Below are 111,188 nucleotides of genomic sequence, written 5' to 3' on the forward strand. Positions count from 1 at the left end.
GTTCGCTGCGCCGTAGTCCCGGTGGCCGGGATCCCGCTGGACCAGTTCGAAGAAGACCCGGCCTACGGTGGCGGTGTGGCGGTGCCGGACTCCTTGGGTCTTTCCCGGCTGCTTCTACAATCACGGGCACCGGCCCTACGCCCGAAGGAAGCCCGATGACCACCGTCGACGAACCGGCACGCGAAAACGGGCGCATCCGTGACGCCGCCCGCACCCGGGCCGAGATCCTCGACGTGGCCACCCAGGAGTTCGCCCGGGCCGGCTACGACGGCGCCCGCGTCGACGAGATCGCCGCACGCACCCGCACCACCAAGCGGATGATCTACTACTACTTCGGCGGCAAGGAACAGCTCTTCACGGCCGTGCTGGAACGGGCGTACGGCGTGATCCGCCACGCCGAGCAGCGACTCGACGTCGAGCACCTCGATCCGGTCGCGGCCATCCGGCGTCTGGCCGAGCTCACCTTCGACCAGCACGAGCGGCACCCCGACTTCATCCGCCTGGTCAGCATCGAGAACATCCACGGCGCCGAGCACATCGCCGCCTCCGAGAAGCTCGGGGAGACCGGTTCGGCCGCCCTCGAGGTCATCCGCCGCATCCTGGCGTCGGGCCAGGAGTCCGGCCTGTTCACGGCCGACGTGGACGCGGTCGACCTGTACGCGATGATCAGCTCGTTCTGCTTCTTCCGGGTCGCCAACCGGCACACCTTCGGGGCCCTGTTCGGACGGGACCTGGTGGACCCGGCACAGCGCGATCATTACCGCACCATGCTCGGTGACATGGTGATCGCCTACCTGACGGCGGGGCACGCGGGCCGGCCGGCCATACAGCCGCAGCCCTTGACCCCCGGGAACCGGTACTGATCGGCCAGGGCGACACCGACACGGGGCGGCCCCTCGTGGACTGCATACGGTATGTCGCCTACCGTCGCGGGATACCGTACACACGCTCCACACGCAGCCGCAGCACCAGTCGTCGGTCGCGGACCATGGCGGCCCGGTAGTCGTCCCAGTCGGGATGCTCGCCCTGGACGTCGCGGTAGAGGCGGATCAGCTCCTCCACCGTCTCGTCGTCCGGGTCCCCGGCGACGGGGGACAGGTCGGCGGCACCCTCGGCGACCGTGTACGCCCAGCGGTCGGCGGTGGTCACGTGGTAGGAGGCCCGAGGATCCCGGCGCAGATTGCGGGTCTTGGCACGGTCGTCCGTGAGCGAGACCCGGATGACCCGCTCCTCGGGGTAGTAGGCGTGGCTGACGTTCGACAACTGGGGCCGGCCGTCCCGCTTGAGGGTCACCAGCACTCCCCCGTGGCTTGCGGAGAGCAGCCCGAGCAGTGCGTCCTGCGTCGCGTCCTGAGTCATACCGGGTTCAACCCGGCTCGCGCGCCGACACATTCCCGCATTCCTCCAACAGCACCGGATCTGCTCGCGGGCGGTGGGGACGGCGTTGGGCATCCTGATGGCCGCGTCGGCGTCGCTGTTCGGCATCCTGTCCGCCCTCGGGTGCGCGATGCCGCTGCGCCGGGCGAGCGCCCGTCTCACCACCAGAGCAGCGATGGCTCTCCGCACGGCTGGCTACTGGTGATGGCCCGAGCCCCGGGCACACTCGCACGGGACGTCGGTTTCACGCTGCTGGGCGCCGGGTTCGGCACGGTCATGGTGGCGGCCACGCACGTCGTCGTGCGGCAGGCGGACACCGGTACGGCCGGGGTGGCGGGCGGGCTGCAGCAGACCGCGCTGAACGCCGGGCCGGCGCTGGGCGTGGCCGCGGCGACCTCGCTGATGGGCGTGGGGACTACGGCGGCGCCGACCGTCCTGGCGGCCGTGGCCGCGCTCGGCGCGGTGGCCTCCCTGGCGCTGCCGGGACGCCGCGTCGTGTCGATCACACCCCGCCCGGAACCGCGGGAGCGTGCCGGAGTCCCTGCGAAGATGATCTCCGACGACGTTCGAAGAGGCCTGAGACCGTCCGATGAGGTCTGAGGCCGTCCCCCAGGGGTAGGACGGAACACACCGGGTCGGTCACGACCGGAGGAGAGCGATGGCACAGCTGCGACAGGAAGTCGACCCGGGCGAGGGCGGGCTGGACGGGAAGGCGCTGGACCGCCTCGACCAGTACGTCGCCGACCACGTCGCCGAAGGACGTCTGCCCGGCTTCCTGGTGGCTCTCTCGCGCGGCGGCCGCGTCGCCCACCTGACCGTGCACGGGCACCGCGACGTGGCGGCGGGGCTGCCGGTCGAGGCGGACACGCTGTGGCGGATCTACTCCATGACCAAGCCGGTCACCGCGGTCGCCGTGCTGCTGCTGGTGGAGGAGGGCAGGCTGTCGCTGGACGACCCGCTCGAGCGGTACCTCCCCGTCTTCGCCGGCCCCCGGGTGTACGTCGGCGGCTCCGGCCCCGACGTGGAGACCCGCCCGGCCGACGGCCCCGTACTCCTGCGCCATCTGCTGACGCACACCGCCGGCCTCACCTTCGGCTTCTACTACTCCCATCCCGTCGACGCGCTGTACCGGGAGGCCGGTCTGGAGTCTTCGGTACCGCCGGGCGCGGACCTGGCCGGGACGATGGACGTGTACGCGCGGCTTCCCCTGCAGTTCGAGCCGGGCACGCAGTGGAACTACTCGGTCGCCTCCAACGTGCTCGGGCGGGTGATCGAGGTGGTCTCCGGGCAGCCGCTCGACCGGTTCTTCGCCGACCGGATCTTCCGGCCGCTCGGCATGACGGACGCGGGCTTCGAGGTCACGCCCGAACAGTCCGGCAGGCTCGCCGAGTTGTACGGCGAGACAGACGCCGGTGGCATCGAGCCGATCCCCGGGCTGCCGCTGCACGGCCGGCCCCGCTTCCTGTCCGGCAGCGGCGGCATGGTCGCCTCGGCCCACGACTACCACCGGTTCATGGAGATGCTGCGTCGCGGCGGTGAACTGGACGGCACCCGCCTGCTCTCCCGTGCGTCGGTGGCCATGATGACCGGCAACCGGCTCCCCGGCGGCGCGGACCTGCAGTCCTTCGGCGCCCCCACCCACCGGGAGCCCTACAACGCGGGCGTCGGCTTCGGCTTCAACGTCTCCGTGGTCACCGATCCTGCCCGCACGGTGGCCCCCGTGGGCCTGGGCACCTTCGGCTGGAGCGGCGTGGCTACGACGACCTTCTGGGTCGATCCGGGGCGCGATCTGACCGTGCAGTTCATGACCCAGGTGCGTCCGAAGACCCTGAAGATCTTCCCGGAGCTGAAGCGCCTCGTCCATGAGGCCGTCGTCGGCTGAACACCGAATCCTGCATACGATGCCGGGCGGACGGCGGCCCGCTTCGGCACCTTCCGCGGCCAGGGCGGCCCCGGTTGTGGTCTATTGACCGAGCCGGAGACTGAAGTCCACGCCGTCCGCGGCGAGTTCGTCGAGCCATTCCTGGGAACGCGTCGGTGTCCCGGCCGCCCGGTTCAGGCCCGGAGGCAGGCTGCCGTTCAGGATGTGGCGGACGCCCAGTGCCAGGGGCCGGGAGACGCAGCGGGCCATGGCGCTCTCCTCGGCGTCGCCCACCTGGTCGAGGAGGTAACTGCCGGACCAGGTGCGGCCGGCGCCGGCGTCCACCCGCAGAGTGACGGCGAGGACGACGCGGTCGCGGTCGGCCTCCGTCGTCGGATGAGCCGCCGCCAGTTCCTGCGCGAGGGCCGCGATCCTCGCGTCGTCGCCGCGCTTCAGCTCCTCGAAGACGGACGTCCAGGCCCGCTGCCATCCGGCCAGGCGCAGGGTGCCGCGGACGAAGGTGTGCGGTGTCCAGGCGGGCGGCAGGTCGTACTGCTCGATGAACGGCAGGCTGTCCCGGTTGGGGTAGGCCTCGAAGGACTCCCCGTCGACGTCGTGCGGTCGGGTCGCCTCCCAGGGGCGCTCGGCCGTGGTGTCGGCGCCGTCCTCCATGTAACGGGCGGGCGAGCGCAGGGCGTTGAGCACCCCGGCGGGGGCCCAGCTGAAGCGGTAGCGGAAGTCGTTGGGGACGGCCGGGACGCCACCGCAGTAGGAGGTGAGATGGTACGTCGCAGGGGTGCCGTCCCCGATCGCCGCCCGTGCCCTGCCGATCAGGCTGTGTGCGAAGAGGTGGTCGATGCCCGGGTCCAGCCCCGCCTCGGTGAGGACGACGAGCCCCGCCCGCGCGGCCGCCGGCACCTCGTCCAGTACCGCCGGGGAGACGTAGCTGGAACAGGCGAAGTGGGCCCGCCGCCGTACGCACACGGCCAGCAGTCCGGCGTGCTCGGACGCTGGGAGCATGGACACGACGACGTCTCCCGGAGCCAGTTCGTCGTCGAGCGACGGGAGCGTGAACGCGCGGGGTTCGGCCTCCCCGGTCAGCCCCAGCCCGGCCAGCGCCCGGGCCGCTCGTTCCTCGGTGCGGTGCCAGAGCCGTACCCGGTCCGCGCTGTCGCACAGCGCGGCCAGGCCGCTGCCCGTGGACAGTCCCGCGCCGATCCAGTGCACCGTGCCGCTCGCGGCTTGCAGGTCGGGCAGGTCGGACATCGTCGTCAGTCCCCTTCGGTCAGGTCCAGTTCACGGCAGGCGCGGTGGAAGGTGTCGAGGCAGCGGCGCCACGGACCGGAGGCGGTGTCGAACTCCAGCAGGTGGGGCAGCAGTGCGGCGGAGAAGTCGGCGCTGGACTCCCGGGGCAGCAGGGACGGCAGGTTGTCGATGGCGATCAGGTCCAGGGGCGGTTCCTTCCGCAGGCGGCGCGCGGGGTCCGTCCAGTCCGTGGTGCGGTCGTACACCGGCAGGACGTTCAGGGGCGAGCCGACGTCGCAGGTGACGTCGCACACGGTGCGCAGCCGGCGGTCCGGGGCGTCGAGGTCCTCCTCGCGCAGGAAAGGCGGGACGGGGCTCGTGGCGAGCACCGCGTTGACCATGACGTCGTGCGCCAGCAGGGCATCGCGGTCGAGGTCACGGGTCTCGGCCAGGTCCCAGCAGGTCGGCTCGGTTCCCGCGGCGGCGAAGGCGTCCCGCGCCCCCCGGCCACTGCGGCCCAGGGCGCCGATCACCAGGGCCGTGAACCGGGTGTCACCGGCGGCGGGCCGCAGCAGCTCGTCCAGTTCCTCCCTGGACGTGGGCGTGAGCGGCACCGGCAGTCTGCCGCGCTGCCTGAGCACGGCGAGGGCCGCGCCGAGGTATCCCGCCCAGTAGCCGAAGGCGGCCAGCCGGCGCCCGTAGTCGTCCACCAGGTACTCCAGGTCGAGGAGCGCTCCCGCCCCGGACACGAAGCGGCGCAGCAGAGCGGTGGCGCCGGGCTGCCGTTTGTAGGCGTGCCCGAAGAAGATGTGCCGGTGGACGAGCTCGCCTGGCTCGTCGGGGAGTTCCTTCAGGCCGAGGATCACGGCGTCCCGGGGCGCCGACACCCAGGAGCTCGCGGGGACGATACGGGCGCCCACCGCCGCGTACTGTCCGGCCGGGAAGATCCGCTGCTCGGACTCCTCGACGGTCAGCGTCACCCCCGCCTCGGTCAGCCGCCGGGCGTCGGAGGGAACGACGGGCGTGCGGCGTTCCGTCGTACGGTCCTCGTGGCGCAGCCACAGATGGAGCTCGGTCATACCAGGTTGGCCTCCGGGCGCGGGGCGTCGGCCGCGAAACGGCCGGCGCTCAGGGGACGGACGTCCAGGAAGGGTACGCGGCCCAGATAGAGGTCGCGGATCACCTCGCCGACGGCAGGTGCCTGCAGGAAGCCGTGACCGGAGAAGCCGGTCGCATACAAGAACCGGGATACCGACGACGCCTCCCCGATCAGGGCGTTGTGGTCGGGCGTGTTCTCGTACAGCCCCGCCCAGCCGCCGGTGCGGCGCAGGTCGAGCAGGGCGGGGGCGCGCCGTGCCATGGCCTCGGTCAGCCGGGGGATCCAGCGGTCGTGGGTGTCGGTGGCGAAGCCGGGTGCCTCCTCGGGGTCGGACATGCCGACCAGCAGCCCAGGGCCTTCGGCGTGGAAGTAGAGGCTGGTCGTGAAGTCGATCGTCATCGGCAGCGCGGGCGGCAGACCGGGTACGGCTTGCGTGACGGCGATCTGGCGGCGCAGCGGCTGCACCGGCAGGTCCACGCCGGCCATCGCGCCGACCGCCCGCGACCAGGCGCCCGCCGCGCAGATCACGGTGTCGGTGGCGATCCGGCCCAGGGTCGTGGTCACCGCGGTGATGCTGTCGCCGCGCCGTTCGATCCCGGTGACCTCGGTGTGGCGCAGGATCCGGGCGCCGTGGGCACGGGCGACGGCGGCGTAGCCGTGGACGACGGCCTCGGGCGTGCAGTGGCCGTCGTCCGGCGACCAGGCGGCGGCCAGCAGTCCGTCGGTGCCGATCAGCGGCGACAGACGCCGGGCCTCCTCGGGCGCGATGACGCGGCTGGGCACACCGAGGGAGTTCTGCAGGCGCACACTCGCCTCGAAGGAGGCCACGTCCTCGGGCGTCGACAGCAGGAAGAGATACCCGACCCGGTGCAGTCCGATGTCGTGCCCGGTGTCCTGCTGGAAGCGGGCGAACGCCTCGAGGCTGCGGGCTCCGAGCTGGATGTTGAGCTCGTCGGAGAACTGCGCCCGCACCCCGCCCGCCGCCTTCGAGGTGGACCCGGCGGCGAGCTCGTCGCGTTCGACGAGCAGGACGTCACGAACGCCCGCCCGGGCCAGATGGCAGGCGATGCTCGTGCCGATCACCCCGCCACCGATGATCACGACGTCGGCCTGCATGATCACTGGCTCCTCCCCCGCACTGCGGCGCCCGGGTCCCGGAGAGGAAGAGGACGCCCTCGGTCATGACCTCTTCCTGTCCGGATCTCCGGGCTCCCATTCAGGACAGGTGCGCGACGGCGTCCAGATGGGGCAGGTGGTGGTCCAGCCGCTCCCGCTTCGTCCGCAAGTAGGTGATGTTGCTCTCGCACGGCTGGATCAGCAGCGGCACCGTCTCGGCGACCTGTATGCCGTGCCGGACCAACGCCTCCCGCTTGCGCGGGTTGTTGGACATCAGGCGGACCGACTTCACACCGAGGTCCTGCAGCATCCCGGCGGCGACGCCGTAGTCGCGGGCGTCGACGGGCAGTCCGAGGGCGAGGTTCGCCTCGACGGTGTCCAGTCCCTCCGCCTGCAGGGCCATCGCACGCAGCTTGGCGAGCAGGCCGATGCCCCGGCCCTCGTGCCCTCTCAAGTAGACGACGATACCGCTGCCTTCGGCGACGACCGAGCGCAGCGCGGCGTCCAGCTGGTCGCCGCACTCGCAGTGCTGGGAGCCGAACGCGTCACCGGTCAGGCACTCGGAGTGCAGCCGGGTGAGTACTCCCTCGGAACCGATCTCGCCGTAGACCAGGGCCACTTGCTCGTCACCGCGGTCGTGGTCCAGGTAGCCGACCGCCTGGAATTTCCCGTACACCGTGGGCAGTGGCGCATTGACGACGCGTTCCACACCCGTACGCTGCGGGGCCTTCTTGCCGAGTACGCCGATGTTTTCTGTCATGATCTGATTCCTAAAGCAGAGACGAAAGGCCGTAGGGAAATGAGTGGTTCGGGCGCGGGTGGGACGATGTACGGTACATGGGGCCTGCTGCCGGCGGACACCACGGAAGATGTACGGGCGCGGGGAGCGGGCGTCTCACCACAGGTGGCCGTCCTTCCCGTCGGGAGTTTCGAGCAGCACGGTGCCTACCTTCCGCTCGCGACCGACACCCTGGTCGCCTGTGCCATCGCCCGGGAGATCGCCGCGGCGCACCCCGTGCACCTCCTTCCTCCCGTGACGGTGTCCTGCTCGCACGAGCACGCGGCCTGGCCGGGAACCGTCAGCATCTCCTCCGTGACCCTGCATGCGGTGGTGCGGGACATCGCGGCGTCGCTGCGCCGTTCGGGCGTCGAGGCGCTCGTCGTGGTGAACGGCCACGGTGGCAACTACGTGCTGGGCAACGTGGTCCAGGAGGCCTCCGCGCGCGGGGAGCGGATGGCGCTCTTCCCGGCCGCGGAGGACTGGGAGGAGGCGCGGGTGCGGGCCGGGGTGGCCACCTCGCTGCTCACCGACATGCACGCCGGAGAAATCGAGACCTCCATTCTGCTGCACGCTCATCCCGAATATGTCCGTCCTGGTTACGAGTCCGCCGATTTCACCGCGGACGACCGCCGTCATCTGCTCACCGTGGGAATGTCCGCCTATACCGAATCGGGCGTCATCGGCCGTCCTTCCCTCGGTTCGGCGGAGAAGGGCAGGGAACTGCTGGCGAGCCTGGTCGAATCCTTCGGCGCGTACCTGGAGTTGGTCACCTCGGGGGAAACGGATTCCTCTCGCGCGTAGGTTCCGCGCAGTGCGGTCCACCAGCGGGCGACGAGGACCAGCGCGCCGGGCAGGGCGGCCACGAAGCTGAGCACCCCGTACACCACGGCGACGGCCAGGCCGCTGCTCGCGCCCAGCCCGGCGGCGGCGAACGCCCAGGCGGTGACGCCCTCCCGGGGGCCGAAGCCGCCGACGTTCAGCGGCAGGCCCATGGCGAGCAGGGCGAGCACCGCGAGCGGCAGCAGCACCGGCACGGATGCCGCGGATCCGGCGACGCGGGCCGCCACGACGAACATCGCGAGGTGTCCGGCGAGGACGACGACGGAGGACAGTGCGACGCCCGGCCCGCTCCGGCGCGACAGCAGCGCGCGGCGGGCCTCGTCGAGGTTCGTCCGCAGGGCTCCCCGGCGGGAGGGGGCGCGGTTCATGCGGACGGCGAGGACGACGGCGAGCGCGCCCGCCACGACGAAGGCGACCGGCGCGGCGAAGCTGCGGGCGTCGTCCCGCACCGGCGAGGGCAGTGTCAGCAGCGCCGCCCCGCCGATCAGGACCAGCGCGATCTGACCCGCGACCCGCTCCAGCACGACCGCTCGGACACCGCGCCCCATGTCACCGGCGCTCTGCCCGTGCCGCACCGCCCGGTGCACATCACCGAGGACACCACCGGGCAGGGCCGCGTTCAGGAACAGCGCCCGGTAGTAGTCGGCCACGGCCGCCCCCAGGGGCAGCCGCATCCCGAGACCACGGGCCACCAACTGCCAGCGCCAGGCGCTGAACACCGTGGTGACGACGCCGATCACCACCGCGGCGAGGAGCGAGCCCGTGTCGATCCGCCGCAGCCCGTCGAGGAACACGCCCGTACCCAGCCGCCACAGCAGCACGGCGAGGATGACGACTCCGGCGACCGTGCCGAAGTGGCTGCGCACGGCGGGGGTGTTGATGCGGCCGAGGAATGAACGGGGGCCCTTGCGGGGGGAGGTGGGGGGCGCTGCCACGGAGCCGGGCATGTGGTGGGCCTCCGCCGCATCCGGTACGGGCGCGGGCATCGCCACCGCATCCCGTGCGGCCGCGGTGCCCGCGGGCAAGCTCGCGGTCCTGCGCACGCGAGGCCGTCCGCCCGCCGTGGGCTGCACACGCGCGCGGGTGGCCGCTCGGGCCGTGCGCGGCTTCGTGGCACCGGGCGCCTGAAAGGTGCGGGGTGCGCCGGCCCGCGCGGTCCGCGCGGTGCCCGGCCGGGTGGTCCGGGCGCTGGCCGCGAGCGTCGTGCGCACGCCGGCCGGCCGCACGGCCGCGCCGCTCCCCGTCTGCGGGGCCCCCGCGCTCACGCCGCGCCGCCCGTCGGCCTGGGCAGCGCCAGCAGGTCGCTGTGGTGGACGGTGACGCGCAGCTCGCCGGCGGCGCAGGCGGCCAGGCGGTCCTGCAGGTAGCCCTCGGCGCGCTCGGCCAGTTCGGGTCGCTCCTCCACGGCCGCGCCGACCCAGCCGCGCAGCCACTGGGCGGTCAGTTCGGCGTCGTCGGGGCCGAGGCGCCAGGGGCTCGGGTGCACCCGCACGGTCGCGCCGCGCTCGCCGAAGGCCTCGCAGGCCACGGTGACGGCGTCGGGGCCGAGCAGGCCGCCGCGCCGCTGGTGGGCGTTGAACGCCTCGGCGATCTCGGCGTCCAGCGGGTGGGACGGGCCGAGTTCGACGCGTCCGGCGACGGACAGGGTCAGCAGTGCCGGGCATCCGGCGCCCACGCAGGCCTCGGCGAGGGCCTCGACCTCTGCGCGGGTGAGGACGTCGAGCAGTGCGGAGGCGGTCACCAGGGAGGCACCGGCCAGGGCGTCCGGGGTGAGCCGGGCGACGTCGGCGCGTCGGGTCTCCACGGTGACCCGGCTGCCGTCGGCGGCCGCGCGGGGAGAGGCGACGGCGGCGAAGTGCAGCAGGTAGGGGTCGCGGTCGTGCAGGATCCAGTGCTGGGCGCCGTCCAGCCGGGGCGCGAGCCAGCGGCCCATCGAGCCGGTGCCGCAGCCCAGGTCGTGCACGGCCAGACCGCCGCACCGGCCCGGCAGGTTGGCCAGCCGGATCCGCAGCGGGTCGAGCAGGTCAAGCGCCCGGGCGAGCGCGTCGGCCCCCTCGCGCAGCTGGAGCCACTCGGGCGCGTACCGGGGCGGTTCCTCGGGTTCGGCGTCCCGCAGTCGTACGGTGGCCCGCTCACCGGGGCGGGCGACGGGGCCCGCCCCGGCGATCACGCCGTACGGGTCAGTCTCGCCGGGGGCGATGTCGTGCCGCGGTGCGGGTTCGGTCATGTCCGTCGCCGCCTTCACTGCCGTGTCCGGCACCTCGCGGGGGCCGGGCTGGGCCGGGATTCCGTCGGTGGTCGTGGTCGTCCGGCTCATGCCGCCCTCCGGGGTTCGTCGGGGAGCCGGAGCAGGACTCCGGCCAGGCTGCGGGCGGTGGCCGCCCAGCCGCCGAGGGCCGCGCGGCGGCTGCGCGCGGCGGCCTTCAGGCGGCGGCGTACGTCGGCTTCGCCGAACCAGCCGCGCAGTTCGGCGGCGAGGGCGGCGGGGTCCTCCGGCGGTACGAGGATGCCGGGCACGCCGCCGTCGGGGGCACGGCCGACCGCTTCGGGCAGCCCGCCGACGTCGGTGGCCATTACCGGGATGCCGCGCGCGAGGGCCTCGGTGACCGCCATGCCGTAGGTCTCGGCGTAGGAGGTGAGGACCATCAGGTCGGCGGCGGCGTAGCTGGCGTCGAGGTCGGCGCCGGCGCGCGGGCCCGCCAGGTGCAGGCGGTCGCTCAGGCCGTGCTTCTCGATGAGGGCGCGCAGGTGGGCGACGTACTCGGGGTCCTGGTTGAGGCCGCCCACACAGGTGCAGGTCCACGGCAGGTCCCGTACCGCGGCCAGGGCCTCCACCAGCCGGTGCTGGCCCTTGCGCGGTGTCACCGCGGCCACGCACAACAGGTGGGAGACACCGTCGGTGCCGGCGGCGAGGGGGGCGATGTCGGCGCCGGGGGCGGCGACGTGCACCCGCTCGGGAGCGAGCCCGTGGTGGGAGACCAGACGGCGCACCGCCCAGTCGCTGGTGGCGATCACGGCGGGCACCGCCCGCAGCACCGCGCGCTCACGGGCGTCGAGGTCGGCGGCGACGGACGGTTCGAGGCCCGTCTCGTCGCCGAGCGGCAGGTGGACGAGGACGGCGAGGCGCAGCCGTTCGGCCTCGGGGACGACGATCTCGGGCACACCGCAGGCGACCAGCCCGTCCAGCAGGACGACCGAGCCGTCGGGCAGCTCCCGCAGGGTACGGGCGAGCGCCTCGCGGGCGGCGGCGCCGGGGCGGGGCCAGCTGCCGTCCACGGGGTGCTTGGTGGCCTGCCAGCCGAAGCCGGGCAGGTCCAGGCAGACCCGCCGGTCGTAGGCGTTGCCGCCGCTGGGGTTGGCCGGGTCGTCGATGCCGCCCGGCAGGACGAAGTGCACGGTGCGCAGGGACATGGGGATGATCCCGACGTGGTTCGAGGCCGCGCGCTGGGCGGGCACGTAGGCGAGCGGCGACGCGCCGTCGGCGGGCGGCCGGTCGATGGTCGTGTCGGTCACAGGGCACGCTCGTAACTCGCCCAGGCGATGTGCGACTCGTGCAGGGTGACCGTGATACCCGCGAGTCCCCTGGCGCCCTCGCCGAGGGCGCCCTTGTGGACGCGTTCGGCGAGCCGGTCGGCGATGACCTTGGCCAGGAACTCGGTGGAGGTGTTGATGCCGGCGAAGTCGGGCTCGTTGTCGAGGTTGCGGTAGTTCAGCTCGCTCACCACGGCGCCCAGTTCCTGGGTGGCCAGGCCGATGTCGACGACTATGTTGTCGTCGTCCAGCTGCTCGCGCCGGAAGGTGGCGTCCACCAGGAAGGTGGCGCCGTGAAGCCGCTGGGCGGGCCCGAACACCTCGCCGTGGAAGCTGTGAGCGATCATGATGTGATCGCGGACGGTGATGCTGAACAACTGACGACCCTCCAGGTGCGGCGCGTCCGGTCCCCAGCCATTCCCTGCCGGGGGATGCCGTGTATTACGGCTCTTCGCTTCCCCGCGTTCAGCCGTTCCTCACTCTTTTCTCAGGTCAGGCGCTCTTGCCGGTCCGCCGGTCCTACCTGATTGATCGTTTCGTCAGCCGTGGTCGGTGTACCGCACCCGGTGGCACAGCGCCGGAACACGGCCGGAGGCCAGCTCGGGCAGCACGTCGGGGAGCTCCTCGAACGCCGACTCTCCGGTGATGAGCGCGTCCAGGGCGGGGTCGGCGAGCAGGTCCAGGGCGAGGGCGAGCCGGTCGGCGTAGGTGCGGCCGGGGCGGGCCGGGGAGACGGTGCCGACCTGGCTGCTGCGCACGGTCAGCCGCCGGGAGTGGAAGGCCTCGCCGAGCGGGAGGGCGATCCGCCGGTCGCCGTACCAGCTCAGTTCGACGACGGTGCCCTCGGCGGCGAGGAGTTCCAGCGACCGGGTCAGGCCGGCTTCGGTGGCGCTGGCGTGGACGACCAGGTCGCAGTCGCCGAGGGCGTCCTCGGGCGAGGCGAAGCCGACGCCCAGGGCCTCGGCGGTCGTGGCGCGCGCGGGGTCGGCGTCGACGAGTTGCAGCCGTACGCCGGGGAAGCGTGCCAGCAGGGCGGCGACCGAGCAGCCGACCATGCCGCCGCCGACCACGGCGATACGGTCGCCGACCAGGGGCGCCGCGTCCCACAGGGCGTTCACGGCCGTCTCCACGGTTCCGGCGAGGACGGCCCGTTCGGCGGGCACGTGCTCGGGCACCACGGTCACGGCGCTCGCCGGGACGACGTAACGGGTCTGGTGCGGATACAGGCAGAACACCGTGCGGCCGGCCAGCTCGTCCGGCCCCTCCTCCACGACGCCGACGCTGAGGTAGCCGTACTTCACCGGCCCCGGGAAGTCGCCCTCCTGGAACGGCGCCCGCATCACGTCGTACTGGTTTACGGGAACGCCCCCACGGAACACGAGCGTCTCGGTGCCCCGGCTCACCCCGGAGTACAGCGCGCGGACCAGGACCTCCCCCTCGGCCGGCGCCGCGAGGGTCGTGTCGCGGATCTCGCCGTACCCCGGCGAGCGAAGCCAAAACGCGCGGGCCGAGTGGTTCATCGGCGTCCTCCTGAACGATCGGGAAGTTGTTCACGTACCGAGGTGTGCACAGGGAGATGTGCACAGGCCGCGCACAGTACGCGGCGTTGATCGACTCTGTCACTCGGCCGGAGGATGTGCGGTGGCCCTGAACAACACGTACGAAGCGAGGCTGGTCCAGCAGGAGACCGCTGTGGGAGCGGGCGTCCAGATCCTGCTGCTGGCCCTGCTGGGCTCCGCGATCGGCATGGGGCCGGCCGGCTGGCTGACGGGCCTGGTGTTCGCGATCGCCACCTGGGCGGTGCTCTCCCGCGCGCTGCACCGCTCCCGGCTCAGTTCCTTCGGGCCCGCCAACCGCGTCACCCTCGGCCGGGCCACCCTGGTCGGCGGGGTGACCGCACTGGTCGCGGACTCCTTCGAGAGCTCCCCGCCGGTCACGCTGCTGGTCGGCCTGACCGCGGTGGCCCTGATCCTGGACGGCGTTGACGGCAAGGTGGCCCGCCGCACGGGCACGTCGACGGCGCTGGGCGCCCGCTTCGACATGGAGGTCGACGCCTTCCTGATCCTGGTGCTGAGTGTGTACGTGTCGACGCAGCTCGGCCCGTGGGTGCTGCTGATCGGCGGTATGCGTTATGCGTTCGTCGCCGCGGCCCGTGTCCTGCCCTGGCTGAACGCGCCGCTCCCGCCGTCGTTCGCCCGCAAGACGGTCGCCGCGCTGCAGGGCATCTGCCTGCTGCTGGCCGGCGCGCAACTGCTGCCGTACGCCGTCAACCTGGGGATAGCGCTGCTGGCGCTGGGGTCGCTGCTGTGGTCGTTCGGGCGGGACGTGCGGTGGCTGTACCGGTCTTCCCGGACCAGCCCGGTGATGCCGGCGGAGGAACTGTTCGAGCCCGCACTGCCGTGAACCCGTCGGGCACACGGAAGAAGGCCCCGGACCAGTTGTCACTAGTCCGGGGCCTTCTTCGTGCGTGGGCCTACGAGCGTGCGGACCGTCCCCGTACGAGGGCGAAGGCCGCCGCCGCGAGGCCGAGCAATCCGACGACGAGGCCGGCGACACCGAGACCGCGCGCGGTCGAGTCGCTGCTGGAGGCGGTGACCGCCTTGGTGCTGCCGGGGCTCGTGAGGCCGGTGGGCGAACTCGTCGTGGCGCTGTCGCCGCTCTCGCCGCCCTCGGCGGACTTCGCGGTGAGCTTGAGCACGGGCGCCGGGTCCTCCGGCTCGTCGGCACCCTCCTCGGGCTGCTCGATCCAGCGGACCGTCTTGCCGTCGGAGTAGGTCTGCAGAGTCTTGAACGTCAACTCGTCGGTGTCGTCAGGCAGTTGACCGAAGGCGATGTCGAAGTCCTCGTAGTGCCCGGCGGTGATCTTCCCGCCGGTGAAGGTGACCTGGGAGGCGGCCTCGGTGATGGTGCCGTCGTCGGTCTTCACCGGCTTCTTGAGCTTGGTGGTCGTCACCTTGGCGCTCCAGCCGTCCCGCGGGGAGACCAGCACGCCGAGGACCGGGTGGTCGGTGGGCAGGAAGACCTGCACCTTGGTGGTGGCGGCGCTGTCCTCCTCGTTGGGGACGCGGAAGGTCAGCACCCCGTCCGTGGCCCCCTTGGCGTAGCTCTCGGGGTGGACGGTGACGTGCGCTGAGGCGGCGCCCGCCGCGGCGAGGACGCCGGCGGCGGCGAGAACGGTGACGAGCCCGGCGCGACGCGCGTTGTTGGACATGCTGATGGACATGGGTGAGTGGATCTCCGTACGTACTGGGAAATGTCGCTGGTCAGATCGGGTACGGGATCCGGGCCGGGGGCCCTCGACGGTGCACCGCGTGCCGCAGCGGGAGCAGCCGGGGCGCGCCGGGGTCGGTCTGGGCACGCAAGGGTCCGTCGAGGAGCGCGGGCAGCGGGACGTCCCGCCACCAGGCCACCAGGCAGGGCACCAGGGCGACCGCCCGGCGCAGCAGCGAGAACAGCGCGGCCTCGCCGCGCCTGAGCCACCAGGACGCGACGAGGGCCGCGAGGATGTGGGCGGCGGTGGCGTGCTCGGTCACCGCGTGCGGACCGGCCATGCCGGCCATGACGTGGCCGCGCATGGCGGCCATGGCGTGCCCGGACATCACCGCCGGACGATGGGCCGCGTCGAAGGCGAAGTGCAGCCCCGCCTGAGTGGCGAGCATGGCCACACCGATCCCCGGCAGCGTCCGCTCCCGCCCACCGAGCAGCCAGCCGAGCGCGAACACGCCGAGGAACCCGGCGGCGTCGATCCGCACCGGCGGCATGTGCCCCATGGCGAGCCCGTGCCCGGCGGCAGCCAGCAGCACGCACACCGCGGCGAACACCGCGGCACGCAGACTCCGTACGGCCGGGGACGCGCTCATGGTGAGGGATCCTCCCACGCCCGGCTGATACGTGGCTCGCCGCTGCCCCGTTCAGTCGCGGCTTCAGGTCACCATGCGGACCGGCGACTACTCGATCTCCGTGACGTCGATCAGTCGCAGCAGGTCGGCGCGGCGGCAGCCGACGAGAGCGGCCCGGTGAACGGCCCTCAGCAGCAGGTGAGCGACGACCTGCCCCTTGAATCCGTCCTTCCCCTCGCCGAACCACTCTTCGGGTTTCTCGATGCCGAGGCTGTTCAGGACCACACCGTGTTCGCGACGGATCTCGGCGACGGTGTCCGCCACCGCGTCGAGAAGCGTGGCTCCAGGCCGCTCGCACTTCAGGGCGAAGCGGCCCAAGTCCTCGGGGACACACCCCTCGGGCGGATGCGCGCGAAGCGCCGCACAGCGAGGGGCGTCGAAGCCGCCGGTGCCGAACGCATCGTCCGTCAGGGCGAACCGATGGTGCCCGGCAGGGACGGGAGGCGGCGGAGGTACGTACTCCCACCCGGCGTCCTCGTACAAGCGCCACTCGAAGGCGTGACCGCGCGTGGATGCCGGACGGCCGGGTGGCGGGGGGGGGGGGGGGGGGGGGGGGGGGGGGGGGGGGGGGGGGGCCCGCGGGGGGGGGGGGGGGGGCCCCCCCCCCGCGGTTCGGCCGGCTACCGAGCAGGTGTCGCCGTCGGGGCCGGTGCGTAGCCGGTGGGGCGGGCGGTGAAGGTGCCTCGGCCCTGGGTCCGGCTGCGCAGGCGGGTGGCGTAGCCGAAGAGTTCGGCCAGTGGCACGGTGGCGGTGAGTACCGCCGCGCCGGCGCGGGACTCGGAGCCGGTGACCCGGCCTCGTCGTGCCGCGAGGTCGCCGAGCACACCGCCGACGGCGGCTTCGGGCACGGTGACCGTGACCTCGGCGACCGGCTCCAGCAGGGCCATCGCGCACGCGCGCAGCGCGTCGCGGAGTCCCAGCCGGCCCGCCGTGCGGAACGCCGTCTCCGACGAGTCCTTCACATGCGTCGACCCGTCCGTCAGCGTCACCCGCAGTCCGGTCACCGGGTGACCGCCGAGCGGTCCCTCGGCCAGGGCGTCCCGGCAGCCGGCCTCCACCGCACGCACGTACTCCTGCGGCACCCGGCCGCCGACGACGGCCGAGCGGAACTCGAAGCCGAGGCCGCCGGGTTCGGCCGCCAGCGGCTCGACGTCGAGGACCACATGCGCGAACTGCCCCGCGCCTCCGTCCTGCTTGACGTGCCGGAAGACCAGCCCGGAAACCCCGCCGACCACGGTCTCCCGGTACGTCACCCGGGGACGGCCGACCGTGACCTCCGGTCCCGACTCACGGCGGATCTTCTCCACCGCGACCTCCAGGTGCAGCTCTCCCATGCCCGACAGCACCGTCTGACCGGTCTCGGGGTCCGTACGCACCACCAGTGACGGATCCTCCTCGGCGAGCCGTGCCAGTGCCGAGGCGAGACGGCCGGTGTCGGAGCCGCGGCGGGCCTCGACCGCCACCGACACCACCGGGTCGGCGGCCACCGGTGGCTCCAGGACGAGCGGAGCGGCAGGATCGCACAGGGTGGAGCCGGCCCGGGCGGACTTCAGTCCGGCCACGGCGACGATGTCCCCGGCGACCGCCCGGTCCAGCTGGGCGTGCCGGTCGGCCGTCACCCGCAGGATCCGCGCGACCCGCTCGGTGCGCAGGGTGCCCGGGTCCCACACGGTGTCTCCCTTCTCGACCGTGCCCGAGTAGACACGGAGGTACGTCAGCCGCCCGGTGGCGGTCGCGTTGACCTTGAAGGCCAGCGCGGCGAAGGGGGCTTCGGGGTCGGCGGGGCGCCATTGGTCCGCCCCGTGATGGGTCCCGCGTACGGGCGGGACGTCCAGCGGGGACGGCAGATAGGCCACCACCGCGTCCAGGAGCGGTTCGACGCCACGGTTGCGGTAGGCCGAGCCGCAGAGGACGACCAGGCCTTCTCCGGTGCGGGTCAGGTCGCGCAGGGCGGTGACGAGGGTGGGCGTGGATACCGTCGACGGGCACGTCGCCGTGTCGACGGTCGGTTGCATACAGAATTCCTCCATCGCCGCCGGATGCAGTTCGGCCACCGCCTCCTCCAGCGCCCGGCGCCGCCGCCACGCCGCCTCCCGCAGCGCCTCGGGCACCGGCCCCTCCTCGACCGTGTCTCCTCCGTCGGGCCACACCAGCGCACGCATCCTCACCAGGTCGACCACGCCGATGAAGGCGTCCTCCGCTCCGATCGGCAACTGCACGACGAGCGGGGCCGGGTGCAGACGCTCCCGGATCGACGCCACGGCCGCGTCGAGGTCGGCGCCCGCCCGGTCCAGCTTGTTGACGAAGGCGATCCGCGGTACGCCGTGCCGGTCGGCCTGCCGCCACACGGACTCGCTCTGCGGCTCGACCCCCGCCACGGCGTCGAACACCGCCACCGCCCCGTCGAGCACGCGCAGCGAGCGCTCGACCTCGTCGGCGAAGTCGACGTGGCCCGGCGTGTCGATCAGGTTGATGCGGTGGCCGTCCCAGGCACAGCTCACCGCGGCGGCGAAGATCGTTATGCCGCGGTCGCGTTCCTGGGGGTCGAAGTCGGTGACGGTCGTGCCGTCGTGGACCTCGCCGCGCCGGTGCGTGGTGCCGGTCGCATACAGGATCCGTTCCGTGACGGTGGTCTTGCCGGCGTCTACGTGAGCGAGGATGCCGAGATTGCGGACGGCGGCCGACCGGCCGGTGGGGTGAGGACGGGGTGCGGTGCGCATGGCCCGATGCCTTTCGCAGGGATATGGAATGGGCGGCGCGATTCCCGGGCAGTCAATAGCCGACCGACCGCCGACAGATTCCTCGGTGGTCACCGAGGTGACGGACGCGGCGGGCGAATGCGAGATATGTCAGCCGTGTGCCAGGGGGTTCCGGTGCCGGCCGCGCAGCGGGCACCGGGCGGACGAGGACACGAGGATCACCTCGTACCGGGAACGGGGAGCGGCGGCGGCATGGTCACGCACGGCGCGGCTCCCCTCACTTGTCGACTCGTCATGGACGGCGCGGTCCGGCGGTTGCGGCGCGCGACGCATCGTGAGTGTAGGGACGGCGACCGGCCCGGGGCACGGAGTTTTTTCTCCGTCGCCGGTTTGGCCGAAGCTCCCGAACGGGCGGAGAAATCCCCGAGATTCCCTTTCCGCACCGTTTCTTCTTGCTCTTCCAGGAATTCCTTCCACCGTCCCCGACATTTTCCGGACATCCACCCGACAGACATCGGCCAACTTCGCGACGCGGGTAGAGCGTTGTCCCGCCCGGCACGCCGCCCGATTCCGCCACAAGGGGAGGGTTGCTCCGTATCCGCGTCTGGCCGAAAAACGATGGTCGCGGATCGCTCGCAGAACACCGGTCGGCGGTGGCCGGAAACCCGGCCGCCCTTCGTCAGGGTGGCGATCACACCGCCCGGCGCACGGCCGTTGTGCCGCGCCCGCCCATGGGTGGGCGGCCTCGGCCGCCGTCGAGGGACGGTCTTCCGCGGCACCGGAACGCCTGGTGCGGACCTGCTGCTCGTACCGGACATGGCCGAGAAGCCAGGATTCCGGGGGCCCGACCGGGGTGCCACGCCACCACCGGGGCAGTGCTCGAGGGGTGGCCGGTGGACACCCTCCCGCTCCTCGAGCAGGCCTAACCTGTTCCGGCAGCAGCCTTGAAATGATCACGGCAAGCAGATGGATTGGACTCGATTGGACACGCACAAAACGCGGAGGACGAGGTTCACCACGCTGCGCCGCGGCCTGATGATCCCGGCACCCGCGCTGGTACTCATCGCGGGAACGCTCCTCTCCCGCGTGGGCGACTCCCTCGCCTCCCTCGGCATGGTGCTGGACGCGGCTGACCGAGGTATCCGCTGGGGGGTCACCGAGGTGTTCCTCGCCGAGCTGATCCCCACCGTCCTCGCCGCGCCACTCGTCGGGGCACTGGTGGACCGGCTCAGCGCCCGTACGGTGTGCCTGTCGGCGCTGGCCGTACAGGCGACGTCCTTCGGCACCGCCGCCGCCGTGGACGGCTTCCACGTGCGGGTGGCGCTGATCTCTCTGTCCGGGCTCGCCGGCGTGGCGTCGGTGACGGCCGGTTTCAAGATGCTGCCGGTGGTCGCCGGCTCGGAGCACACCGGGCGGGCGAACAGCTTCCTCACCGCGGGGCTGTCGACGGCCGGGCTGATCGGCCCGCCGTTGGCGGGTTTCCTGCACTCCGCGCGGGGCACGGCGTTCCTGCTCGCCGCCGACGCGGTGTCCTTCCTGGTGCTCGCCGGGTGCACGGCGGTGGCCGTCCCGCGCCGTACGGACGTGGCCGTCGGCCGTCGGCCCGCCACCAAGATCTCCGACGGCTACCGCGCCCTGCGCGACGCGCCGGTGGTGGGCATGCTGTTGCCCACGCTCGCGGCGGCGATGCTGGCCACCAGTGTCGAGGGGGTCGCCGGCGTCTTCTATCTGCGGGGCGTGGCCGACGGCAACGAGACCCTCTTCGGGTTCTTCCTGGCCACCTGGGCGCTGGGCAGCGTCCCCGGCGCCCTCCTGGCCGGACGCGCCGGCTGGTCGGCGCGGCACACCGCGCTCATCCTGGGCGGCGTGCTGGGGATCTCCGTCGCGCTGCTGTCCGCCGGGCTGCTGCCTGTGGCCGCGGTGATCTTCCCGTTGTTCCTGCTGGGCGGATTCGGCAACGGTATATGCAATGTCGGTCTGCGAAATGCGGTGCACAGTCAGGTGCCGGCTCAGGTGCACGGCAGCGCGTGGGCCTGCTATCAGGCGCTGTCACGGATCTGCATCGGCCTGGGCTACGTCCTCGGCACCCCGAACTCCCTCGTGTCCAGCAGAGGCCAGGTGATCATCTCGGGTGCCGTCCCGCTGGCCTTCGCCCTGTGGGCGATGCTCGGCCTGGTCCGCCGGGGCCAGCCGTTCCTCGGCGAGTCCCCGGCCAAGATCGGCGAGGCGTCGGGCTGACGGGACGGGCATGCCGACAGCGCGGACACCGTGGAGAACACGGCCAACGCGGAAGGGCGCCGACCGCTACCGGTCGGCACCCTTCCGTGAAGTGTCCGAGGGGGGACTTGAACCCCCACGCCCGATAAAGGGCACTAGCACCTCAAGCTAGCGCGTCTGCCATTCCGCCACCCGGACAAGGTGTCTGCCGCCTTACCGGGGGAGTTCCCCGCGGCGACATGGACAACAATACCAAGCTTTCGGAGTGCGTTTCACCTGCGTATCCGGCGTGTGGGCAGGACCACGGGGGCCGCTGCGCCCATGGCCCCGCACCTTCACATCAGGTGAACGCGGTCTCACTCTGCGATGGTCCGGTAGTGCACGGTGCAGATATCTCGCCGCCCGGGTGAGGAAGAAGGCGCCGGCTGTGGTCAGGACCTGTCGCGCTCGTGATAGGAGTGCCTGGTGTGCTCGGTGTGCATCCGCATGAGCCAGGCGGCGCGCTCCTCGTCGCGGTCGGCGATGGCTTCGACCAGTTGCTCGTGCTCCTTCCAGGACAGTTCGCCGCGCGTTCGGGCCACCGGTGTGTAGAGCCAGCGCACCCTGCTCTCGACCTGCCGCCCCAGTTCGGCGAGCACCGCGTTGCCCGACAGCTCCATGATCTTGGCGTGGAACACGCTGTTCAGGGCCACGGCGCCGGCGATGTCCTGGTTCGCGACGGCCGACCTGCCCCGTAGCAACAGCTCTTCGAAGGCCTCGAGGATCCCGTCGTCCGCGTTGGCGGCGGCTAGCCGGGCCGCCTCGGCCTCCAGAAGCGTACGGACGGTCAGGAGCTGGTCGGCCTCCGCCTCGGTCGGCTCGTGCACGAAGGCTCCCTGTGCGGGCCGCAGATCGACCCAGCCCTCGGTGTTCAGCCGTTGCAGCGCCTCACGCACCGGCTGCCGGGACACCCCGAGGTGCCCGGCGAGCTCGCTCTCGACGAGGTGCTGGCCGGGCTGCAGCGCACGGGTGGTGATGAGTTCGAGCAGCGCCTCGTAGACGCGGTCGCGCAGCGGGCCGGGGCGTTCGAGCTTGGGCACTGCTCCCTGCGGCAGTCCGGTCGACAACATCGCGGGTCCCCCTTCTGGGCATACCGTCCGCCGTTGACGGCACGCTTGTATGCAGTGGACGCCCAGTATCGATTGCGTTTTGTCTACGATCTACGGCGCACAACCGACCGTAGGCCGTGAACCGGGCGCGTGACTGGTGATCTCAAGGGCACCGTACGACCTGCCCGGCATAGGACAGATTGCCGCCGAAGCCGAACAGCAGCACCCGGTCCCCGCTGAAGAGTGCGCCCTGCTCGGTCAGTTTGGAGAGGGCCAGCGGAATGCTGGCGGCGGAGGTGTTGCCCGATTCGGTGACATCGCGCGCGACCACCGCGTTGACGGCACCGATCTTCTCGGCCAGGGGTTCGATGATGCGAAGGTTGGCCTGGTGCAGGACGACCCCGGCGAGTTCCTCGGGGGCGACTCCGGCACGCTCGCACGCCCGGCGGGCGATCGCCGGCAGACGGGTGGTGGCCCAGCGGTAGACGCTCTGTCCTTCCTGCGCGAACCGCGGCGGCGTGCCCTCGATCCGTACCGCGTGGCCCATCTCCGGCACGGAGCCCCACAGCACCGGCCCGATCCCGGGCTCCTCCCCCGCGCCGCACGCCTCGACGACGACGGCCCCGGCTCCGTCCCCGACGAGCACACACGTGCTGCGGTCGGCCCAGTCGGTCACCGCGGACATCTTGTCGGCGCCGATGACCAGGGCGCGGCTCGCCGCGCCGGCGCGGACCGTGTGGTCGGCGGTGGCCAGGGCATGGGTGAACCCGGCGCACACCACGTTGACGTCCATGGCCGCGGGCTCCGGGATGCCGAGCCGGGCGGCGACCCGGGCCGCGGTGTTCGGGGAACGGTCGATCGCCGTGGAGGTGGCCACCAGGACGAGGTCGATGTCCGCGGGGGCCAGGCCCGCCGCCGCGAGGGCCTTGGCGGCGGCGTGCGACGCCAGTTCGTCGACCGGCTCGTCGGGGCCGGCGAGATGCCGGGTGCGGATGCCCACCCGGCTGCGGATCCACTCGTCGCTGGTGTCGACCATGCCCGCCAGGTCCTCGTTGGTGAGCACCTTGGCGGGCTGGTGGTGACCGATGGCGGTGATGCGCGAGCCGTTCAACTGGAATCCCCCTCGTTCGGCGTGGGCGGCGGGATCCACCAGTCTGGGCAGTGACTCACGGGTACGACGGCAGGTGAAGCCACAGGAATCGGGCCCCCCTGTTGTCGGCTTCCGTCAGACTCTCGGACGCCCAAGCATTCACCCGGTGAACAGCTGGGTCGCCTTCTGCACGAGTTCGTAGAGCCCGTACCCGAGCGGCGCCGCGACCCACAGCCAGGCGAACGCGATCAGCCCCCGTCGGCTAGGCGGACTGGTGTCGCTCGACATCGGCGGCCTCCCTCGGTGCGGGGATGTGGTGACGGGCGTGGACGGGGCGGACGAACTCGTTGGCGACGAAGCCGACGACGAGCAGTCCGATCATGATCGCGAACGACAGCCCGTAGAGCGCGGATCCGTGCTTGCCGGCCGCTTCCTGCCGGTCGGCGATCCAGTTCACGATCAGCGGGCCGAGCACACCCGCGGTCGACCAGGCGGTGAGCAGCCGACCGTGGATCGCACCGACCTGGTAGGTGCCGAAGAGGTCCTTCAGATAGGCCGGGATCGTCGCGAAGCCGCCGCCGTAGAAGGAGAGGATCACCAGTGCGCACAGGACGAACAGGGGCTTGGCCGCGTCGCCGGCCAGCGCGAGGAGCAGATACGTCAGCGCTCCGACGCCCAGGTAGACGCGGTAGACGTTCTTGCGCCCGATCAGGTCCGAGGCCGAGGACCAGCCGATCCGGCCGGCCATGTTGGCAGCCGACAGCAGGGCGACGAATCCGGCGGCCGCGGAGGCCGACACGGGCGTGGAGGTGCCGGCGAAGAAGTCCGAGATCATCGGGGCGGCCTTCTCCAGGATGCCGATGCCGGCGGTGACATTGGTGCAGAGCACGATCCACAGGCACCAGAACTGGGGAGTGCGCACCGCACTGCGGGCCGACACCTGAACGCCGGTGAGGGACTGCACGCCGGCGCCCTCGGGTTTGTCGGTGCGTGGCACCCGAACGAGGAGGACGCCCAGCGACATGAAGACCGCATACGAAAGACCGTGCACCAGGAACGCGAGCGCGATCCCGGAATGGTCGGCGCCGAAGGAGTCGAGCATCTGGGCCGACCACGGTGAGGCGATCAGCGCACCGCCGCCGAAGCCCATGATGGCGATACCGGTGGCCATGCCGGGGCGATCCGGGAACCACTTGATCAGAGTGGACACGGGCGAGATGTAGCCGATGCCGAGACCGATTCCGCCGACGAACCCGTAGCCGAGGACGATCAGCCAGTACTGCTCCGTCTGCGCGCCGAGCGCGGAGAGCAGGAAGCCGGAGGAGAAACAGACGAGGGCCACGGTCATCGCCCAGCGCGGGCCGTTTCGTTCGACGAGCGTGCCGCCGAACGCGGCCGACAGACCGAGCATCACGATGGCCAGCTGGAAGGGCAGGGCGCTCTCGGTGCCGTCGAGGTGGAGCGCGGCTTCGAGCGGCGGCTTGAACACGCTCCAGGCGTAGGCCTGACCGATGGAGAGATGGACGGCGAGAGCGGCGGGCGGAACGAGCCAACGGCTCCAGCCCGGGGGCGCGACAGGGGGACTGCTCATGCTGCCGGACGGTAGGTGCGGGAAGGTGGTTGATCAAGCGGACGGGTCGGCCGTATGCGATGAGCGGTATGCAGAATGCGGTGAACGGTCGGCGTCCGAGCACGAGCAACCCGCGGAGCGCAGGCGTGCTGCGCAACGGGCTGCGTCCTTGCGACGTACGTGCAGGACAATGAGGGGCATGGGACGAGTCACGGAACGACGCAAGGTGATCCGCATCCGGGACGGGGCGGTTTCCAGCCGTCCGGACACCCTGGTCGCCGAGGAGCCCCTGGAGATCAGGCTCAACGGCAGCTCGCTCGCGATCACCATGCGCACGCCCGGTGACGACTTCGCGTTGGCCGCGGGCTTCCTGGTGAGCGAGGGCGTCCTGGCCACCACGGACGATCTGCTGAACATCGTCTACTGTGCGGGGGCGACGGCCGACGGTTCCAACACCTACAACGTCGTGGACGTGAAGACCGCGCCGGGCGTCGCGCTCCCCGACTTCACTCTGGAACGGAACGTCTACACCACCTCCTCGTGCGGGCTGTGCGGCAAGGCCAGCCTGGACGCGGTCCGTACGACGGCCCGCTGGCCCATAGCCGACACTCCCCCGGTGCGTGTCGCGCCCGAACTGCTCGCGAGCCTCCCCGACCGGCTGCGGGCGGCCCAGCGGGTGTTCGACCGTACCGGCGGCCTCCACGCGGCGGCCCTCTTCGACGAGGGCGGGGAACTGCTGGACGTCCGGGAGGACGTGGGCCGGCACAACGCGGTCGACAAGCTGGTGGGCCGTGCCCTGCAGAACGGGGACCTGCCCCTGTCCCGCACCATTCTGCTGGTTTCCGGCCGGGCTTCCTTCGAGCTGGCCCAGAAGGCGGTGATGGCGGGCATCCCGGTGCTGGCCGCGGTCTCGGCGCCGTCCTCGCTGGCGGTGGACCTGGCGGCCGAGACCGGGTTGACCCTGGTGGGGTTCCTGCGCGGGAGTTCCATGAACGTGTACGCGGGCGAGGACCGCATCGCCCTGGAGGCCCCGGCCGCCCGGCGCTGACCGGAAAGGCCGGGCGGGTCAGGAGACGAACCGCACCTGCTGCGCGCGCACTGGCCGCCGTCAGTTCTCGGTGCCGGAGATCCGGACCAACAGGGCCATGAACTGGTCCCGTTCGGCCGCCGAGAGCGGGGCGAGCAACGCGTCGTTCGCCTCTCGGGAAACCTGCTCGCAGCGGGTGAGCAGTGCGGCCCCGCCACCGGTGAGGGAGACCGCGTTCTTGCGGCGGTCCGCGGGGTCCGGTGCACGGACGACGAGCCCTTGGGTCTGCAGGTCGTTCAGGACGCCCACCAGGTCCTTGGGATCGAGTCCGATACTGCGGCCGAGCTCGGCCTGGGCGACGGGACCGAGATCGCGGACGGCGGAGAGCACGACGTGGTGCCACATCTTCATGCCCTGCGTCGCCAGCGCCTCGGCGACCAGGGCGCGGCCGCGGGCCGCCGCCCGGCCCAGGAGCCAGCTGGGAAGGGACCGGATCGCGTGGAGAGGGGCTTCGGGCATGGGAACAGCCTACCCAAGGATCATTGGACTTCCCAACGAATGACCTATACCGTTGGTCCTCCCAACGATTTCGGGCCCTCGACAGGTGCTCCCGTGCTCTGTTCGCTTTCCGTGGAGGTGCGATGCGTCGCGTCCGGTACGAGTTCCCAGGCGGCCCCCTGTTCCTGGAGGACGCCCCCGTTCCCAGGCCCGGCCGGGGAGAACTCCTTGTCCGTACCGAGGCCGTCGGCGTCACCCTGCCGGTAGTGCGCAAGGTCGCCGAGGCCGCCGAACCGATCCCGCTGGGCGGTGAGATCGCCGGCGAGGTCGTGGCCGTAGGCGACGGGGTCACCCGGTTCGAGGTCGGCCGGCGCGTGACGGGGCTGTGCTTCGGGCACGGGTACGCCGACTTCGCGGTCCTGCACGAGGCGATGGCCTCCCCCGTGCCCGAGACCGCCTCCGCCGTCGACGCGGTCACGCTGGTGCGCAGCGGGCTGGTCGCGCTCGGCGCCCTGGAGGCGGCGCGGCCCGAGCGCGGCGAGGCGGTACTCGTCACGGCGGCGGCGAGCGGGGTCGGTCACCTCGCCGTCCAGCTGGCGCGGGTGCGCGGAGCCGCCCGGGTGGTGGGCGCCGTCTCGGACCCGGCAAAGGCGGGCTTCGTCCGCTCCCTCGGTGCCGACGACGTCATTTCGTATGCGGACGACAGCTGGGGCGATCCCGTCGACTACATATTGGATGCAGTCGGCGGCGACCTGCTCACACCCGCGATCGCCGCCCTCTCCCCCGGCGGCCGGCTGGTGGCGTACAGCTCGGGCGGCGGCACCGTCCAGGCGTACGACCTCCTGGTGGGCGCCAAGTCCGTGATCGGGTTCCAGATGGCGCGGATCGCCCGCGGACAGCCGGACCTTTACGAGCGCCTGCGGCTCGAGCTGTGGCGGTTGTTCACCGAGGGTGTCTTGAAGCCCGCGGTGCACGGGGAGTTCGCGCTGACGGACGCTGCCCGCGCCCACGAGGTCATCGAGTCGCGGAGCAATCTCGGCAAGGTGGTGCTGCGCCCCTGACCCGTCCCGCCGCCGAAGTGGGCAGCCGGGCCTTCCTCACCGCTTCGGCCCGGTGCCGGCGGTGGCCCGTGACGCCGAGCCCGGCGCCGACGGGGGCGTCACGGACGCCTCGGGATCGTGTGCCCGGCGCCGGGCGATGACCGCGCACACCATGAGCTGCATCTGGTGGAAGAGCATCAGGGGCAGCACGGCAAGCGATGCGTGCGCACCGAACAGCACGCTCGCCATGGGCAGCCCGGAGGCCAGGGACTTCTTCGACCCGGCGAACTGGATGGCGATCCGGTCCTCGCGACCGAAGCGCAGGGCACGGGCGCCGTACCAGGTCAGGACGAGCATCACGGCCAGCAGAACGGCCTCGACGGCCAGCAGTTCGACCAGCCGGACCGCGCTCACCTGGTGCCAGATGCCGCGCACCATGCCTTCACTGAACGCGGTGTAGACGACCAGCAGGATGGATCCGCGGTCGACCAGGCCGAGGACCTTCTTGTGCCGCGTGACGAAGCCGCCGATACGGGGCCTGAGCAACTGCCCGGCGACGAACGGCACGAGCAACTGCAGCACGATCTTCAGCAACGAGTCGGCGGAGAACCCTCCGCCGTCCCCGCCGAGCAGACCGGCCGCCAGCAGCGGCGTGAGCACGATCCCCACCAGCGAGGAGAAGGAGCCCGCGCAGATCGCCGCCGGCACGTTCCCGCGGGCCATGGAGGTGAACGCGATCGACGACTGGATCGTCGACGGAACGAGCGTGAGGAAGAGCAGCCCTTGGTAGAGCGGCTGGGTCAGCAGCGCCGGCACCAGGGCGCGCGCTGCCAGTCCGAACACCGGGAAGACGACGAAGGTGCAGGCCAGAACGGTGACGTGGAGCCGCCAGTGCTTGAGTCCGTCCACCGCCTCACGAGTGGACAGCCGGGCGCCGTAGAGGAAGAAGAGAAAGGCGATCGCGGCCGTGGAGGCACCGGAGGCGACATCGGCGGCCACGCCCCGCGCCGGCAGCAGGGCGGCGACACCCACCGTCGCGAGCAGCAGCAGGACGTACGGGTCGATCGGCATCCGACTCGGCCGGTGCAGGCGTTTCACAGTGCTCCATCCATGCTCGTCCGCTGCGTTCGAGGGGTACCCGAACCGGAGGACCTTCTCCGTTCTCCATGGTCCTCCCAGCGTTCTCCATGGTCCTCCCAGCAGGCCGATCGGGAAACACGCACACCACTCTCACTGCCATCACGTTCCGCGATATACGGTGGATGGTGTGTACGACCCCGTGCAGCTGCGCACTTTCCTCGCCGTGGCCCAGACGCTCAGCTTCACCCGGGCCGCCCGGCGGCTCGGAGTGCGGCAGTCCACCGTCAGCCAGCACGTGCGCCGCCTCGAGGACGCCGTAGGGCGTCAGCTGTTCCTGCGGGACACGCATTCCGTGGAACTGACCGAGGACGGCGAGGCCATGCTCGGCTTCGCCCGCCGCATCCTCACGGTGCACGAGCAGGCGGCGGCCTTCTTCACCGGCACCCGGGTGCGCGGCCGGCTGCGGTTCGGCGCTTCGGAGGACTTCGTCCTCACCCGGCTGCCGGAGATCCTCGAGAACTTCCGGTACGACCACCCCGAGGTGGACCTCGAGCTGACGGTGGAGCTGTCGGGCACCCTGCACGAGCAGTTGGCCGCCGGCAAACTGGACCTCGTGCTGGCCAAGCGCCGCCCGCAGGACCCGCGCGGCGAGCTGGTGTGGCACGACAGCCTGGTATGGATCGGCGCCGAACGGCTCCGCCTGGATCCCGACCGGCCGGTGCCGCTGATCGTGTACCCCCCGCCGGGGATCACCCGCGCGCTCGCACTCGAAGCGCTGCAGCGACATGGCCGGCCGTGGCGGATCGTGTGCACCAGCGGCAGTCTCAACGGACTCGTCGCCGCGGCCCGGGCCGGTCTCGGCGTGATGGCACATTCCCGGGGTCTGATCCCGCCCGGGCTGTCCCGGGTGCCCGACCGGGCGGGACTCCCAGAGCTCGGGAAAGTCGACTTCGTCCTGGTGCACGGACGCGCCCGGGCAGCGGCACGGGACGCGGCGCGCGCTCTGGCCGGGGCGATCCTGGCGAGTGGCGACCGTCTGCATCGCGGGGGCCGGGGCGCCTGACGGCGGTCCCGGCGGCAGAAAGAGGGGCGGGCCCGGCGGCAAAAGAGGAGCGTCGTAGTCGGGACGTACAGATTCGGTGGAGATTACGGCAGCGAAACTTACGGAACCGTAAGGGTTCTGTCCGACGCTTCCCCATGTGCGGGCATTTTCCGGTCGTCGGTCTGCACAAACGTGAACTTTGATCGGTTTCCACCCCCCTCCCGCCCGGTGTGCGGGTGGGGTAGCTTTCACGGCGCTGGGCGAGCGTCACGAGGAGCGGGGAGCGGGTTTGCGCGAGTTCACCAACCCTCCGTTGGCGTCGGCGCCACCGGTGGGAGGTCTGGCCGACGTCGTCTTCGAGCATGCCCTCGAGGACCCGCTGCACGTCGCCCTCGGCCGCAAGGACGAGCTCGGGCGGTGGCGGGACGTGACCGCCGCCGAGTTCCGCGACGAGGTCCTCGCCCTCGCCAAAGGGTTGCTGGCCCGAGGCGTCCGTTTCGGTGACCGGGTCGCGATCGTCTCCCGCACCCGCTACGAGTGGACTCTCTTCGACTTCGCGCTGTGGACGATCGGTGCGCAGGTCGTGCCCGTCTACCCCACGTCCTCGGCCGAACAGATCTTCTGGATGCTCTACGACGCGGAGGTCTCAGCGGCGATCGTGGAACACGAGGACCACGCGATGACCATCGCCACCGTCATCGACCGGCTGCCGCACCTGCGCCAGCTGTGGCAACTGGACGCGGGTGCCCTGCAGGAGCTGTACGACGCGGGCGCCCACATCGACGACGAGACGGTGCACCGGCACCGGCAGGCGGTCACCCCCGACTCGGTCGCCACCATCATCTACACCTCCGGCACCACCGGCCGCCCCAAGGGCTGCGTCATCTCGCACGGCAACTTCATGTTCGAGGCGGACACCGTCATCCAGCGCTGGGAGCCGGTGTTCCACTCCAGGAGGGGCGACGAGGCGGCGACACTGCTGTTCCTGCCGCTCGCGCACGTCTTCGGGCGGATGGTCGAGGTGGCCGCGATCCGCGGCAAGGTCCGTTTCGGCCACCAGCCGCAGCTCAACGCCGCCGCCCTGCTGCCCGACCTGCAGGCGTTCAAGCCGACGTTCATCCTGGCGGTGCCGTACATCTTCGAGAAGGTCTTCAACGCCGCCCGCCGCAAGGCGGAGAAGGAGGGCAAGGCCGGACCGTTCGAGAAGGCCATCGACCTCGCGGTGAGATACGCGGACGCACTGGAGGCGAAGGCCTGGGGTGTCGGGCCCGGCCCTTCCGCTGGTATGCGTGTGCAGCACCAGCTGTACGACAAGCTCGTGTACGCGAAAGTCCGTGCCGCGATGGGTGGTCGCATACGAAACGCGATGTCCGGTGGTTCGGCGATGGACCGCAGGCTCGGACTGTTCTTCGCCGGCGCCGGCGTCCAGATCTACGAGGGGTACGGCCTGACGGAGTCGACCGCGGCCGCCACCGCCAACCCGCCCGAGCGCACCCGCTACGGCACGGTCGGTCAGGCCATCCCGGGCGTCACCGTGCACATAGCCGACGACGGCGAGGTATGGCTGCACGGCGCCAACGTCTTCCAGGGCTATCTCAACAACCAGAAGGCCACGGACGAGACCCTGCACGACGGCTGGCTGGCCACCGGTGACCTGGGCAGCCTCGACGAGGACGGCTACCTCACCATCACCGGCCGCAAGAAGGAGATCCTGGTGACCTCCGGCGGCAAGAGCGTGTCCCCCGGTGTGCTGGAGGAGCGGGTCCGCGACCATCCGCTGGTCAACCAGTGCATCGTGGTCGGCAACGACCGCCCGTACATCGCGGCTCTCGTCACCCTCGACCAGGAGGCGGTCGAGCACTGGCTGCAGATGCGCGGCAAGCCGAAGATGTCGCCCGCCGAGCTGGTGCGCGACCCCGACCTGGAGACGGAGGTGCGACGGGCGGTAGTCGCCGCCAACACCCTCGTCTCCCAGGCCGAGTCGATCCGTACGTTCCGTATCCTCGCCCAGCCCTTCACCGAGGAGCACGGGCTGCTCACGCCTTCGCTGAAGCTGAAGCGGAAGGCGATCGAGAGCGCGTACGCGGGCGAGGTCGAGGCGCTGTACCGGGCCTGACGGCCGGTCACCCGATGGCGGTCAGCCGATCGTCACGCGGAACAGCTTGTCGGAGCCGTCCGCCTCCCCTCCGTTGTTGTCGCAGTTGGTGGTCGACAGCCACAACTGGTCCGTCCCCGGCACCTTGGTGACCGTACGCAGACGACCGTAGGTGCCGACGTAGTAGGCGGTCGGCGTGCCGACGCTCTCGTTGTCGCCGTTGATCGGGATGCGCCACAGCCGTTCGCCGCGCAAGGACGCCATGTAGATCACGTTGCGGACGATGGCGATGCCGCTCGGGGAGGCTTCCGAGACGTTCCAGGTCGCCTTGGGGTTGGTCATGCCGGAGACACTGCAACTGCCCTCGCAGGTCGGCCAGCCGTAGTTGGCGCCCGGCTTGATCAGGTTCAGTTCGTCCTTGGAGCTGTTGCCGAACTCCGCCTCCCACAGCCGTCCGCTCCGGTCGAAGGCGAGGCCCTGCGGATTGCGGTGGCCGTAGGAGTAGACGTAGTTGCCGAACGGGTTGCCGGGAGCCGGTTTGCCGTCCGCCGTCATCCGAAGGATCTTGCCGCCCAGTGAGTCCTTGTCCTGCGCCAGGTCGGGTGTCTGGGCCTCGCCGGTGGAGACGTAGAGGTATCCGTCGGGACCGAAGGCGAGGCGCCCGCCGTTGTGGTAGCGGTTCTTCTTGATGCCCTGCAGCAGGACCTTGTAGTCGCTGAGCTTCGTGCCGTCGTAGGTCATGCGGACGACGCGGTTGCCCTCGGACGCGGTGTGCATGAAGTAGACGTAGTGGTTGCTCTCCCACTTGGGGTCGACGGCCACGCCGAGGAGACCGCCCTCACCGTTCGTCGTCACCGCGTTCGGAACCGAGCCGACCTGTGTCTTCGTGCCGTCCTTGGCGACCTTCCAGACCCGGAAGTCGTCCCGTTCGGTCACCAGCGCTGTCTTGCCGTCGGGCATCCAGTAGGTGCCCCACGGGATGGTCCAGCCGGTGGAGAGGGTGGAGATCGAGGACGGGACGCCGCCGTCCGTGGCGCAGGCCTTGGTGGTGAAGGTGACCGTGTTGCTCGCCGCGGAGACGTTGCCGGCCGCGTCCCGGGCGACCACGTTCAGGCTGTACGGGCTGTCGCAGGCGAGCCCGGTCAGCGTGGTCGACGTACCGCTGGTGACCGACTTGTAGACGGTGGTGTCGCTGCGCACGTCGTAGGCCACGACCGCCTTGTCGTCGGTCGAGGCGCCCCAGCTCAGGTCGGCGCTGTTCGCCGTGACGCCGGACGCCGACAGGGTGCCCGGCTTGGTCGGCGGGGTGGTGTCCGAGCTCGGCTTGGTGGTGCAGTCGACGACCGGGCTCGCCGAGGAGGTGTTCCCGGCCGCGTCGCGCGCGATGACGGTGAGGTTGTAGGTGGTGCCGGGCGTGAGGCCGGTCAGCGTCTTGGACGTGGAGGTCCCCGGAGCCTCACTGATCTTGTTGCCGTGCTCGTAGATGTCGTAGGCCGTCACGCCCAGGTTGTCCGTCGAGGCGCCCCAGGACAGGGTGAGGCCGTTCTCGCCGACGTCCGAGCAGCCGGGCTGGCCGGGACGGGTGGGCGCTTGGGTGTCGGCGGCCGCGTCCACGCCGACGCGGTCCAGGTTCGGGCCGCCGTTGTCGGTGGTCGCGGTCGCGCGGATCTTGTTGGTGCCCGCGGTCAGCGGGACGTCGACGGTCTTGGTGGCCCAGGTGTTCCAGTCGGCGGTGGCCGGGAAGGAGACGCCGGAGCGGACGACCGTGCCGCCCACGGAGATGTCCATCGGCCGGTCGGCGGAGGTGCCGTTGGCGTACCGGAACGTCACCGCCGAGGTGCCGGCGGAGGCCGCGCTCACGGTGAACTCCACGTAGGAGCCCGTGATGTTGGTGTAGTCGACGAAGCCGGTGCCCGTGTAGCCGGTGTGGTTGGTGGCCACGGTGCCCTGGGAGATCAGGGCGTCCTCGGCCTGGTAGTCGGTCGCCGCCTGCGCGGTGCCCGCGGCGAGGCCGGCCAGGGGCAGCGCGAGGGCCAGGGAAAGGCCCCACGGCAGAATTCTCTTCAGTCGCATGGTGGTTCCCCTCAGCCCGTGTACTGGGCGAAGACCTTGAGGTAGTCGTACGGCTGCTGCGACACGCCGCTGCAGGCGTCCCCGTCGCCGCCCGAGCCGCAGGCGCGGTCCCGGTTGACGGACCAGTAGGTGAGGCGCCCGATGTGGTGCTGCTGGGCGTAGGTGAGCATCGTCTTGAAGTCGGCGGTGCGGACGCGCTCCCCGGAGTCGTCGGTCTTGCCGTTCATCGACGACAGCCCGATGTGGGCGTAGGCGGTGGCGTCGCTGTAGCCGTACGCCGACTTGACCTTCGCCTTGAGGCCTTCCATCGCCTGGGTGGTCAGGGTGCCCATGTTGCTGGTGCCGCCGCCGAAGTCGAACGGCATGATGCACCAGACGTCGTTCGCCAGGCCCGAGTTCGCGGCCCGCTTGATCATGTCGGCCCCGGTGGAGTCGGGTCCGCTGGTCGTCGTGCCGAAGGTGATGATGGTCTTCAGGCCGGGGTTGTCGGCCTTCACCGTCTTCAGCGCGTCGACCACCCGCTGCCGCACGGTGGCGTTCGACCACTCGGTGTTCTCGATGTCGATGTCGAGTGCCTTCAGCTTGTAGGCGTTGATCACCTTCTGGTAGGCGCCCGCCAGCGCGGAGGCGCTGGAACACTTCTCCCCGAGTTTGTTCCCGCTCCAGCCGCCGACGGAGACGACCACGTCCCCGCCGGCCGATCTGATGGCGTTGATCGTGGACTGGTCGCTGCCGCCGGTCAGCGCGCGCGTGCCGTCCCACTTGGGGTTGCAGGTGCCGTCGGAGAGGACGAAGGCGAGCGTGAACCACTCGACGCCGGTCGCGGACATCACGGACGTGGGGCTCGGCGGATTGCCCCAGCCGAGGTACTCGTAGGGGGCGACCGCCATGCCCGGCGAGGCGGCCACGGCCTTGAGGGAGCTCACCGGCTTCACCCGGATCAGCCGTGTCTCACCCGGTCGCAGTGTCGCGCTGTAGGAGTCCTCGACGACGCCCTTGTGGGAGCCGGACCAGAGGTCCGTGACGTCGCCGGACCCGCTGAAGCCGACCTGCGACCAGTTCACACTGACCGTGCTGTTGCCGGACGTACCGGTGTTGAAGAGCGCGACGACGTAGTTCCCGTCCTTCTCCTTCTTGCTCCAGACCTGCTGGACGCCGCTGTTCACGATCCGCTTGGCAGCGACCCCGTCCTGGTCGACACCGATCAGCCGGTCGTTGGTCAGCATGGCCTTGTCGACCGAGTCGAGGTGGGTGAGGTCGGTGCCGAGCAGCAGCGGGGCCGCCGCCATCGCCCACAGCGTGAAGTGCGAGCGGCGCTGGTCGGCCGTGAGGCCCACCTGGTCGCCGTTGCCGATCTCCAGCGAGTCCAGGTCGTTCCAGCCGCCCGGTCCGGCGTACGGCTGCCAGGACGCGGCGGAGTCGAAACGCTTGGAGACGTGCGACCAGTCGGTCAGCGGGTAGCCACTGCCGTTGTCGCCGGGCCCGCAGTAGCACTCGACGTCACCCTGGGTGCGCCAGCTGTTGGCCAGTTGCTTCCAGGTGGCGGCGTTGGCGATGGGAAGGTTGTTGGACAGCGCGAAGTTGATGGGCCGTCCCGTGGCCCGCAGCGCCTTGTCCCAGGCCTGGACGTCGGGGATGTCCGCGCTGCCCACGCCGTCGATCTTCAGGTAGTCGACTCCCCAGGAAGCGAACTGCTTCGCCCAGGAGTTCGTGAACTCCTGGGCGCCCGGCTTGGAGTAGTCGATGTAGTACATGTTCTTGCAGTTGTAGTTCTTCTCGGTCCTGGACGTGTCCGCGATGTCCTGCGCGTGATACGGCGTGCCCTCGATGGGCGTGTTCTTGGTCACGGCGTTCTTGGCGATGCCGGGCGTCACGTAGAAGCCGAACTTCAGCCCCTTGGAGTGGACGTAGTCCGCCACCGCTTTGATGCCGTCCGGGAACTTGGAGGTGTCGGCGGTCCAGCGGCCGTAGTCGTCCACCACGAAGCCGTTCGAGTCGCACTTCTGCCAGAAGTCGTCGAGGTTGACGTAGACGAAGCCGTGGTCCTTCAGGCCGCTGGAGACCAGCGCGTCGGCCTGGGCCTTGATCTTCGCCGCCGTCGGAGTGCGGCGTACGAAGCTCCAGCTGCTCCAGCCCATCGCGGGGCGGGCCGACTGGCCGTTGTCGGACGCGGCCGCCGGGTGGGCGGTGGTGAGCAGCGGTATCGCCGGGGCGATCAACAGGGTGGCGGCCGCGGCCACCAGTGCTCTGATGCGGGTCATGACTGTCCCCCGTTCGCGGGTGTGGCGTATGCGGTGCCGATCCATGCCTCGTCGATCCGCAGCCGCTTGTAGCGGGTGGTGTCGGTCGACGCGGCCCAGGTGCTGTCGACCTCCAGGCGTACGTAGCGGGCGTCCGCGGCGGTCAGGTCGATGCCCTGGACGCCTCGGCGGCTTTGGAGCTGTCCCGTCTTCACCGCGCTGCCCCAGGTCGTGCCGTCGTTGCTGAGGAACACCTTGTAGCCCTTGATCCGGGCGGACTGCTCGGTGTCCGAGCGGGCGTAGGCGACGGAGTCCTCCCGCTGGTTGAGCCCGATGTACTGCACCTTCTTCGCCGAGCCCAGGTCGAAGGTGAGGGTGACCGGCAGGGTCTTGTTGCTGTCCCAGTAGGTGAGGTAGTCACCGTCCCCGGCCGCCGAGCCGGCGTGTCCGCTCGCGGACGCGCTCGCGGTGACCTTGACGCCCGAGAGGATGCCCTGGCGGCCGGCCGCGGTGACCTTGAAGACCGTGTCGTACGGGTCCCAGTCGCCGAGCCCGGTCAGGGTGAGCACGCCGCCGGACTGCGACCAGGAGACCGCCTTGCCCGTACGGAGGTTGGTGACGGACGCGATGCGGTAGCCGTTGTCGCGGATCCGCAGGGTGCTGGTGCTGGGCGGGGTGAGGACGTGGATGTACTGCCGGTTCGGGTCGTCCTTGGCGATGGTCGTCACACCGTGCGCGCCGTCGTTCCAGAAGCCGGGTTTGAGGCCGCCGTACATGTAGCCTCCGCCCTCGGTGCCGTGCAGGGACTCCCAGATGGGGGCGAGGTAGGTGTTGGCGTAGTTGTTGAACGCTTCCTGATTGGCCGGGAACCTGCCGCTCACCTGAGCGGTCTCGGCCATCAGGGCCTTCACCGAGGAACCGGCGTTGGTGATCAGCCGGCCGAGAGTGAGCATACGGTCGACGGTGGGGTTGGATCCGTCGTACCACCAGGCGCCCGAGGAGGGCAGTTTGAAGTCGGCCTCGGTCAGTCGGGGTTGTGCGGTGTATACGGCCTGCGGGTAATCGTATGCAGGCGACATACCCGTCTTCTGCTCATTGCTGATCATGTCCATGATCGGCGTGTCTTCGTTGTTGTTGCTGAGTGTGTAGTTCGGGCGCTTGTCGTAGATCTGCTGGTAGAGGTTGTGGCTCTCCCAGTAGGAGTTGTCGTTGTCGATCCAGAACCCGCCGAGGTCGGGATAGCGGTCCATGACCTCGAAGAAGTTGTCGTAACTGAACTGGCCGAAGCCGTCGTTCGTGGTCAGGTCGACGTTCTTGCCCTTGTAGGCGGAGTACGCGGCCGAGTCGAGCCACTCGTGGCCGCCCTCGTCGTGCCACTGCGGGTCGTTGGTCATGTAGAGGATGACCTTCATGCCCTTGGCCTTGGCGGCGGTGATCAGCTCACCGAGGAAGTCCCGCTTGGTGGAGCAGGAGCCGGGGATCTTCGACGGCCAGGGGCGGGCGTAGCCGAGACGGCTGTGGAAGGTGGCGAGAACGAGGTACTGCGTGTGCAGTTTCTGCGCCTCGTTCACCCAGTAGTCCGGGCTCCAACCGCCGTTCGTGACGTCGTTCTCCCAGGCCGTGCAGTTGGTGTGGGCCGGTGCGGTGCGCAGGCCCCAGTGCAGGAACAAGCCACCCACGGAGGCGCGGAGAAAGTCCTGGCGGGAGTTCTCCAGGTCGAGCGGCTTCGCCGCCGTACCGCAGTCCTGGCTTCCCGAGACCCGCAGGGCGCCGCCGGACGTGTTGTGACTGTCCGTCAGGCAGCCACCGGTGACGTCCTGGAAGCCCACGTCGAAGGGCGAGTCGCCGCCCTTCTGCGCGGTGAACCGGGTGAGCCGGATGCCGCTGGCCGCGTTGGCGATGAACGCGGGCCGGCCGTCGTTCGAGGCGAACTTCACCGAGCTGTCGGTGAACCGGACATTGTCGGCGTTGTGCAGGTACCAGCCGTAGGCGGGCCGGGTGCCGATGCTCTTCGGGTTGTAGTCGGTCGAGTCGTTGTTCGGCACGCCGGTGGACATGGTGCCGTTGCCGCCGGGGACCGTGATGTTGACGTCGGTGAAGGTCACACCGTTGATACGGTGCCCGGACTCGCCCCACAGGGTCGGACTGAAGGAGGGGCTGTTGCCGGTGGCGGTGATGTCGTCGTACGTGACGTCGCTGATCGATCCGACGCCGGGGCTGTTGCCGCAGCGCTTGCGGGTGCCGATCTTCTGCATGATCGGCGAGTGGACGTTCGTCATCGTGATGTCGCGGTAGTGGACGTCGGAGATCTTCGAGCCGTCCATCGAGACCATGCCGAGGCCGGACTTGTCGGCGCCGTCGATACGGATGTTCTCGAACTGGTAGTCCGAGAAGTCGCCGCAGGTCTCCGAACCGAACATCAGGGCGTTGCAGCACTTGGCTCCGAGGGTCGAACCACTGACCCGCACATGCCCGTTGGGCAGCTTGGCGCCGAGCGCGTAGTCGCTCTTGAACACCAGCGCGTCGTCGTTCGCGTGGATCGTGGCGTCGGTGATCGTGGCGTTGGTGGTGGAGATGACGTTCCAGCCGTCGCGGTCGCTCGCCGTGTCGATGGTCAGATGGTCGGAGGTCACGTTGGTGCAGCCGTTGATGAGGGCCGCGAAGTGGCCGCCCCGGCGCAGCGTGAGTCCGTCACCGATCCTGAGCCCGTTGCATCGGGTGAGCGAGATGATCTTGTCGGCCTCGCCGGATTTGGGGTTGCCGGTGATGAGGTTGCCGAGGCCGTCGATGACGCCTTCGCCGACGAAGCCGATGTTGTTCAGCCGGTCGCCGTAGATCATCGCGTCGTGGAAGTGGCTGTGCCCGTAGTCCTGGTAGTCGTCGTACGGGTTCGACTCGGCCTTGTCGTAGGTGTCGGCGCTGGAGCCCTGGATCGTGGCGCCCTTGTCGACCTGGAGCGTCACGTTGCTCTTCATGTGGACGGTGTTCTTGGACTTGTAGTTGCCGGCCGGGAAGCGGACCGTGCCACCGCCCGCCGAGTTCGCGGCCGTGATGGCCTTGTCGATGGCCGGGGAGTCGTTGGTGGAGCCGTCACCCTTGGCGCCGTAGTCACGCACGTCGAAGACGGCGACCGGGTGAGGACCGCGCTGCTGGGCCGCGAGGGCCGATGGGTGGGCGAGCCCGAGGACAACGGCGAGGACGAAGAACACGATCGCCGCCGCCCCGTGCCGGTGAGCAGTGATGGGTCGCATGGGACGGTCCTCAGACGAGTTGGTAGCCGCGGAGGTTGGTCAGCAGGAGGTAGGTGTTCTGCAGGGACCCGGAGGTGTCGCCGAGGGAGCGGTAAATGCCCCACTTGGGGCGCACGCGGTCGGCGAGGAAGGTGTCGACACCGGTCTTCGACTTGTCGATGACCGTGGTGGAGCCGGACTTGAGGATCCAGCGGACCGAGCCGGCCGAGCCGTTGCCCACCTTGATCTGGAAGTCGACGTCGGTCCATTTGTCGTGCAGCGGTTCCAGGTCCGTGCGGCCGACCAGGATGTCGTCGATCGCCAGCCTCAGCTCGATGGTCTGCACACCGTTCACCCGGCGCAGCGACTGGACGACGATCGGCGAGGATCCGCTGCCGGGCTGCTTCATCTGCATGATGTGGGTGAAGGTCGTCGTGGCCTTGAGCGAGGCGGGGATGTACATGGAGTACGTGACTCGCCAGGTCTGGCCCTCGGTCCACTTGAGGTAGCTGCTGCTGCCGGTGCGCAGGCCGGTGACTTCCTGTCGCTGCCGGTCGGTCGACGTGTCGCGGTCGACCGTATGCATGTTGAAGCGCCAGTTGTCGCCGGTGGCGAAGATGTGCGGGTGACCGGCGGGGTGCGAGTCCGCACGGTCGTCCTCGATGGTCTCGAAGGCGCCGAGTCCGTCCTTGCTCGCCGAAGGTGCCCATTTCTGCTGCCACGAGGCCGCGTGCGCGGTGCCCGCGGCGGGCAGTCCCACGGCCGCGCCCGCCGCGCCGCCGAGAGCGGCACCCAGCAACGCCCTTCTAGATGTGCTCATGACACTAATCACCTCGCAGTTGTTCGTTCATGATCAAGAAGGCCCCGAGGCCGTGGAAGTCGTTGGTGGCCCGGTCGCGCGCCACGTAGTACGCGTAGTCGCCGACGTTCGTGCCGATGGAGATGTCGGCGAGATCGGTCCGGCCGTCGGCTCCGACCGAGAGTTTCGCCAGTACTCCCTCGTAGCCGCGCCGGGCCACGGCCGCGTAGTGCGGATCGATGTATCCCCGCTGAGCACCGCGCGAGAGGGCGTAGGTGAACATGCTGGAACAGGACGTCTCGGTCCAGTTGTCGCCGCGGCCGCCCTTGTCGATCACCTGGAACCAGCGTCCGGTCCCCGGGTCCTGGTACTTCTCCAGCCCGGCGGCCAACCGCTGGAAGACGCCCAGGAGTTGCGCACGGCGCGGATGGCCGGCAGGGATCGCGTCCAGCACGTTGACGATCGCCATCGAGTACCAGCCGACCGCACGGCACCAGTGCTCGGGAGCGAGCCCCGACTGCGCGTCCGCCCAACTCGCGCTCTTCGACTCGTCGTAGGCGTGCCTGAGCAGTCCGTTCGGCACCTGCAGATGGCTTCCGTATACGGACAACTGCTTGGCGGCCTCGTCGTTCGCATACGCGCTGTCCTGGAATTCCTTGCCGTACTCGACAAGGAACGGGTTCACCATGTAGACGCCGTCCGCCCAGAGCTGGTGAGCCCGTGAGTCGGTGTCGGCATGCCAGAAGCCGCCGTCGCTCGTACGCGGATAGGTGTTCAGCCGGTCGCGGATCTTCTGGGCGGCCTTGCGGTAGCGGTCCTGGCCCGTCTCGTGATGGAGGATCACCAGCAGACGGCCGGCCTGCATGCTGTCCAGGCTGTTGAACGACTGGCTGATCGAGCCGTCGCTCTTCACGAACCGGTCGACGTACTCCTTGATGTAGGCGAGGTAGCGGGCGTCGTGCGTGCGTCGGTAGGTGAGGTACTGGCCGTAGAGGTACAGCCCGACCGGGTACGACCAACCACCGATCGTGCTCGGGGTGTAGCGGGCCATGGTCGAGTCGACGACGGCCGTGGACCAGTCACGGACGATGGACGGGCGGCTCGCGACCGCCGCGGGGTTCCGCGCGGCCGCGGAGCTCGGTGCGGCCGCCGGAAGTGCGGCCAGGGTGACGGTGGCGGCCGCGGCGACTGTGATCGCCGTCCTGAGGCGTCGGCGTCTCATGGGGGGCCGGGTGCTGCGGTCATCGACTTCCAGGGAGGTCTCCACAATGTGGTGACCAGGGCTTTGCCAGACCTTTTCATCCGATGTCTGTAGAATCGGCGCTTCCGTCTGGGGGGTCTTCGGCAGGGGCTCGTTCATGGCTGCGTACCTGCTTTCCCGTGGGCGGGGCGTCTTCCGAGCGCAGGTGAGCCCAATAAGGGGGCGGTAGTTCACATAGACGCACCGGGTTCATCGACGCGTTCGGTAGCGCGAACCAGATTCCCGGGAGGACTGGTTCTGGTCAATGGTCCGGACCCATGAGGTCGGATGCATTTCCGGCCATTCTCCGGCCGCCGTGGCTGACTCGTCGGTCAGTGCCGGCCGATTCGGCGGTCAGGAATACATCGCGGCCCGTGATCGTTGACCATGGGAAGTACCACCTGTCGACAACCGAAGGATCAAGAGCTCGTGAGCAGCAAGGTCCCCCCGATCATCCTCAACAACGGCGTCGAGATGCCCCAGCTGGGCTTCGGCGTCTGGCAGGTGCCGGACGACGAGGCCGAGACGGCAGTCGGCACGGCGCTCGAGGCCGGGTACCGCAGCATCGACACAGCGGCGATCTACGGCAACGAAGAGGGCACCGGCAAGGCGATCGCCGCCTCCGGCCTGCCCCGCGAGGACATCTTCGTCACCACCAAGCTCTGGAACAGCGACCAGGGGTACGACGCCACTCTCCGCGCCTTCGACACCTCGTTGGCCAAGCTGGGGCTGGAGTACGTCGACCTGTACCTGATCCACTGGCCGCGCCCGGCCCGCGGCCAGTACGTGGACACCTACAAGGCGTTCGAGAAGTTGCTGACCGACGGCCGTGTCCGCGCCATCGGTGTCTCCAACTTCCTGCCGGAGCACCTCGACCACCTGCTCGCCCAGACGTCGGTCGTCCCGGCCGTGAACCAGATCGAGCTGCACCCGCACCTGCAGCAGCGGGCGGCCCGTGAGTACCACGCCGAGCAGGGCATCGCCACCGAGGCCTGGTCGCCACTGGGGCAGGGCAAGGGCCTGCTGGAGGTTCCGGCGATCGTGGCCATCGCCCGCAAGCACAACCGCACCCCGGCCCAGGTCGTGCTGCGCTGGCATCTCCAGCTCGGCAACGTGGTGATCCCCAAGTCCGTGACGCCGTCGCGGATCAAGGAGAACATCGAGGTGTTCGACTTCAGCCTGGACACCGAGGACCTGGCGGCGATCAGCGCGCTGAACGAGGACCTGCGCCTGGGCCCCGACCCGGCCACCGCGGACTTCGGCTGACGTCCACCCCCCTTGTCACGACAGCCCGCCCCACCAACCGGCGGGGCGGGCGTGTGTCGGGGCCTCGCGGCGAAGTGTCAGCCGAACCGGGCGTCCGCGTGGACGACCTCGAACTCCTCCAGTCCGGTCACGGTCACGTGCGACTTGGCCGCTCCCTCGTGCCGCGCCGCGGCCTGGCCCGCGCGGGAGGCGGCAAGTGACTCACGGTCGGTGAACAGGACCCCCGTCATGCCCCGTCCGCGCTCACGGTCGATGAACAGAGCCGCCCTGGCCAGCCCCGCCATGGTCTCCAGCCGGGGCACGACCGACGTCCGGAACGTGTCGGCGAGCAGGTCCGCGTCGGCGGGGTCGAACTCCAGCCTGGTGATGCGCAGTCCGCCGCCCACTCGCGGCTGTCGCACCTCGTGGAAGCCCGCCACCTCGTAGTTGTCGACGGCGAGCGTCCCGGCGAACGGCCCGAGCAGGGCGCCGCGCCGCTCACGCATCACTTCGTCGCTGTTCCGGCGGGCCTCCTCGGACTCCCACCAGCTCACCGCCAGCAGCTTGCCCAGCTCGCGGTCCACGAAGACGCCAGCCCCACGGTATCCCGGCCGTTCTTGCAGCAGGTCCCGGCCCTGCGTGTTCAGAGCCCTGATCGCCGTGTCGGTCCTCGCGGGATCGCCGGTCGCGTAGATGCTGCGCACGAACATGGCCCGTCGCCTCCAGGAGTCGTACACGCGTCCGGGATTGCGGACAATGCCAGTCTTGTCCCGGTGGCACGGGGCCGCAATCAGAGGGTCGCGTCCGACTTCACACCCACAGGGGTTGACGGGGGCATGCAGCCGGGTCCACTTTGTACGGCACCCGAGTAAGGAAACTTTCCTAACAGAAGGGTCCCCCACAGTGCGCCTTCGAACACTGACCCTCGCCGCGGCCTCCGGCGTCGCCCTGCTGGCCGCCGGAGTGCTTCCCGCGAACGCCACCGGCACCACCACCGCCCCGACGTCCGCCCAGGAGGGCTCGGTCAGCGCGGCCGACCTGCTCGCCAAGGTGAAGTCCTGTTCGCAGATCTCCAACGGCAAGTACAAGACCGACGACGAGACGTCGGCGACGATCCCCGTGTGCGGCAAGAACGGCGCGGTGTTCTGGAAGGCCGACATGGACGTCGACTGCGACGGCCAGCGCACGACCAACTGCAACGAGGACCGCGACCCCTGGTACCAGGACGACACCGCGTTCCACCAGTCCGACGGCAAGCCGCTCAAGGCCGAGACACTGCCGTACGTCGTCGTGCCCAGCTCCAGCAGCATCTGGAACTACTCCGGTGCCGGCATCAAGGGCGGCGGCGTGGTAGCCGTCGTCTACAACAACAAGGTCGAGTACGCGGTCGTCGGCGACACCGGCCCCACGAAGATCATCGGTGAGGCCTCGTACGCCACCGCCAAGGCCCTCGGCATCGACCCCGATCCCGAGACCGGCGGCACCGACTCCGGCGTGACGTACATCCTGTTCAAGAACTCCAAGGTCTCCCCCATCGAGAGCCACAGCGCGGCGGTGACTCTGGGGGACCAGTTGGCCAAGCAGTTCCTCGCCAACAACTGAGCCGGGGAGGGGAGGTGGTCCCGGTGCCGCGGCCTGCTCGCGGCACCGGGACCCGGCACGACATCAGTTGGGCTGCCCCATCGGCCGTACGACCACGGTGTTGACGTCGACACCGGCGGGCTGCCGGATCGCCCAGACCACCGAGTCGGCGATCTGGTCGGCGGTGAGGAGATGACCCGGCGGAAGGCTGCCGTTGCCGTCCCAGAAAGGCGTCTCCACCCGGCCCGGGGCGATCAGGGTGACGCCGACCCCGAACTCGGTGACCTGTCGGCGGGTGTTCTCGGCGAGGCCGGTCACCGCCCACTTGGTCGCCCCGTAGAGGTTGCCGGGTCCGTGCACGAATCCGGCGACGCTGCCGACGAGGACGATCCGTCCGCGGGTCTCCTTCAGGGCGTCGATGGAGGCACGGATGAGCAGGGCGGGGCCGAGGACGTTGGTGAGCACCATCTCGGTCCAGCCCGCGGGGTCGCCCTCGGCCACGGAGTCGTGGGTGGCGAGGCCGGCGTTGGCGACGACTGTATCCAGTCGTCCGTATGCCTTGACTGTGCGGTCGACCGCCGACTGTATGTCTTCGTACACTGCCGCGTTGCCGGTGAAGGTCAGCAGGCCCTCGGGGTTGCCGAGGGCCTCGGCGAACTCCCGCAGCCTGCGCTCGCCGCGCCCGGTGACGACGACCCGGTGTCCGGCGTCCAGCAGCTGCCGGGCGACGGCGGCGCCGATGCCGCTGCCGCCGCCGGTGATGAGCGCGACCGGAGAGTCGGTCATGGTTACCCCCTGTGTTTTGTGGACACCGGGGAGTCCATCATTTGGAGCGCTCTCGAAGTCAAGCCCGCGCGGTCAGGCGTCGCCTAGACGGGCCGCACGGCCGTGTGCACGGTGTACGCCCCCAGCACGAAGACATCCGCGCGCCGGTGCACGCTCGCCGGGTCCGCCGGGTCGAGGAGCCGGTCCAGCGTGACGCGGTCGTCGGCGTCCAAACCGTCGGTCGCCGCGTCGCGGATCCGGGTGAGGTACGCGGCGACGTAGGCGCGGGCCCGGTCGGACACCGGCGCCGGCAGGTCGAGCAGGAAGCTGCGGGTGCGGGTGTGCTTCAGGCCCGCCGCGGTCAGCAGGGCCGGCCAGTCCTCGGTCTCGGTGACGGAGCCGGGCAGGTCGGCCCGCATACGCGTGAACCACTCCGCCTCCACGACGTCGAGGCGTGCCTGCAGTCCCGGCCGGCCGATGCCGATGTCCCGCGGCAGGAAACGGGAGGGCAGTCCGCCCTCGAGCAGGGCCAGGGTGCCGCCGGGGGCCAGCCGGTCCGCGAACGCGGCGAGGGCGGCGCGCTGGTCGCCGAGGTGATGCAGGCTCCGACTCGCCCACAACAGGTCGGCCGGGTACTCCAACTGATCGAGCACACCGGGAAGTTCACCGGTCAGGGTGGCGAAACGGTCGGCGACGCCCTGCCGGGCGGCCCGGGCGCGAGCCCGTTCCAGGAGCGGCTCGCTGGCGTCCGCGGCCAGGACCCGCGCGCCCGGGAACGTCTCGGCGAACAGACACGACACGACTCCGGGCCCGCTGCCCGCGTCGACGATCAGGCCCGGCTCCGTCACTTCCTTGGCCAGCCAGGCCATGGCCCGCTCATGGACGGGAGTGAACAGCTCCGCCTGGGTCTCCAGCTGCACGGCCATCTCGGCCCAGTCGATGTCGGTCGTCTCGTGGCCGTGCTGGTGGCCGTGCTGGTGGCTGTGCTGGTGGTGGGCCATGGTGGTCAGCCTCTCTCTTCCGGATGCGGCAAGAGTGCGCCGACGCACCGCCGCCGGGCCAGTGATGTTGCCGCGGCGGCAAAAACGGAGTGCGGCGCGAGCGGCGGATCACCGAGGCGGTGGAATACGCGATCCGCCGGGGCCTGCCCCCGAACGGGACCGGCCCCGGCGGATCACCGCTCACGCAGGGATCACTACAGCGGCGGGTAGGCGTTCTGCATCAGCTGCTGGAATTCGGCGGAGAACCAGTGCCCGGACAGCGGGGCGTTCGGCAGAGCGCCCGACATGTTGTTGTTGTTGCGGGGGTTGCCCGTGTACGTCGGGTCGCACATGCGGTCGAAGCCCTTGCCCTCGTCGTTGGCGATGGCGCTGCTGGCGCCGTCGGACTCACCCGGGGGCTTCATCCACACGTAGGCGTCGATCCCGGGGGCCGGGTTGGCCTGCGGACGCTCGCCGAGTCCGGCGCCGGACTGGTTGCACCAGTTGCCGACGTGGATGCGCCGGTCGTATCGGCCGCCGTTGACGTAGGCGTCCACGCTGGTCTGCGGGCCCGGACCGGCCGGGCGGGCGGTTCCGCCCCAACCGTTGCGGGAGGTGTCGATGAGCATGCCGATGTTGGAGTTGAAGCCGACGGACACCGCCTGGTTGCGGAAGGCCTGGGCGTAGGACAACTCGTCGACGTAGCGGTTCCAGTCGACCCACTTGGACTGGCGTACGGAGGTGCCGTTCACCGTGTCGTTGATGGTGAAGTTGTTCTCCTTCAGGGCGCTGTAGTTGGCCGTGTTGGTGATGAAGCCCTGTACATCGTCGACAGTCGCCCCGTTGCTGGTCGCCACCTGCTTGAACAGGGTCGCTGTCGGGCCGAAGTTGTCGTCCCAGCCGAGCCAGCCGTGGTGGCCGGCGTCGAGGTAGTTGTAGACGTTGGGGATGGCGCCGAGCTTGGCCAGGGCGTAGCTGACGCCCTTCTGGTAGTTGCCGTTGGCGAGCATGGTGTCGCAGGCGGGGGTGGCGGTGGCCTTGCTGCCGGTGTTGGTGATGAGGTTGGGCAACGAGTCGAGCTCGATGGTGTTGACGATCCTGAGCGAGGCGTACTTGGGATCGGCGAGGATCGCGGCGATCGGGTCGATGAACTGCGTCTTGTACTTGTCGATGTCGGTCGGGCCGAGTTCGCCGTTGGAAGCGAGGGCGGAGCAGTCACGGCCGGGCAGGTCGTAGATGACGAGCTGGATGACCTCTTCGTTGCTGCCCTTCTGGGCGAGGGCGGCGTCCAGGTGGGCACGCAGGCCCATGTGACCGTTCGCGCCCGCGATCGCGGCGATGCGGTCCAGCCAGACGCCGGTGGGCTGGTTTGAGACGCGGCTGCCGCCCGGTTCGGCGGCTGCGTTGGCCGACCACTCCGGGTTCACGTACACCTTGGCACCGGCGTACGGGTTGTCGACACGGCTGCCGGTTCCGCCGCCCCCGTTGTTGCCACCGCCCCCGTTGTCGCCCCCGCCGCCGCCGTCGTCGACGTTGCAGGTCACTCCGTTGAGGGTGAAGGCGGTCGGGACGGCGTTCGTGCCGCTGTAGGAGCCGTTGAAGCCGAAGCTGACCGAACCGCCGGTCGCCAGGCTGCCGTTGTACGTCTCGTTGTCGGCGGTGACCGCGGTGCCGCTCTGGGTGATCTTGGCGTTCCAGCCGCTGGTGACCTTCTGGTTGCCGGCGTAGGACCACTTGACGGCCCAGCTGGACTTGGCGGCACCGTTGTTGGTGACCGTCACGGCGGCGGTGAAGCCGGTGTCCCACTGGTTCTGCACCTTGTAGTCGACGGTGCAGGGGATGGCGGAGATACCGGCGTCCGTGGACGGGACGGACGCGTACGCCGTCCCGGAGGTGCCGGCGAGGAACGCCAGGGCGGCGAACATCGCTGTTCTGGTACGACTCATGAGTGCGGGTTTCCTTCTGACGTCACGGGAGTTGCGGAGGTCGTGCCTGCGTTGGCGGACTTACGGACTCACGGGAGTGCGGACTTACGGACTTGCGGACTTGCGGACTTACGGGTTGACGGCGCGCAGGTGGTCGCGCAGGCCGGCGCCGTAGGCGGTGGGCGTGCCGTCGTAGCTGGAGATCAGGGACGGCCCGGAGGAGCAGTCCCAGGTGTTCCAGGTCCAGCCCAGATAGGACAGATTGCGGTCGTCGAACCACTTCATGACCTGGTCGACGAACCCGTGCGAGCAGGTGTTCTCACCGATCTCGCCTGCCACCAGCGGCACCTGCTGCGCCACGGGGGCGAGGGTGGAGTTCCAGCAGCTCGCACTGGCGCAGGTGTTGAAGTTGTAGACGTGGTAGGCGGCGGCGAGATTGCCGGTGGGGTCGGTGGGCTTGTACGTCAGCCACTGGCTGAGATCGTTGGAGTAGGCGAGCCCGCCGGCGAGGATCACGTTCTTGGCGCCGGTCGACCGTATGGAATCCACGAGGTCCTGCATACCGGCGACCTCGTACGAGATGCCGGAGCAGGTGCCGCCGTCCCGCCAGCACTGCCACGCCTGGGTGGTGGTGGATGTCGCCCGGTCCGGATAGGGCTCGTTGAACAGGTCGAACGCCACCGCCGGATCGTCCTTGAAGGTGCCGGCCACGGAGGACCAGAACGACGGGGTGTACTGCATGTCGGGCATCGGCTTCTGGCAGGTGGCGTGCACGTCGGAGCAGCCGGCCGAGTTGCCCGTGTACTGACCGTAGGTCCAGTGCAGTTCCACGATCGGAGTGATTCCGTGCGCCTCGACGCGGGCCACCAGGTCCTTGACGGCGTTGACGTAGTTGGTGCCCGCGTACTCCGGCTTGACGTTCGAAAGGCCCAGCCAGCACTCCTCGTTCAGCGGGATGCGGACCGTGTTGGCCTTCCAGTCGGCGATCGCCTTGATCGCCGCGTCGTCGACGGGACCGTCCCAGATGCCTCGACCCTGGACGCACATGAACTCACCACCGGAGCGGTTCACGCCGAGCAGCCGGCGCGCCTTGCCGTCGGCGTCGACGAGCTTGTTGCCCGAGACGTGCAGGGCCGGCGCCTTGCCGGCCGCCGGGGGCGGGTCCGTCGGTGGTGGTGTCGGCTCCGTGTCGACGTTGCAGGTCGTCCCGTTGAGCTTGAAGGCCGTCGGTACGGCGTTGCTCCCCGACCGGGAGGCGAGGAACCCGGCGCTGACGCTGGCTCCGGTGCCGAGCGAACCGTTCCAGCTCTCGCCGGTGGCGGTCACGGTGGTGCCGGACTGGGACCACTTGGCGTTCCAGCCCTGGGTGACCTTCTGGCCGTTCGCGAAGTCGAAGGTGAGATTCCAACTGCTCAAGCCGGCCTTGTTGTTGGTGATCGTCACAGCGCCCTGGAAGCCGTTGTCCCACTGGCCGGTGACGGAATACTCCACCGTGCAGGCGGGTGTGGCTCCCTGTGCCGTGACCACCGGCACGAGCACGCTCCCGGCGAGCGCGACCGCACCGGCCATACTTAAAAGTACTGAACGCGAGGGGTGTCGCATGAGCGACTCCTTGCAGCTCGGGCGCATCATGACGGACGCGTCGACTGACCGGAACCGCTCCCACTGGTGCGAAGGAAGGTAGCGCCAAGCGTCGGCAAAGGACAGGGGGGTCGCTTCACTTTTCTTCGACCGGTGCATCGAATCTTTTCGACTCTTCAAGCGTCTTGACCGCCCTCACCCCCCTCCCCACTATGGGAGCGCTCCCACTGGTTCAAGCCTTGACTTCCGAGCCGCAAGGAGGAACCAGCACATGCATCCCGGACGCAGGCGCAGAACCGCGCGACGGTTGTGGACGGCCGTTGTCGCGGCGCTCGCCCTTCCTGTGTCGATGCTCGCCACGGGGACGGCTCCCGCGCACGCGGCGGCACTTCAGTGCAGCGTCGACTACAAGACCAATGACTGGGGCTCCGGCTTCACCGCCGACCTGACCATCACCAACCGCGGCACGGACACCATCAACGGCTGGACCCTGGCGTACGCCTACTCGGGCAACCAGAAGCTCAGCAACGGCTGGAACGGCACCTGGTCACAGTCGGGTCAGTCGATCAGCGTGAAGGACGCCGGGTACAACGCGAAGATCGCCGCGGGCGCCGCGGTCTCCACCGGCGCCCAGTTCAGCTACAGCGGCACCAACACCGCTCCCACCTCTTTCGCGGTGAACGGCACCACCTGCGCCGGCGCCCACCAGCCGCCGGTCACCGTGCTGACCAGCCCCAAGCCCGGCGCGGTCTACACGCAGGGTGACGCGGTGCCGCTGGCGGCGACCGCGGCGGCGGCCGACAACGCGACGATCAGCAAGGTCGAGTTCTACGACGACACGACCCTGCTCGGCACCGACACCAGCGCGCCGTACTCCCTCTCGGCCGATAGTTTGACCGTGGGCAGTCATTCGCTGATCGCCAAGGCGTACGACAGTCTGGGCGCCTCCGCCGAGTCCACGCCGGTCGGCATCACGGTCGCCTCCGGTCCCGCCGTGGTGGCCTCGCCCACGCAACTGGGCGTCCAGCAGGGCAAGACGGGTACCTTCTCGGTGAAGCTGTCGACCCAGCCGAGCGCCGACGTGACGGTGAGCGTGGCCCGCACGGCCGGCAACACCGGCCTCAGCGTGTCCGGCGGATCGTCGCTGACGTTCACGCCGTCCAACTGGAACACCGCGCAGACGGTGACCGTCACCGCCGACTCCTCGGGCACCGGGGCGGCCACCTTCACCGCCTCGGCGACCGGCCACGCCAAGGCGACGGTGACCGTGACCGAACTGGCGGGGTCGAAGGCGTACGACGCCCGCTTCCTGGATCTGTACGGGAAGATCACCAACCCGGCGAACGGTTACTTCTCCCCCGAGGGCATCCCTTACCACTCGGTCGAGACGCTGATCGTCGAAGCCCCGGACCAGGGGCACGAGACCACGTCGGAGGCCTACAGCTACCTTCTGTGGCTGCAGGCGATGTACGGCAAGGTCACCGGTGACTGGTCGAAGTTCAACGGCGCCTGGGATCTGATGGAGAAGTACATGATCCCCACCCACGCCGACCAGCCGACCAGCTCCTTCTACAACGCCTCGAAGCCGGCGACGTACGCGCCCGAGCTCGACACGCCGAACGAGTATCCGGCGAAGCTGGACACGTCGGTGCCGGTCGGGTCGGATCCGATCGCCGGTGAGCTGAAGACCGCATACGGTACGGACGACGTCTACGGTATGCACTGGCTGCAGGACGTCGACAACGTCTACGGCTACGGCAACGAGCCCGGCAAGTGCGAGGCCGGTCCCACGGCGACCGGACCGTCGTACATCAACACCTTCCAGCGCGGTCCGCAGGAGTCGGTCTGGGAGACGGTCCCGCAGCCGACCTGCGACGCCTTCAAGTACGGCGGCAAGAACGGGTACCTGGACCTGTTCACCGGCGACTCGTCCTACGCCAAGCAGTGGAAGTTCACGGACGCCCCGGACGCCGACGCGCGTGCGGTCCAGGCCGCGTACTGGGCGGACGTCTGGGCGAAGGCGCAGGGCAAGGGCAGCGATGTGTCGGCCACCGTCGGCAAGGCGGCGAAGATGGGCGACTACCTGCGGTATGCGATGTACGACAAGTACTTCAAGAAGATCGGCAACTGTGTGGGGGCCTCCTCCTGCCCGGCCGGCACCGGGAAGGACGCCTCGGACTACCTGTTGTCCTGGTACTACGCGTGGGGCGGCGCGACCGACACCAGCGCGGGCTGGGCCTGGCGCATCGGCTCCAGCCATGTGCACGGCGGCTACCAGAACCCCCTCGCGGCGTACGCGCTCAGCTCCTTCGCCGACCTGAAGCCGAAGTCGGCGACGGGCGCGGCGGACTGGAGCAAGTCGCTGCAGCGGCAGCTTGAGTTCTACCAGTGGCTGCAGTCGTCCGAGGGCGCCATCGCGGGCGGTGCGACCAACAGCTGGCAGGGCCGGTACGCGACCCCGCCGTCGGGCACGTCGACCTTCTACGGCATGTACTACGACTGGGAGCCCGTCTACCACGACCCGCCGTCCAACCAGTGGTTCGGCTTCCAGGCGTGGTCGATGGAGCGGGTCGCCGAGTACTACCAGCAGACGGGGAACACCACCGCGAAGGCGATCCTCGACAAGTGGGTCAAGTGGGCGCTGTCCAAGACCACGATCAACCCGGACGGCACCTACCAGATTCCCTCCACCCTCCAGTGGTCGGGTCAGCCCGACACCTGGAACGCCTCCTCCCCCGGCTCCAACAGCGGCCTGCACGTCACCGTCGCCGACTACACCAACGACGTCGGCGTGGCGGCCGCGTACGCCAAGACCCTGACGTACTACGCCGCCAAGTCCGGTGACGCGACGGCGAAGTCGACGGCGAAGGCGCTGCTGGACGGCATGTGGAACAACTACCAGGACAGCCTGGGCATCGCCGTCCCGGAGACACGGACCGACTACAGCCGCTTCGGTGACAGCGTGTACGTGCCGAGCGGCTTCAGCGGCAAGATGCCGAACGGCGACGCGATCAGCTCGTCCTCGACCTTCCTCTCGCTGCGGTCCTTCTACAAGAACGACCCGGCCTGGTCGAAGATCGAGGCCTACCTCAAGGGCGGTGCCGCGCCCGTCTTCACGTACCACCGCTTCTGGGCCCAGGCGGACATCGCCATGGCCATGGGTTCGTACGCGGAGCTCCTCGAATAAGTCCCCGCTACCGCTCCGTGTACGCCGGACCGGGCGGCCCCCACCCGCACGGGGGGCCGCCCGGTTCTCATACCCTCCGCCCGAAGGAAGGACCCCACCGTGCGAAGAACCCGTATCCTCACGGCCGTCCTCGCGCTGGCCGCCGGCCTGCTGGCGGGCAGCGCGCCGGCGCTGGCCGCGAGCACACCGAAGGTGGCGCTCGCGGCCGACACCTACACCTGGAAGAACGCCCGGATCGACGGCGGTGGCTTCGTTCCGGGCATCGTGTTCAACCGCTCCGAGAAGAACCTGGTCTACGCCCGCACCGACATCGGCGGCGCCTACCGCTGGCAGGAGTCGACGAAGACCTGGACCCCGCTGCTCGACTCGGTCGGCTGGAACGACTGGGGCCACACGGGGGTGGTCAGCCTCGCCTCGGACTCGGTGGATCCGAACAAGGTGTACGCGGCCGTCGGCACGTACACCAACAGCTGGGATCCCGGGAACGGTGCGGTGCTGCGCTCCAGCGACCGGGGCGCGAGCTGGCGGAGGACCGACCTGCCGTTCAAACTGGGCGGCAACATGCCCGGCCGGGGCATGGGCGAGCGCCTGGCGATCGACCCCGGCAAGGACAGCGTCCTGTACCTGGGGGCGCCCAGCGGCAAGGGACTGTGGCGGTCGACGGACTCCGGGGCGACCTGGTCGCAGGTCACGAGCTTCCCCAACCCCGGCAACTACGCGCAGGATCCGAGCGACACGACCGGTTACGCCAGCGACAACCAGGGGGTCGTCTGGGTCACCTTCGACGAGTCCACGGGCACACCGGGCAGTGCCACGAAGACGATCTACGTCGGGGTGGCGGACAAGGACAACGCGGTGTACCGGTCCACGGACGCCGGGGCGACGTGGTCGCGGCTGGCGGGGCAGCCGACCGGCTATCTGGCGCACAAGGGTGTGCTGGATGCGAAGAACGGCTATCTGTACATCGCATACAGCGACAAGGGCGGTCCGTACGACGGCGGCAAGGGCCAGCTGTGGCGGTATGCGACCGCCACCGGCACCTGGACCGACATCAGTCCGGTCGCCGAGGCCGACAGGTACTACGGTTTCAGCGGGCTGACGGTCGACCGGCAGCATCCGGGCACCATCATGGCTACTGCATACAGTTCCTGGTGGCCGGACACCCAGATCTTCCGCTCCACGGACAGCGGCGGCACCTGGACGAAGGCCTGGGACTACACGTCGTATCCCAACCGCTCCAACCGTTACACCATCGACGTGTCGTCGTCCCCCTGGCTGACCTTCGGTGCCAACCCGTCACCGCCCGAACAGACCCCGAAGCTCGGCTGGATGACGGAGTCGCTGGAGATCGATCCTTTCAACTCGGCCCGCATGATGTACGGAACGGGTGCGACGGTCTACGGGACCGAGAACCTGACGAACTGGGACAGCGGGGATAAGTTCACCGTCAAGCCGATGGTGCGGGGCCTTGAGGAGACGGCCGTCAACGACCTCGCCTCTCCCCCGTCCGGTGGTGCCCAGCTCTTCAGTGCCCTGGGTGACATCGGTGGCTTCCGGCACACGGACCTGACGAAGGTCCCGTCGATGATGTACACCTCCCCCACCTTCACCACGACCACGAGCCTCGACTTCGCCGAGACCAACCCGAACACGGTGGTGCGGGTCGGCAACCTGGACTCGGGTCCGCACGTGGCCTTCTCCACCGACAACGGCGCCAACTGGTTCGCCGGCACGGATCCTTCGGGCGTCAGCGGCGGCGGCACGGTGGCGGCCGCGGCGGACGGCAGTCGGTTCGTGTGGAGTCCGGCAGGCACGGGAGTGCAGTACACGACGGGCTTCGGCTCGTCCTGGTCGGCGTCAACCGGGATCCCGGCCGGAGCCGCGGTCGAGTCGGACCGGGTGGATCCCAAGACGTTCTACGGCTTCAAGTCCGGTAAGTTCTACGTCAGTTCGGACGGCGGCGCGACCTTCACGGCGTCTTCCGCGACCGGCCTGCCCAGCGGGGACAGCGTGCGCTTCAAGGCGCTGCCCGGCACGAAGGGCGACATCTGGCTGGCCGGTGGCGCGACGGACGGCGCGTACGGTCTGTGGCACTCGACCGACGGCGGGGCGACCTTCACCAAGCTGTCGAACGTGGAGCAGGCCGACACGATCGGCTTCGGGAAGGCGGCGAGCGGGGCGTCGTACCAGACGCTGTACACGAGCGCGAAGATCGGCGGGGTGCGGGGCATCTTCCGGTCGACGGACAAGGGCGCGAGCTGGACCCGGATCAACGACGACGCCCACCAGTGGGGCTGGACCGGTGCGGCGATCACGGGTGACCCGCGGGTGTACGGCCGGGTGTACGTGTCGACGAACGGCCGCGGGGTGGTCTACGGCGACACCTCCGACACGAGCGGAGGCGGAAGCGGTGGAGACGGAGGGGGCGGCGGTACGGATCCGACGCCGACGGGCGCCTGCTCGGTGACCTACAAGATCACCAACCAGTGGTCGGGCGGTTTCCAGGCGGACGTGCAGCTGACCAACACGGGCTCGAGTGCCTGGAGCGGCTGGTCGCTCGGCTGGTCCTTCCCCGACGGTCAGAGGGTCACGCAGATCTGGAACGCCGACCAGTCCCAGTCGGGGGCGACGGTGACGGCGAAGAACCTGGGCTGGAACGCCAACGTGGCGGCCGGGTCCTCGGTGAGCTTCGGATTCACCGGCAGCTGGTCGGGGACGAACACCAAACCGGCGGCGTTCAAGCTGGGTGACCAGAGCTGTACGGTCGCCTGAGCGGGCCTTCTGGGGCGCGTGCCCGGAGCGGGCACGCGCCCCCCTCAATCGCCGCTGTCCTCCGCCACGTCGCCGTATCTCGCGGCCAGTCCGGCGACCGTCCGAGCGATCTTCTCGCGCAGCTCGGCCGGCTCCAGCACCTCGATGTCGGTCCCCAGACGCAGGAACTCCCCGTGGGCGTGCTCGACGGACTCGACGGGGACCCTGGCGAGGGTCCAACCGTGCTCGTCCGTAGGCCCGTCGACGGCTCTCGGCAGCCTCACACCCGGTGCCAGCCGGACGAACGCCTCGCCACGGTACAGACGCTTGTGGAAGTCGCGTTGGTACGCCGCCCAGTACGCGGCCAGGTCGAAGTCGCCGGGCCGGGTGAACTCCTCGTCGGTTCCGATCAGTTCGAGTATCTGGTCGACGCGGAAGGTGCGCGGTCCGGGGCCTGCCACGACATACCAACGGCCGGCCTTCAGCACGAGTCCGTACGGCTCCAGGCGGCGCTCCACGTCGGTCGGTTCGGCCCAGCGGCGGTACAGGACGTGCAGTACGCGGCTGTTCCACACGGCGTCCGCCACCGCGGGCAGATACGGCGTGTCGTCCGCGGCCGCGTACCAGCCGGGCGCGTCGAGGTGGAAGCGGCCGCTGATCCGGTCGGCGTGGGCGCGCAGCTCCGGCGGCAGAGCGGCACGGACCTTGAGCTGGGCGGCGGCCAGGACGGCGCCGAAACCTAGTTCAGCGGCCGGGCCGGGCGCCCCGGCGAGGAAGAGTGCCTCGGTCTCGCCGGTGGTCAGGCCGGTGAGGCGGGTGCGGTAGCCGTCGAGGAGGCGGTAGCCGCCGGCGTGGCCCGCGTCCCCGTACAACGGGACGCCTGCCGCGTTCAGCGCCTCGACGTCCCGGTAGACCGTGCGCACCGACACCTCCAGCTCCGCGGCGAGCTGGGCGGCGGTCATGCGGCCGCGTGTCTGGAGCAGCAGGAGGATCGAGACGAGACGGCTGGACTTCACTGACACAGGATGTCAGGGAAGCGGTCCTAACGTGCGGGCATGGTCTTCAAGGAGAAAACGCTGACCGTGCCCCCGCCGATCGAGGTGGCCGGGCGGCACGTCAAGCGCTACCACGTCACCGCCGACCCGGCGGGCATCGCACCCGAGGTGGAGAAGGCGGCGTACGCGATCCTGCCGGAACTGCTGCCCGAGCCGGACGGCACACCCCCGGCGACGTTCGTCGTACTGCACCGGGGCGGCGATGACGGCGCCTATCTGAACGTCTACAGCTGGGTGTGGGACAACGTGCTGCACTTCGGTGGCGCGGCGTCCGGTCAGCCGGTGCTCGGCTGCCCCGACGGCGACCCGACGCACTTCGTCAGGCAGGAGCGTTCGTGGATCGGCTGTGTCTGGGAACTGCCGCCGATCCTGCACGAACGCGACGCGTGGGTGCGCCACATGCTCGCACCCGAACTACCGGACCTGGCGGCTTATCTGGCCGACTCCCTGCCCGAAGGCACCACAGGAGACCGCTCATGAGCAGCCCGCACGACTTCGACTTCCTCCACGGCGAATGGACCGTCCGCAACCACCGCCGCACCGACTTCCTCGATCCGGACAGCGGTTGGGAGCAGTTCCCGGCGACCAGCCGCTGTCTGCCGCTGTTCGACGGGGCCGCGAACGTCGACGAGATCGACATGCCGCACCTGGGCTCGAAGGGACTGACCCTGCGGCTCTTCGACCAGGAGAGCCGTCAGTGGTCGCTGAACTGGTCCTCCAGCCGGAGCGGGAAGCTGTTCCCTCCCGTCGTCGGCCGTTTCGAGGGCGGCCGGGGCGAGTTCCACGGCGACGACACGCATGACGGGAAGGACGTGCGCGTGCGGTTCGTGTGGTCGGGGGTCTCCCCCACCACCGCCCACTGGGAGCAGGCGTTCTCGCTGGACGGCGGGGAGACCTGGGTGACCAACTGGACCATGGAGTTCACCCGGCCGGCGGCTTACGGAACGCCCGCACGCTGAAACACGGGTCGGCGCGGGGCCGCTCCTGGTCCGGGAGGGCCGCCAGCCGCTCGGCGAACCGTTCGGTCAGCGGGTCGCCGGGCGGCAGCAGGGTGAACCAGCCGCGGCGGAGGTCGGCGATGGTGCCGCGGGGGCTGCGGCCCTGTCCGAGGCTGGGGAAGGACGCCCGCCCGGCCGGGTGCAGGCCGTGCCGGGCGGCGTGCGCGGCGACGACGTCGGCGGCGTCCCGGGCGGGACGGCGCGGACGCGGAGCGAGGACGGCGTCGATGTCGCTGCCGACGTCGTGTGCGGCGGCCTTGTCGACGGTGGTGACGTAGACACCGCCGGGTCTGAGGACCCGGGCGCACTCGGCGACGACCCGGTCGGCGTCGGCGGCGTCCCGCAGCAGGTGCAGCAGCCACACGCTGGTCACGGCGTCGAAGGTACCGTCGGGGAAGGGCAGTCGGCGGCTGTCGGCCCGGACGACCGCGCCGGGCAGCCGGGCGGCGGCCAGCCGGGTCATGCCCTGGGCCAGGTCGGCGCCGGTGACCCGCGTGCCGGGCCGGGCCGCGGCCAGCCGCCGGGTGACGATGCCGGTGCCGCAGGCGATGTCGAGCAGACGGCCGGTGGTCTCGGGTATCAGGCCCAGGACGGCGTCGGCCGCCGCGGCGGCGCGGGCTTCGCCGCCGCGCGTCGCGTCGTACGCGCCGGCTTCCTCGTCGTAGTCGATCACGGGGGTCAGTGTGCCCCGTGACCTGCGGCGAGGCCCTCCACCCGGCGGGCGAGTTCGAAGTCCTTCTCGGTGACGACGCCGCCGGCGCTGTGGGTGTTCACGGTGAGGGAGACCGTGTTGTAGCCGAGCGTGAGGTCCGAGTGGTGATCGAGTTCGTCCTGGACCTGGGCGATGTGCACCACCATCGCCGTCGCCGCGAAGTGCGAGCCGAGCCGGTAGGAGCGGGCGATGCGGTCGCCGTCGAGGGACCAGCCGGGCAGTTCGGCCAGCCGGTCCTCGATCTCCTTCTGCGACAGCGGTTCGACGGCCATCCCTGGCTCCCTTCCTGGGTGTCGGGTACCTCTTCAGCCTGCCACAGGCGGGCCGTCGGAGCGCTGGTCGGTCAGGTGCCCCGGGGTGGTGTCGGCGTCAGCCGCGCACGCACTCCGCCGCCAGGTCGTCCGCCAGCGCGGCGATCCGCTCCCGGCCCTCCACCCGCTCCACCCACGGGTGCGGCAACCCGTGGTCGCCGAACCGGGCGCCGAGGATGTTGCCGCAGATCGAGCCGGTGGAGTCGCTGTCGCCCGAGTGGTTGACGGCGAGCAGCAGGGCGTCCTCGACGCGCTGTGCGGCGAGGGCGCTGTAGACGCCGATGGCGAGGGCCTCCTCGGCGATCCAGCCGGCGCCGAGCGTCTCCAGCCTCTCGGGGGTGCCGTCCCCGTCGGCGGCGAGGTCGAGGGCCTGGTTGAGGGCGGCGCTGGTCTCCTCGTGGCCGGGGTGGCGGGCCAGCAGGCGCAGGGTGCGCAGGACGGCGCCTTCGACCGAGTCCCCGGAGAGGATGTGGGCCACGATCGCGGCGAGGGCGCCGGCCGCGTAGTAGCCGGTGGGGTGGCCGTGGGTCATCTGGGCGCAGCGGGCGGCGATGCCGAAGGCCTGGCCGGGGTCGGTGCGGGTGAGGCCGAAGGGCGCCGAGCGCATCACCGCGCCACAGCCCTTGGAGTCGGGGTTGACCGGTCCGGGCGGGCCCAGTTCGGCCCACGGCTCGGGGACGAAGTCCTGGGCGAGCCCGGACAGGCAGGCGTTTCCGGGGGCGCGGCGGGCGTAGAGCCAGGGTTCCTCGATCAGGCCGCCGCGCGGGCCCTCGTAGGGGCCGCCGGAAGGCTTGGCCATGTCGCTCGCCTCGGGGCCCGGCCGGCGCTGTGTCTCCAGCCAGCGTTCGTAGGCCCAGCGCAGCAGGCGCGACCAGCCGCCGCCGATGCCCTTCAGCCGTTCCCGCTGGTGGGACTGGCGGATGCCCTCGGCCGAGAACAGGGTCATCTGGGTGTCGTCGCTGACCCGGCCCAGCACGCCGTCGGCGTCGGGCACCAGGCCGGTGACACCGCGCGGGCCGTGGGAGGCGCGGATGCGGTCCAGGGAGAGGAACTCGATCGGATAGCCCAGGGCGTCGCCGAGCGCGCCGCCGAGGAGGCAGCCGCGCACTCTGGCGCGGTAGACCGCCGTCGCTTCCCAGCACGGTTCTATCGGCTCGTTCATGTGCCCCCTCCTCGACTACGGTCGTGCGCATGGTCATTGTTGCGTCCGGTACCGCGGGATCCTCCGCCGGCCCAGCGGATGGGGGCGTCGGCCCGCTGCTGCGGGCCTGGCGGGAGCGCCGGAAGGTCAGCCAGCTGGAACTGGCGCTGCGTGCCGACTCCTCGGCCCGGCACATCAGTTTCGTCGAGACGGGCCGTTCCCGGCCGAGCGAGGAGATGGTGCTGCGGCTGGCCGAGCATCTGGACGTGCCGGTGCGGGAGCGCAACGCGCTGCTGCTGGCGGCCGGTTACGCCCCGCGCTACCCGAAGACTCCGTTGGACGACCCGGCGCTGGACGCGCTGCGCGAGGGCCTGGAGCGTCTCCTGCAGGGGTACGAGCCCTACCCGGCACTGGTGGTCGACGCGACGTACGACGTGGTGACCGCGAACCGGGGCATCACGATGCTGCTGGAAGGTGTCCCGGAGTCGCTGCTCGCGCCGCCGCTCAACGCGATGCGGCTGACACTGCACCCCGAGGGTCTGGCGCCGCGCATCCGCAACCTGCGGGAGTGGCGCGGGCATCTGCTGGCGCAGATGGAGCGGCAGATCGCCCTGCACCGCTCGCAGGCGCTGCGTGCGCTCTACGAGGAGGTGGCCGCGTACCCGGTTCCCGAGGAGGGTCCCACGGACGAACCGGCGGACCCGGTCGCGTACTTCGCGCTGCCGATGCGGATCGAGCACGAGGGCCGGATCCTCTCCTTCGTGTCCTCGATCTCCACCTTCAACACACCGATGGACGTCACGGTCGCGGAGCTGGCGATCGAGACGTTCCTGCCGGCGGACCCGGCGACGGCCAAGTATCTTCACTCCATGGCGGGTTGACCGGAGTCACGAGATCCGGATCGGCGCCGGCCAGGTGCGTTGTCCGGCCTCGCGTGTCACACTGCTCGCGTACTTCGGCGCGTATGGGGAGGGCGTGGCGTGAGTGAGCGGCGGGCTGCGCCCACCGTGGGGCAGGTGGTGCTCGGCAAGCGGCTGCAGGAGTTGCGGGAGGCGGCCGGGCTGGGGCGTGACGAGGCCGCCCGGGTGCTGCGGGTGGCGTCCGCGACCGTGCGGCGGATGGAGACGGCCGAGGTCGCGTTGAAGATCCCCTACGTGCAAGTGCTGCTCTCCACGTACGGCGTGCCCGAGGAGGAGGCGGCCGCGTTCGTGACGCTCGCCGAGGAGGCCAACGAGCCGGGCTGGTGGCAGCGGTTCCACGATGTGCTGCCCGACTGGTTCAGCATGTACGTGAGTCTGGAGGGCGCCGCCCGCGTCATCCGTTCCTACGAGCCGCACTTCGTGCCCGGTCTGCTGCAGACGGAGGAGTACGCGCGGGCGGTGATGGAGGCGGGCACGATCGGGCAGACGGGGTCGGAGACGATCGAGCGCCATGTGTCGCTGCGGATGGCCCGGCAGCGGCTGCTGGACCGGGAGGACCCGCCCCACCTGTGGGTGATCATGGACGAGACGGTGCTGCGGCGGCCGGTGAGCGTCCGCGGCGAGGTGATGCGCGACCAGTTGGACAAGCTGCTGGAGTACGCCGAGCGCGACCGCGTCACCATCCAGGTCGCCGAGTTCGCGGACGGGCCGCACCCGGGGACGTACGCGCCGTTCTCGCTGTTCCGTTTCGCCGAACCCGAACTGCCGGACATGGTCTACACCGAGTATCTGACCGGTGCCCTGTACCTGGATTCCCGCAAGGAGGTCTCCGCGCACCTGGAGGTCCTCGACCACATGACGGCGCGCGCCGCTTCGGCGCAGCGCACCCGGAAGATCCTGCGGGAGTGCCGCGAGACCTACTGACCGGGCGCCTTCATCGCTCGACCCTCCGGTCCGCGCCGACCACGCGGACCGCGGCGGCTCACGCCGACCGACACCGACTTAACGCCGAGGAGCACACACCGCATGACCGGATCCGACGCCGCGTCCCCCCGCATAGACACCAGCCGGCCCCATCCGGCGCGTGTGTACGACTGGTGGCTGGGTGGCAAGGACAACTACCCGGTGGACGAGGAACTGGCTCGGAGGATTCTCGCCGTGGACCCGGCCGCGGTGCGTGGGGCACGCGCCAACCGCCGGTTCATGCACCGGGCGACCCGTGTGGTCGCCGAGGCGGGGGTGCGGCAGTTCCTGGACATCGGTACCGGTATCCCCACCGAGCCGAACCTGCACCAGGTGGCGCAGCGGGTGGCCCCGGAATCCAGGATCGTGTATGCCGACAACGATCCGATCGTGCTGCGACACGCCGAGGCGCTGCTGCACGGCTCCGCCGAGGGCAGCACCGACTACGTGCACGCCGACGTCCGTGATCCGGACACCATCCTCCGGCTGGCCGGCGACCTGCTGGACTTCTCCCGGCCGGTCGCGCTGTCGCTGGTCGCGCTGACGCACTACCTCGGTGACGCGGCCGACGGGGACGACGTGCACGGCCTGCTCAAGCGGTACGTCGACGCCCTCGCCCCTGGCAGCTACCTGGTCCTCTCCCAGGTCACACCGGACCTGAACCCGGAGGCCATCGAGAAGGCGGCGGGCCTCTTCCGCCGCAGCGGCACGCCGTTCCACCCGCGCTCCCTCGCCGAGTTCTCCCGGTTCTTTGAGGGGCTGGACCTGCTGGGCCCCGGGGTCATCCCGGTCACCGGCTGGCGGCCGGACCCCGAGGACGTGGCGGCCCAGGCGGAGGGCATCGTGCCCGTGTACGCGGGGGTGGCCCGCAAGTCCTGAGCGAGCCGTGAGGTCCGGTTCGGGCCGGAGCGGCCGTGAGGCTAGGCCGCTCCGCCCTTGGTGTCCTTGTCGTCGTCGACGATCTCCGCGTCGACCACGCCGTCGTCGCCCTCGCCGTCCCGGGGTGTGGTGTGCTGCCCGGCGGTGTCCGTGGGGGTCTGCTGGGCCTGGGCGTACATCGCCTGGCCCATTTTCTGGCTGACGGTGGCGAGTTTCTCGACGCCGGTGCGCAGGGCACCGGTCTCGGCGTTCTGTTCCAGCAGGCTCTTGACCTCCGTGCACGCCGACTCGACTTCGGTCCTGGTGTCGGCCGGGATCCTGTCGCCGTTGTCGCGGAGGAACTTCTCGGTCTGGTAGACGAGTTGCTCGGCCTGGTTGCGGGTCTCGGCGGCCTCACGGCGCCCCCGGTCCTCCTCGGCGTACTGTTCGGCCTCCCGCATCATGCGGTCGATGTCGTCCTTGGGCAGGGCCGAGCCGCCGGTGACGGTCATCTTCTGTTCGCGGCCGGTCGCGAGGTCCTTGGCGGAGACGTGCATGATCCCGTTGGCGTCGATGTCGAACGCGACCTCGATCTGCGGGACGCCGCGCGGGGCGGGTGGCAGGCCGGTGAGGTCGAAGACGCCGAGCTTCTTGTTGTAGGCGGCGATCTCGCGTTCCCCCTGGTAGACCTGGATGCCGACCGAGGGCTGGTTGTCGGCGGCGGTGGTGAAGATCTCCGAGCGGCGGGTGGGGATCGTGGTGTTGCGTTCGATCAGCTTGGTCATGATGCCGCCCTTGGTCTCGATGCCCAGGGACAGCGGGGTGACGTCGAGGAGGAGGACGTCCTTGACGTCGCCGCGGATGACGCCTGCCTGGAGGGCGGCGCCGACCGCGACCACCTCGTCCGGGTTGACGCCCTTGTGCGGGTCCTTGCCGGTGAGCTCCTTGACGAGGTCGGTGACCGCGGGCATGCGGGTGGAGCCGCCGACGAGGATGACGTGGTCGATGGCGGAGAGCTGGACGCCCGCGTCCCGGACCGCCTGGTGGAAGGGGGTCTTGCACCGGTCGAGCAGGTCGGCGGTGAGTTCCTGGAACTGGGCCCGGGTCAGTTTCTCCTCGAGGTGCATCGGGCCCTGCGCGGAGGCGGTGATGTAGGGCAGGTTGATGCTGGTCTCGGACGACGACGACAGCTCGATCTTGGCCTTCTCGGCGGCTTCGCGCAGTCGCTGCACGGCCATCTTGTCGCCGGTGAGGTCGATGCCGTACTGCCCCTTGAAGCGGCTCGCGAGGTGCTCGAGGATCCGCTGGTCCCAGTCGTCGCCGCCGAGGTGGGTGTCGCCGTTGGTGGCCTTCACCTCGATGACGCCGTCGCCGATCTCCAGGAGGGAGACATCGAAGGTGCCGCCGCCGAGGTCGAAGACGAGGACGGTCTGCTCCTCGCCCCGGTCGAGGCCGTAGGCGAGGGCGGCGGCCGTCGGCTCGTTGATGATCCTGAGGACCTTCAGGCCCGCGATCTCGCCGGCCTCCTTGGTGGCCTGGCGCTGGGCGTCGTCGAAGTACGCCGGTACGGTGATCACCGCGTCGGTGACGTCCTCGCCGAGGTAGGCCTCCGCGTCCCGCTTCAGTTTCTGCAGCACACGCGCCGACAGCTCCTGGGCCCGGTAGCGGGTGCCGTCGACGGAGCCCTGTTCGGGGAAGCGCCACTGCGCGTCGCCCATGTGCCGTTTCACGGAGCGGGCGGTGCGCTCGACGTTGGTGACGGCCTGCCGTTTGGCGACCTCGCCGACCAGTACCTCGCCGTTCTTGGCGAAGGCGACGACCGACGGGGTGGTCCGCGCCCCCTCGGCGTTGGCGACGACAGTGGGCTCGCCCCCTTCGAGGACGGCCACCACCGAGTTGGTGGTTCCCAGATCGATCCCGACCGCGCGTGCCATCTGTCGTCCCCTTCCGCCAGGGTGCCGGTGCCCGCCGCACTCCCAGCACAGAACCCGGGTGGGCCGTTGTCAATCCCGGGTAGCCCCTGGGACCGGAAAAGACGGTGCCGCGCCCTTGGTCGAAGGGCGCGGCACCGGTCCGGGCGCGGCAGGTCAGGCGAGTTTCGCCGACAGGGTGATGGTGGTGCCGGCGAGGGCCTGACTGACGGGGCAGTTCTTCTTGGCGTCCTCGGCGGCGGCGACGAAGGCGTCGTTGTCGAGACCGGGGACGGTGCCCTCGACGGTCAGGTGGATGCCCGTGATGCCCTCGCCCGGCTGGAAGGTGACGTCGGCCGAGGTGGTGAGCTTGGTGGGCGGGGTACCGGCGCCGGCCAGGCCGTGCGACAGCGCCATCGAGAAGCAGCTGGAGTGGGCGGCGGCGATCAGCTCTTCGGGGCTGGTCTTGCCGTTCGCCTGCTCGGCGCGCGACGGCCACGACACCGGCTGCTCGCCGATGCCGGAGGAGTCGAACGTGACGACGCCGTTGCCCTCGAGCAGGTTGCCCTCCCAGACGGTGTGTGCGGTGCGCGTGGTTGCCACGGTGTGTCCTTTCGCGGGTGGTTCCGTCGTTCCCATCCGATCACATTCCGGCCCGTGGCACCCGCAGTACCCGGTTCACCCGCGGTGAACGGCGGGGGGCGCCCAGACGGCGCTTCGTGTCCCGGCCCGTCACGGCCTCGGCGTCGTCGGCCGGTGTCTCCGGTTCGCCCGGCTCGCGCAGCCAGCGGCGCAGGACGTGGTGCACCTGCTCGGCCCCGGTGAGTTCCGCTCCGTCGTCGACGGGCGGCGACAGGGTGAGGGGGGACAGCAGGAAGGGGTGGGCCTGGGGGCCGCCGAGGCCGCCGTGGGAGCCGATCTGCTCCTCGAAGGCCAGGACTTCACCGTCGGCGGGGTCGTGGAAGGAGTTGACCATGATGTCGGCGGCGTGCGGGAAGGAGTGGGTGCGGCGGACGGCGTCGGCTGCGCCGGGCCCGAAGGCGGCGAGCGGGCCGGGTTCGTCGTCGAGCCGGTCGAGGGGGATCTCGGCGCCGTACGGGCCGAGCACCACGCCGTCGTGCCGGTCGCTGCGCACCAGCAGGAAGCCGATGCCGGGGTGGTTGGCGAGGGTGGCGAGGAGAGCGGGGTGGCGGGCGTCGATCTCCTCCTTGGTCATGCGGTGGTGGACGTCCGGGAACGAGATCAGGCCGAGGTTGCCGGAGGCGAGCACGATCGGCTCCGAGTGGGGCGCGGGTCTGTGCCGTTCACCGCGGGTCTCGTCCGGGCGGCGCAGGGCGGCGCGTACGGCGGCGCGGGCCTCGGCTCCGCTGTGGGTGCGTTCGGCCTTGCGCGGGACGGGCAGGCCGCAGCCGGCGCGGACGAGGTCGGCGAGGGTGAGGCCGTAGCGGGCGCGGAAGGTCTCGCCGGGGCTCTGTCCGTGGTCGGACAGGACGACGATCCGGTAGGGGCGTGGGGCGTGCTCGGCGACGTTCGCGATCAGGGCGAGGGACCGGTCCAGCCGGGCCAGCACCTTCTCGGCGTCCCGGCTGCGCGGCCCGGAGTGGTGGGCGACCTCGTCGTAGGCGACCAGGTCGGCGTAGACGGCGGTGCGGCCGGCGAGCATGTCGCCCATGACGGCGGCGACGACGACGTCCCGTTCGACGACGGTCGCGAAGGCCCGGATGAACGGGTAGAGGCCGCCGCGTCCCACGCGCGGGCGCTGTCTTCGTATCCGGGCGCGGGTCGACTCGCCTATCTCACGGCCGACGTCGGCGATGAAGGACAGGGCGGTGCGGACGGCGTTGGCGGGGTCGGAGAAGTAGGCGAAGTAACCGGCCCGGGAGCGGTTCTCGCGGCCACGGCGACGGGCGGCTATGGACAGGACGAGGGCCTGTTCGCCGGCGCCGCCGCTGAAGAGGTTGCCGCGGCTCGCTCCGTCGTCGGTGAGCAGTCCGCCGTCGCCTGTATGCGATATGGCGCGGCGCTGCAGTTCGACGGCGCTCGTCGGGCGATTGCACACCATCACCTCGCCCCTGTCCTTCTCGTACCAGCGGAAGGCGGGGATGTCGAAGGTGCTGCCGTGCAGGATGCCGAGCTGGCTGGCGCCGGTCTGGCTGGACCAGTCGGTGCGCCAGGGGGTGACCCGGTGCGTGGGCCGTTCACCGTCGCCCGCGGCCAGCCAGCGGCCGATGGTGGGCATGACCCCCTTGGCGACGGCGTCGCGGAGTATGTCGTGGCCGACCCCGTCGAGCTGGACGAAGACGGTGCCGGGCGTCTGAGGGCAGCGGGGGCGGGATCTGCGGCGGCGCAGGGCGAGCCGGGAGAGCCTGCGCCGGTAGGCGTCGTCGTCGCGGACCGTGAGGGCGGCGCCTGTGGCGGAGGCGACGGCGGACATCACGGCGGCGACGATGACGGCGGTCTCGGGTGCGGCCTCGCTGTCGCCGGAGGGGTTGATCCGCAGAGCGAGCAGCAGCAGCGAGCCGTTGAGGAAGAACACCAGCAGGCCGAGGACGAGGGCGGGCACGAGGAGCAGCAGCCGGACGAGGAGGGGCCACACGACGGCCGAGAGGACGCCGAAGGCGCCGGCGCCGAGGGCGGCGGTGACGGCGATCGTGGTGGCACTGTCGCTGCCGGACGACTGCAGGTGGAAGTCGGGCAGGAGGCCGGCGAGGATGAGCATGGTGAGGGTGGAGACCGCCCACACCGCGATGCTCCGTCCGATCTGACCGGCGATCCGCCGCCACCGCCCGCCACGCACGCCCCGTACCCTTTCGACGTCCCCGGCCCGCGGCCACCGCGGGCGTTGACGGCCCCCACCCTGTCACACGGGCGGCATGACGACGGAGGCCGGCCGTGGCTACCGGCCGTCGTATCCGGCGGTGGGCATGGAGAGTCTGCGGTGGACACGCGCCTTCATCTGTGCGTCGTAGCGGGGTTCGGCCCGTCCGACGGTCTCCACCCGTACTCCGCGCCGTGCGCACTCCGCGGCGAACTCCTCGACGGAGGACAGCGCGGACTCCAGGACGCGGCGGCTGGGGGCGACGAACACGTCGAGTCCGGGGCGGACGCCGTCCCACAGCGCGCTGTGGTCGGGACGCAGCCGTCGTACGAGGAGTTCGCGGGCGACGACGTAGCCGTGCTCGGCGGCCCAGCGGGCGCACATGGCGTGCTGGCTGCGGGAGTCCACGAGGAACGGGTCGATCTCCAGCTCCTCCAGAGGAGTCAGACTGGCGATCGCGGTCACCCTTACCAGCGCGGCCCTGCCGGAGGCACCCCGTACCTGTCCCATGGCGTCCCCCTCACCTCCGGGTTTCGCCGCCGACCCTACTCCTGCCCGTAGGCTTCGGGGGAGTCGCGCGAAGGAGGCAAAGAGGTGCCGGTGGAGATCACCTGGTGGGGTCACGCCACCTGCACGGTCGAGGACTCGAACACACGGGTGCTGACCGATCCCCTGTTCGCTCGCCGGCTCGCGCATCTGCGCCGGCGCAGGGGCGCGCTTCCCCCGCCCGGGGCCTGGCACGCGGATGTGGTGCTGGTGTCGCATCTGCACGCGGACCATCTGCATCTGCCCTCGCTGGCGCGGCTCGCGCCGGGCACGCGCCTGCTCGTGCCCCGGGGTGCGCCCCGGGCTGTGCCGGGGCTGCGCCGGCTCGCCGGGCTGCGGGTCACCGAGGTGGTGCCCGGTGACCGTGTGGAGGTGGGGCCGCTGGTGGTACGGGCGGTGAGCGCGCGGCACGACGGGCGGCGGCTGCCGGTGGGCCCGCAGCGCTCCCCCGCGCTCGGGTACGTCGTCGAGGGCGAGGCGCGGACGTACTTCGCCGGGGACACGGGGCTGTTCGAGTCGATGGCCGAGGAGGTCGGGCCGGCGGACGTCGCGCTGCTGCCGGTGGGCGGCTGGGGCCCGTACCTCGGGGAGGGGCATCTGGACGCGGGGCGGGCGGCGCGGGCGCTGGGCCGGCTGGCGCCGCGCAGTGCGGTGCCGGTGCACTACGGGACGTACTGGCCGATCGGCATGGACGCGGTCCGCCCGCACGAGTTCCACGCGCCGGGCGAGGAGTTCGTGCGGCTGGCGGCGGTGCACGCGCCGGAGGTGGCGGTGCACCGGCTCGGGCACGGGGAGAGCGTGCGCCTGGAGGTCGCCCGGTGATACGGCTGGCCGCCGTGGTGTCGGTGCTGCCCACCGAATCCACCCAGCGGGCGATCGGATATCCGTCGCTGTTCCTGCTGGTGCTGCTCGGGGCACTGCTGCCGGTGATTCCGACCGGGGCGCTGGTGAGTTCGGCGGCTGTGGTGGCGGTCCACCAGACCGCGCCGTTCTCGCTGGCGCTGGTGTTCGTGACGGCGTCGCTGGCGGCGTTCCTCGGGGACGCGGCGCTGTACTGGCTGGGGCGGCGCGGTATGGGATCGAAGAACGGGTCGCGGTGGCTCGGGGCGATCCGGGCGCGGGCGCCGGAGGACCGGCTGGCGCAGGCGCAGGAGAAGCTCGCCGAGCACAACGTGGCGGTGCTGGTCCTGTCGCGGCTGGTGCCGGCGGGACGGATCCCGGTGATGCTGGCCTGTCTGATGGCCGAGTGGCCGCTCGGACGGTTCGCGCGGGGCAACCTGCCCGCGTGCCTGGCGTGGGCGGCGACGTATCAGGTGATCGGGATCCTCGGCGGGTCGTTGTTCCCCCGCCCCTGGGAGGGCGTGGTGGCGGCGGTGGCGCTGACCGTGCTGGTCAGCGCCGCACCGAGCGTCTGGCGAAGGGCCCGCCGGGCCGTCAAGGCCTAGGGGCCTTGACGGAGTGGGGGTTCAGAGGCCCTGGGGCAGTATCCGTGAGCCCCCCACCGGCAGGTCCCACAGGTCCTCCCGGTCCAGGCCCGCCTTCTCCCAGGCCGCGCGGACGCGGGTGAGCGGTTCCAGGACCGGCTCCGCCGACAGGACGAACGTGCCCCAGTGCATGGGCGCCATACGGCGCGCACCCAGGTCCAGGGCGGCCTGCACGGCCTCCTCCGGGTCGCAGTGGACGTCGCTGAGCCACCAGCGCGGGTCGTAGGCGCCGATGGGCAGCAGGGCGAGGTCGATGCCGGGGTAGCGGCGGCCGATGCGGGAGAACCAGTGGCCGTACCCGGTGTCGCCGGCGAAGTAGACGCGCTGTCCGTCGGGGGCGGTGAGGACCCAGCCGCCCCACAGGCTGTGGCACGTGTCGGTGAGGGTGCGCTTGGACCAGTGGTGGGCGGGCACGAAGTCGAAGCGGACACCCGACAGTTCGGCCGCCTCCCACCAGTCCAGTTCGGTGATGGCGGTGAACTTGCGGCGCCGGAACCAGCGGCCGAGGCCCGCGGGCACGAACACCGGGGTCTCGCGCGGGAGTCGGCGCAGGGTCGGGGCGTCCAGGTGGTCGTAGTGGTTGTGGCTGATGACGACCGCGTCGACGCGCGGCAGCTCGTCCCAGTCGACGCCCACGGGCGTGATGCGGGCGGGGGTGCCGAGGATGCGGCGGGACCAGACCGGGTCGGTCAGGACGGTCAGCCCGCCGATGCGCACCACCCAACTGGCGTGCCCCGCCCAGGTGACGGCGATGGTGCGGGCGTCCACGCGGGGCAGCGGGCCGGGGGCGTAGGGCAGCCGGGGGATGTCGGCGAGTCCCTCGCGGCCGGGGCGTACGGCGCCTTCACGGGCGAAGCGGGCCATGGCCTTCAGGCCGGGCAGCGGGGCGGTCAGCCGGTGGTGGAAGGTCCGCGGCCACACTCTCGTCTCGCCGAGGGGGCGGGGTTCCGTGAGCGGGAGGCCGGGGGGCGCGGGGGATGACGTGGCCGTCGGGTCGTGGGCTTCCAGGATGTCGGCTTCCAGGATGTCGGCTTCCGGAATGTCGGCTTCCGGGGTGGTCTGGGTGGTGGTCGACTCGGACTGCTGCGTCATCGAGGAGGCTCCCATCGCTGAGCGTCGTCGCGGAGATCGTCGAAGACCGACCGCAAGGAGATCAAAGCGCGTTGCACGTGTGGCAGTTCCAACGGTGTGGGTGAGGTGAGGCATTCCGTGCGTTCCTCGTCCGTGCCGCCCAGCAGTGGACCGGTGGCTAGCCGCACGCGCAGCGCCGCCAGGTCGTCGCCGAAACGGTGGCCGCCGGGCGCGGGCATGCCGAGCCGGGCGGTGAGGAAGTCCTCCAGTTCCTGCGCGTCGCCGACGCCGTGGGCGCCGAGCGCGGTGCGCAGCGGTTCGAGGTCGGCGTACAGGTGCCGGCCCACCTGTGGCGGCCGGGCCAGCGCGCCGGCTGCGGTGACTGCGGCGTGCGCGGCCGCGGCCATGCGCGCGTGCAGCCGTATGGTGGCGTCGCGGCGTGCGGTGACGGGCTCGGGTTCGTCCAGCGCGTACCCGGCGGCGGCCGCGACGGGCCCGGCGACGCTCGCGCCCAGCGCGGTGAGGACGTCGAGCACGCGCGCGTGGAGCGCTTCCCCGGCGTCCGTGGCGGGGAGGCGGGCGACGGCGGCGGGCCAGCCGGGCGGCAGCAGGGAGCCGGCGAGATCGGTGACGACGGTGACGTGGTCGGGCACCATCTCGGCCGGGCCGATCAGCACCGTCTCGTGCGGGGCGTGCAGGGTGTCGCGCCAGGTCTCGTCGCTGACCAGGTGCAGTCCCTCGCCGGCGGCGGCCTCGAGGGTCTCGTGGAGCAGTTCGGGCGGTGCGACGGTGGCGGTCGGGTCGTCGGCGACGGAGAGCACGAGCAGTCGCGGATCGCCGCCTTCGGCGCGGACGCGGCGTACGGTCTCCAGCAGCGCGTACGGGTCGGGGACGCCGCCGGATTCGGCGGGCGTGGCGACGTGGAAGGCGGGTCTGCCCAACAGGCGTGCGTACGGGGCCCACCAGGCGGCGCAGGGGCGGGGCACCAGGACGTCGCCGCCCTGCGCGGCGGTCAGCGCGAGCAGCAGCGGCGGGGCACCGGGGCCGGCCACGACCTGATGGGGCTGGGTGGGCAGGCCGCGCCGCGTCCAGTATCCGCTCGCCGCCTCCAGCAGCGCCGGACCGCCGCCGACGGGCCGGGGCTCCGCGTGGCTCGCGGCGGCGGCGAGCACCGCGGCGAGTTCGGGCAGGACGGGCAGTCCGTCGCCGGGCAGGGCCGGGCCGTAGCGGACGGGACCGTGGCCTTCGGGGCCGTCCGCGGGGCGCGGGTGGCCCGGGCGGGCCGGGCGGTGGTCGTGGGGGCCGGGACGGGCGGAGCCGTTGTGTTCCGGGTCCGTCCGTTGCATGTCCGCCTCCGCGCAGTCCGTGTCGCCGTCTGTTCAGAGCCCCGGGTACCCGGAGGTGCGCCGGCGCATCCGGTACAACGCGCCCACGCCCGATGCCGCGCTCAGCACCGCGCCGGCGACCAGGGCGGGCAGGGATCCGGCGAAGGCGCCGCCCTCCCCCGCGTTCACTCCGTGCCCGATGGTGGGCGGGGCGCAGGAGGGGTCGCCGGCGGGCTCGGCGCAGTCGTGGCCGCCGGCGTCCCAGCCGCCATCGGTCTGCCCGCCGGCCTCCCAGCCCCCGTCGGTCTGCCCGCTGCCGTCCCAACCACCGTCGGTCTGCCCGCTGCCGTCCCATCCACCGTCGGTCTTTCCGGTCCCGTCTCCGCTGCCACGAGTGTCCCCCCTGCCGCTCGAGCCGCCCTCGGTCTTCCCGGTGTCGTCCCCGCCGCCCGGAGTGTTCCCCCTGCCGCTCGAGCCGCCCTCGGTCTTCCCGCTCTCACCCAGGCCGCCGTCGGACTTCCCGCTGTCCGAGCCGCCCTTGGTCTTCCCGCCGTCGTCCGGGACGCCGGGGATGGTCCCGCCCGCGCACGGCTGCGCCCCCGTGCAGTCGGGGCTCGCGGGTTCCGGCGGCTTGGCGCTGTCGCAGGGCTGGAGCCCGGCGCATCCCCCTCCGGCCTCGTCCCACGCGCCCTCGTCCTTGCCGCCGCGGTCCGCGGTGCAGGCGCCGCCCGCGGCCGTCTCGTCCAGGGCCGGGGGCGAGGCGTCGACGGGGCCGGGTACGGCGCCGACGACCGTGTCGCAGGACGCGGAGACCGTGACGGTGCCGCCGGTCCGGGCAGGGCCCGGGCCGCTCTGTGCGGCGGGCTTCGCGTGCGCCTGAGGGGCGGTGGCGAACGCGGCGGCGGTCAGAGCGGCGACGGCCAGGGCGCGTGTGGTGCGGCGCATGGGGCGGGCTCCTCGGGGCGACGGCTGCGACGGGCGCGGACTGTGCGCCGTCCTCTGCCATCACAGCCCGCCGTACCGCGCGCCGCGCGCGGCCGAAGCCCATTGGCGGGACACCCGGGGGCCTATCGGGTGATCCGGCGGCCGGCCGGGTTTGCCGCGGGGCTATGCCACGTCCCTCATCACCTGCTCGCGCAGCCGTTCGCAGCAGCGGCTGATCAGCCGGGAGACGTGCATCTGCGAGATGCCCATCTGCTCGGCGATCCGGCTCTGGGTCATGTCGTCGAAGAACCGCATGTAGAGGATGGCCCGCTCGCGCTCGGGCAGGGCGGCCAGCCGGAGCTTGACGGCCTCGCGGTCGACGACGGTGTCGAGCGCGGGGTCGGGGGCGCCGAGCGCGTCGCTGAGCGAGTAGCCGTCGTCGCTGCCCGGTATCTCCGCGTCCAGGGACAGTGCGGTGAAGCTCTCCAGCGCCTCCAGTCCGGCGCGGACGTCGTCCTCGCTCATGTTCGCGTGCCGGGCGATCTCCGCGACGGTGGGCCGGCGGCCCACGATCGTCTGGGAGAGGTCCTGACAGGCGAACCGGACCCGGTTGCGCAGGTCCTGGACGCGGCGGGGCACGTGCAGGGTCCACATGTGGTCGCGGAAGTGCCGCTTGATCTCGCCGGTGACGGTCGGTACGGCGTAGCTCTCGAAGGCGTTGCCGAGCTCGGGATCGTACCGGTCGACGGCCTTGACCAGGCCGAGGGAGGCCACCTGCCGCAGGTCCTCGTAGCTCTCGCCGCGGTTGCGGAAGCGTCCGGCGAGCCGTTCGGCCATGGGCAGCCAGGCCTCGACGATCTCGTCGCGCAGGGCGTCGCGCTCGGCGCAGGGCGGGAGGGCGGCGAGTCGGCGGAAGGCGTCCGCGGTGTCGGGGGCGTCGTCGTGGGGGTGGTGCTTCGTGCGCGCTCGGTTCGGCATGGTGCGTCGCAACTCCCCTGGAGTGCTGGGTTCGACGGTCACCGTGGGAGCGCATCCGGTCCGGACAGGCGCCCCCGTGGCGACGATTCGCCGCTCCCACGGAGTTGTGCCTCCTGTCCGAAGCACTGTTCTCGTGCGCCTGCCCCCGGGCCCCGGGAGCAAACACCCCTTTTTCCCGGCGGGCCCGCGGGGGTCCGCACAGGTTTTCCGACTGCCCCCGGGGTGACTCGGATACCGCTGACCGGATCGTCCGCTTCCTCACCACCAGGAGGTTGTCTCCATGAGCACCAAGGTTGCCGACCACATCCTCGCGCGGCTACGCGAATGGGGTGTGGAGCAGGTCTTCGGCTATCCCGGCGACGGCATCAACGGCCTGCTCGCGGCCTGGGGACGGGCCGACGACCAGCCGCGGTTCATCCAGTCCCGGCACGAGGAGATGTCCGCCTTCCAGGCAGTGGGCTACGCGAAGTTCTCCGGTCGGCTCGGGGTGTGCGCGGCGACCTCGGGCCCGGGAGCGATCCACCTGCTCAACGGCCTGTACGACGCCAAGCTGGACCATGTGCCGGTGCTGGCGATCGTCGGACAGACGCACCGGACCGCGATGGGCGGCTCCTACCAGCAGGAGGTCGACCTCCACACACTGTTCAAGGACGTCGCCTCCGAGTTCGTGGAGACGGTGACCGTTCCCGAGCAGCTCCCGAACGTACTCGACCGGGCGATCCGCACCGCGTACGCCCGCCGCTGCCCCACGGCCGTCATCATCCCCGGTGATGTGCAGGAACTGGACTACTCGGCGCCCACGCACGAGTTCAAGATGGTCCCCTCCAGCCTGGGGATGAGCGAGTCGACCGCCACCCCGACGGACGACGCGCTGCGGAAGGCCGTGGAGATCCTTAACGCCGGTGACAAGCCGGCCATCCTGATCGGCCAGGGCGCCGCCGGTGCGGTCGAGGAGGTGCAGGAGATCGCTGAGCTGCTCGGCGCGGGCGTCGCCAAGGCACTGCTCGGCAAGGACGTGCTCAGCGACGAACTGCCGTACGTGACCGGTTCCATCGGCCTGCTGGGCACGCGCCCGTCGTACGAGCTGATGCGTGACTGCGACACGCTGCTGACCATCGGCTCCTCGTTCCCGTACACGCAGTTCATGCCGGAGTTCGGCAAGGCCAGGGGTGTGCAGATCGACATCGATCCGCACATGGTAGGGATGCGCTACCCGTACGAGGTGAACCTCGTCGGCGACTCGAAGGCGACCCTGCGCCGGCTGATCACGCTGCTGCGGGCCGACCGCGATGGGCGCCCGACGGACCGGGAGTGGTTCGACACGATCCGCGCGAACGTGCGGCGCTGGCACGAGACGATGGAACGCCGGGCGCACCAGTCGGCCGACCCGATCAACCCGGAGTTCGTGGCCAAGGCGCTGGATCCGTTGCTGCCGCAGAACGCGATCATCACCTCCGACTCCGGTTCGGTGGCCAACTGGTACGCGCGGCACATCACCATGCGGCCGGGCATGCGCGGCTCGCTGTCCGGGACGCTGGCGACGATGGGCGCCGGGGTGCCGTACGCGATCGGCGCCAAGTTCGCGCATCCGGACCGGCCGGTGTTCGCGCTGGTCGGTGACGGTGCGATGCAGATGAACGGGCTGGCCGAGGTGATCACCGCGGCGAAGTACCGGGACCGGTGGTCGGATCCGCGGCTGGTGTTCGCGGTGTGGAACAACCAGGACCTCAACCAGGTCACCTGGGAGATGCGGGCGATGGAGGGCGCTCCGTCCTTCCTGCCCTCTCAGTCGCTGCCGGACGTGCAGTACGCGGCGTTCGCCCGTTCCCTGGGGCTGACCGGGATCCGGGTGGAGAAGCCGGAGGACGTGGAGGCGGGCTGGCGCGCGGCGCTGGAGGCCGACGGGCCCGCGGTGGTGGAGTTCCTCACCGACCCGGCGGTCCCGCCGATCCCGCCGCACGCCAGCTGGGAGCAGATGGAGGCGACGGCCGCATCGATCCTCAAGGGCGACGCGGACCGCGGGTCCATGATCAAGCAGGGCCTCAAGGCGAAGGTGCAGGAGTTCCTGCCGGGGCACGACCGGGATTAGACCGGGCACGGCCGGCTGTGGGCGCGGGCTGCGTTTTCCGGCGGGTTTTCACCCCCTTGATCCCGTGTCGGCGTGCGGTCGCCGGGTACGCGGTGCGGACCCTGAAGATCTGGAGGGAGACATGCAGCGAGGCAGTGACCGGCTGAGCGTCCACCGGGACGACGAGATGAAGCACGAGCTCCAGGGCCTGCTCCGGTCCGGGCACCCCACGCGCACGGAGGAATGGCACGACCCGGAGCCGACCGCCGAGGACGACCCCGAGGTCTGGGGCGGCCCGGTCGCGCCGGGACGCTCCGGGGCCACGCTGGAGACGGTCCGGTTCGAGCTGGCCCGCAATCTCGGGCGCAACGCGTTCCCGGCGGGACCGGCCGACCTGGCCCGGGCCCTGCGTCGCAAGAACGCGCCGGACGCCCTGATCGAGGCGGTGGCCCGGCTACCGCACCAGGACCGCTACGGCACGGTGCAGGAGCTGGCCGAGGTGCTGGTGGGCCGCGGGTGAGCCGGGACCAGGCCGCGGAGATCGCGGCCACGGGCGTCACCGTCGACGTCGGTGACGCCACCACCCGGTACCTCCTCTACGGGCTGCTGCCGGGCTGGTTCGTGCCGGGCCTGGCCGACTGGGCCATGCACCGGCGCACCCGTATCGAGGAGACGGCCGGGACCAAGGAGTCCCTGATCCACTCCCTGATGATGGCCGAGGTGGGCCTGCCCATGGCGCTGACCCTGCGGTACGAGGTCAACCCGCTGCTGCTGACGGTGCAGCTCGGGGCGGCGGCGGTGCACGAGGCGACGGCGCTGTGGGACGTGCGCACGGCGGTGGACAGCGACCGGGAGGTGAAGCCGCTCGAGCAGCACATCCACAGCTTCCTGGAGTCGTTGCCGTTCGCCGGGCTGAGCGCGCTGATGTGCCTGCACGCCGACCAGGTGCGGTCGTTGCTGCGCGGCGGGCGGGGCGATCCGGACGCGTGGCGTCTGGTGCCCCGCCGGCGGCCGCTGTCGCCCGGTTATCTGGCGGCGATCGGCGCCGCCATCGGCGCGTGCGTGCTCCTGCCGTACGGCGAGGAGCTACTGCGCTGCCGGCGGGCGGCCAGGACGAGGAAGAAGCGTGGCCGGGACGACCAAGCCCGGTGGCGCGCGACGGACGAACAATAGACGTTGCAGTTGCGTATACGGAAAGGATGCTGAGCATCATGCGCATCGCGTTTCTGGTGGCTCCCGAGGGGGTCGAGCAGGTCGAGCTGACCGAGCCGTGGAAGGCGGCCTCGGACGCCGGCCACGAGCCGGTGCTGGTGTCGACGAAATCCGGAAGGATTCAGGCCTTTAACCATCTGGACAAGGCGGACACGTTCCCCGTGGACGAGGTGGTGGGCGAGACGTCGGCCGGCTCGTTCGGGGCGCTGGTCCTGCCCGGCGGGGTGGCTAATCCGGACTTCCTCAGGATGGACGAGAAGGCCGTCGCGTTCGTGAAGGACTTCTTCGACCAGAGTCGTCCGGTCGCCGCTATCTGCCACGCTCCGTGGACGCTGGTCGAGGCGGACGTCCTACGCGGCCGGACGCTGACCTCGTGGCCCAGCCTGCGGACGGACATCCGCAACGCGGGCGGCACCTGGGTGGACGAAGAGGTGAAGATCTGTGACGCCGGTTCCAACCAGCTCATCACCAGTCGCAAGCCGGACGACCTGAAGGCGTTCTGCGACGCGTTCGTGCATGTGTTCGCGGGAGAGGCCGGTTGATGGGCGTCCCGGCCGACCGGAAACAGCAACAGCGCGAGAGGCACTACGCCGACGACCCCGCGGAGGGTCCGCTCACCACCGACCAGGGCGTGGACGTCGACCACACCGACGACTCGCTGACGGCCGGCGAGCGCGGGCCGACCCTGATGGAGGACTTCCACTTCCGGGAGAAGCTCACCCACTTCGACCACGAGCGGATCCCGGAACGGGTGGTGCACGCGCGCGGCGCGGGCGCGTACGGATACTTCGAACCGTACGAGTCCTGCGCGGAGTTCACCCGGGCGGCGTTCCTGCAGGACCCGTCCGTGCGGACGCCGGTGTTCGTGCGGTTCTCCACCGTGCAGGGACCGAAGGGGTCGGCGGACACGGTGCGGGACGTGCGGGGCTTCGCCACGAAGTTCTACACGTCCGAGGGCAACTACGACCTGGTGGGGAACAACTTCCCGGTCTTCTTCATCCAGGACGGCATCAAGTTCCCGGACTTCGTGCACGCGGTCAAGCCCGAGCCGCACAACGACATCCCCACGGGGGCGTCCGCGCACGACACCCTGTGGGACTTCGTATCGCTGCAGCCGGAGACCCTGCACGCGATCATGTGGCTGATGTCGGACCGGGCGATCCCGCGCAGCTACCGGATGATGCAGGGCTTCGGCGTGCACACCTTCCGGTTCGTCGACGCCGAGGGGCGTGGGACGTTCGTGAAGTTCCACTGGACGCCGAAGCCGGGCGTGCACTCACTGGTCTGGGACGAGGCGCAGGAGTGCCAGGGCCGTGACCCGGACTTCAACCGGCGGGACCTGTGGCAGGCGATCGAGGCCGGCGAGTACCCGGAATGGGAGCTCGGTGTCCAACTGGTGCCCGAGGAGGACGAGTTCGCGTTCGACTTCGATCTGCTGGACGCCACGAAGCTCATCCCGGAGGAGCAGGTGCCGGTCCGGCCGATCGGCCGGATGGTGCTGAACCGCAACCCGGAGAACTTCTTCGCGGAGACCGAACAGGTCGCCTTCCACACGGCCAACGTCGTGCCCGGCATCGACTTCACCAACGACCCGCTGCTGCAGGCGAGGAACTTCTCCTACCTGGACACGCAGCTGATCCGGCTGGGCGGCCCCAACTTCACCCAGATCCCGGTGAACCGGCCGGTGGCACCGGTGCGCAACAACCATCGGGACGGCTACCACCAGGGCACCGTCCACCGGGGTACGAACTATTTCCCGAACTCCCTCGGCGGCGGCTGCCCTGCGCACGCCGGGGCGGGCGGTTCGGCGTTCACGCACTACACGGAGCGGGTGGACGGGGCGAAGATCCGCCGCCGCAGCCCCAGCTTCCAGGACCACTACAGCCAGGCCGCGCTGTTCTGGCACAGCATGGCCGACTGGGAGAAGCAGCACATCGTGGCGGCCTTCCGGTTCGAGCTGGGCAAGGTCGACGCACGGGCCGTGCGGGCGCGGACGGTCGAGCAGCTCGCCCAAGTGGACGGCGAGCTGGCGGCGCAGGTGGCGCGCGGCGTCGGGGTGCCCGAGCCGTCGGCCGCTCAGGCGGCGACGGTCAAGCAGGTCTCGCCCGCGCTGAGCCTCGAATCGCTGCGCGGTGCCGGCTCCATCCGGACCCGGCAGGTCGCGGTGCTGGTCACCGATGGTGTGGACGCCGAGCAGCTGGGGTCCGTGCGGGAGGCGCTGGCGGCCGAGGGGGCGATCGTCGAGGCGCTGGCGGCGACGGAGGAACCGGTGACGGGGGTCGACGGGCGATCGTATACGGTCGACCGCGCACTGCCCACGGTCGCCTCTGTGCTGTATGACGCCGTCCTGCTTCCCGGCGGCCCCACCGGCACCCCCGCGATCACCGGCGATCCGGACGCCATGCGCTTCGTGCGCTCCGCGTACCGGCACGGCAAGCCCATCGGGGCGCTGGGTTCGGGGGTCGGGATCCTCTCGGCGCTGGAACCGGAGGGCCTGAGGCTGTCGACGGAGTTCCACCACATGATCAGCGACCGGGGCGTGGTCACGGACACCGCGCCGGGGGCCGCGCACACGGACTTCGTCCGGGCGTTCGTGTCCGCGATCGCGGGGCACCGGCACTGGGGCCGGCCGCCACTGCGTTGCTGAGACGCGCCGCTGAGAGCTGCCGAGACCAGTGCCGTTTCGCGGGGCTCCCCTTCCCGGGGAGCCCCGCATCGTCATGTCCCGGAGCCGTCGGGCGAGGCCGACTCCGCGCAGCTGCGCTCCCTGGCCCCTTCCCGGGTGCGGCCCGCGGCCACCAGTCGGCGCGGGTTGCGGCGCAGGTACTCGCCCTCCAGCTGGGCCATGCGCTCGTTGTGGGCCCGCAGCGCGTCGTTGGAGGCGTACAGCAGCGTGTCGTGGCGCGTGCGGTGGATCGTCTCGAGCTCTTTCATGAGCTGCTGGTCGTCCAGGCGGCTGGGGTCGACTCCGGTCATCGTGATGTCCCGCTCGTCGTGTGCGTTCATGCGGTACGGGTACCCGCCCCGGACGCACTACCCCCGAGCGGCATCCGGGAGGGAATCAATGGATCTCGCCTTTCTCAACCCACTGTACGAACAGTCCGGCCCCTGGGCCTCCGTGTACGTCGACACCTCCCAGCACGCGGAGGACACGCCGCACGAGCTGCACCTGACCGCCCAGGCGACGGCGCGGGACCTCAAGGAGCAGGGCGCGGACGACGCCACGTGCCGGGCGGTGGAGGAGGCGATCGAGGCGCTGCGTCACTCCCCCGACCCGCACGGCAGGGCCGTGTTCGCGCGATCCGGCGAGGTCGTGCTCGACCCACTGCTGGCGGCGCCCCCGCCGCAGGGCAGCCTCGCCGTGTGGGCACCGCTGCCGCGGGTGGCCCCGCTGCTGGACCTGGCCGGTGAGGATCCGGTGGCGATCGTGGCGTACATCGACCGGCGCGGCGCCGACTTCGAGCTGCGCAGCGCGCTGGGCCGGCAGAAGGCGGGCGCGGTCGTCGGCCGGCAGCATCCGATCCACCGGACCAGCAGTGCCGACTGGTCGGAGCGGCACTTCCAGCTGAAGGTGGAGAACACCTGGGAGCACAACGCGGCGGAGATCGCCGACGCGCTCGCCGTCTGCCAGGACGAGACACGGGCGGACCTGCTGATCCTGGTCGGTGACGACCGGGAGCGGCGCGAGGTGCACGACCGGCTGCCCAAGCGGCTGGAGGAACGCGTCGTGGAGGCCTCGCACGGCACCGGCAGCAGGCTGCTGGACACCGAGGTGGAGCAGGTGCGCGCCGAGCGGGTGCGCTCCCGGGTCGCGGCGGAGCTGGACCGGTTCCGGGCCTCGCGCACCCCGGACGACGAGGGCCGCGCCGGCGCCGCCGAGGGCGTGCCCGCGCTGGTGGAGGCCGCCCGGGAGCACCGTCTTCAGGAGCTGCTGCTGCGGCCGGACGGGCCCGACCTGCACCGCGAGGTGTGGATAGGGGAGGACCCGGACCAGGTGGCGGTGCGCAGGACGGAGCTGCAGGTCCTCGGTGAGCAGAACTCCTGGTCGGCACGTGCCGATGACGCGCTGCTGCGCTCCGCCGTGGTGACGGACGCCGCCGCGCTGTCCCTGGCACCGGTGCTGGAAGGCACCGGTGACGACACTCCGGCGGGCGGCCTGGGCGCGCTGCTGCGCTGGAAGTGACGGGCGGAAGAGCGTGCGGAGCGGGTCCGGTGCGACTACCGGGCCCGCTCCACCCTGCGCTCGTCCCACACCGGCTCGGCCGTCTCGCGCACCCGGCCGTCGCTGCCGAAGACGAGGAAGCGGTCGAAGGAACGGGCGAACCAGCGGTCGTGGGTGACCGCGAGGACCGTGCCGTCGAAGGCCTCCAGGCCCTCCTGGAGGGCTTCGGCGGACTCCAGGTCGAGGTTGTCGGTCGGTTCGTCCAGCAGCAGGGCGGTGGCGCCGGCCAGTTCCAGCAGCAGGATCTGGAAACGGGCCTGCTGGCCGCCGGAGAGCCGGTCGAAGGGCTGCTCGGCCTGCTGGGTGAGCTCGTAGCGGCGCAGCCGTGACATGGCCGCGCCGCGGTCCTGGGAGTGCTCCTTCCACAGGATGTCGAGCAGGGTGCGGCCCTCCAGCTCCGGGTGCGCGTGCGTCTGCGCGAAGTGCCCGGGCACGACCCGTGCCCCGAGCCTCCACTCCCCCGTGTGCGCGACGTCGTCCCCGGCCAGCAGGCGCAGGAAGTGCGACTTGCCCGAGCCGTTGGAGCCGAGGACGGCGACCCGCTCGCCGTAGAAGACCTCCAGGTCGAACGGTTTCATCAAGCCGGTCAGTTCGAGGCCTTCGCAGGTGACGGCCCGTACGCCGGTGCGGCCGCCCTTGAGGCGCATCCTGATGTCCTGCTCGCGCGGCGGCTCGGGCGGCGGTCCGGCCTCCTCGAACTTGCGCAGCCTGGTCTGGGCCGCCTGGTAGCGGGAGGCCATCTCGTGGCTGACGGAGGCCGCCTGGCGGAGACTGAGCACGAGCTTCTTGAGCTGGGCGTGCTTCTCGTCCCAACGGCGGCGCAGCTCCTCGAAGCGGGCGAAGCGTTCCCGGCGGGCCTCGTGGTAGGTGGCGAAGCCGCCGCCGTGCACCCAGGCGTCCGCGCCGGCGGGCCCGGGTTCCACGGAGACGATCTTGTCGGCGGCGCGCGAGAGCAGTTCACGGTCGTGGGAGACGAACAGGACCGTCTTGCGGGTCTCCCCGAGGCGCTCCTCCAGCCAGCGCTTGCCGGGCACGTCGAGGTAGTTGTCCGGCTCGTCCAGCAGCAGCACCTCGTCGGTGCCGCGCAGCAGCGCCTCCAGTACCAGTCGCTTCTGCTCGCCGCCGGAGAGGGTGCGCACCTGCCGCCACTGCGCCCGTTCGTAGGGGACGCCGAGCGCGGCCGTGGTGCACATGTCCCACAGTGTCTCCGCCTCGTAGCCGCGCGCTTCGGCCCAGTCCGCGAGCGCCTGCGCGTACGCCATCTGGGCGGCCTCGTCGTCGACGGTCATGACGGCGTGCTCGGCCTTGTCGACGGCTCGCGCGGCCTCGCGGACACGGGGTGGTGCGACGGAGACGAGCAGGTCCCGTACGGTCGTCTCGTCCCGTACGGACCCCACGAACTGCCGCATCACGCCGAGCCCGCCGCTGACGGTGACCGTGCCGCCGTGCGGCTTGAGCTCGCCGGCGATCAGACGGAGCAGGGTGGTCTTGCCGGCACCGTTGGGGCCGACCAGGGCGACGACGGCGCCTTCGCCGACCCGGAAGGACACGTCACCGAGCAGGGTCCTCCCGTCGGGGAGGTGGTACTCGAGGTGCGCGGCTTCCAGGTGTCCCATGGGGAGGCATTCTCCGGGGCACCCGGGACCGGGGGCAAACGCTTATCCGGCCGCGTCGACCGGCCGCCCGGCCGGTCCGCTCTCCCCCGCCGGGGCCACGACCGTGCCCTGCCAGGTGAGTGCCTTCCAGCCGTCGGCCGGGGAGCCCTCCAGCGCCACCACCCCGGTGTTGTCGAGGGGCCGGGCGGCGGCGAAAGCCACGTCGACGTTGTCGGCGCGGGCGGCGGTCCACATGCGGATGGCCGCGCCGTGGCTGACCAGGGCGACGGTGCCGGCACCGCTTTCGGCGGCCTCGGCGACGACGGCGTCGTACCGGGCCAGCGCCTCACTGCCGCTCTCCCCGCCGGGCATGCGCAGCGCGGTGTCCCCTGCCGCCCAGGCGAACACCGTGCGCATGTACAGCTCGCCCGGGCCCGAGTCGCCGGGCAGCATCTCCAGATCCCCCGCCGCAACCTCGCGTATGCCGTCCCGGACGGTCACCTCGAGGCCCCGGGCGGCGGCCAGCGGGGCCGCCGTGAGCTGGGTGCGGACGAGAGTGGACGCGTACAGGGCCTCGATGTCCTCGCCGGCGAGGGCCGCCGGGAGGGCGGCGGCCTGCCGCTCGCCGAGCTCGGTCAGGCCCGGGCCGGGCACGGCGGTGTCCAGCAGGAAGTCGACGTTGGACGGGGTCTGACCGTGCCGGACGAGGAGCAGGCGCATGCGGGGTCCTTCCACCACGGACAGCGTCGGACAGATGTCCGCCGACAAGAAACGGGCACTTCAGGGTATCCGCACCCACATGAGCCCAGACGTCGACCTCACCGTCCCCCGGCCCGGCCCGCACGCCCTGCGCGACAAGCTGCTCGGCCTCGACTGCCGACTGTTCGAGGTGGCCGCCGAGCGGAGCTGGCCCGGCGCCGAGCGGGTGCTGCCGCGGCTGAGCCGCAGCGCCAACCACGGGGTGCTGTGGTTCGCGACCGCCGCCGCCATGGCCGCCGTCCGCACCCCACGCGCCCGCAGGGCCGCCGTCCGGGGCCTGGCATCGCTGAGCCTGGCCTCCCTGACCATCAACACCCTCGGCAAGCGCTCGGTGCGCCGCCCGCGTCCGGTGCTGGACCCGGTGCCGCTGGCGCGGCGGCTGAAGCGGCAGCCGATCACCACCTCCTTCCCTTCCGGCCACTCCGCGTCGGCGGCCGCCTTCGCGGCCGGTGTCGCCCTGGAGTCGCCGGGCTGGGGGGCGGTGGTGGCCCCGGTGGCGTTCTCCGTCGCCATGTCCCGCGTGTACACCGGCGTGCACTTCCCCAGCGACGTCCTGGCGGGCGCCGCTCTCGGCGTGGGCGCCGCGTACGCGGTCCGGGGTCTGGTGCCGACCCGGGCGCAGGCCAGTCCACCGGCCCGGCCGCGTGCCGAGGTGCCGGCACTGGAGGAGGGCGACGGTCTGGTGGTCGTCGCCAACACGGCCTCGGGGACCTCCGACCGGGTGCGCGCGCTGCGCGACGCCCTGCCGAGGGCGGAGGTCGTCGAGTGCGCGCCGGACGAGGTGCGCACCGAGCTGGAGAAGGCGGCGGCGCGGGCCAGGGTGCTCGGGGTGTGCGGCGGCGACGGCACGGTGAACGCCGCCGCCGGGATCGCCCTGCGCCACGGCCTCCCCCTCGCGGTGCTGCCCGGCGGGACGCTCAACCACTTCGCCCTGGACATCGGCGTGGAGGACGCGCGGGACCTTGCCGGGGCCGTCGAGCGCGGAGAGGGCGTGCGGGTGGACGTCGGCCGGTTCAGCGCCGCTGACCGTGAGGGCGTCTTCCTCAACACGCTCAGTCTGGGTGTGTATCCGGAACTGGTGCGCGAGCGGGAGCGCTGGTCGGGCCGGATCGGCGGCTGGTCCGCCGGGGTGCTCGGCGCGTTGCGCGTGCTGCGTGCCGACCGGCACCCGCTGGCGGTCGAGGTCGGCGGCGAGACCCGCCCGCTGTGGCTGCTGTTCGTGGGCAACGGGATCTACCACCGCATGGGGCTGGCGCCGGGCCGCCGTGCCGACCTGGCGGACGGGCTGCTGGACGTCCGCGTGGTGCACGGCAGCCGCAGGCCGGCGCTGCGTCTGCTCGCGGCGGCCGCGGCGGGACCGCTGACCCGTTCCCCGGCGCACGCGGCGGTGCAGGTGGGCCGGCTGCGTCTGGCCGGGGTGGAGCCCGGCACACCGCTGGCGTACGACGGTGAGGTCACGGAGGTGTCGGGCGAGGTGACGCTGGAGAAGCTGCCCGAGGCGCTGACGGTCTACCGCCCGCTCCCGCAGACACGATGAACCGCCTGTCCGCGCAGGTCTGTCCGCACCGGCTGCCGGCACGGGTTGTCCACATAACGAGATATAGAGTCTCATCATTCGGCCGAGACGCGTACGGTGGTGCTCACCGACGACCGAATGGGGTGCAGCGATGCCCAAGCCGCAGGAGACCGCCGTCTACACGCACGGACACCACGAGTCGGTGCTGCGTTCGCACACCTGGCGGACCGCCGCCAACTCCGCGGCCTACCTGCTCGGCTCGCTCAAGCCGCACATGCGGATCCTGGACATCGGCTGCGGACCGGGGACCATCACCGCCGACCTGGCGGCGCTTGTCCCCGACGGGCATGTCACCGGGGTCGACCACGCGCCGGGGATCCTGGAGCAGGCGCGGGCCACGGCGGCCGAGCGGGGCCTGACGAACGTCGACTTCGCCGTCGCCGACGTGCACGCCCTGGACCACCCGGACGACACCTTCTGCGTCGTGCACGCCCACCAGGTGCTGCAGCACGTCGGCGACCCGGTGCAGGCGCTGCGCGAGATGCGCCGGGTGACGAAGCCGGGCGGCATCATCGCCGTCCGTGACTCGGACTACTCGGCGATGACCTGGTATCCGGCGGTGCCCGGTCTGGAGGACTGGCTCGAGCTGTACCTGCGGGTGGCCCGGGCGAACGGCGGCGAGCCGGACGCCGGACGCCGGCTGAAGTCCTGGGCACTGGCCGCCGGGCTCACCGACATCACGGCCTCCTCCGCCACCTGGACCTTCGCCACCGCCGAGGAGCGGGCCTGGTGGAGCGGGCTGTGGGCGGACCGCACCGTCGCCTCCTCCTACGCCGCCCGTGCCACCGAGGGCGGTCACGCGACGGCCGGGCAGCTCGCGGAGGTGGCACGGGCGTGGCGGGAGTGGGGCGAGCGGCAGGACGGCTGGTTCGCCGTCCTGCACGGAGAAATTCTGTGCCGTAAGTGAGCCTGATCACGAAATTCCGGGAAACCCGGAATGCAGGAGGTTCACATCATGGTTCCCATCCTGCTGGTACTGCTTCTGGTGCTCATTCTCTTCGGCGCCGGATTCGCGGTGAAGTTGCTCTGGTGGATCGCCCTGGCAGTTCTCGTGGTCTGGCTGCTGGGTTTCCTGGTTCGCGGAACCGCCGCGGGCGGCGGCAGGAGCCGCTGGTACAGGTGGTGAATTGACCCTGGGGGAACGGCGCCGACGTCATTCCCGGGGCAGCAGTGGTCCGAGCGGCCCGAGGTCCAGGTTCAGGTCCTCGGGCCGCAGTCCGTAGCGGTCGCGCAGCTCGGCCATGCGGTCCTCCAGGAGCATCAGGGTGAGCCCGATCCGCTCCTCCTGCTCCTCGGTGAGGTCGCCCGTGTCGAAGCGGCGCAGCGCCTGCCGCTCCATGAGCTGCCGCAGCAGCTCCACAACGGTCAGGACGAGTTTCACCAGGTCGCGCTCGACCGTGTCGGGCTCCAGGTCCAGACGGTTGCGCGGGGTCATGACGGCTCCTCACTCGAAGGGTGACGGGACCTGCGCGTTCACCGAGCTGATCAGCGCGTTCAGGTCGATACGGACGAGGTCCACGTCCGCGATGCGCAACGTGATGTCCCCGGTGATCACCACCCCGCCGGCCAGCAGCCGGTCCAGCAGGTCCACCAGGGCGATCTCGCGGCGTTCTATGACGGTCACGTGTCCTCCCCGCCCTCTCCCTCACCCGGAGCACGCGTCACGGCGTCACCGGCGTCACCGGCGTCACCGGCGTCACCGGCGTCACCGGCGAAGGAGTAAGGCGCCCACGGGCCGGTGAGTTCCACGCGCAGCCCAGGGGTGTCGTCTTTCGCGCTGTCCACCATTTCCACGAATTCCTCGGAATGCGCACGGGGCACGAGATAGGCCGCGTTGAGCACGTTCCGCCCCGAGGCCCCGGAAAGCTCTGGATTCTGCGGGGCATGCAGCCGGGAGTCCTCGGCCTTTTCGGAAAGCTCCCGGTGCAGACGGTCCGCGAATGCCTCGGCCTTCTGCCACATGTCCTCGTGCGACCGGGTCTGCGCGCGCCGCTGCCGCAGATAGTCCCGGCCCGACACAGGCTTCGACGAAGAGCTTTCCGGCTGGGCCGGCGCGATGTCGGCGTACACCTTCACTCCCCATTCCACCCGGCCGTCGAGCCGGTCGAGCGTGCGCCGGAACTCCTCCTCCCGAGCCTCGATCATCGTCCGTACGCCGCTGTCGTCGCGGAAGACGGTGGCCAGGCGCAGCGGGAGCGGGGTGGTGACGGTGGTGAGCGCGTCGATCACGCCCTGGTGGGCGCGGGCGGTCGCGGTCAGCCAGTCCAGGTCCTCCAGGCGGGCGCGCAGGGCGTCCTCGGCGAAGTCGGCCTCGGAGACCGTACTGAGGACCGCGACCAGCCCGTGGTGGTGCAGCAGCGCCGGCGGGGCGCCCCCGATGCCCGTCAGCTGGACCTGCAGGGGCGCGCCGAAGGGGCGGCAGACGGCGTAGACGTACCGCAGTCCGGTCATGATTCCTCCCTCTGCGCGCGGCGGGGCTCCAGTTGCAGTTCCTCCAGCCGCGCCAGCCGTTCGCGCAGCTCGGTGTTCTCGCGCGCGAGTTCGTCCCGGCGGGCCTTGGAGGACAGGGCGGGATCGCTCTCCCACCAGTCGATGCCCATCTCCTTCGCCTTGTCGACGGAGGCGACGATGAGCCGCAGTTTCACGGTGAGCAGTTCGATGTCGAGCAGGTTGATCCTGATGTCGCCCGCGATGACGATCCCCTTGTCGAGCACCCGCTCGAGGATGTCCGCGAGGTTGGCTCCCCCGCCCTGGCCATAGGGCTCGGGGAGCCGGTTGGGCGTCGTCATCGACGGCTCCCGCGCTCAGCGTACTCGGGTTCCTCTTCCTCCTCGTACGCCTCCTCCTCGGGCTCCTCCTCGTACTCACCGCTGTCTTCCTCGGCGGACGGAGCCTCTTCGCCCTCTTCTTCCTCCTCGGGTTCCTCTTCCTCGCCCTCGGGTTCTTCCTCGTCGCCCTCGTACTCCGCCTCGGGCTCTTCCGCCTCGGGCTCTTCCTCCTCGGGCTCTTCCTCCCCGCCCTCGGCCTCGTCCTCGTACTCCTCTTCGCCTTCCTGCTCCTCGCCGCCCTCGTCGGCCTGCTTCTGTTCCTCCTCCTCGGCGACCGCGTCCTCGTGGCTCTTGACGACCTCGCCATCCTGGATCTCGCCGCGCCAGGAGTCCTGCGCCTCGCCCTTGAGGGTGATGAACCGTGCGTAGTTCTTCAGGTCGAGCCGGACACGGCGCCCCTGGGCGCGCCAGATGTTGCCGGTCTTCTCGAAGAAGCCGCTCGGGTAGTACTCGATGACCAGCAGGACGCGGGTGAGGTTGTCGTCGAGCCGGTGGAAGGAGACGACGCCCTTGTGGGTGCCCTTGGCACCCTCCGTCGACCACTGGATCTTGTAGTCGGGCACCTGCTCGACCGTGCTGCCCTTCCAGCTGCGGCTGGACCACCAGATCTTCGCCTGCCAGTCGGAGTGGGTGTCGTCGGCGCGGCTCGCGCTCTTGACGCCCTTGGCGAAGGTGCTGAAGTCCTGGTACTGGGTCCACTGGTCATAAGCGGTGCGCACCGGCACGCCGACATCGACGGACTCGATGATGACGATGGGCTTGTTGCCCCCGCCCTTGCGCTTGCCCCCCTTGCCGCCGCCCCCCAGGCCCTTCAGCTTGTCCATGACGGTGTCCTTCGCTCTGGAGGCTCCGAGCTCCAGCGCCGACCGCAGCGGACCCTTGCCCTGGGCGATCTTGCGACCGCCTTCGAGAGCCAGCTTGGCGAAGCCGGGGCTGTTGCCCTCCGCGATGTCGGTGAGCTTGCCCGTGGTCTCGCCGAGCTTGCGGCCGAAGCCGGCCAGCAGTCGCTGGGCCTGCGCCGCGAGGTATTCCTGGGCCTCCGCCTTCAGACGGTCGGCGGCCTCGCTGTGGGCCAGGCCGGTGAGCGGGTTGTCCTTCGCCGTGCCGGTGGCCCCGCCCGCCGCCTTGCCTGCCGCTGAGGTCGCGGATCCGAGGGTCTCGGTCATCCTTCATCGCCACCCTTCGGCTGCCGGGACCGGGTGGCGTTGCCGGCCGCGGCCGTCTTCTTCGCGGCCGGCTTCCCGGCCGCGCTCTGGGTCTTCTTCGCCGTCTTCTTGGCGGGTGCCTTCTTGGCGGGTGCCTTCTTGGCGGGTGCCGTCTTCGCCGCCGCCTTCTTGGCCGGGGCCTTCTTGGCCGGCGCCTTCTTGGCGGCCGGCTTCCCGGACTTTTCCTGCTCGTCCTGCCCCTGCTGCGTGTCCGCCTCCTCGGTGTCCTCGGTGTCCTCGGTGTCCTCGGCGTCTTCCGCGGTCTCGGACTCCTCGGGCCCCGTGCCGGGCACCGCGCCCGAGAGCTGGTCGCGGACCTGGGCGGTGCGGCCGTGCAGCCGGTCGGCGAGGGAGTTCATCTGCCGCTCGGCCATGCCGCTCGTCGCGGCCTTGCCGACGCCGCGCAGGTCCTCGCGGAGCTGGTCGCCGATCTCCTTGAACTGCGGATTGTTCTGCAGTTGCTGGTTCACGAGGTCCGCGATACCCCGCGGAGTGAGGTTCAGCTTCTTGCCGGCCACCAGCGAGCCGACCGCGACGGCCATCTTCATCTTCTTGGTACGTCCGAGGACGTACCCGGCCCCTATCGCGAGGCCAAGAGCCGTTCGGTTCATATTCCCGTCCCGTTGCCCGTCGTCTCGCCGGATCCCATGGCGGTCTCCAGCCGGTCGAGAAGCTCGTCCTCGCGCCGGTCGAACTCCTCCTCGGTGATCTCGCCCGCCTCCAGCTGTTCCTCGAGGCGGGCGAGTTCGGCCCGTACGGTGGAGGGGTCGTAGTAGATGCGCTCCGCCTCTCGGAGCACCTGTCCGATGACCCACGCACTGCCGCGCACCGGCGCGAACGGCAGCAGCAGCACCTCACCGATCAGTCCCATCCGCTACTCCCTCCGCTTCCCGCGGAGCGCTATTCCGCTCCCGCGTCCGCGCCGGCCGTGGTGCCCGCCGGCTCGGCGGGGCCGGGCTCGACGAAGCTGTACGGCGGCAGCGGTCCGTTGACACGCAGTTCGACGTGGGCGAGGGACCGGCGGGCCTCCTCGACGGCGGCCAGGAAGTCCTCGGCCGAGCCGCGGTCCACCAGGAACGACACGTTGACCAGCCAGCCCGTGGACTCGGGGCCCACGCTCACGGCGTCCGTGAGCGGCGCCAGCGCGCGCTGCACCTCGGCGGCGTCCTCCGCCTCCTTGGCCTTGACGGCGGAGGCCACCATCTCGCCCAGGCGGATCTTGTCGTCGTAACTGCCGCCGCCCGACTTGCGGTTGGCCTCGGCGAGGGCACGCAGCTCCGGGCTCTCGGCCATCACGCGGTGCAGTACGGCCTCTTCCACGTGGCTGGCCTTTACGTTGTACTCGACCTTGCCGTCCAGCGCCCGCAGGCGCTCCTTGTAGTGGTCGGCCCGCTCGGCGAGCACACCGGTGACCGTGGCGTCGTCCGGGGCGACGCTGCCGAACCGCATGGGCAGCACGCAGGCGGCCGCGCCGGACTCGGCCAGCACGTTCTGGTGCGCGAGCAGGTCCCTGCGCTTGGGGCGCAGTCCCTCGGGGGCGTCGCTGACGATCGCGGCGAGGTCGCCCTCCTTCAGGATCCGCACCGGCATGGGCGGCTCACCGACACCGCCCATGCCCTCGGGAAGCGCGGGGTGCGAGCCGGCGGTGATGGCGTAGACGTAGGTGCTCACTCCTGCTCCTCCTTCCTGCGTGCCGTGGTCTTGCGGGGCCGCGGCCTGGATTCCTGCTGCTCACCTTCGCCGCGCGCCTGCTTGAAGGCGTCCGAGACGGTCTCGGCGGCTCCGGACAGCGCCCCCTTTGACTTGCCCTTGGCGCCGGACTCGGTGAGCTCGCCGACCAGGTCGGGCAGGCCCGGGTCCTTGCGCGGGCCGGACTCGAGGTCGAGCCGGTTGCACGCCTCGGCGAAGCGCAGGTACGTGTCGACGCTGGCCACGACGACACGCACGTCGATCTTGAGGATCTCGATGCCGACCAGGGAGACCCGCACGAACGCGTCGATGACGAGACCCCGGTCGAGGACGAGTTCCAGTACGTCGTAGAGGCCGCTGCTGCCGCCTCCGCCGCCGGTCTGCTGTGCCGGGACTACGGTCATGCCGACCGCGCCTCCTTGTCTGTGTGATGGTGTACGGACGTGCTGACTGCGGGCGGCCTAGCGGCCGCGTGCGTCGGCCCGCCCGCGTTCGTAACGGCGGGCACGCCGGTAGCCGGTGAGCTGGCCCTCCGGGTCGAGTTCGACCTGGTAGCTCGCCATCAGGCTCATCGTGTCCGGAACCCTGGCGAGTTCGAGGACCTCCACCTCCAACGACCAGCCGTCCTCGGTCTGTTCGAAGGACGAGACCGACTCGGGGGTGAGGCCGGTGAGCTCCGCGAGCTGGGCGCGTGCCCCGCGCAGCACCTCCATCGGGCTCGGCCGGTGCTTGGCCGCCGTGCGCCGGTCGGTGTCCTTCTGTGGCTCCTGTGAGTCCTGCGAGTTGTCGGCTTCCTGTGATTCTTGAGCTTTCTGTGAGCTCTGCGAATCAGATGTGTTTTTTGTGTTCGACATGGCCACCTCTCCCCTCCGTGTGGCCGGAAGGACGTTGGCCAAACCTTTGGAGCGCATGCTTCGGCGGCGCGGGCCGTCGGACCTGCGCAGAAAGGGTATGTGCATCAGCCAACCAGTTTGTCGAGCCGGCGTCTGGCCGGGCCCAGCGAGCGGCCGCGGCCGAGCAGACCCGCCCAGGGATCGCTGCGGGCCTGGTCGACGGCGTCCTCGATGGTCCAGCGACGGGGGCCGAGGTCCGGGTCGTCGAGCTGGTCCCAGGAGACGGGGACGGCGACGGGAGCGCCGGGCCGCGCACGGACGGTGAAGGGGGCGACGGCGGTCTGGGCGTAGCCGTTGCGCTGCACGTCGAGGTAGAGCCGGTCGCCCCGGTCCTTCTTGCGGGCGGCGGTGGTCAGCCGGTCGGGATGCCCCTGGGCGAGCAGACCGGCGACGCCCCGGGCGAAGACGTGGACCTCCTCGAAGTCGTGACGGCCGTCCAGTGGCACGACCACGTGCAAACCGCGCGAGCCGGTGGTCATCAGCGCCGAAGGGAGCCGCAGGTCGTCCAGCACTCCGCCCAGCAGCCGGGCAGCCTCCCGTACGGCCTCGAAGTCGTCGGCCGAGTCGCCCGGGGGGTCGAGGTCGAAGACCATCCGGTCCGGACGGTCGACGCCGTGGCCGCGATCGGTCCGCGACAGCCACCGGTGCAGTGTGAGGCAGGCCTGGTCGGCGAGGAAGACCAGGGTGGCGGTGTCGTCGCAGACGGCGTGCGTGACCCTCCCGCCCTCCTTGGCGACCTCGGCCCGGGTGATCCAGTCGGGGTAGTGGTCCGGGGTGTTCTTCTGCATGAACCTGGGGCCGTCCAGACCGTCCGGGTACCGCTCCAGCATCAGCGGGCGGCCGCGCAGATGCGGCAGCATGAACGGCGCCACGGACCGGTAGTACTCGACGAGGTCACCCTTCGTGTACTCCTTCCGGGCGTACTCCTTCGCGCCGCTGTCACCGGCAGTGTCGCTGTCGCTGTCGCTGGGGAAGAGCGCCTTGCCGGGCCGGTGCACGTCGACCGTGCGCCGGCCCGCCCGTACCGTCCGCACGTCGTCGGTCACCCCACCACCGCCTCCCCCACCAGCAGCCGCCCGGCGGCGGCGATGGCCGCGGCGTCGATGCCCGCGGCGTGCAGCTGCTCGTCGGGGGCCGCCGAACCCGGCATGTTCCGCACCGCGAGCCGGACCAGCCGGGGCACGGGCCTGCCGTCGGTGAAGGCGTCCAGGACGGCGTCGCCGAGCCCGCCCTCCTCGTGGTGGTCCTCGACGGTGAGCAGGCAGCCGGTCTCCTCGGCGGCCCGCCTGAGGGTGTCCCGGTCGACAGGCTTGACGGAGTACAGGTCGACGACCCGTACCCGGATGCCCTCGCCCTCCAGGGCGTCGGCGGCGGCCAGCGCCTCGTGCACGGTCACGCCGGCCGCGACGAGGGTCAGCCGGTCCTCGTCACTGGAACGCAGCACCTTGCTGCCGCCGACGGGGAACTCCTCGTCGGGCCCGTAGATCACCGGGCTCTCCCCGCGCGAGGTACGCAGGTAGCGGATGCCGTCCAGGCCTTCCATCGCCGCGACGAGCTTGGCGGTCTGGTTGGCGTCGCACGGGTACAGCACGGTCGAGCCGTGGACCGCCCGGAACATGGCCAGGTCCTCCAGGCCCATCTGCGACGGCCCGTCCTGGCCGATGGCGACGCCGGCGTGGGAGCCGACGAGGTTGATGCCTGAACCGCTGATCGAGGCCATGCGCACGAAATCGTAGGCGCGCGTCAGGAAGGCCGCGAAGGTCGCGGCGTACGGCACCCAGCCGCGCGCCGCCATCCCGACGGCGGAGGCGACGAGCTGCTGCTCGGCGATGTAGCACTCGAAGAAGCGGTCGGGGTGCTCCTTGGCGAACTGCTCGGTGCGGGTGGAGTCGCCGACCTCGCCGTCCAGGGCGACGACCTGGCCACGCGCCGTGCCCAGCGCCGCGAGGGCCGCGCCGAAGGCGTTGCGGGTGGCCACCTTCTCTCCCTTGTCGTACGTCGGCAGCTCGAGGGAGGTGTCGTGCACGGCGTGCAGCATGCGGGCAGCCTGCGGCTCCCGCACTCGCACGGGGGTGAGGTCGCGCTCCCCGCCCAGCTCGGCGATCGCCTCCTCCGCCTCGGGCAGCGGCTTGCCGTGCAGGCCCTCGCGGTCCTGGACGGCGGCGACGCCCTTGCCCTTGAGGGTGCGGGCGAGGATCACGGTCGGCTGCCCGGTCGTCGAGGCCGCCTCGCCGTAGGCACGGTCGATGGCGTCCACGTCGTGGCCGTCGATCTCCACGGTGTGCCAGCCGAACGCCTGGAAGCGGCGGGCGTAGGCCTCCAGGTCGTGGCCGTGCCGGGTGGGACCGCGCTGGCCGAGGCGGTTGACGTCCACGACCGCCGTCAGATTGTCGAGGTGCTCGTACCCGGCGTGCTCGGCGGCCTCCCAGATCGATCCCTCGGCGAGTTCGCTGTCTCCGCACAGCACCCACACCCGGTAGTCGGTGCGCTCCAGCCGCTTGCCGGCCAGGGCGATACCGACACTCACCGGCAGGCCCTGGCCGAGGGAGCCGGTGGCGGTCTCCACCCACGGCAGCCGCCGCGGGGTGGGGTGGCCCTCCAACCTGCTGCCCAGCTTGCGGAAGGTCAGCAGTTCGCCGTCCTCGATCGCTCCGACCGCCTTGTAGGCGGCGTACAGCAGCGGTGAGGCGTGGCCCTTGGAGAGTACGAAGCGGTCGTTGCCGGGGTGGTCGGGGCGTTCGAAGTCGTAGCGGAAGTGGCGGGCGAGCAGTACCGCCACCAGGTCCGCCGCGGACATCGAGGACGTCGGATGCCCGGAGCCCGCCGCCGCGGCGGCCCGCACGCTGTCCACGCGCAGCTGCTGCCCGAGTTCGACGAGTTCGGCGCTGTTCATGAGTCTCCTTCCGCAGGGGTGTCCGGGCGCCTGACCGGGCCCGGAGCGGGATGGTCGCCCGGCTGGTCCTTCGCGGGCTCACCGCCCGGCTGGTTCTTGGCGGGTTCGCCGCCGGGTCGGTTTTTGGCGGGTTCGCCGCCAGGTTGGTTCTTGGCGGGCTCGCCGCCGGGTTGGTTCTTGGCGGGCTCGGAGCCCGGCCGTCGCTCCGCCGGCTCGTCGCCGGGCGGGTTCTCGGCGGGCTCGTCGCCGGTGTCCGCGGCCAGGGCCGCGCCCGGCCCTGTTCCGCTCGGCCGCCCGCCGGGGACGCGCGCGAGTTCCGGTGAGGCCGTGTCCAGTGGCACCGACCAGGAGCGCACCAGGCCCAACTGGACGCCCTGACGCGGCAGTACGGCGTCCAGGAGCCAGTCGGCGGCGACCCGGACGCGGTTGCCGGGCATGGCCGCGAGGTGGTAGCCGCGGGTGACCGCACCGGCGGCCGGCCCGGACAGCGGTACGCCGAACGGGTTGGCGGCGGCCTTGACGCCGCCCAGGTCGACGACGAAGCCGAGGTCGCGGTGGCGGTAGGGGCGTCGCTCGCCCATCCCGAGCGACGCTGCCACGTTGTGTGCCGCCGTGTCGCCGTGCCGCCAGGCGTGCTGGGCCGTCATCGGCGTGAACTTCCCCGGGTTGCCGAGGTCGGGTACGGCGGCCGCGTCACCACACGCGAACACCTCGGGCCGACCCGGCACCTGGAGGTACGGGTCGACGACAAGGCGCCCTTTCTCCAGGGGCTGCCCGGTGCTCTCCACGAGCGGGTCGGGCCGCACGCCGACGCACCAGACGAGGGTGCGGGTCTCGACGAAGTCGCCGTCGGTGAGCAGGACACCGTCATGGGTCGCCTCCTTCACGGAGGTGCCCATCCGGACGTCGACACCGCGCTCACGCAGTACACGGTCGGCTGTCTGCGAAAGACGTTCATCCATCTCCGGCAGGACGCGCGGCGCGATGTCCAGCAGCATCCAGCGGGGCCGCATGACCGGCCGGCGTGGCTGCCGGCGTGCCAGTCGGTCGGTGAGGATCTGCATGTGCGCGGCCACCTCGGTGCCGGTGTAGCCCGCCCCGACCACCACGAAGGTGCACCGTGCGGCGCAGCTCTTCGGGTCGTCCGATCCTGCGGCGAGTTCCACCTGCCGGGTGACGTGGTCACGCAGGTACAGCGCTTCGGGAAGGCCGCGGAAGCCGTGTGCGTGCTCGGCGACACCGGGGATGGGCAGCAGCTTGTTGACGCTGCCGACGGCCAGTACGAGGCGGTCGTAGGCCAGCTCGCCCGTGCCGCCCTCGGGGTCGGTGTAGCGCACGGTGCGGCCGTCCAGGTCGAGGCCGTCGGCCTCGCCGAGCACCAGCCGCACCCGCGGCAGGGTGCCGGAGAGGGAGACGGCGACCCGGCGCGGTTCCAGGATCCCGGCGGCGACCTGCGGCATCAGGGGCAGGTACAGGAAGTAGTCGGTCGGGTTCAGCAGGGTGATGTGGGCCCGGCGCCGGGTCAGCCGGGAGAGGGTGCGGGCGGCCCGGTATCCGGCGAAGCCGGCGCCGACGATCACGATGCGGGGTCGACTCACGGTGCGCCTCCGGCGGTGCTGCTCGTCCGAGGCCTACCGCGTCCCCTTGGCAAAGGCCCCCAAACGCCGGGGAGGCCGGGCGTTTCGCCCCGACCCCGTCCGGTTACCCGGGCCGGGATCCCACCGATCCGCCCGACCAGACACGGCCCACCCGTGTCGCGGAGGTACACCCCCATGCCCGAATACGGCTATTTCCTGTCGACCGAGGAACACGGTCCCGCCGAGCTCGTGGAGCAGGCCCGCATGGCCGAACAGGCCGGGTTCCAGGCTCTGTGGATCTCGGACCACTACCACCCGTGGAACGACGCCCAGGGCAACGCTCCATTCGTCTGGTCGGTCATCGGCGCGCTGTCGGAGGCGGTCTCGCTGCCGATCGAGACGGCGGTGACCTGCCCCACCGTGCGGATGCACCCGGCGGTGGTGGCGCAGGCGGCGGCGACCAGTGCGGTGATGACCGGCGGGCGCTTCCGGCTCGGCGTCGGCACCGGCGAGGCTCTCAACGAGCACATCCTCGGCGACGGCTGGCCGCCGCTGCACATCCGGCTGGAGATGCTGGAGGAATCCATCCAGGTGATGCGCCGGCTGTTCACCGGCGAGGAGGTCAACCACCACGGCACGCACTACACCGTGGAGAACGCCCGCCTCTACACCGTCCCCGACGAACCGGTGCCCATCGACATCTCCGGGTTCGGCCCCAAGGCCACCCAGCTCGCCGCACGGGTGGGCGACGGCTACATCACGATGATGCCGGAGGAGGAGATGGTCACCCAGTTCCGCAAGGGCGGCGGGGGCACCAAACTCGTCAGCGGCGGCACGAAGGTCTGCTACGGCACCGACCGGGACGAGGCCGTCCGCCGGGTGCGTGAACTGTGGGCCAACGAACTGCTGCCCGGCGAGATGGGGCAGATCCTGCCCACGCCCCGGCACTTCGAGCAGCTGCAGCCCCTGATCACCGAGGACAAGGTCCGCGAGAGCCGGGTCTGCGGCGACGACGTCGACGAGCACGTCTCCGCACTGTCCGCCTTCGCCGACGCCGGTTTCGACCGTGTCTACGTCAACCAGATCGGCCCCGACCAGCGTGGCTTCTTCGACTTCTACCGCACGAAGGTGCTGCCGCAGCTGACGGGCGGCGGCAGCTGAGCCGGCCCCGCCGGCCTGCGGGCCGGCGGGGCCGGGAAGGTCCTACGCGGATCCGCGTACGCGGGTCAGGTCCGGTGGTGCGGTCCGTCCAGGTCCACGCCCGTGCCCGGCGCCGTGTTCGGCATGGGCGGGTACGGCGTGCCGAGGCCGCCGGGAGGTCCGGCGGGCGGGGTGCCGCCGACCACGTGAGCGGGGGCCGCGGAGTGGTGGGTGTGCCCCGGCCGGGCGGCGTTGCGCAGCGCGTAGGCCGCGACTCCCAGGATGACGGCGGTGATCAGCGCGGCCGCCCAGCCGGGCAGACCGGTGGCCAGGGCCAGGCCCAGCGCGACCGCGAGCGCGCCGCCCGCGTACAGGGCGACGGCTCCGGATGCCGCGTACAGCGTCGCCGTGCGGCGCTGCTTGCGGGTCTGCTCGCGCAGTTCGTCGCGCACGGTCTCGCGCGCCACCTGCGCCAGCTCGTCGACCAGATGCTTGTCCAGGTGCTCCAGATGATCCAAGCGGTCCATGCCCTGCGGGTACCCGCACACACGTACGCATAACGCGTTCCGTGATGGCGTAGCGCCCGCGCGTGATCCCTTCGGCCGGGCGGAGGGGATCGGGTGAAGGGCTCTCCCTCCCCCGGCCGTCGCAACTAGGCTCGCCCGTATGGATATCCAGGGAGCCGCACTGCGCATCTACGTCGACGACCTCGAGACCGCGATCCCGTTCTACGAGCACCTGACCGGCGCTCGGGCGATGAGTTTCGCCCGCGGCGGGGTGCAGGTCGCCGCCGTCGGCTCGTTCCTGCTGATGAGCGGCCCCGAGGCGGAACTGGAGGTGCTGCGCAAGGTGACCGCGACCATCGCCGTGAAGGACGTCGAGGAGGCCCACCGGGTCCTCACCGACCTCGGCGCCCGGATCATCGCCGGCCCGGTGGCGACGCCGGTGGGCCACAATCTGATCGCGATGCATCCGGATGGCGCGGTGTTCGAGTACGTGGACCAGGCGGGCTGAGCCGCTCCCTCTCCCGCTCCCCTCCCCCTCCGCTCCCCTCCCGGGGCTCTTCTCACGTCTCCGCGAAGGCGGCCACGACGGTGTCGGTGAGCAGGGCGGCCGCCGTGCCGTCGGGGTCGAGGTCGGGTTCGTAGATGGTCACGTTGAGGCCGACGCAGTGCGGGGAGGCGAGCAACGGGCGCAGCAGCGCGACGAGTTCCTCGGGCACGAGGCCGTCCGGGTCGGGGCTGTCCACGGCGGGCATCACGGCCGGGTCCAGGACGTCCGCGTCCAAGTGCACCCAGAAACCGTCGAGTTGCGGCGCCTCGAAGCCCTGTACGGCCGCCTGGGCCAGGGTGTCCGCGCCCTGCTCGCGGAGATCGCCGACGGTGGCCACCGGCATCTTCAGGGCGGCCAGTTCGGTGCGGTCCTCCTCGAAGCAGTCGCGGATGCCGAAGAACCGTACGTCCTCGTCCCTGAGGTAGGGCCCGAGCCCCTCCAGGTTCGTCAGGTCCTCCTGTCCGCGCCCGGTGCCCAGGGCGACCTCCTCGCCGCCGGCCGCGCCGATCCGGTCGGAGTTCCCCGGGTGCCGGAAGTCGGGCGAGGCTCCCCCACTGCCTAAAGGGCGTGGGAGGTACCCCCATCGGCGGCGAGCCCGTACCGTCCGATGCGGCGCAGCGCGAGGGACGCGCCGAGCTGGACGGAGCAGTCGCCGCCGAGGACCACCGGGAAGTCACCGGCGCGCACATGTGGTTCGAGCCGGTCGGCGAGCTTCACGGTGTACGCGGCGAGCGCGGCGGCGTTGAACACGCCGTCGCCCTCCTGCCAGTCGCCCCGGTCGTAGCGCGGCGGGACCACCACCCCGCCCTCCGCGGCACCCAGCCTCCCCCACTGCCTTAAAGACGTGGGAGGTACCCCCAGAGGATCCCCTGCTCCCGCAGGGCACCGGCGAGCTTGTAGCAGCCGGGCACGGTGCCGGGGGCGGGCGGGCGCAGGCCCAAGTTGGAGGGCGCGTCGAGCACGACGATATTCCGCATGCGGCACATCGTTCACGACGTACAGTCGGCCCTCAACCGTTTTCTGCGGAGGGCACGAAGAGCGCATGAGCGAGCAGCACACGTACCGGGTCATCGTCCGGGGCACCTGGGACGGGCTGACCGAGGAGGCGCGGGTACGGCTGCTGGCGGAGGCGGCCGATCACGGGATGACGAGCATGCGGTTCACCGACGAGGGCTCCCTGTCGTACGAGCCGTCGCCGCTGAAGCACTTCTCCATGCGGTACGTGGTGGTCTCGGACGCGGCGGACGGCGAGGAGATGGCGGCGGCGATCGCGGAGGACCGGGCGGAGACCGCGCTGCGCGGACTGGGGTACGGCTTCACCGGGCTGCGGTCGACGGTCACGGATCTCGACACGATGAAGGTCAACTTCAAGCCCGCATCTCGGCGGTGATCGCCCACCGCTCGTGATCCCGCCAGTCCCCGTCGACGTAGATCATCTTCGGGGAGAAGCCCTCCAGACGGAACCCGGCGCCGCGGGCGAGGGCGATGGACGCGGCGTTGCCGGGCTGCGCGTTGATCTCCAGCCGGTGCAGCCGCATGGGCCCGAACGCGTGGTCCACCACCAGGCCGAGCCCCTCGCGCATCAGCCCGCGCCCGGCCGCGTGCGCGAAGGCGCCGTAGCCCAGGGCACCGCACTGGAAGCCGCCGCCGACGATGTTGTTGATGTTGATGTACCCGGCGATGGCCCCGTCGTCCTTCGCGCAGACCAGGAACCCGGCCTTCGTCGGGTCCTCGATGAGCCGTCCCGCGTACGCGGTGTACGCCTCTTCGGTGGTCGGCGGGAACAGCCACGGGTGGTGCAGGTCCTTGCTCTCCCGGGCACGGGCGGCGAACTCCGGACCGTCCTCGTAGGTGAAGTGACGTATCCCCACGCGGGGGCCTTCAGCGAGGTATCGGGACGCGGCATGCGGCATCCGGCCAGCCTACGGCGTCGTCGGCCCGGAGTCCCGTGGATGCGGGAAGGCCGCGCGCGGTCAGCCGAGGGCGGGTTCGTCGAGCGTCAGGGTGCCCGCCTCCGCGTCGAGTTCCGCGACGGTCCCGAACGGGATCGTCAGCGCCCCCTCGCAGTGGCCGAACCCGAACCGCTCGACGACGGGGACGTCGCCGAGGGCGCCGAGCCGGTCGGCGAGCAGGGTGCGTACCCGGTCGTAGTCCTCGCAGCTCTCCCAGGACCCCAGCAGCACGCCCCGCACTCCGTCGAGCCAGCCCGCGCGGAGGAGCTGGGTGAGGTAGCGGTCCAGGCGGTACGTCTCCTCGCCCACGTCCTCCAGGCACAGCAGCCCGCCGCGTGCCGAGGGCCGGGCGTGCGGGGTGCCGCACTCCGCGGCGAGCAGGCAGAGGCAGCCGCCGAGGGTGACACCCCTGGCTCGGCCGGGGACCAGGGCGCGGCCGTCGGAGCGGATCGTGCGGACGGTCTCCGGGGCGAAGAGGGTGGCCTTCAGATGCTCCTGTGCCCGCGCGTTCTTGATGAAGTCGACGCCGGCCGCCATCGGGCCGTGCAGCGTGACGAGCCCCAGGCGGGTGGCGAAGGCCTCGTGCAGGGCGGTGATGTCGCTGAAGCCGACGAACACCTTCGGGCCGGCGGCCCGCATCGCCTCCCAGTCGAGCAGGTCGGCCATCCGCTGTGCGCCGTACCCGCCCCGGGCGCACAGCACCGCGTCCACGGCCGGGTCGCACCAGGCGTTCTGCAGGTCGGCGGCACGGTCCGCGTCCGTGCCGGCCAGGTAGCCGAACTCCGGATGCCGGTCGAGCACGTGCGGCGCGACCACCGGATCGAGGTCCCAGCCGCGCAGCACGTCCAGCCCGGCCTGCAGCCGCTCCTCGGGCACCGGGCCGCTGGTGGCGACGACGGCCACCCGGGCGCCCGGGGCGAGACGGGCGGGGCGGACCAGCTGCTTCATGTGACCAGCTCCAGGGTGGGAATGCCTGCCGGGTGCAGGCCGAACACCTGAGCGTACAGAGACAGCTCCGCCTCCAGCGCCCTGACCAGGGTGTCCGTCCGCCGGAAGCCGTGTCCCTCGCCCTCGAAGGCGAGGTAGGCGTGCGGCACGCCCCGTCCCTGGATCCGGGCGAGGAGGCGTTCGCACTGCGCGGGCGGGCAGATGACGTCGTCGAGGCCCTGGAGCAGCAGGAACGGCGCGGTGATCCGGTCGGCGTGCTCGGTCGGGGACCGTTCGGCGTACCGTCCGGGGACCTCGGCGAGCGGCCCGACCAGGGTGTGGAGGTAGTGCGACTCGAAGTCGTGGGTCTCCCCCGACGCCCAGTTCGTGAGGTCCAGGACGGGATAGGCGATCGTGCCGCAGGCGTAGACGTCGGTCGTGGTCAGGGATGCCGCGGCCGTCCAGCCGCCCGCGCTGCCGCCCCGGATCGCCAGCCGCCGGCGGTCCGCGGCGCCCTCCGCGGCGAGGGCGAGGGCGACGGCCGCGCAGTCCTCGACGTCGACGACGCCCCACTGCTCTCGCAGCCGGTCCCGGTAGGCGCGGCCGTACCCGGTGGAGCCGCCGTAGTTCACCTCGGCGACCCCGATGCCACGGGAGGTGAAGTAGGCGATGCCCAGGTCCAGCACGAGTGGCGCCCTGCTGGTGGGCCCGCCGTGCGCCCGTACGACGTACGGCGGCAGCTCGCCGTCGGGCCCGACGCAGCCGGGGTGGTGCGGCGGGTAGACGTGGGCGTGCACCTCCCGGCCGCCGGGGCCGGTGAAGGTGCGGATCCGCGGTTCGGGGTAGTGGGCGGGGTCCACCGGGTCGGTGTGCCGGGCGCCGATCACCCGGGCGTGTCCCGTGTCCGCGTCCAGTTCGACGACCTCGTAGCCGCTGCGCGGGCCCGCCGCCACGCCCACCACCCGGTCCCCCCGTACGGCGAGGGTGGGCGCGAACTCGGTCCAGGGGCCGGCCGCGTCGACGATCTCACCGGTCTCGGGATCCAGTATCCCGAGTGCGGTCGACCCGCGTCCGTGGAGAACGGCGATCAGCCCGCTCGCCAGCGGTGCGAACCAGCGCTGCCCGAGTTTCCACAGCGGACCGGCGAACTCCTCCTCGCGCGGGCAGAGCGGGACGCCGTCGCGGTAAAGGTTCCACCAGCCGCTGCGGTCGCTCGCATACAGCAGACCGCCGTCCGCCGACCATTCGCACTGCGCGACGGATTCCCGCGGCCCGCCGGCCACCGTGCGTACGGTATGCAGCATGCCGTCGTCGCCCACCTCGGCACACACCAGCTCCGTACCGTCCCAAGGCATCCGCGGATGGTCCCACGCCAGCCAGGCGGCCCGGCGCCCGTCCGGGGACAGGCGCGGCCCGGTCACGAACCGGTGCCGGGCGTCGGTGAGTTCACGGACGCCGCCCCGGTCCGAGGCGGCGGAGCCGTCCAGCGGCACGGCGGCCAGGACGCGGCGCACGTCACCGGGCCCCTCCCCGGTGGACTCCTCCAGTACGCACCAGACCTCGCCCCGCTCCGGCAGCATCAGCGGCTCCGCCCAGCGCAACCCGCCGCCCACCGGCGACACCGGGGTCAGCGGGCGCGGCTCACCGCCCGGCTCGTACCGGTAGAGCCGCTGGTCGGCGAAGTGCGCGAACACCAGGAGGGGGTGTCCGTCGACGGCCACCGCGGCCCACGGCCGGCCACCGTATTCGATCACCCTGCTGCGCACGTCCCACGGCGCGGGCAGCACCGGCTCCTCCTCCCGGCCCGCGCGCCTCACCAGCGTGCGGCGGCCGCCCTCGGCGGGCCGGGGCTCCGTCCACCACGTCTCGTCGCCGACGAAGCCCACCCATTCGGGCTGCCCGTCGTGCGCGGCGGCCAGTGCCGCGTCGATGGGCGAGGGCCAGGAACCGTGGGCCAGCGTGCGCACACCGTCCCCCATCGCCTAGGCCGACCGCAGGAAGCGGTCGAGGACACGGACACCGAAGTGCAGCGCCTCGACGGGGACCCGCTCGTCGACGCCGTGGAAGAGCGCCTGGTAGTCGAATCCCTCGGGGAGTTTCAGCGGCGCGAACCCGTAGCCGGTGATGCCCAGCCGCGAGAACTGCTTGGCGTCGGTGCCGCCGGGCATGCAGTACGGCACCACGTGGCCCTCGGGTGCGAACTCCTCGACGGCGGCCCGCATCCGGGCGTAGGTCGGGGAGTCCACCGGCGCCTGCAGGGCGACCTCCCGGTGGTGGTACTCCCAGTCCACGTCCGGTCCGGTCAGTCGGTCCAGCGTGGCTGCAAACTCGTCCTCGCAGCCAGGCAGGTATCGGCCGTCCACATGGGCGACCGCCTCGCCCGGAATGACGTTGATCTTGTAACCGGCCTCCAGCACCGTCGGGTTGGCGCTGCACCGGACGGTGGCGTTCACGAGTTTCGCGGCCGGGCCGAGCTTGTCCAGCAGCCCGTCCACGTCCCCCAGGCCGGCGTCGACCCCGTACAGGGCGGCGAGTTCGGTCAGGGCCGCGCGCACGGTCGGGGTGAGACGCAGCGGCCACCTGTGCTCGCCGATCCGGGTGACGGCGGCGGCGAGCCGGGTCACGGCGTTCTCCCCGTTGACCCTGGAGCCGTGCCCGGCCCGCCCGCGCGCGGTGAGCTTCAGCCAGGCGGTGCCGCGCTCGCCGGCGGCGATCGGGTACAACTGCCGCCCGCCGCCGTCGTGGAAGGTGAACGCGCCGGCCTCGCCGATGGCCTCCGTGCAGCCCTCGAACAGTCCCGCGTGCCGGTCGGCGAGGAACCCTGCGCCGTCCTCCGCGCTGGCCTCCTCGTCGGCGGTGAAGGCCACCACGACGTCACGCCGGGGCCGTACGCCCGCCCGGGCCCAGTAGCGCACCACCGCGAGGATCATCGCGTCCATGTTCTTCATGTCGACGGCCCCGCGTCCCCACACGACGCCGTCACGGATCTCTCCGGAGAAGGGATGGACGCTCCAGTCGCGGGCCTCGGCGGGCACCACGTCCAGGTGACCGTGCACGAGCAGCGCGTCGGCGGACGGGTCGGTGCCCTCGATCCGGGCGACGACGTTCGCGCGCCCCGGGGTCCGTTCCAGCAGCACCGGTTCCAGTCCCGCCCCGGCGAGCCGCTCGGCGGCGTACTCGGCGGCCGGGCGTTCCCGGCAGTCGCCGCCGCCCCTGTTGGTGGTGTCGATCCGGATCAGGTCGGAGGTGAACCCGACGACCTCGTCCAGCGCCCGCTCGTCAGCCATACTGCTCCTCCACCGCGGCCGAGACGATCGTGGTGACCGCCTTGAAGGTACGGATCCCCTCGTACATGGTGTCGCTGGTGTACGACACCTTCCGTTCCCCCGTGCGGTCCACTCCCGGCACGACGGTCGCGGCGAGCGCCAGGTGCTCGGCGTCGAACTCGAGGGCGACCGTGAACGGCCCCCCGCGCACCGGCTCGTGACGGACCGCCAGGGCTGTAGCGTCCTTTGCCGCGGCACGGATGTCGGCGGCCGTCCTGGCGGGGGTCCGGCACACGGCCGCGTACCGGGACACATGGTCCTTGACCGCGACCTTCAGCGCCCCCGGCGCATACCCGAGCGCGTCCTCGCAGGCCACGTCGTCGCCGGTGACGAGGACGACGGGCACCCCGAACTCGGCGACGACGTGCGCGTTGAGCAGGCCCTCGCTCGCCCGTACGCCGTTCAGCCACACCCCGGTGATGGAGTTGGCCAGGTAGGTGTGCGCGAGGACGCCCTCCATGCCGGCGCCCGCGTGGTAGCCGACGAACGCGATGCCGTCGACGTCGCCGTGCTGCACGCCCTCCACCATGGACAGCGCCTTGTGCCGCCCGGTGAGCATCTCCACCCGCTCGTCGAGCTCTTCCAGGAGCAGGTTGCGCATGGTCCAGTGGGCCTCGTTGACAAGCACCCGCTCTGCCCCGCCGTCCAGAAATCCCAGGGCGGCGGCGGCCACGTCGGAGGTGAACATCGTGCGGCAGCGTTCCCACTGGGGCGTCCCCGGCAGCACGTCGGCCGGCCAGGTGACCCCTGTGGCGCCCTCCATGTCCGCGCTGATGAGGATCTTCATACATCGTCACGCTACGCGCCGAAGGCCCCCCGGGCCAGGACCCGGCACACCCTGACGTACGGCGCTCAGCCTGCCGCGGCGCGCGCGAGGACGAACCAGCGCGCGGGGAGGTCGATGCGCGTGCCGTCGGCCAGGTACTCGGTCTGCGGCAGGGTCGTCTCGCCGTCGGCGAGGATCTCCAGCCCGGTCTTGCGCAGCAGCTCCGGGATCTCCTCGTCGTCGGCGTCGGCGGGCTTGAGCCCGTGCTGGAAGACCCGGCGCAGCTTGGGCGGCGGGCCGTCCGGGTCGGCGGCGGCACGGCTCAGCACCTGCCGGGAGTCGGAGGTCAGTTCCACGACGAAAGCCCGCCCCCGGAAACCGATGATCTCCGCGACGGCCCCGGCCACTGACGGGCGCGCCGCCGGCTCGCTCTGGTGGATGACGGCCCGCATGTACACGTTGCTGTCCCCCAGCCGGCCGTGCAGGGCGCGCACGGCCTCGGTGTCGGTCAGGTCGAGCTGCTGGAACTCGGGGGTGTCGCCGTCCGTGGCGCGGCGCGCGTGTTCGATGGCGGCGTGCGAGAGGTCGACGCCGACGGCGCGGGCGAATCGGGTGGCCAGGTACCGCGTCTGGGTGCCGTTGCCGCAGCCGAGGTCGACTATAGGGCGCGTGGTGTCCGCGTACGGCAGGAACAGCTCGCTGTGCGGCGCGGAGGTCAGTGACGGATCGGCGTCCCAGATGGCCTCGCCCCGCGCGTCGGACGTCTCCCGCCAGTAACTCTCCCAGTTCTCACGGTAGTTCTCCGAGACCTTCATGCGCCCTCCCCAGGGTCGGTTCCGTGATCGAAGTATCGCGTTCACGGTCTGACCGGCAAGGGGCGGGTACCCATCTTTCACCGGATGTTCGAGCCGGCGCACACCGGTGGTACACACCGGCGCATCGTGCGCCACTGACGACGCCTCAGCCCCGGTGCCGAGCTGTCGTCAGGGCTTGTTCGAACCACACCGTCTTGCGGTGGCCCGCTGCGCTGGCGCCCCATTCGCGGGCCAGCCGGCTGACCACGCGCAGGCCGCGGCCCGACTCGTCGTGGATGCCGGCGCCCAGCAGGGCGGGCAGCGCGGGTTCGTCGTCGGTGACCTCGCACAGCAACGCGTCGGTGCGGACCAGCCGCAGCCCGATCCGCTGACCGTCCCCGTGCCGTACCGCGTTGGTGACGACCTCGCTGACCAGCAGCTCCGCTGTGTCCACCGCGTCGGCGAGGCCCCATTCGAGCAGTTGACCGCGGACCAGCCGACGGGCGCGGGCCACCTCGCGCGCCTCCCGGGCGAGCTGCCATTCGGCGACGTGCTCGGCGGGAACGCCGTTGAGCCGGGCCATGAGCAGCGCGACGTCGTCCTTGCGTCCGCCGCGGGTGTTGAGGGCGCGGATGATCGTGTCGCAGGCGTCGTCCATGGAGGCCGCGGGGTGTGCGGCCGACTCGCAGAGCGCGGCGAGTCCGTCGCCGATGTCGGCCCCGCGCACCTCGACCAGGCCGTCCGTGCACAGCACCAGCCGGTCGCCGGGCGAGACCCGGACGACGGTGGACTCGAAGGGGACACCGCCCACGCCGATCGGGGCACCGGTGGGCAGGTCGAGCAGTTCGCTGCGGCCGTCCTCCGCCCGCACCAGGACGGGCGGGATGTGTCCCGCGTTGGAGAGCTGCAGTTCGCCGCGGATCGGGTCGTAGACCGCGTACAGGCAGGTGGCGAGGTAGTTCTCGCCGAGCCTGCGGGCCAGGTCGTCGAGGTTGCGCAGCAGCTGGGCGGGCGGGGTCTCCATGGCGGCCATGGTCTGTACGGCCGTACGCAACTGGCCCATCATCGCCGCGGAGTTGAGACCGTGTCCCATGACGTCGCCGACGACGAGGGCGGTGCGCGAGCCGGGCAGCTTGATGGTGTCGAACCAGTCGCCGCCGATCCGGCCGAGCCGGGTGCCGGGCAGATAGCGGGTGGCCACGTCGCATCCGGCCATCCGCGGGGCGACCTGGGGCAGCATGCTGTCCTGGAGGGTGTCGGCGACGTTCTCCTGATAGGTGTACATGCGGGCGTTGTCGAGTACGAGGCCCGCGCGGGCGGCGAGTTCGGCGCCCGTGGTGCGGTCCATGTCGTCGAACGCGGGGCGGTCGGGGCGGCGCATCAGCACCATGAAGCCGAGGACGACGTTGCGCGCCTTGAGCGGCACGATCAGCAGGGAGCGGCCGGTGATCAGCGGCCTGAGGTCGCGCTTCTCGAACTCGCCGGAGATGCGGGCCGCGAGTTCCTCGGTGACCCGCGGGATCAGGACCGGTTCGCCCGTGACCATGCACTGGTAGAACGGGGTGTGTTCGGGGAAGGCGAAGGTCTCGCCGACCGGCACGGTGTCGTCCCAGCGGCCGGGTTCGTCGTTGTGCTCCACCCAGACCCGGTGCATCACGGTGTGCGCGTCCGGCGGGCCGTCGGGGAAACCCTCGCCGGCGAGGACGGCGGCGCGCAGATGGGTGCCGGCGAAGTCGGTGAAGCGGGGTACGGCGGCGCTCGTGACCTCCCGGATGGTCTCGCCCAGATCGAGGGAGGTGCCGATGCCGGAGCTGACCTCGTTGAGGAACTCCAGCCGCTCGCGGACGGCCGCGTACTCCAGGTCGTCCTCGGCGCCGGCCGGGACGACGGCCACCGTACGCTCCTGCGGGGCGGCTTGGACCGGACGGCGCCCCGCGCGGCGCGGCACACCCCAGTCCGGCGTCACCGGCACCCGGTCGAACTGGCTGAACTCCAGGACGGGATAGCCCAGTTCGAGGACCTGGGAGACGATGCGGCCGCTGAGGCCGGGGCCCATGTTGGGGAGGATCTCGGGCAGCCGCCGGGCCAGGTCGTCGGAGGCGGGGAGTTCCGTGTGGCGGGCGAAGCCGGGCGAGATGCGCTCGGCGGTCCCGTCGTCGTAGCCGTGCTCGAGGTGCAGCCGGGCGGCGTCGGCGGCGAGCACCAGGAGCCGGGCGGGGCCCGGGCCGACGAGCGGGTAGGCCCACCACAGGACGTCGAGCCGGTCGCCGCCGGACTCCGCCGGTCCGGGCCCGTCGTCGTGCCGTGCGGAGATGCGGGCGCGGCCCGCCGTCGGGTAGGCGGTCCGGCCGCCGAGCGAGTCCTCCAGGTCGGGGCCCAGCTCGTCGTACGTCTCGTAGGGCCCGTAGGCGTCCAGCAGCGGTTCGGTGTCGAGGCCGTCGGGCAGGGCACCGGAGACCGGCAGCAGATCGGCGGCCGGGTGCCCCACGGCAACCTCCCGCTCGACGCCGAACAACCGCCGGGCGCCGGTGCTCCAGTGCGACACCAGGCCGTCGCGGTCGACGACGACCACGGCCAGCGGAATCCGGCCGGCCCCGGCATGCCGCGGCGCGGCGCCGTCCCCGGGGCCTGCGCCCATTTCCGTGCCACGGTCCATGGCCCCGACCCTCTCTCCCCCTAGATGCGCGGGCTCCCCGTCGGCACCGCACGATCCACGTCATGATCTGTGCTGCCTACTCCACGGTACGGCCGCCGTACGTCGCGTGTGCGGCAATTGGTGAATTGCCGTGCGCGGCGCTCCGGCGCACGCTATGAGCCCCTCGGTGGCGGCCGGAGCCGGTCAGGCCGGCCAGGTCGGCCTGTCTTCGTGACCCAGTTGCAGGTCCCGTTCCGTCCTGCCGCCGCCGGCCACCTGCAGCACCGTGGCCACGGGCGGGTACCCGGCGGCGATGACGGTGTACTCGCCGGAGGCGAGGTCGACGAACCGGAACGTTCCGTCGGCACCCGTGGTGAGCGTGTCGACGACGTTGCCCGCGGCGTCGAGCAGGGTGACGCGGGCGTCCTCGACGGGGCGCCCGCCGCCGGCCCGCACGGTGCCGCGCAGTACGGCTCCGCCGGCGAGTTCGATGTCCTGGCGGGTCTCCCGGGCGGCCTGGACGGTGACGGGAAGCGCCACGGGCCGGAAGGCGGGCGCGCTGGCGGCGAGGGTGTATTCGCCGGCCACCAGCTCGGTGATGAGGTAACCGCCTTCGCGCCCGCTGCGGGTGCTGGCGACGACCTCGCCGTGCACGTTGGTGAGGGTGACGGTGGCGCCCCGCACGGGGGTGCCGTCGGCGGTGAGCACGCTGCCGGAGAGGCGTCCGGCGCCGCCGAGGACGACGTCGAGGTCGACAGGACGTTCACCGACGGTGACGGAGACGGCCTGCGGCTGATGACCGCCGGCCGCGGCGATCATCACGTACGGGCCCGGGCCGGGCGTGGCCAGCGCGTACCGTCCGTCCTCGCCGCTGGCGCCCCGCCCGACCTGTCGCCCGGCGACGTCGATCAGGGTGAGCGCGGCGCGGGGCACCACTGTCCCGTCGGAATGCTGCACCGTGCCGCAGACGGGGACCGAGGCGGTGTACGGCGAGCGAAGCGAGGTGGGGGTCCCCACGGCCGAAGGCTGGGGGCGGGCCTGTGGGATCGGGGTGCTCACCGGCACGGTCTCCTGGTCGGTGGCGGCGGCGTTGTGGGACACCAGTGGTTTCTCCTTGAGGAAGAAGGCGAGCAGCAGGCCGGCGACGAGCACCGGGACCAGGTGGAGGAAGATCCGGGGCATCGCGTCGGCGTAGGCGGCGACGCATGCGTCGCGCAGCGCGGGCGGCAGCGCGTGCACGAGCTGCGGGGTGAGCGACTCCGGGGCGGCGGGGCGGGTGCCGGCGTGCGCGGGAAGGCGCCGGTGCAGGGCGTCGGCGAGCCGGGCGGTGAAGAGGGTGCCGAAGACGGCGGCGCCGACGCTGCCGCCGATCTGCCGGAAGTAGTTGCCGGCGCTGGTGGCCGCGCCGAGGTCGGCGGGGAGCACGGAGTTCTGGACGGCGAGGACGAGTACGGGCATCACCAGGCCGAGTCCGGCGCCGAGGACGGCCATCCAGATGCCGCAGTGCAGCCGGGGCGTGTCCGTCTGGAGCCGGGACAGCAGCCACATGCCGGTCACGCCGAGCACGCCGCCGAGCACGGGGTAGGCCTTGTAGCGGCCGGTGCGGCTGATGAGCTGTCCGGCGACGACGGAGCCGGCGACGATGCCGCCCGTCATGGGCAGCATGAGCAGGCCGGACTCGGTGGCGGAGGTTCCGTACACCATCTGCACGTAGGTCGGCAGATAGCCGGCGGCGGCGAACAGGGCGACGCCGACGACGAGTCCGATCAGGGCGCTGACGGTGAAGACGGGGTCGCGGAACAGTCTCAGCGGGACGAGGGGTTCGGCGGCGCGGTGCTCGGCGAGGACGAAGAGGGCGGTGGCGGCCACCGCGCCGGCGCCGAGGCCGAGGACGACACGCGAGTCCCAGGCGTACCGGGTGCCGCCCCAGCTGGTGAGGAGCACCAGGCAGACGGATGCCGCCGCGAGCAGAACCGCGCCGAGCAGGTCGAACCGGCCCCGGGAGGGCGGCTTCGGCAGCTTCAGCACGGCGGTGACGACGGCCAGGGTGAGCAGGCCGAAGGGCACGTTGACGTAGAAGCACCAGCGCCAGGAGAGGTGGTCGGTGAAGTAGCCGCCGAGCAGGGGCCCGGCCACGGACGCGAGGCCGAAGGCGGCGCCGACCAGGCCGAGGAAGCGGCCGCGCCGGCGGGGCGGCACGATGTCCGCGATGATCGCCTGCACACCGGTCATGAGCCCGCCGGCGCCGACGCCCTGCACCGCGCGGAAGGCGATCAGCTGGTCCATGGTCTGCGCCCGCCCGGCGAGCGCGGAGCCGGCGACGAAGACGAGGATCGCGCACTGGAAGACGCCCTTGCGGCCGAGGAGGTCGCCGAGCTTGCCGTAGACGGGCAGGCCCACGGTGGAGGTGAGCAGATAGGCGGTGATCGCCCAGGTCATGCGGTCCAGGCCGTGCAGTTCGCCGACGATCCTCGGCAGCGCGGTGGCGACGACCATCTGCTCCAGGGCGGCGAGGAGCAGGGCGAGCATCAGCCCGGCGAAGACCAGCCGTACGCGGCGGGGGCTGAGCGCGGCGGCCGGTGCGGACGGCGGGGCGGAAGGCCGGCCGGGTGCCACGGCCGGTTCGTCCTGCGCCAGAGTCGTCCCGCCCACGTACCGCTCCCCTCGTCGCGCTGCCGCGCGGTTCCCGCGTTGCCGCCGGCTGCGACAACTACGGGCAAGCACGACGAGTTACGGCACCGGACCGGTTTCCGTGGGGATCCACTCGAACCGGTGAGGCGGGGCGAAACCTCTTGAGCGGCTTGGCGGTTGGTCTACTTCTCGACCTCGGTGGCGAGCCTGGCGAGGACGGCGTCGTAGATGCGGGCGAGGCCCTTGGGGGCGAAGGTCCGCTCGAAGAAGCCGCCGATGCCGCCGGCCCCGTTCCAGGCGGTGGTGACGACGACCCGGGAGCTGCCCTCGCCGGCCGGGGTGACACGCCAGGTGGTGACCATGGAGGAGTTGCGGTCCTTCTCCACGAGCTCGCCGTCGGTGAGCTCGCTGACCTCGAGGAGGCAGTCGCGGACGCGCTTGCTGGTGGCCTGGAGCTTCCAGTGGACGAGGGTGCCCTCGCCGTCCCCGCCCTCACGGACCTCGTACTCGCTGAACTGCTCGGGAAGCAGCCTCGCGCGCGTGCCGGTGTAGTCGGCGAGGGCGTCGAACACCTTCTCCGCGTCCGCCGCGACGACCCGCTCCGTAGTGGCCTCGACCTGCGCCATTGCGTTCCTCCAGGA

102 protein-coding genes, 1 tRNA gene and 2 pseudogenes are annotated in these 111,188 nt (G+C 71.3%); 35 read left to right on the forward strand and 70 right to left on the reverse strand.

Features of this window, described 5'->3' with window-relative positions; translation table 11 throughout:
- Nucleotides 1-155: 155 nt before the first annotated feature.
- Nucleotides 156-863: a TetR/AcrR family transcriptional regulator gene (locus ACFYZQ_RS28410; protein WP_389153490.1), complete on the forward strand. Its 708-nt coding sequence runs from the start codon at nt 156-158 to the stop codon at nt 861-863.
- Nucleotides 864-921: 58 nt separating this feature from the next.
- On the opposite strand, the gene ACFYZQ_RS28415 is transcribed toward ACFYZQ_RS28410, so the two are convergent.
- Entirely contained in the window at nt 922-1,359 is a 438-nt protein-coding gene (locus ACFYZQ_RS28415) for a TIGR03618 family F420-dependent PPOX class oxidoreductase (RefSeq protein WP_389153493.1), read from the reverse strand.
- Between the two features lie 73 nt (nt 1,360-1,432).
- On the opposite strand from ACFYZQ_RS28415, the gene ACFYZQ_RS28420 reads away from it, so the two are divergent.
- The 3 genes from ACFYZQ_RS28420 to ACFYZQ_RS28430 are packed head-to-tail and all read left to right on the forward strand — an operon-like array spanning nt 1,433 to nt 3,259.
- A complete protein-coding gene (locus tag ACFYZQ_RS28420) occupies nt 1,433-1,582 on the forward strand; it encodes a hypothetical protein (protein WP_389153496.1) in 150 nt (49 codons plus the stop codon).
- Complete coding sequence (locus ACFYZQ_RS28425; protein WP_389153499.1) at nt 1,582-1,977, forward strand: hypothetical protein; 396 nt, start codon at nt 1,582-1,584, stop codon at nt 1,975-1,977. The genes ACFYZQ_RS28420 and ACFYZQ_RS28425 overlap by 1 nt, the downstream gene beginning before the upstream one ends.
- Before the next feature lie 58 nt (nt 1,978-2,035).
- Nucleotides 2,036-3,259, forward strand: coding sequence for a serine hydrolase domain-containing protein (locus ACFYZQ_RS28430; RefSeq protein ID WP_389153502.1), 1,224 nt, complete (start codon nt 2,036-2,038; stop codon nt 3,257-3,259).
- 81 nt (nt 3,260-3,340) lie between these two features.
- Here the strand turns inward: ACFYZQ_RS28430 and ACFYZQ_RS28435 are convergent, their stop codons facing one another.
- The 4 genes from ACFYZQ_RS28435 to ribA all read right to left on the reverse strand — a co-directional run bounded on the left by ACFYZQ_RS28435 (nt 3,341) and on the right by ribA (nt 7,458).
- Nucleotides 3,341-4,504, reverse strand: coding sequence for a saccharopine dehydrogenase family protein (locus ACFYZQ_RS28435; protein WP_389153505.1), 1,164 nt, complete (start codon nt 4,502-4,504; stop codon nt 3,341-3,343).
- Between the two features lie 5 nt (nt 4,505-4,509).
- Nucleotides 4,510-5,562, reverse strand: a complete 1,053-nt coding sequence (locus ACFYZQ_RS28440) for a saccharopine dehydrogenase (protein WP_389153508.1) — start codon at nt 5,560-5,562, stop codon at nt 4,510-4,512.
- Nucleotides 5,559-6,698: an NAD(P)/FAD-dependent oxidoreductase gene (locus ACFYZQ_RS28445; protein WP_389153511.1), complete on the reverse strand. Its 1,140-nt coding sequence runs from the start codon at nt 6,696-6,698 to the stop codon at nt 5,559-5,561. Before ACFYZQ_RS28445 ends, ACFYZQ_RS28440 begins: the two co-directional genes overlap by 4 nt.
- 100 nt (nt 6,699-6,798) lie before the next feature.
- Entirely contained in the window at nt 6,799-7,458 is a 660-nt protein-coding gene (ribA, locus tag ACFYZQ_RS28450) for a GTP cyclohydrolase II (protein WP_389153514.1), read from the reverse strand.
- A 39-nt stretch (nt 7,459-7,497) separates the two neighbouring features.
- Here ribA and ACFYZQ_RS28455 point away from each other — a divergent pair, with 39 nt between their 5' ends.
- On the forward strand, nt 7,498-8,280 hold the full coding sequence (locus ACFYZQ_RS28455) for a creatininase family protein (RefSeq protein ID WP_389153517.1): 783 nt from the start codon (nt 7,498-7,500) through the stop codon (nt 8,278-8,280).
- Nucleotides 8,281-8,336: 56 nt separating this feature from the next.
- On the opposite strand, the pseudogene ACFYZQ_RS28460 reads toward ACFYZQ_RS28455, so the two are convergent.
- A pseudogene (locus ACFYZQ_RS28460) lies at nt 8,337-9,305 on the reverse strand (lysylphosphatidylglycerol synthase transmembrane domain-containing protein); the annotation flags it as partial.
- On the opposite strand from ACFYZQ_RS28460, the gene ACFYZQ_RS28465 reads away from it, so the two are divergent.
- Entirely contained in the window at nt 9,265-9,447 is a 183-nt protein-coding gene (locus ACFYZQ_RS28465; RefSeq protein ID WP_389153899.1) for a hypothetical protein, read from the forward strand. The pseudogene ACFYZQ_RS28460 and the gene ACFYZQ_RS28465 sit on opposite strands and share 41 nt — an antisense overlap.
- 133 nt (nt 9,448-9,580) lie before the next feature.
- Here the strand turns inward: ACFYZQ_RS28465 and ACFYZQ_RS28470 are convergent, their stop codons facing one another.
- The 4 genes from ACFYZQ_RS28470 to ACFYZQ_RS28485 form a co-directional block, all read right to left on the reverse strand.
- On the reverse strand, nt 9,581-10,636 hold the full coding sequence (locus tag ACFYZQ_RS28470; RefSeq protein ID WP_389153520.1) for a methyltransferase domain-containing protein: 1,056 nt from the start codon (nt 10,634-10,636) through the stop codon (nt 9,581-9,583).
- Nucleotides 10,633-11,832 carry a glycosyltransferase family 4 protein gene (locus tag ACFYZQ_RS28475; RefSeq protein ID WP_389153522.1) on the reverse strand — a complete coding sequence of 400 codons (1,200 nt, stop codon included), beginning with the start codon at nt 11,830-11,832 and terminating at the stop codon, nt 10,633-10,635. Before ACFYZQ_RS28475 ends, ACFYZQ_RS28470 begins: the two co-directional genes overlap by 4 nt.
- Nucleotides 11,829-12,227 carry a 6-pyruvoyl tetrahydropterin synthase family protein gene (locus ACFYZQ_RS28480; RefSeq protein ID WP_389153525.1) on the reverse strand — a complete coding sequence of 133 codons (399 nt, stop codon included), beginning with the start codon at nt 12,225-12,227 and terminating at the stop codon, nt 11,829-11,831. The genes ACFYZQ_RS28475 and ACFYZQ_RS28480 overlap by 4 nt, the downstream gene beginning before the upstream one ends.
- A 162-nt stretch (nt 12,228-12,389) precedes the next feature.
- The gene (locus ACFYZQ_RS28485) at nt 12,390-13,370 is read right to left on the reverse strand and encodes a zinc-binding alcohol dehydrogenase (RefSeq protein ID WP_389153528.1); all 981 of its coding nucleotides are present in this window, start codon (nt 13,368-13,370) and stop codon (nt 12,390-12,392) included.
- Between the two features lie 121 nt (nt 13,371-13,491).
- Between ACFYZQ_RS28485 and ACFYZQ_RS28490 the strand changes: the two genes are divergently transcribed.
- Nucleotides 13,492-14,253 carry a CDP-alcohol phosphatidyltransferase family protein gene (locus tag ACFYZQ_RS28490; RefSeq protein ID WP_389153531.1) on the forward strand — a complete coding sequence of 254 codons (762 nt, stop codon included), beginning with the start codon at nt 13,492-13,494 and terminating at the stop codon, nt 14,251-14,253.
- A 70-nt stretch (nt 14,254-14,323) separates the two neighbouring features.
- Here ACFYZQ_RS28490 and ACFYZQ_RS28495 read toward each other — a convergent pair whose 3' ends face one another.
- The 4 genes from ACFYZQ_RS28495 to fusA all read right to left on the reverse strand — a co-directional run bounded on the left by ACFYZQ_RS28495 (nt 14,324) and on the right by fusA (nt 18,469).
- Nucleotides 14,324-15,073, reverse strand: coding sequence for a YcnI family protein (locus tag ACFYZQ_RS28495; protein WP_389153534.1), 750 nt, complete (start codon nt 15,071-15,073; stop codon nt 14,324-14,326).
- Nucleotides 15,074-15,113: 40 nt separating this feature from the next.
- On the reverse strand, nt 15,114-15,710 hold the full coding sequence (locus ACFYZQ_RS28500) for a hypothetical protein (RefSeq protein WP_389153537.1): 597 nt from the start codon (nt 15,708-15,710) through the stop codon (nt 15,114-15,116).
- An 87-nt stretch (nt 15,711-15,797) separates the two neighbouring features.
- The gene (locus ACFYZQ_RS28505; protein WP_389153540.1) at nt 15,798-16,013 is read right to left on the reverse strand and encodes a hypothetical protein; all 216 of its coding nucleotides are present in this window, start codon (nt 16,011-16,013) and stop codon (nt 15,798-15,800) included.
- 356 nt (nt 16,014-16,369) lie between these two features.
- Entirely contained in the window at nt 16,370-18,469 is a 2,100-nt protein-coding gene (fusA, locus tag ACFYZQ_RS28510) for an elongation factor G (protein ID WP_389153546.1), read from the reverse strand.
- A 960-nt stretch (nt 18,470-19,429) separates the two neighbouring features.
- Between fusA and ACFYZQ_RS28515 the strand changes: the two genes are divergently transcribed.
- Nucleotides 19,430-20,686, forward strand: coding sequence for an MFS transporter (locus tag ACFYZQ_RS28515; RefSeq protein ID WP_389153549.1), 1,257 nt, complete (start codon nt 19,430-19,432; stop codon nt 20,684-20,686).
- 92 nt (nt 20,687-20,778) lie between these two features.
- On the opposite strand, the gene ACFYZQ_RS28520 is transcribed toward ACFYZQ_RS28515, so the two are convergent.
- The 5 genes from ACFYZQ_RS28520 to ACFYZQ_RS28540 all read right to left on the reverse strand — a co-directional run bounded on the left by ACFYZQ_RS28520 (nt 20,779) and on the right by ACFYZQ_RS28540 (nt 24,434).
- Nucleotides 20,779-20,863, reverse strand: a tRNA-Leu gene (locus ACFYZQ_RS28520).
- Between the two features lie 233 nt (nt 20,864-21,096).
- Nucleotides 21,097-21,774: a GntR family transcriptional regulator gene (locus ACFYZQ_RS28525; protein ID WP_389153552.1), complete on the reverse strand. Its 678-nt coding sequence runs from the start codon at nt 21,772-21,774 to the stop codon at nt 21,097-21,099.
- Nucleotides 21,775-21,916: 142 nt separating this feature from the next.
- Nucleotides 21,917-22,864, reverse strand: coding sequence for a beta-ketoacyl-ACP synthase III (locus tag ACFYZQ_RS28530; RefSeq protein ID WP_388797403.1), 948 nt, complete (start codon nt 22,862-22,864; stop codon nt 21,917-21,919).
- A 138-nt stretch (nt 22,865-23,002) separates the two neighbouring features.
- Nucleotides 23,003-23,131, reverse strand: a complete 129-nt coding sequence (locus ACFYZQ_RS28535; RefSeq protein ID WP_361448894.1) for a hypothetical protein — start codon at nt 23,129-23,131, stop codon at nt 23,003-23,005.
- A complete protein-coding gene (locus ACFYZQ_RS28540; protein WP_389153555.1) occupies nt 23,106-24,434 on the reverse strand; it encodes an OFA family MFS transporter in 1,329 nt (442 codons plus the stop codon). The genes ACFYZQ_RS28535 and ACFYZQ_RS28540 overlap by 26 nt, the downstream gene beginning before the upstream one ends.
- Nucleotides 24,435-24,612: 178 nt before the next feature.
- Between ACFYZQ_RS28540 and fdhD the strand changes: the two genes are divergently transcribed.
- Nucleotides 24,613-25,461 carry a formate dehydrogenase accessory sulfurtransferase FdhD gene (gene fdhD, locus ACFYZQ_RS28545; RefSeq protein ID WP_389153558.1) on the forward strand — a complete coding sequence of 283 codons (849 nt, stop codon included), beginning with the start codon at nt 24,613-24,615 and terminating at the stop codon, nt 25,459-25,461.
- A gap of 60 nt (nt 25,462-25,521) precedes the next feature.
- Here fdhD and ACFYZQ_RS28550 read toward each other — a convergent pair whose 3' ends face one another.
- Complete coding sequence (locus ACFYZQ_RS28550) at nt 25,522-25,959, reverse strand: MarR family winged helix-turn-helix transcriptional regulator (RefSeq protein WP_389153561.1); 438 nt, start codon at nt 25,957-25,959, stop codon at nt 25,522-25,524.
- A 122-nt stretch (nt 25,960-26,081) separates the two neighbouring features.
- Here ACFYZQ_RS28550 and ACFYZQ_RS28555 point away from each other — a divergent pair, with 122 nt between their 5' ends.
- Nucleotides 26,082-26,999, forward strand: coding sequence for a zinc-binding alcohol dehydrogenase family protein (locus ACFYZQ_RS28555; protein WP_389153564.1), 918 nt, complete (start codon nt 26,082-26,084; stop codon nt 26,997-26,999).
- A gap of 36 nt (nt 27,000-27,035) precedes the next feature.
- On the opposite strand, the gene ACFYZQ_RS28560 is transcribed toward ACFYZQ_RS28555, so the two are convergent.
- On the reverse strand, nt 27,036-28,049 hold the full coding sequence (locus tag ACFYZQ_RS28560) for a bile acid:sodium symporter family protein (protein ID WP_389153888.1): 1,014 nt from the start codon (nt 28,047-28,049) through the stop codon (nt 27,036-27,038).
- 196 nt (nt 28,050-28,245) lie between these two features.
- Between ACFYZQ_RS28560 and ACFYZQ_RS28565 the strand changes: the two genes are divergently transcribed.
- Both ACFYZQ_RS28565 and ACFYZQ_RS28570 read left to right on the forward strand, forming a co-directional pair.
- Nucleotides 28,246-29,121, forward strand: a complete 876-nt coding sequence (locus tag ACFYZQ_RS28565; protein ID WP_389153567.1) for a LysR substrate-binding domain-containing protein — start codon at nt 28,246-28,248, stop codon at nt 29,119-29,121.
- Between the two features lie 268 nt (nt 29,122-29,389).
- Nucleotides 29,390-31,216, forward strand: coding sequence for an AMP-dependent synthetase/ligase (locus ACFYZQ_RS28570; RefSeq protein WP_389153570.1), 1,827 nt, complete (start codon nt 29,390-29,392; stop codon nt 31,214-31,216).
- Nucleotides 31,217-31,237: 21 nt separating this feature from the next.
- On the opposite strand, the gene ACFYZQ_RS28575 is transcribed toward ACFYZQ_RS28570, so the two are convergent.
- Genes ACFYZQ_RS28575 through ACFYZQ_RS28595 form a run of 5 tightly spaced genes read right to left on the reverse strand, consistent with a single transcriptional unit; the run spans nt 31,238 to nt 40,759 of the window.
- Nucleotides 31,238-33,268 carry a PQQ-dependent sugar dehydrogenase gene (locus ACFYZQ_RS28575; protein WP_389153573.1) on the reverse strand — a complete coding sequence of 677 codons (2,031 nt, stop codon included), beginning with the start codon at nt 33,266-33,268 and terminating at the stop codon, nt 31,238-31,240.
- An 11-nt stretch (nt 33,269-33,279) separates the two neighbouring features.
- Nucleotides 33,280-35,529: an alpha-galactosidase gene (locus ACFYZQ_RS28580; protein WP_389153576.1), complete on the reverse strand. Its 2,250-nt coding sequence runs from the start codon at nt 35,527-35,529 to the stop codon at nt 33,280-33,282.
- Nucleotides 35,526-38,759: a glycosyl hydrolase family 28 protein gene (locus ACFYZQ_RS28585; RefSeq protein WP_389153579.1), complete on the reverse strand. Its 3,234-nt coding sequence runs from the start codon at nt 38,757-38,759 to the stop codon at nt 35,526-35,528. Before ACFYZQ_RS28585 ends, ACFYZQ_RS28580 begins: the two co-directional genes overlap by 4 nt.
- A 10-nt stretch (nt 38,760-38,769) precedes the next feature.
- A complete protein-coding gene (locus ACFYZQ_RS28590) occupies nt 38,770-39,558 on the reverse strand; it encodes a Tat pathway signal sequence domain protein (protein WP_389153582.1) in 789 nt (262 codons plus the stop codon).
- Between the two features lie 4 nt (nt 39,559-39,562).
- A complete protein-coding gene (locus ACFYZQ_RS28595) occupies nt 39,563-40,759 on the reverse strand; it encodes a glycoside hydrolase family 105 protein (RefSeq protein WP_389153891.1) in 1,197 nt (398 codons plus the stop codon).
- Between the two features lie 447 nt (nt 40,760-41,206).
- Between ACFYZQ_RS28595 and ACFYZQ_RS28600 the strand changes: the two genes are divergently transcribed.
- Complete coding sequence (locus tag ACFYZQ_RS28600; RefSeq protein ID WP_389153585.1) at nt 41,207-42,043, forward strand: aldo/keto reductase; 837 nt, start codon at nt 41,207-41,209, stop codon at nt 42,041-42,043.
- Nucleotides 42,044-42,120: 77 nt separating this feature from the next.
- Here the strand turns inward: ACFYZQ_RS28600 and ACFYZQ_RS28605 are convergent, their stop codons facing one another.
- Nucleotides 42,121-42,732 carry a hypothetical protein gene (locus ACFYZQ_RS28605; RefSeq protein WP_389153588.1) on the reverse strand — a complete coding sequence of 204 codons (612 nt, stop codon included), beginning with the start codon at nt 42,730-42,732 and terminating at the stop codon, nt 42,121-42,123.
- 193 nt (nt 42,733-42,925) lie between these two features.
- Here ACFYZQ_RS28605 and ACFYZQ_RS28610 point away from each other — a divergent pair, with 193 nt between their 5' ends.
- On the forward strand, nt 42,926-43,624 hold the full coding sequence (locus ACFYZQ_RS28610) for a glycoside hydrolase family 75 protein (protein WP_389153591.1): 699 nt from the start codon (nt 42,926-42,928) through the stop codon (nt 43,622-43,624).
- Nucleotides 43,625-43,687: 63 nt separating this feature from the next.
- Here the strand turns inward: ACFYZQ_RS28610 and ACFYZQ_RS28615 are convergent, their stop codons facing one another.
- The 4 genes from ACFYZQ_RS28615 to ACFYZQ_RS28630 all read right to left on the reverse strand — a co-directional run bounded on the left by ACFYZQ_RS28615 (nt 43,688) and on the right by ACFYZQ_RS28630 (nt 48,842).
- Nucleotides 43,688-44,389 carry an SDR family oxidoreductase gene (locus tag ACFYZQ_RS28615; RefSeq protein ID WP_389153594.1) on the reverse strand — a complete coding sequence of 234 codons (702 nt, stop codon included), beginning with the start codon at nt 44,387-44,389 and terminating at the stop codon, nt 43,688-43,690.
- An 83-nt stretch (nt 44,390-44,472) separates the two neighbouring features.
- Complete coding sequence (locus ACFYZQ_RS28620; RefSeq protein ID WP_389153597.1) at nt 44,473-45,369, reverse strand: class I SAM-dependent methyltransferase; 897 nt, start codon at nt 45,367-45,369, stop codon at nt 44,473-44,475.
- A 194-nt stretch (nt 45,370-45,563) separates the two neighbouring features.
- Nucleotides 45,564-47,294, reverse strand: coding sequence for a glycoside hydrolase family 6 protein (locus ACFYZQ_RS28625; protein WP_389153599.1), 1,731 nt, complete (start codon nt 47,292-47,294; stop codon nt 45,564-45,566).
- 108 nt (nt 47,295-47,402) lie between these two features.
- Nucleotides 47,403-48,842, reverse strand: coding sequence for a cellulase family glycosylhydrolase (locus ACFYZQ_RS28630; protein ID WP_389153601.1), 1,440 nt, complete (start codon nt 48,840-48,842; stop codon nt 47,403-47,405).
- A 283-nt stretch (nt 48,843-49,125) separates the two neighbouring features.
- On the opposite strand from ACFYZQ_RS28630, the gene ACFYZQ_RS28635 reads away from it, so the two are divergent.
- Entirely contained in the window at nt 49,126-52,041 is a 2,916-nt protein-coding gene (locus tag ACFYZQ_RS28635) for a glycoside hydrolase family 48 protein (protein WP_389153603.1), read from the forward strand.
- Between the two features lie 99 nt (nt 52,042-52,140).
- Complete coding sequence (locus tag ACFYZQ_RS28640; RefSeq protein WP_389153605.1) at nt 52,141-54,813, forward strand: cellulose binding domain-containing protein; 2,673 nt, start codon at nt 52,141-52,143, stop codon at nt 54,811-54,813.
- 44 nt (nt 54,814-54,857) lie between these two features.
- Here ACFYZQ_RS28640 and ACFYZQ_RS28645 read toward each other — a convergent pair whose 3' ends face one another.
- Nucleotides 54,858-55,808: a helix-turn-helix transcriptional regulator gene (locus ACFYZQ_RS28645; RefSeq protein WP_389153608.1), complete on the reverse strand. Its 951-nt coding sequence runs from the start codon at nt 55,806-55,808 to the stop codon at nt 54,858-54,860.
- A 39-nt stretch (nt 55,809-55,847) separates the two neighbouring features.
- Between ACFYZQ_RS28645 and ACFYZQ_RS28650 the strand changes: the two genes are divergently transcribed.
- On the forward strand, nt 55,848-56,327 hold the full coding sequence (locus tag ACFYZQ_RS28650) for a hypothetical protein (protein ID WP_389153611.1): 480 nt from the start codon (nt 55,848-55,850) through the stop codon (nt 56,325-56,327).
- Nucleotides 56,324-56,806, forward strand: a complete 483-nt coding sequence (locus ACFYZQ_RS28655) for a hypothetical protein (protein ID WP_389153613.1) — start codon at nt 56,324-56,326, stop codon at nt 56,804-56,806. Before ACFYZQ_RS28650 ends, ACFYZQ_RS28655 begins: the two co-directional genes overlap by 4 nt.
- Here the strand turns inward: ACFYZQ_RS28655 and ACFYZQ_RS28660 are convergent.
- The 3 genes from ACFYZQ_RS28660 to ACFYZQ_RS28670 all read right to left on the reverse strand — a co-directional run bounded on the left by ACFYZQ_RS28660 (nt 56,769) and on the right by ACFYZQ_RS28670 (nt 59,030).
- A complete protein-coding gene (locus ACFYZQ_RS28660; protein ID WP_389153616.1) occupies nt 56,769-57,518 on the reverse strand; it encodes a class I SAM-dependent methyltransferase in 750 nt (249 codons plus the stop codon). The two genes, ACFYZQ_RS28655 and ACFYZQ_RS28660, sit on opposite strands and share 38 nt — an antisense overlap.
- A 5-nt stretch (nt 57,519-57,523) precedes the next feature.
- Nucleotides 57,524-57,829, reverse strand: coding sequence for a 4a-hydroxytetrahydrobiopterin dehydratase (locus ACFYZQ_RS28665; RefSeq protein WP_389153618.1), 306 nt, complete (start codon nt 57,827-57,829; stop codon nt 57,524-57,526).
- Between the two features lie 97 nt (nt 57,830-57,926).
- Nucleotides 57,927-59,030, reverse strand: coding sequence for an ADP-ribosylglycohydrolase family protein (locus tag ACFYZQ_RS28670; RefSeq protein WP_389153621.1), 1,104 nt, complete (start codon nt 59,028-59,030; stop codon nt 57,927-57,929).
- 29 nt (nt 59,031-59,059) lie between these two features.
- On the opposite strand from ACFYZQ_RS28670, the gene ACFYZQ_RS28675 reads away from it, so the two are divergent.
- From ACFYZQ_RS28675 to ACFYZQ_RS28685, 3 genes are all read left to right on the forward strand, one after another.
- The gene (locus tag ACFYZQ_RS28675) at nt 59,060-59,890 is read left to right on the forward strand and encodes a helix-turn-helix domain-containing protein (RefSeq protein ID WP_389153624.1); all 831 of its coding nucleotides are present in this window, start codon (nt 59,060-59,062) and stop codon (nt 59,888-59,890) included.
- 99 nt (nt 59,891-59,989) lie between these two features.
- On the forward strand, nt 59,990-60,853 hold the full coding sequence (locus ACFYZQ_RS28680; RefSeq protein ID WP_389153626.1) for a helix-turn-helix domain-containing protein: 864 nt from the start codon (nt 59,990-59,992) through the stop codon (nt 60,851-60,853).
- 102 nt (nt 60,854-60,955) lie between these two features.
- A complete protein-coding gene (locus ACFYZQ_RS28685) occupies nt 60,956-61,771 on the forward strand; it encodes an SAM-dependent methyltransferase (protein ID WP_389153629.1) in 816 nt (271 codons plus the stop codon).
- A 41-nt stretch (nt 61,772-61,812) separates the two neighbouring features.
- Here ACFYZQ_RS28685 and dnaK read toward each other — a convergent pair whose 3' ends face one another.
- From dnaK to ACFYZQ_RS28705, 4 genes are all read right to left on the reverse strand, one after another.
- The gene (gene dnaK, locus ACFYZQ_RS28690) at nt 61,813-63,684 is read right to left on the reverse strand and encodes a molecular chaperone DnaK (protein WP_389153631.1); all 1,872 of its coding nucleotides are present in this window, start codon (nt 63,682-63,684) and stop codon (nt 61,813-61,815) included.
- A 153-nt stretch (nt 63,685-63,837) separates the two neighbouring features.
- Nucleotides 63,838-64,263 (reverse strand): OsmC family protein, encoded by a 426-nt coding sequence (locus tag ACFYZQ_RS28695; RefSeq protein ID WP_389153634.1) that lies wholly within the window; start codon nt 64,261-64,263, stop codon nt 63,838-63,840.
- A gap of 40 nt (nt 64,264-64,303) precedes the next feature.
- Nucleotides 64,304-66,457, reverse strand: coding sequence for a phage holin family protein (locus tag ACFYZQ_RS28700; protein WP_389153637.1), 2,154 nt, complete (start codon nt 66,455-66,457; stop codon nt 64,304-64,306).
- A gap of 99 nt (nt 66,458-66,556) precedes the next feature.
- On the reverse strand, nt 66,557-66,988 hold the full coding sequence (locus ACFYZQ_RS28705; RefSeq protein WP_389153640.1) for a hypothetical protein: 432 nt from the start codon (nt 66,986-66,988) through the stop codon (nt 66,557-66,559).
- An 84-nt stretch (nt 66,989-67,072) separates the two neighbouring features.
- On the opposite strand from ACFYZQ_RS28705, the gene ACFYZQ_RS28710 reads away from it, so the two are divergent.
- Together ACFYZQ_RS28710 and ACFYZQ_RS28715 are read left to right on the forward strand one after the other, a co-directional pair.
- Complete coding sequence (locus ACFYZQ_RS28710) at nt 67,073-67,846, forward strand: MBL fold metallo-hydrolase (RefSeq protein ID WP_389153642.1); 774 nt, start codon at nt 67,073-67,075, stop codon at nt 67,844-67,846.
- Nucleotides 67,843-68,469 (forward strand): DedA family protein, encoded by a 627-nt coding sequence (locus ACFYZQ_RS28715; RefSeq protein ID WP_389153645.1) that lies wholly within the window; start codon nt 67,843-67,845, stop codon nt 68,467-68,469. Before ACFYZQ_RS28710 ends, ACFYZQ_RS28715 begins: the two co-directional genes overlap by 4 nt.
- Nucleotides 68,470-68,490: 21 nt before the next feature.
- On the opposite strand, the gene ACFYZQ_RS28720 is transcribed toward ACFYZQ_RS28715, so the two are convergent.
- The 4 genes from ACFYZQ_RS28720 to ACFYZQ_RS28735 form a co-directional block, all read right to left on the reverse strand.
- A complete protein-coding gene (locus ACFYZQ_RS28720; protein WP_389153648.1) occupies nt 68,491-69,600 on the reverse strand; it encodes an MBL fold metallo-hydrolase in 1,110 nt (369 codons plus the stop codon).
- Entirely contained in the window at nt 69,597-70,925 is a 1,329-nt protein-coding gene (locus ACFYZQ_RS28725) for an aminotransferase class I/II-fold pyridoxal phosphate-dependent enzyme (RefSeq protein ID WP_389153651.1), read from the reverse strand. Before ACFYZQ_RS28725 ends, ACFYZQ_RS28720 begins: the two co-directional genes overlap by 4 nt.
- Nucleotides 70,926-70,958: 33 nt before the next feature.
- The gene (locus ACFYZQ_RS28730) at nt 70,959-71,849 is read right to left on the reverse strand and encodes a hypothetical protein (protein ID WP_389153654.1); all 891 of its coding nucleotides are present in this window, start codon (nt 71,847-71,849) and stop codon (nt 70,959-70,961) included.
- A 162-nt stretch (nt 71,850-72,011) separates the two neighbouring features.
- Complete coding sequence (locus tag ACFYZQ_RS28735; protein WP_389153656.1) at nt 72,012-72,806, reverse strand: RNA polymerase sigma factor SigF; 795 nt, start codon at nt 72,804-72,806, stop codon at nt 72,012-72,014.
- Between the two features lie 280 nt (nt 72,807-73,086).
- Between ACFYZQ_RS28735 and ACFYZQ_RS28740 the strand changes: the two genes are divergently transcribed.
- The 5 genes from ACFYZQ_RS28740 (at nt 73,087) to ACFYZQ_RS28760 (ending at nt 78,733) form a co-directional block, all read left to right on the forward strand.
- Entirely contained in the window at nt 73,087-74,895 is a 1,809-nt protein-coding gene (locus tag ACFYZQ_RS28740) for a thiamine pyrophosphate-requiring protein (RefSeq protein ID WP_389153659.1), read from the forward strand.
- A gap of 121 nt (nt 74,896-75,016) precedes the next feature.
- Nucleotides 75,017-75,394 (forward strand): DUF2795 domain-containing protein, encoded by a 378-nt coding sequence (locus ACFYZQ_RS28745; RefSeq protein WP_389153663.1) that lies wholly within the window; start codon nt 75,017-75,019, stop codon nt 75,392-75,394.
- Entirely contained in the window at nt 75,391-76,047 is a 657-nt protein-coding gene (locus ACFYZQ_RS28750; protein ID WP_389153666.1) for a diguanylate cyclase, read from the forward strand. The genes ACFYZQ_RS28745 and ACFYZQ_RS28750 overlap by 4 nt, the downstream gene beginning before the upstream one ends.
- 38 nt (nt 76,048-76,085) lie before the next feature.
- Complete coding sequence (locus ACFYZQ_RS28755) at nt 76,086-76,628, forward strand: type 1 glutamine amidotransferase domain-containing protein (RefSeq protein WP_389153669.1); 543 nt, start codon at nt 76,086-76,088, stop codon at nt 76,626-76,628.
- Complete coding sequence (locus ACFYZQ_RS28760) at nt 76,628-78,733, forward strand: catalase (protein WP_389153672.1); 2,106 nt, start codon at nt 76,628-76,630, stop codon at nt 78,731-78,733. The genes ACFYZQ_RS28755 and ACFYZQ_RS28760 overlap by 1 nt, the downstream gene beginning before the upstream one ends.
- A gap of 71 nt (nt 78,734-78,804) precedes the next feature.
- On the opposite strand, the gene ACFYZQ_RS28765 is transcribed toward ACFYZQ_RS28760, so the two are convergent.
- Entirely contained in the window at nt 78,805-79,092 is a 288-nt protein-coding gene (locus ACFYZQ_RS28765; RefSeq protein ID WP_389153674.1) for a DUF6158 family protein, read from the reverse strand.
- A gap of 58 nt (nt 79,093-79,150) precedes the next feature.
- On the opposite strand from ACFYZQ_RS28765, the gene ACFYZQ_RS28770 reads away from it, so the two are divergent.
- Nucleotides 79,151-80,269, forward strand: a complete 1,119-nt coding sequence (locus tag ACFYZQ_RS28770) for a Vms1/Ankzf1 family peptidyl-tRNA hydrolase (protein ID WP_389153677.1) — start codon at nt 79,151-79,153, stop codon at nt 80,267-80,269.
- A gap of 35 nt (nt 80,270-80,304) precedes the next feature.
- On the opposite strand, the gene ACFYZQ_RS28775 is transcribed toward ACFYZQ_RS28770, so the two are convergent.
- Nucleotides 80,305-81,924 carry an ABC-F family ATP-binding cassette domain-containing protein gene (locus ACFYZQ_RS28775; RefSeq protein ID WP_389153679.1) on the reverse strand — a complete coding sequence of 540 codons (1,620 nt, stop codon included), beginning with the start codon at nt 81,922-81,924 and terminating at the stop codon, nt 80,305-80,307.
- A gap of 42 nt (nt 81,925-81,966) precedes the next feature.
- On the reverse strand, nt 81,967-82,623 hold the full coding sequence (locus ACFYZQ_RS28780) for a histidine phosphatase family protein (RefSeq protein WP_389153681.1): 657 nt from the start codon (nt 82,621-82,623) through the stop codon (nt 81,967-81,969).
- Between the two features lie 79 nt (nt 82,624-82,702).
- Between ACFYZQ_RS28780 and ACFYZQ_RS28785 the strand changes: the two genes are divergently transcribed.
- From ACFYZQ_RS28785 to ACFYZQ_RS28795, 3 genes are all read left to right on the forward strand, one after another.
- Nucleotides 82,703-84,199, forward strand: a complete 1,497-nt coding sequence (locus ACFYZQ_RS28785) for a bifunctional phosphatase PAP2/diacylglycerol kinase family protein (protein ID WP_389153683.1) — start codon at nt 82,703-82,705, stop codon at nt 84,197-84,199.
- A gap of 130 nt (nt 84,200-84,329) precedes the next feature.
- Nucleotides 84,330-85,145, forward strand: a complete 816-nt coding sequence (locus tag ACFYZQ_RS28790) for a class I SAM-dependent methyltransferase (RefSeq protein ID WP_389153686.1) — start codon at nt 84,330-84,332, stop codon at nt 85,143-85,145.
- A gap of 48 nt (nt 85,146-85,193) precedes the next feature.
- Nucleotides 85,194-85,364 (forward strand): hydrophobic protein, encoded by a 171-nt coding sequence (locus ACFYZQ_RS28795; protein ID WP_388796148.1) that lies wholly within the window; start codon nt 85,194-85,196, stop codon nt 85,362-85,364.
- 27 nt (nt 85,365-85,391) lie between these two features.
- Here the strand turns inward: ACFYZQ_RS28795 and ACFYZQ_RS28800 are convergent, their stop codons facing one another.
- The 13 genes from ACFYZQ_RS28800 to ACFYZQ_RS28860 all read right to left on the reverse strand — a co-directional run bounded on the left by ACFYZQ_RS28800 (nt 85,392) and on the right by ACFYZQ_RS28860 (nt 95,344).
- Entirely contained in the window at nt 85,392-85,673 is a 282-nt protein-coding gene (locus ACFYZQ_RS28800) for a gas vesicle protein K (protein ID WP_388796144.1), read from the reverse strand.
- Nucleotides 85,674-85,682: 9 nt separating this feature from the next.
- Nucleotides 85,683-85,862 carry a gas vesicle protein gene (locus ACFYZQ_RS28805; protein WP_388796141.1) on the reverse strand — a complete coding sequence of 60 codons (180 nt, stop codon included), beginning with the start codon at nt 85,860-85,862 and terminating at the stop codon, nt 85,683-85,685.
- The gene (locus ACFYZQ_RS28810) at nt 85,859-86,689 is read right to left on the reverse strand and encodes a GvpL/GvpF family gas vesicle protein (RefSeq protein WP_389153689.1); all 831 of its coding nucleotides are present in this window, start codon (nt 86,687-86,689) and stop codon (nt 85,859-85,861) included. The genes ACFYZQ_RS28805 and ACFYZQ_RS28810 overlap by 4 nt, the downstream gene beginning before the upstream one ends.
- Nucleotides 86,686-87,027: a gas vesicle protein gene (locus tag ACFYZQ_RS28815; RefSeq protein ID WP_389153692.1), complete on the reverse strand. Its 342-nt coding sequence runs from the start codon at nt 87,025-87,027 to the stop codon at nt 86,686-86,688. The genes ACFYZQ_RS28810 and ACFYZQ_RS28815 overlap by 4 nt, the downstream gene beginning before the upstream one ends.
- On the reverse strand, nt 87,024-88,232 hold the full coding sequence (locus tag ACFYZQ_RS28820; RefSeq protein ID WP_389153695.1) for an SRPBCC family protein: 1,209 nt from the start codon (nt 88,230-88,232) through the stop codon (nt 87,024-87,026). The genes ACFYZQ_RS28815 and ACFYZQ_RS28820 overlap by 4 nt, the downstream gene beginning before the upstream one ends.
- Nucleotides 88,229-88,882, reverse strand: coding sequence for a DNA primase (locus ACFYZQ_RS28825; RefSeq protein WP_389153698.1), 654 nt, complete (start codon nt 88,880-88,882; stop codon nt 88,229-88,231). The genes ACFYZQ_RS28820 and ACFYZQ_RS28825 overlap by 4 nt, the downstream gene beginning before the upstream one ends.
- On the reverse strand, nt 88,879-89,142 hold the full coding sequence (locus ACFYZQ_RS28830) for a gas vesicle protein GvpG (protein WP_389153700.1): 264 nt from the start codon (nt 89,140-89,142) through the stop codon (nt 88,879-88,881). Before ACFYZQ_RS28830 ends, ACFYZQ_RS28825 begins: the two co-directional genes overlap by 4 nt.
- A 29-nt stretch (nt 89,143-89,171) precedes the next feature.
- Complete coding sequence (locus ACFYZQ_RS28835; RefSeq protein WP_389153703.1) at nt 89,172-89,942, reverse strand: GvpL/GvpF family gas vesicle protein; 771 nt, start codon at nt 89,940-89,942, stop codon at nt 89,172-89,174.
- Nucleotides 89,939-90,364, reverse strand: coding sequence for a gas vesicle structural protein GvpA (locus tag ACFYZQ_RS28840; RefSeq protein WP_389153706.1), 426 nt, complete (start codon nt 90,362-90,364; stop codon nt 89,939-89,941). Before ACFYZQ_RS28840 ends, ACFYZQ_RS28835 begins: the two co-directional genes overlap by 4 nt.
- Nucleotides 90,365-90,421: 57 nt before the next feature.
- Nucleotides 90,422-90,814 (reverse strand): gas vesicle protein, encoded by a 393-nt coding sequence (locus ACFYZQ_RS28845; protein WP_389153709.1) that lies wholly within the window; start codon nt 90,812-90,814, stop codon nt 90,422-90,424.
- 104 nt (nt 90,815-90,918) lie between these two features.
- Entirely contained in the window at nt 90,919-91,899 is a 981-nt protein-coding gene (ligD, locus tag ACFYZQ_RS28850) for a non-homologous end-joining DNA ligase (protein ID WP_389153711.1), read from the reverse strand.
- The gene (locus ACFYZQ_RS28855; RefSeq protein ID WP_389153714.1) at nt 91,896-93,746 is read right to left on the reverse strand and encodes a transketolase; all 1,851 of its coding nucleotides are present in this window, start codon (nt 93,744-93,746) and stop codon (nt 91,896-91,898) included. Before ACFYZQ_RS28855 ends, ligD begins: the two co-directional genes overlap by 4 nt.
- Complete coding sequence (locus ACFYZQ_RS28860; RefSeq protein WP_389153716.1) at nt 93,743-95,344, reverse strand: FAD-dependent oxidoreductase; 1,602 nt, start codon at nt 95,342-95,344, stop codon at nt 93,743-93,745. The genes ACFYZQ_RS28855 and ACFYZQ_RS28860 overlap by 4 nt, the downstream gene beginning before the upstream one ends.
- Before the next feature lie 174 nt (nt 95,345-95,518).
- Between ACFYZQ_RS28860 and ACFYZQ_RS28865 the strand changes: the two genes are divergently transcribed.
- A complete protein-coding gene (locus ACFYZQ_RS28865; protein ID WP_389153719.1) occupies nt 95,519-96,484 on the forward strand; it encodes an LLM class F420-dependent oxidoreductase in 966 nt (321 codons plus the stop codon).
- A 65-nt stretch (nt 96,485-96,549) separates the two neighbouring features.
- On the opposite strand, the gene ACFYZQ_RS28870 is transcribed toward ACFYZQ_RS28865, so the two are convergent.
- On the reverse strand, nt 96,550-96,990 hold the full coding sequence (locus ACFYZQ_RS28870) for a phage holin family protein (RefSeq protein WP_389153722.1): 441 nt from the start codon (nt 96,988-96,990) through the stop codon (nt 96,550-96,552).
- Between the two features lie 139 nt (nt 96,991-97,129).
- Here ACFYZQ_RS28870 and ACFYZQ_RS28875 point away from each other — a divergent pair, with 139 nt between their 5' ends.
- A complete protein-coding gene (locus ACFYZQ_RS28875) occupies nt 97,130-97,477 on the forward strand; it encodes a VOC family protein (protein ID WP_389153725.1) in 348 nt (115 codons plus the stop codon).
- Nucleotides 97,478-97,529: 52 nt separating this feature from the next.
- Here the strand turns inward: ACFYZQ_RS28875 and ACFYZQ_RS28880 are convergent.
- Nucleotides 97,530-98,493, reverse strand: a pseudogene (locus ACFYZQ_RS28880) (arginase family protein).
- A gap of 65 nt (nt 98,494-98,558) precedes the next feature.
- Between ACFYZQ_RS28880 and ACFYZQ_RS28885 the strand changes: the two are divergent.
- Nucleotides 98,559-98,906 (forward strand): DUF6204 family protein, encoded by a 348-nt coding sequence (locus tag ACFYZQ_RS28885; protein WP_389153727.1) that lies wholly within the window; start codon nt 98,559-98,561, stop codon nt 98,904-98,906.
- On the opposite strand, the gene ACFYZQ_RS28890 is transcribed toward ACFYZQ_RS28885, so the two are convergent.
- The 9 genes from ACFYZQ_RS28890 to ACFYZQ_RS28930 form a co-directional block, all read right to left on the reverse strand.
- On the reverse strand, nt 98,884-99,429 hold the full coding sequence (locus tag ACFYZQ_RS28890; protein ID WP_389153730.1) for a GNAT family N-acetyltransferase: 546 nt from the start codon (nt 99,427-99,429) through the stop codon (nt 98,884-98,886). The genes ACFYZQ_RS28885 and ACFYZQ_RS28890 overlap by 23 nt on opposite strands.
- Before the next feature lie 60 nt (nt 99,430-99,489).
- Nucleotides 99,490-100,416, reverse strand: coding sequence for an LD-carboxypeptidase (locus ACFYZQ_RS28895; protein WP_389153733.1), 927 nt, complete (start codon nt 100,414-100,416; stop codon nt 99,490-99,492).
- Complete coding sequence (locus tag ACFYZQ_RS28900) at nt 100,413-102,374, reverse strand: prolyl oligopeptidase family serine peptidase (protein WP_389153736.1); 1,962 nt, start codon at nt 102,372-102,374, stop codon at nt 100,413-100,415. Before ACFYZQ_RS28900 ends, ACFYZQ_RS28895 begins: the two co-directional genes overlap by 4 nt.
- 3 nt (nt 102,375-102,377) lie before the next feature.
- Nucleotides 102,378-103,682: a M20/M25/M40 family metallo-hydrolase gene (locus ACFYZQ_RS28905; protein ID WP_389153738.1), complete on the reverse strand. Its 1,305-nt coding sequence runs from the start codon at nt 103,680-103,682 to the stop codon at nt 102,378-102,380.
- On the reverse strand, nt 103,675-104,508 hold the full coding sequence (locus tag ACFYZQ_RS28910) for a M55 family metallopeptidase (RefSeq protein WP_389153741.1): 834 nt from the start codon (nt 104,506-104,508) through the stop codon (nt 103,675-103,677). The genes ACFYZQ_RS28905 and ACFYZQ_RS28910 overlap by 8 nt, the downstream gene beginning before the upstream one ends.
- 65 nt (nt 104,509-104,573) lie before the next feature.
- Complete coding sequence (locus ACFYZQ_RS28915) at nt 104,574-105,302, reverse strand: class I SAM-dependent methyltransferase (RefSeq protein ID WP_389153744.1); 729 nt, start codon at nt 105,300-105,302, stop codon at nt 104,574-104,576.
- Nucleotides 105,303-105,447: 145 nt separating this feature from the next.
- On the reverse strand, nt 105,448-107,937 hold the full coding sequence (locus ACFYZQ_RS28920; protein WP_389153747.1) for a SpoIIE family protein phosphatase: 2,490 nt from the start codon (nt 107,935-107,937) through the stop codon (nt 105,448-105,450).
- Nucleotides 107,938-108,120: 183 nt separating this feature from the next.
- Complete coding sequence (locus ACFYZQ_RS28925; RefSeq protein WP_389153749.1) at nt 108,121-110,568, reverse strand: MFS transporter; 2,448 nt, start codon at nt 110,566-110,568, stop codon at nt 108,121-108,123.
- 161 nt (nt 110,569-110,729) lie between these two features.
- Nucleotides 110,730-111,173, reverse strand: coding sequence for an SRPBCC family protein (locus ACFYZQ_RS28930; RefSeq protein ID WP_389153752.1), 444 nt, complete (start codon nt 111,171-111,173; stop codon nt 110,730-110,732).
- Nucleotides 111,174-111,188: the final 15 nt, after the last annotated feature.

It is taken from the genome of Streptomyces sp. NPDC001843, from assembly GCF_042891955.1.
Taxonomy (GTDB): Bacteria; Actinomycetota; Actinomycetes; order Streptomycetales; family Streptomycetaceae; genus Streptomyces.

Excerpts from the sequence above, each read along its gene's own strand:
- ACFYZQ_RS28410 (WP_389153490.1), top strand. The coding sequence starts at position 156 with ATGACCACCGTCGACGAACCGGCACGCGAAAACGGGCGCATCCGTGAC.
- ACFYZQ_RS28415 (WP_389153493.1), bottom strand. The coding sequence starts at position 1,359 with ATGACTCAGGACGCGACGCAGGACGCACTGCTCGGGCTGCTCTCCGCA.
- ACFYZQ_RS28425 (WP_389153499.1), top strand. The coding sequence starts at position 1,582 with ATGGCCCGAGCCCCGGGCACACTCGCACGGGACGTCGGTTTCACGCTG.
- ACFYZQ_RS28430 (WP_389153502.1), top strand. The coding sequence starts at position 2,036 with ATGGCACAGCTGCGACAGGAAGTCGACCCGGGCGAGGGCGGGCTGGAC.
- ACFYZQ_RS28435 (WP_389153505.1), bottom strand. The coding sequence starts at position 4,504 with ATGTCCGACCTGCCCGACCTGCAAGCCGCGAGCGGCACGGTGCACTGG.
- ACFYZQ_RS28440 (WP_389153508.1), bottom strand. The coding sequence starts at position 5,562 with ATGACCGAGCTCCATCTGTGGCTGCGCCACGAGGACCGTACGACGGAA.
- ACFYZQ_RS28445 (WP_389153511.1), bottom strand. The coding sequence starts at position 6,698 with ATGCAGGCCGACGTCGTGATCATCGGTGGCGGGGTGATCGGCACGAGC.
- ribA (WP_389153514.1), bottom strand. The coding sequence starts at position 7,458 with ATGACAGAAAACATCGGCGTACTCGGCAAGAAGGCCCCGCAGCGTACG.
- ACFYZQ_RS28455 (WP_389153517.1), top strand. The coding sequence starts at position 7,498 with ATGAGTGGTTCGGGCGCGGGTGGGACGATGTACGGTACATGGGGCCTG.
- ACFYZQ_RS28465 (WP_389153899.1), top strand. The coding sequence starts at position 9,265 with ATGTGGTGGGCCTCCGCCGCATCCGGTACGGGCGCGGGCATCGCCACC.
- ACFYZQ_RS28470 (WP_389153520.1), bottom strand. The coding sequence starts at position 10,636 with ATGAGCCGGACGACCACGACCACCGACGGAATCCCGGCCCAGCCCGGC.
- ACFYZQ_RS28485 (WP_389153528.1), bottom strand. The coding sequence starts at position 13,370 with ATGAACCACTCGGCCCGCGCGTTTTGGCTTCGCTCGCCGGGGTACGGC.
- ACFYZQ_RS28495 (WP_389153534.1), bottom strand. The coding sequence starts at position 15,073 with ATGTCCATCAGCATGTCCAACAACGCGCGTCGCGCCGGGCTCGTCACC.
- ACFYZQ_RS28500 (WP_389153537.1), bottom strand. The coding sequence starts at position 15,710 with ATGAGCGCGTCCCCGGCCGTACGGAGTCTGCGTGCCGCGGTGTTCGCC.
- fusA (WP_389153546.1), bottom strand. The coding sequence starts at position 18,469 with ATGCGCACCGCACCCCGTCCTCACCCCACCGGCCGGTCGGCCGCCGTC.
- ACFYZQ_RS28525 (WP_389153552.1), bottom strand. The coding sequence starts at position 21,774 with ATGTTGTCGACCGGACTGCCGCAGGGAGCAGTGCCCAAGCTCGAACGC.
- ACFYZQ_RS28535 (WP_361448894.1), bottom strand. The coding sequence starts at position 23,131 with ATGTCGAGCGACACCAGTCCGCCTAGCCGACGGGGGCTGATCGCGTTC.
- ACFYZQ_RS28540 (WP_389153555.1), bottom strand. The coding sequence starts at position 24,434 with ATGAGCAGTCCCCCTGTCGCGCCCCCGGGCTGGAGCCGTTGGCTCGTT.
- fdhD (WP_389153558.1), top strand. The coding sequence starts at position 24,613 with ATGGGACGAGTCACGGAACGACGCAAGGTGATCCGCATCCGGGACGGG.
- ACFYZQ_RS28550 (WP_389153561.1), bottom strand. The coding sequence starts at position 25,959 with ATGCCCGAAGCCCCTCTCCACGCGATCCGGTCCCTTCCCAGCTGGCTC.
- ACFYZQ_RS28555 (WP_389153564.1), top strand. The coding sequence starts at position 26,082 with ATGCGTCGCGTCCGGTACGAGTTCCCAGGCGGCCCCCTGTTCCTGGAG.
- ACFYZQ_RS28560 (WP_389153888.1), bottom strand. The coding sequence starts at position 28,049 with ATGCCGATCGACCCGTACGTCCTGCTGCTGCTCGCGACGGTGGGTGTC.
- ACFYZQ_RS28575 (WP_389153573.1), bottom strand. The coding sequence starts at position 33,268 with ATGCGACTGAAGAGAATTCTGCCGTGGGGCCTTTCCCTGGCCCTCGCG.
- ACFYZQ_RS28580 (WP_389153576.1), bottom strand. The coding sequence starts at position 35,529 with ATGACCCGCATCAGAGCACTGGTGGCCGCGGCCGCCACCCTGTTGATC.
- ACFYZQ_RS28585 (WP_389153579.1), bottom strand. The coding sequence starts at position 38,759 with ATGCGACCCATCACTGCTCACCGGCACGGGGCGGCGGCGATCGTGTTC.
- ACFYZQ_RS28590 (WP_389153582.1), bottom strand. The coding sequence starts at position 39,558 with ATGAGCACATCTAGAAGGGCGTTGCTGGGTGCCGCTCTCGGCGGCGCG.
- ACFYZQ_RS28595 (WP_389153891.1), bottom strand. The coding sequence starts at position 40,759 with ATGAGACGCCGACGCCTCAGGACGGCGATCACAGTCGCCGCGGCCGCC.
- ACFYZQ_RS28605 (WP_389153588.1), bottom strand. The coding sequence starts at position 42,732 with ATGTTCGTGCGCAGCATCTACGCGACCGGCGATCCCGCGAGGACCGAC.
- ACFYZQ_RS28615 (WP_389153594.1), bottom strand. The coding sequence starts at position 44,389 with ATGACCGACTCTCCGGTCGCGCTCATCACCGGCGGCGGCAGCGGCATC.
- ACFYZQ_RS28620 (WP_389153597.1), bottom strand. The coding sequence starts at position 45,369 with ATGGCCCACCACCAGCACAGCCACCAGCACGGCCACCAGCACGGCCAC.
- ACFYZQ_RS28625 (WP_389153599.1), bottom strand. The coding sequence starts at position 47,294 with ATGAGTCGTACCAGAACAGCGATGTTCGCCGCCCTGGCGTTCCTCGCC.
- ACFYZQ_RS28630 (WP_389153601.1), bottom strand. The coding sequence starts at position 48,842 with ATGGCCGGTGCGGTCGCGCTCGCCGGGAGCGTGCTCGTGCCGGTGGTC.
- ACFYZQ_RS28635 (WP_389153603.1), top strand. The coding sequence starts at position 49,126 with ATGCATCCCGGACGCAGGCGCAGAACCGCGCGACGGTTGTGGACGGCC.
- ACFYZQ_RS28650 (WP_389153611.1), top strand. The coding sequence starts at position 55,848 with ATGGTCTTCAAGGAGAAAACGCTGACCGTGCCCCCGCCGATCGAGGTG.
- ACFYZQ_RS28655 (WP_389153613.1), top strand. The coding sequence starts at position 56,324 with ATGAGCAGCCCGCACGACTTCGACTTCCTCCACGGCGAATGGACCGTC.
- ACFYZQ_RS28665 (WP_389153618.1), bottom strand. The coding sequence starts at position 57,829 with ATGGCCGTCGAACCGCTGTCGCAGAAGGAGATCGAGGACCGGCTGGCC.
- ACFYZQ_RS28670 (WP_389153621.1), bottom strand. The coding sequence starts at position 59,030 with ATGAACGAGCCGATAGAACCGTGCTGGGAAGCGACGGCGGTCTACCGC.
- ACFYZQ_RS28675 (WP_389153624.1), top strand. The coding sequence starts at position 59,060 with ATGGTCATTGTTGCGTCCGGTACCGCGGGATCCTCCGCCGGCCCAGCG.
- ACFYZQ_RS28685 (WP_389153629.1), top strand. The coding sequence starts at position 60,956 with ATGACCGGATCCGACGCCGCGTCCCCCCGCATAGACACCAGCCGGCCC.
- dnaK (WP_389153631.1), bottom strand. The coding sequence starts at position 63,684 with ATGGCACGCGCGGTCGGGATCGATCTGGGAACCACCAACTCGGTGGTG.
- ACFYZQ_RS28705 (WP_389153640.1), bottom strand. The coding sequence starts at position 66,988 with ATGGGACAGGTACGGGGTGCCTCCGGCAGGGCCGCGCTGGTAAGGGTG.
- ACFYZQ_RS28720 (WP_389153648.1), bottom strand. The coding sequence starts at position 69,600 with ATGACGCAGCAGTCCGAGTCGACCACCACCCAGACCACCCCGGAAGCC.
- ACFYZQ_RS28725 (WP_389153651.1), bottom strand. The coding sequence starts at position 70,925 with ATGCAACGGACGGACCCGGAACACAACGGCTCCGCCCGTCCCGGCCCC.
- ACFYZQ_RS28730 (WP_389153654.1), bottom strand. The coding sequence starts at position 71,849 with ATGCGCCGCACCACACGCGCCCTGGCCGTCGCCGCTCTGACCGCCGCC.
- ACFYZQ_RS28735 (WP_389153656.1), bottom strand. The coding sequence starts at position 72,806 with ATGCCGAACCGAGCGCGCACGAAGCACCACCCCCACGACGACGCCCCC.
- ACFYZQ_RS28740 (WP_389153659.1), top strand. The coding sequence starts at position 73,087 with ATGAGCACCAAGGTTGCCGACCACATCCTCGCGCGGCTACGCGAATGG.
- ACFYZQ_RS28745 (WP_389153663.1), top strand. The coding sequence starts at position 75,017 with ATGCAGCGAGGCAGTGACCGGCTGAGCGTCCACCGGGACGACGAGATG.
- ACFYZQ_RS28755 (WP_389153669.1), top strand. The coding sequence starts at position 76,086 with ATGCGCATCGCGTTTCTGGTGGCTCCCGAGGGGGTCGAGCAGGTCGAG.
- ACFYZQ_RS28760 (WP_389153672.1), top strand. The coding sequence starts at position 76,628 with ATGGGCGTCCCGGCCGACCGGAAACAGCAACAGCGCGAGAGGCACTAC.
- ACFYZQ_RS28765 (WP_389153674.1), bottom strand. The coding sequence starts at position 79,092 with ATGAACGCACACGACGAGCGGGACATCACGATGACCGGAGTCGACCCC.
- ACFYZQ_RS28770 (WP_389153677.1), top strand. The coding sequence starts at position 79,151 with ATGGATCTCGCCTTTCTCAACCCACTGTACGAACAGTCCGGCCCCTGG.
- ACFYZQ_RS28775 (WP_389153679.1), bottom strand. The coding sequence starts at position 81,924 with ATGGGACACCTGGAAGCCGCGCACCTCGAGTACCACCTCCCCGACGGG.
- ACFYZQ_RS28780 (WP_389153681.1), bottom strand. The coding sequence starts at position 82,623 with ATGCGCCTGCTCCTCGTCCGGCACGGTCAGACCCCGTCCAACGTCGAC.
- ACFYZQ_RS28785 (WP_389153683.1), top strand. The coding sequence starts at position 82,703 with ATGAGCCCAGACGTCGACCTCACCGTCCCCCGGCCCGGCCCGCACGCC.
- ACFYZQ_RS28790 (WP_389153686.1), top strand. The coding sequence starts at position 84,330 with ATGCCCAAGCCGCAGGAGACCGCCGTCTACACGCACGGACACCACGAG.
- ACFYZQ_RS28795 (WP_388796148.1), top strand. The coding sequence starts at position 85,194 with ATGGTTCCCATCCTGCTGGTACTGCTTCTGGTGCTCATTCTCTTCGGC.
- ACFYZQ_RS28800 (WP_388796144.1), bottom strand. The coding sequence starts at position 85,673 with ATGACCCCGCGCAACCGTCTGGACCTGGAGCCCGACACGGTCGAGCGC.
- ACFYZQ_RS28810 (WP_389153689.1), bottom strand. The coding sequence starts at position 86,689 with ATGACCGGACTGCGGTACGTCTACGCCGTCTGCCGCCCCTTCGGCGCG.
- ACFYZQ_RS28815 (WP_389153692.1), bottom strand. The coding sequence starts at position 87,027 with ATGACGACGCCCAACCGGCTCCCCGAGCCCTATGGCCAGGGCGGGGGA.
- ACFYZQ_RS28820 (WP_389153695.1), bottom strand. The coding sequence starts at position 88,232 with ATGACCGAGACCCTCGGATCCGCGACCTCAGCGGCAGGCAAGGCGGCG.
- ACFYZQ_RS28825 (WP_389153698.1), bottom strand. The coding sequence starts at position 88,882 with ATGAACCGAACGGCTCTTGGCCTCGCGATAGGGGCCGGGTACGTCCTC.
- ACFYZQ_RS28830 (WP_389153700.1), bottom strand. The coding sequence starts at position 89,142 with ATGGGACTGATCGGTGAGGTGCTGCTGCTGCCGTTCGCGCCGGTGCGC.
- ACFYZQ_RS28840 (WP_389153706.1), bottom strand. The coding sequence starts at position 90,364 with ATGACCGTAGTCCCGGCACAGCAGACCGGCGGCGGAGGCGGCAGCAGC.
- ACFYZQ_RS28845 (WP_389153709.1), bottom strand. The coding sequence starts at position 90,814 with ATGTCGAACACAAAAAACACATCTGATTCGCAGAGCTCACAGAAAGCT.
- ACFYZQ_RS28855 (WP_389153714.1), bottom strand. The coding sequence starts at position 93,746 with ATGAACAGCGCCGAACTCGTCGAACTCGGGCAGCAGCTGCGCGTGGAC.
- ACFYZQ_RS28865 (WP_389153719.1), top strand. The coding sequence starts at position 95,519 with ATGCCCGAATACGGCTATTTCCTGTCGACCGAGGAACACGGTCCCGCC.
- ACFYZQ_RS28870 (WP_389153722.1), bottom strand. The coding sequence starts at position 96,990 with ATGGACCGCTTGGATCATCTGGAGCACCTGGACAAGCATCTGGTCGAC.
- ACFYZQ_RS28875 (WP_389153725.1), top strand. The coding sequence starts at position 97,130 with ATGGATATCCAGGGAGCCGCACTGCGCATCTACGTCGACGACCTCGAG.
- ACFYZQ_RS28885 (WP_389153727.1), top strand. The coding sequence starts at position 98,559 with ATGAGCGAGCAGCACACGTACCGGGTCATCGTCCGGGGCACCTGGGAC.
- ACFYZQ_RS28890 (WP_389153730.1), bottom strand. The coding sequence starts at position 99,429 with ATGCCGCATGCCGCGTCCCGATACCTCGCTGAAGGCCCCCGCGTGGGG.
- ACFYZQ_RS28895 (WP_389153733.1), bottom strand. The coding sequence starts at position 100,416 with ATGAAGCAGCTGGTCCGCCCCGCCCGTCTCGCCCCGGGCGCCCGGGTG.
- ACFYZQ_RS28900 (WP_389153736.1), bottom strand. The coding sequence starts at position 102,374 with ATGGGGGACGGTGTGCGCACGCTGGCCCACGGTTCCTGGCCCTCGCCC.
- ACFYZQ_RS28905 (WP_389153738.1), bottom strand. The coding sequence starts at position 103,682 with ATGGCTGACGAGCGGGCGCTGGACGAGGTCGTCGGGTTCACCTCCGAC.
- ACFYZQ_RS28910 (WP_389153741.1), bottom strand. The coding sequence starts at position 104,508 with ATGAAGATCCTCATCAGCGCGGACATGGAGGGCGCCACAGGGGTCACC.
- ACFYZQ_RS28915 (WP_389153744.1), bottom strand. The coding sequence starts at position 105,302 with ATGAAGGTCTCGGAGAACTACCGTGAGAACTGGGAGAGTTACTGGCGG.
- ACFYZQ_RS28920 (WP_389153747.1), bottom strand. The coding sequence starts at position 107,937 with ATGGACCGTGGCACGGAAATGGGCGCAGGCCCCGGGGACGGCGCCGCG.
- ACFYZQ_RS28930 (WP_389153752.1), bottom strand. The coding sequence starts at position 111,173 with ATGGCGCAGGTCGAGGCCACTACGGAGCGGGTCGTCGCGGCGGACGCG.